This is a genomic window from Enterobacteriaceae endosymbiont of Plateumaris consimilis (assembly GCF_012563145.1).
Lineage (GTDB): Bacteria > Pseudomonadota > Gammaproteobacteria > Enterobacterales > Enterobacteriaceae.
The window spans coordinates 233,017-348,359 of the sequence record NZ_CP046230.1; the positions used below are offsets into that span (position 1 = coordinate 233,017).

Here is a 115,343-nt window from a genome sequence, read left to right on the forward strand (position 1 = left end):
ATAAATGAATTACCTGATAATTGTATTAAAAAAATTAGTTATTTAGATAATAAAAAAAATTCTCAAAATAATTTTTTTACTGATTATAATTTTTATTTAGGACAATTAATTTATCATAATATTTTTGGTAAAGGTATTATTTTAAAAATTGAACAAGTTAAAAATAATAAGAAAATAAAAATAAAATTTACTAACGTAGGTATTAAATGGATAATGTCTAATTATATTAAAATATATGATCAATAATATTATTGAATTTAATAAATTATTTTAGAATAGATAATAACGAAAAATGATAGTTCTAAAAAAATATTTTTAGAATTTTAAATTATATATATTATATATTAATATATCCCTTATTATGGGAGTAAATATAATATGCTAAGTGTTTTTAAAATATATAAAAATCGTTTAACACGTTTTGAATTAGATAATAATAATTTTTCAGATTCTATTTGGATAGATCTAATAAAACCTAATAATAATGAAAGAAAAAAAATATATTATTTATTAGGACAAAATTTAGCTACTCGACCTGAATTAGAAGATATAGAAGCATCTGCAAGATTTTTTGAAAATGAAGAAGGATTACATATTCATTCATTCTTTTTTTATGAAGATATTGATGATCATGCAGGAACTGCAACAGTAGCATTTACCATTAAAAATGGACTTCTTTATACGTTAAGAGAACGTGAGCTACCTGCTTTTCGTTTATATAGAATGCGTACACGTAATCAAAAAATAGTAGATGGTAATCCATATGAATTATTATTAGATTTGTTTGAAACTAAAATTGAACAATTAGCGGATGAAATTGAAAATATATATAGTGATTTAGAACATTTAAGTAGAATAATTATGAAAGGACATCAAGATGATAAATTTGATAATGCTCTTTCAACTTTAGCAGAATTAGAAGATATTGGATGGAAAGTTAGATTGTGTTTAATGGATACACAAAGAGCATTAAATTTTTTAATGAGAAAAACAAGATTACCTAATAATCAAATGGAACAAGCAAGAGAAATTCAAAGAGATATTGAATCATTATTACCACATAACGAATCTTTATTACAAAAAGTTACTTTTTTAATGCAAGCAGCAATGGGTTTTATTAATATAGAACAGAATAGAATTATAAAAATTTTTTCATTAGTTTCTGTGATATTTTTACCACCAACTTTAGTTGCTTCAAGTTATGGTATGAACTTTTCTTTTATTCCTGAACTAAAATGGAAATATGGTTATCCATATGCATTGATATTTATGATATTAGCCGGATTAGCTCCATATTTTTATTTTAAAAAAAAAAAATGGTTATAATAAAATATTTTATTATTTTATAATAAATAATATTTTATTATATAATTTAATAGTATCTTTGATTACTTATCATAATATAATAAAATATTTTAAAAGTTTTAAAAAAATGATTTAATCTAATTTTAATAAAATTAAATAAATATTTAATTTGAATTAACATAGGAAAAATTAATTAAATTTAACCTATGTTAATTTTTTAAAATTTTATTAAATGATTATGAAATAATAATCATGTTCTTTTTTTATTTTTTTCATATTTTTTTACATTTTTTTTAACTTTTAACCATCCTATACATAATATTATTGTTAATATAAGTATACAAATTATTAAATATATACAGTTAGGATATGTAAAAAACATTGAAATTGTTACAAACATAAGAAAACATAAAGTTAACCACGAAGTAAAAGGTGCTCCAGGCATTTTAAAATTAACTTTTTTAATTTTTCCTAAATTAATAGCTTTTCTTAATTTCATTTGACAAAGAATAATAAAAGTCCATGCAGAAATAATACCTAAAGAAGAAATACTAATCATAATCTCTAATATTTTATAAGAAAATATATAATTTAAATATACACCTATCATATAAAATATAAGTGTTATAATTATTCCAACATAAGGAATTTTATTTTTGTTCATTTTAGTTAATATTTTGGGTGCACATCTTCTAATTGCTAAAGATCTTAAAATTCTACTTGTAGAATATAATCCTGCATTTAAGCTTGAAAAAGCTGCACTTAAAACAACAAAATTCATTATTCCAGCTATATATTTAAATCCTGTCTTATTAAAATATGTAATAAAAGGACTTTCATAAGCTTTATATTCATTCCATGGCATTAATAAAATTAATAATAATATTGATCCTACATAAAAAATAATAATTCTAAAAATAATACTATTAATAGCTTTAGGTATTATTTTTTTAGGATTTTTACATTCTTCTGAAGCTGTACCAATTAATTCTATAGATGCAAAAGAAAATATTACACCTTGAGTTAAAGATATTGATGTAAAAAAACCATTAGGAAAAATTTGATTATGTCCATGTAAAACAAAATAATATCCATTATGGATAATAACATTATTATGAGAATAATATTGACTACAAAATATTATTGTACCAATTATAAGAAAAGTTATAATAGCTATAACTTTTATCATAGAAAAACAAAATTCTATTTCTGCAAACCATTTAACTCCTATAATATTAATAATTCCAATGATTACTACTGTAATTAAACCTATTGACCATTGAGGTATAAAATGTAATTTATTCCAATAATACATATAAATTGTTATTGCTGTTATATCAATAATACCAGTGATTATCCAATTAATAAAATACATCCAACCGCATACATATGCTGCTTTATTACCTAAAAATTCTGAAGAATAAGAAACAAAACTTCCACTAGAAGGTCTATATAATAATAATTCTCCTAATGCTCGCATAATAAAAAAACAAAATAAACCGCATATTAAATACATAACAATTAATCCTATTCCCATACTATGCAATCTAGAACCTGTTCCTAAAAATAAACCAGAACCAATAGCACCACCAATTGCAATCATTTGTACATGACGATTAGTCATTACTTGATTATATTTAGTACTTTTATTAGTTGAATTATTCCTATCAGTATCTGTTTTAGTTTTAATATCCTTTTGATTTTTTATCATTATTCATTCCTAATTTAATTTTGTATTTATAATTAACTGGAAAATGTCAAATAATAAAATATTAGATTTTTGTTAATCTAAAAAATTTAAATAATTATTTATGATATTATAAATTTATAAAAATTTATAATTTTATTAAATATCATAAATTATACATAATTATATTTATATATATCTAAAAATTTTTAAAATATATTAAAAATATTTTTAAATAATATTTTTTAGAATATTATATGTACATTAATATCAATAATTAATAGTATATTATATATTAAATTATTTTTAATAAATAAGTTTTTATAAAATATATTTTTGGAATATTAAATGAATAATTATGATATGAGTTCTAAAATAAATTTTTTAGATATAAATATTTTTTATATAGAAAAATTATATCAAAAATTTTTAATAGATCCTTATTCTATAGATGAATCATGGAAAAATTTTTTTCAAATATTTATAAATAACACAAATAGTAATTTTACAGATTATTTTAATAAAAAAAACATTAATAATAATTATATTCAAAATTTGTATTTAATAGAAAAAATAAATCAATTAATTAATAATTTCAGAATTTTAGGTCATTATTATTCTAATATAGATCCTTTAAAAATAAAGAAAAAAAAATTAAGTCATATTTTTAATTTAGAAAACTGTGGTTTTTCTAAAAAAAATTTAAATAAAAAATTTAAAATAAATCCTTTTCTAGAAAAAATTTCAATAACCAATATTTATCATTTTTTTAAAAATATATATTGTAATTCTATTGGAATAGAATATATGCATATATATGAAAATGAAAAAATTTGGATTCAAAATAAAATTGAAATAATAAAAAAAAATTTTTCTAATAATGAAAAAAAAGTATTTTTAGAAGAACTAATGTCTTCATTAATATTTGAAAAATTTATAAGTAAAAAATTTCCAGGAGGAAAAAGATTTTCTCTAGAAGGATGTGATGTTTTAATTCCAATACTGAAAGAAGTAATACGTTATTCTAGTAATAATAAATATAATATAACAGAAATAATATTAAGTATGGCTCATAGAGGTAGACTAAATGTTTTAATAAATATTATGGGTAAAAAAGCCGAAGATATTATAAATGAATTTAATAATATTATTACAAATAAATATCATTCAGATGATGTAAAATATCATTTGGGATACAATTGTAATATAAATATAAATAATAAAATTATTAAATTAAAATTAGCTTTTAATCCATCACATTTAGAAATCATTAATTCTGTTATTATGGGTATAACTAGAGCAAAAAATGATTTATCAAAAGAAAAAAAACAAAATAAAAAAATATTACCTATCAATATACATGGTGATTCTTCTATTGTAGGACAAGGAGTTATACAAGAAATTTTAAATATGTCTAATACAAGAGGATATAATATTAATGGAACTATTCATATTATTATTAATAATCAAATAGGATTTACAACTTCAAATATTAAAGATTCTAGATCTAGTTATTATTGTAGTGATATAGCAAAAATGATTCAGTCTCCTATTTTTCATGTAAATGCTGATAATATAGAAGATGTAATTTTTGTATTACGTGTAGCTATTGATTTTAGAAATAAATTCAATCGAGATGTTTTTATAGATTTAGTTTCTTATAGAAGATATGGACATAATGAATCTGATGATCCTTATATTACACAACCAATTATGTATAATATAATAAAAAACCATCCAACAATTCAAGAATTATATTCTTCTAAATTAATTAGAGATAAAATAATAAATAAACAATATTATTTAGATTTAGAAAAAAAATATTATAATTTACTTAATAATGGTGATTATCTAACAAAAACTTTTTTAATTAAAAAACATAATCATAAATTAATTAGTCAAAAGATTACTAATGAAGATTATCTAAAAAATTTAATTATTAAAATTAGTACTATTCCTAAAAATTTTAATGCTCATCCTAGAGTAGTAAAAATTTTTTCTGAGAGAATGAATATAGTAAATATAAAAAAAATTGATTGGGGAACAGCAGAAAATTTAGCCTATGCTCATATTTTAAATCATGGTATTTCATGTCGTTTAACTGGACAAGATGTAAAAAGAGGTACTTTTTCACATAGACATGCTGTTATATATGATCAATTGAATGGGAGTGCTTATTGTCCTTTAAAAAATATTAAATTAAATCAAGGAATATTTTATATTTACAATTCTGTTTTATCAGAAGAAGCTGTTTTAGGATTTGAATATGGTTATTCTATGAATTACTCAAATATATTAACAATTTGGGAAAGTCAATTTGGAGATTTTGCTAATGGAGCTCAAATTATTATAGATCAATTCATAAGTTCAGGAGAAAAAAAATGGAATTATAAATCTAATTTAATTCTTATGTTACCTCATGGTTATGATGGTCAAGGTCCTGAACATTCTTCTGCTAGAATAGAAAGATATTTACAATTAAGTGCAGAAAATAATATAAAAATTTGTATACCAACTAATTCATCACAAATATATCATTTATTATGTAAACAAGCATTCAATATAAATAAAAAACCACTTATTATTATTTCTCCAAAATCTCTTTTAAGATATAATTTGGCTAAATCTACTCTAAATGATTTAATAAATAAAAAATTTTTTTCTGTTATAGATGAAAACAACATTGATATTGATATCTTAAATATTCAACGTATTATTTTTTGTTCAGGAAAAATATATTATGATTTATTAAACTATAAAAATAATATAAAAAACAATAATATATTCATTATTAGAATTGAACAATTATATCCATTACCATTAAATAATTTAAGTAAAATTTTTAAAAAATATAAAACAATCAATAGTTTTATTTGGTGTCAAGAAGAACCTAAAAATCAAGGAGCTTGGAACTATATTCAGTATAATTTTCAAAAAAATTTTTTTTGTAAAATTAAATATATAGGTAGAACTGAATCTTCTTCGCCAGCTACAGGTTACTTATCTATTCATAAACAAGAACAACAACAAATATTATACTCAGCATTTAATACTAATAAAATTTTATGATAAATAAAATTTTAAAAAAATTAGGAAAATGTAATATATGAATATTATTAATATTATTGTTCCAGAATTACCAGAATCAGTTAATAATGCTATTATAGTTCAGTGGCATAAAAAACCCGGAGACAAAATATATCTTGATGATATTCTTGTAGAGTTAGAAACTGATAAGGTAGTATTAGAAATACCTGCTACTGCAAATGGTATTTTAAACAGTATTTTAGTGGATACTGGTAATATAGTAGAATCTCAACAAATTATAGGAACAATAAATTTAAAAAAAGATTTAGATAAAAATATTATATTAAATACAACAAATAATGAAAATAAAAAATTTAAAAAACAATTAAATAATTTTAAACAAAATAATTTTACAGATAAAAAAATTAATGATTTTAGTCCATCTATTCGTAAAAAAATTAAAACAAATAATATTACTATAGAACAAATAAATAATTTTAATAATTTAAATATAAATAAAATAAAAAATTTTCATAAAAAAGAAAAAAATAACTTATTAATTAATAATTATAAACGTGTTAAAATGACACCAATTAGAAAACATATTGCTAAAAGATTAATGGAATCAAAAAATAATTCTGTTATGTTAACTACTTTTAATGAAGTTAATATGCAAGAAATTATTAATATAAAACATAAATATAGTGAACTTTTTAAAAAAAAATATGAAATTAAACTAGGTTTGACCTCTTTTCATGTAAAAGCTGTTTCTCAAGCACTTAAATATTTTCCTAAACTTAATGCTTTTATAGATGGAGAAGATATCATTTATAATGATATATATAATATTAATATTGCATTATCTACAGAAAGAGGTTTATTAGCTCCTGTTATAAAAAACACCAACAATTTATCTTTAGTTGAAATTGAAAAAAAAATAAAAAAATTAGTTATTAAAGGAAACACAAATAAATTATCTGTTGATGATTTATCTAGTGGTAATTTTACAATTACTAATGGAGGAATTTTTGGTTCTCTTATGTCTACACCTATTATAAATCCTCCTCAAAGTGCTATATTAGGAATACATGCGATTAATAATCGACCATTTGTATTAAATAATAAAATCAGTATTGTACCAATAATGTATTTAGCATTATCATACGATCATCGTTTAATAGATGGAAAAGATTCAATAAAATTTTTGTTTTTAATAAAACAATTATTAGAAGATCCATTACGTTTATTATTAAATATTTAAATTAATCACATTTGTAATTAAAAATTTAATTTTAATATTATATAAATATATATAATTATATTAAATAAAAATTATTATAATTTTTATTATTAAATATGATTTTAAATTTAATTTAAGATAATATATATTATTATACAATTATATCGTATTCTACATAAATAATTTTATTATATAAATCAGATTAGTAGTTAAGGATTAATAATGTTAAATGTTATTGAATTATCAAGATTACAATTTGCATTAACAGCAATGTATCATTTTATATTTGTTCCTTTAACATTAGGTATGTCTTTTTTATTAGCTATTATGGAAACATTATATGTTTTATCTGGAAATATAATATATAAAGACATGACACAATTTTGGGGAAAATTATTTGGTATAAATTTTGCTTTAGGAGTAGCTACTGGATTAACAATGGAATTCCAATTCGGAACAAATTGGTCGTATTATTCTCATTATGTAGGAGATATTTTTGGAGCTCCATTAGCAATTGAAGGATTAATGGCTTTTTTTTTAGAATCAACTTTTGTTGGTTTATTTTTTTTAGGATGGCATCATTTAAACAAAATTCAACATATGGTTGTCACTTGGTTAGTAGCAATTGGTTCTAATTTTTCTGCTTTATGGATTCTTATAGCTAATGCATGGATGCAAAATCCAATAGCTTCTCATTTTAATTATAAAAATATGAGAATGGAAATGGATAATTTTTGGAATTTAATTTTTAATCCTGTAGCTCAAGTAAAATTTGTACATACTGTTTCAGCTGGATATACAACTGGAGCAATATTTATAATAGGTATTAGTGCTTATTATCTTTTAAAAAAAAGAGATATTATATTTGCAAAAAAATCAATAATTATTGCTTCTAGTTTTGGTTTAGCTTCTATTTTTTCTGTTATAGTTCTTGGTGATGAATCAGGATATCAAATGGGAGAAGTACAAAAAACCAAACTTGCAGCTATTGAAGCAGAATGGGAAACACAAAAACCACCAGCATCATTTACAATTATAGGTTTTCCTAATCAGAAACATCAATTGAATAAATATTCTATAGAAATTCCTTATGTATTAGGTTTAATAGCTACTAGATCTATGAATACTCCTATTTTGGGGATTAAAGATTTAATTAAAAATCATGAATTAAAAATTCATAATGGTTTAAAAGCATTAATTATTCTCGAAAAAATACAAAATGGTACAGCTAATGATAGTAATATAAATTATTTTAATCAAATTAAAAGAGATTTAGGATATGGTTTTTTAGTTAAACAATATACTAATGATATAAATCATATAAATATAAGTCAAATTAAAAAAATAGCTACAAATACTATTCCATTAGTAGCACCTCTGTTTTTTGCTTTTAGAATTATGGTTGCTTCTAGCATTATTTTGTTAATCACTATTATTTTAGTATTTATTAATATATTAAATAATAAATTAGTAAATAAAAAATATTTATTAAAATTTTGTTTATATATAATTCCATTACCTTGGATTGCATCTGAGTCAGGATGGTTTGTTTCAGAATATGGTAGACAACCGTGGGCAATAGGTGAAATATTACCTACATTTATGGCTGGGTCATCAATTAAAATGATAGATGTTTTATTTTCTATAATTATAATTCTTATTTTTTATACAATATTATTATTAATTGAGTTATATTTAATGTTTAAAATTTCTCGTATTGGACCTAGTAATTTAAATACTGGAAGATATTATTTTGAAAAAAAATTTTTTTCTAATCAATTATAATTTTTATATAAATAATTTATATAAAAATATATACTATAGTAGGTTATTTTAAATGTTAGATTATAATATTTTATGTATAATTTGGTGGTTTTTAATTGGAATATTAGTTATTGGTTTTCTTATTACTGATGGTTTAGATATGGGAGTAGGGATTTTATTATTTATAATAGGTAAAAACAATCTTGAAAGACGAATGATGATTAATAGTATTGCTCCTCACTGGGATGGTAATCAAGTTTGGTTAATAACAGTAGGAGGTGCATTATTTGCAGCTTGGCCTATTGTTTATGCTACACTTTTTTCTAGTTTTTACATAGTAATGATAATTATGTTATTGTCGTTATTTTTACGTCCTGTTGGTTTTGAATATCGTTCTAAAATAAAAAATAATAAATGGCAGAATATATGTGATATATTAATTTCTATAGGAAGTATTGTTCCACCTTTTATAATAGGAATAGCTATGGGAAATTTGTTAAAAGGTATTCCTTTTTATATTGATAAATATTTTTATATCCATTCTACATTAAATTTTTTAAATTTATTTAATATATTTAGTATAATAATTAGTATAACTAGTCTTACTATGTTTATTAATCAAGCATCTACTTATTTACAATTGAGGATAAATGATAAATATATTAGTTATAAAGCTTATATTATCACGCAAATATCATCAATAATATTAATTATTTTTTTTATATTATCTTTTATAAATACAATATTTTACATTAAAGGATATAAATTTAATTTATTAATTATAAATAATATTATGGATTTAAATAAAAAAGAAATTTTACATACATATGGTTCTTGGTTTTCTAATTTTCAAACACATCATTATTTATTAATAATACCATTAATATGTTTAATATTACCAATTGGTACAATAATATATTCACAATTTAAAAATAAAATAATGACTTTTATTTGTTCTTCATTGACTATAACATTTGTTGTATTTACTATAGGAATCACAATGTTTCCTTTTATTGTACCTTCTAGTATTATACCATCACATAGTCTTACTATGTGGAATGCAGCATCAAGTAAACTTACATTAAGTGTAATGTTATATGCAGCTATTATTTTTGTACCTATTGTTTTAAGTTATACTATTTGGTGTTATAAAAAAATGTTCTTTCTTATAACTAAAGAAGAAATTAAAAAAAATACAAATAATTATTATTAAATAATAATTACAATGGTGATTAATATGTGGTATTTTACATGGTTTGTAGGTGTTTTATTAGCATGTTTTTTTAGTATCATAATTTCACTTACTATAGAATATAAAGAAAAATAAAAAATAATATATATTTAATAAAATTATACAAAATATTAATATTTATTTTTAGATAGTTTTTTTTACATATAATAATATGTTATTATTTAAACATATATTTAATACTAATTATTATTAGTAATAATAAATTAAATATTTAGTTAAATAATAATATTTTTATATATAATATATTTAAATCAACTTTTTGAAAATAAAGAATGAATAATTCAAATAAATATAATGCTGATGCTATTGAAGTATTAGAAGGATTAGATCCTGTAAGACGTAGACCAGGAATGTATACAGATCTTACTAGACCTAATCATTTAGGTCAAGAAGTTATAGATAATAGTGTAGATGAAGCATTATCTGGTTATGCAAAAAAAATTGAAGTAATTTTATATAAAGACCAATCATTAGAAGTTATTGATGACGGTAGAGGAATGCCTGTTGATATACATCCTCAAGAAAAAATTCCAGCTGTTGAACTAATTTTGTGTCGTTTACATTCAGGAAGTAAATTTTCTAATAAAAATTATACTTTTTCTGGAGGATTACATGGAGTTGGAATTTCTGTAGTTAATGCATTATCTAAAAAAATGAAAGTTACTATATTTCGTCATGGTAAAGTTTATACTATAATTTTTAAAAACGGTTATAAAACTCAAGACCTTCAAGTAATAAATAATACCAAAATAATAAATACTGGTACAAAAATAAGATTTTGGCCTAATAAATGTTTTTTTGATCATTCTACATTTTTAGTTTCTAGTTTAATAAATTTATTAAAAGCTAAAGCTGTGTTATGTCCCGGATTACAAGTATCTTTTAAAAATAAAAATACACAGGATAATTATCATTGGCATTATAAAGATGGTTTATCTGATTATTTAATCAATTCTATAAACAATTTTAACACTATACCAAATATTCCATTTAAAGGTGAATATTATAATGATAAACAACATATAAATTGGGCTTTATTTTGGGTTTTAGAAAATCATCATTTTATTACAGAAAGCTATGTTAATTTGATTCCAACAACATATGGAGGAACTCATGTTAATGGGTTGCGTTTAGGTTTATTAGATGCTATGCGTAACTTTTGTCATTTTCATAATATTTTACCTAGAAATGTAAAATTATTAGGAGAAGATATTTGGATCCATTGTTCTTATGTATTGTCTATAAAAATTCAAGATCCACAATTCACAGGACAAACTAAAGAAAGATTATCTTCACGGCAATGTACAATATTTGTTTCTAATATAATTAGAGATTCTTTTATTTTATGGTTAAATCAAAATATTGAAATTGCTACTCATTTAGCTAATATGGTAATTTCTAATGCACAAAAACGTATTAGAGAATCAAAAAAACTAGTTAAAAAAAAAAATAATATTAGTTCTATATTACCTGGTAAATTAGCTGATTGTATAATTCATAACTCTAAAAATACAGAACTTTTTTTAGTAGAAGGAGATTCTGCAGGAGGTTCAGCTAAACAAGCTCGAGATAAATATTATCAAGCAGTAATGCCTTTAAAAGGAAAAATTTTAAATACATGGGAAATTAATTCTGAAGAAATTTTATCTTCTCAAGAAATATATGATATTTCTCTTGCAATAGGTATTTATCCTAATAATAAAGATCTTAAAAAATTAAGATATAATAAAATTTGTATTTTAGCTGATGCTGATTCTGATGGATTACACATTGCTACATTATTATGTGCTTTATTTATTCGTCATTTTTTTCCATTAGTAAAAGAAGGACATATTTATGTTGCCATGCCTCCTTTATATCGTATAGATTTAGGTAAAGAAATATTTTATGCTTTAGATGAAAATGAAAAAACTACTATTTTAAATAAATTAAAAAATAAAAAAAATAATATTAATGTTCAAAGATTTAAAGGATTAGGTGAAATGAATCCTATTCAATTACGAGAAACAACATTAAATCCTGTTAGTAGAAGATTAGTGCAATTAATAATTAATAATACTGATACAGAAATAAAAAAATCATTATCTATTATGGATATGTTACTTTCTAAAAAAAGAGCTGAAGATCGTCGTAAATGGTTACAAAAAAAAGGTGATATTTCTAATATATAGATTTGAAAAAATATTTATTAATTGATAAAAAATTATATATATTGATATATCATATAATGATTAATTAACTAATTAAATTATTTAAAAAATATTATTTTCTATGTCAAAATATTAATTTCAGTTTAAAATAGATATTTTATCTTAATATATAGTTATTGAATATATTAATTATATTACAAACTTTTACAATTACATAAAAAATTTATTTTTATAATTATATAACTATTTGATTAATTTAATTAAATATAACTTTTTACATTATTTATTAATACTTTTACCAAAAGATTTAATATATATTTATATAATTTTATTAAAATAAGGAATAATACACCATGTCAGATAATTTATATAATGACGTGGATCCAATTGAAACTAATGATTGGATACAATCCATAGTATCTGTTATAAAAGAAGAAGGTATTGAAAGAGCTGAATTTTTATTAAAAAAATTAATAATACATACTAATAAATATGGAGTAATGTTAAAAACAAAAAATAATAATTATATTAATACTATTTCATCAAAAAAAGAACCTATATATCCTGGAGATATTCTTTTAGAGAAAAAAATAAGATCTTTTGTTCGTTGGAACGCAATTATGATGGTGTTAAAAGCTTCAAAAAAAGATTTAGATTTAGGAGGACATATTTCATCTTTTCAATCTTCAGCACATATTTATGAAGTTTGTTTTAATCATTTTTTTCGAGCATCAACTAAAAATAGTTGTGGAGATTTAATTTATTTTCAAGGACATATTTCTCCAGGAATTTATTCTAGAGCTTTTATTGAAGGTAGATTAAATACAAATAATCTTAATAATTTTCGTCAAGAAACATTAGGTGAAGGTCTTTCCTCATATCCACATCCTAAATTAATGCCTAATTTTTGGCAATTTCCTACCGTATCTATGGGATTAGGTCCTATAGCAGCAATATATCAAGCAAAATTTTTAAAATATCTTGAAAATAGAAAATTAAAAAATACATCTAAACAAAAAATTTATGCGTTTATAGGTGATGGTGAAATGGATGAACCTGAATCTAAAGGTGCTATTAATATAGCAGTTCGTGAAAAGTTAGATAATTTAATTTTTGTTGTAAATTGTAATTTGCAACGTTTAGACGGTCCAGTCTATGGTAATGGTAAAATTATCAACGAATTAGAAAATATTTTCTATGGTGCTGGATGGGAAGTAATAAAAGTTATTTGGGGTCATAATTGGGATTTATTATTTAAAAAAGATAAGACTGGAAAACTAATTCAATTAATGAATGAAACTATTGATGGAGATTACCAAAATTTTAAATCTAAAAAAGGTGATTATATAAGAAAAAATTTTTTTGGAAAATATAAACAAACATTAGATCTTGTAAAAGATATGACTGATACAGAGATAGAACAATTAAATTATGGTGGACATGATTCTAAAAAAATTTATGCTGCGTTTAAAAAAGCATATCACATTAAAAATAAACCTATAATAATATTAATACATACGATTAAAGGATATGGTCTTGGTAATATAGCAGAAAGTAAAAATATAGCACATCAAATAAAAAAAATAGATTTTAACACAATTAAATATATTAGAAATCGTTTAAATATACCAATTAATGATGTAGATTTACATTTTTTACCTTACCTTTCTTTTGAAAAAGATTCTAAAGAATATCAATATATTCATCATCAAAGAAAAAAATTAGGAGGATATCTTCCTTCTAGAAGAAGAAATTTTAGTGAAAAATTAAAATTACCATCTTTATCTGATTTTAGTTTTTTATTCAAAAAACAAGAACAAAAAATATCTACTACTATAGTTTTTATAAGAATATTAAATATTATGCTAAGAAATAATTCTATTAAAAATAGAATAGTACCTATTATTGCTGATGAAGCACGTACATTTGGTATGGAAGGTTTATTTAGGCAAATAGGAATTTACAATTCTAATGGTTTAAATTATATTCCTCAAGATATAGAATTATTAGCTTATTATAAAGAAGATAAAAAAGGACAAATTTTACAAGAAGGTATAAATGAATCAGGAGCATTTGCTTCTTGGTTAGCAGCGGCTACATCTTATTCTACTAATAATTTTCCTATGATACCTTTTTATATCTATTATTCTATGTTTGGTTTTCAAAGAATAGGTGATTTTTGTTGGGCTGCAGGAGATCAGCAAGCTAGAGGTTTTTTAATAGGAGCAACTTCTGGTAGAACTACATTAAATGGTGAAGGATTACAACATGAAGATGGACATAGTCATATTTATTCCTTAACAATTCCTAATTGTATTTCGTATGATCCTGCATATGCTTATGAAATAGCTATAATTATACATAGTGGATTACAAAGAATGTATGGTGAAAAACAAGAAAATATATATTATTATATAACTACTACAAACGAAAATTATTATATGCCTGAATTGATTCTTAATTCTAATATTGAATATGGTGTTTGTAAAGGAATTTATAAATTAAAAACAATAAAAGGATACATAACAGTTCAATTATTAGGATCAGGGTCAATATTACGCCATATTATTAAAGCTGGAGAAATATTATATAACGAATATAATATAGGATCTAATATTTTTAGTGTAACTTCTTTTACAGAATTAGCTAGAGATGGTCAAGATTGTGATAGATGGAATATGTTGCATCCATCAGAAAAAAATCGTGTACCATATATTACAAGTATTATGAATAATGAACCAACAGTTGCTGCTACTGATTACATGAAACTTTTTGCAGAACAAGTTCGTAAATATATACCATCAAATAATTATATTGTTTTAGGAACAGATGGATTTGGTCGTTCTGATAGTCGTAAAAATTTACGTGATTTTTTTGAAATTAATAAATTATATATTGTTTTAGCAACATTAAATATGTTAGTTGAATTAAATTTAATTAATAAAAAATTAGTTCTAAATTTCATTAAAAAATATAATATTAACGTTAATAAGAATAATCCTAGAATATCATAAAAAGGAAAACATTAATATGAAAATAAAATTACCAGACATAGGAATTGAAGAAATGAAGGTTACTGATATTCTAGTAAAAAAAGGAGATAAAATACATAAAGAAGACTCTATTATTGTTATAGAAGGAGAAAAAACTTCTATGGAAATACCTTCTACAGAAAATGGTATTATAACAAATATAAAAGTATCAATTGGAGATATAGTACATACTGGTTCTATAATCTTAGAATTAAATAATAATATTTCAACAATAAATAATTATACTAATATTATTTCTGATGACGTTAAAGACAAAATTTCTGATATTTATTTAATAAATAAAATAATTGTACCTAATATTGATTATGATGGGTCTATGAAAATAATTAAAATTTTTGTAAAAAAAGGAGATAAAGTTTATAAAAATAATCCATTAGTAACATTAGAAAATAATAAAAATAATTTTAATATAATTTCATTATACGATGGCTTTATAAAAAAAATAATAATTAAAATAGGTGATGATGTTAAATCTGGTGATAATATCATGTTAATATCTACTATTGCATCAGAAAATATAAAAAAAGATAATATAAATGTAAATTCTCTATTAAATATAAATAATATTATTACAAATAACAGTATACATGCTTCACCTTCTGTAAGAAAAATAGCAAGAAAATTAAATATTAATTTACTAAATGTAATTGGTAGTGGTAATAAAAAAAGAATTTTAAAAGAAGATTTATTAAAATATATTTCAATAAATAATAATCAAAAAAACATAAGCAATATTTCTCTTTCATTTACTTCTGATTTCTTTCAAAAATTTGGTAAAATAGAACAAAAAGAAATGAATCAAATTCAAAAAATGTCAGCTAAAAATCTAACTAAAAATTGGAAAAATATTCCTCATGTTACTCAGCATATTGAAGCAGATATAACTGTACTAGAATCATTTCGTATTCAAAAAAATAATGAATTAAATAAAAAAAATAAAAATATTAAAATTACATTATTAAGTTTTTTAATTAAAATATGTGCAAATGCTTTAAAAAAATATCCTATATTTAATTCCTCTTTATTAGATAATAAAAAAATAATTTTAAAAAAATATTATAATATAGGTATAGCTATAAACACTGATAAAGGATTATTAGTACCTGTTATATTTGACTTAATGAATAAAAATATTATTGATATATCTAGAGAATTAGTTTTATTATCTAATAAAGCTAAATCAGGAAAATTAATTCCTAGTGATATGCAAGGTGGATGTTTTACATTATCTAATTTAGGTAATAAAACTGGTAGTTTTTTTACTCCTATAATTAATTCACCTGAAATAGCGATTTTAGGAATTTCTCAAGCTAATATTAAACCTTTTTGGAATGGGAAAAAATTTATTCCTCATCTTTTATTACCATTATCTTTATCATATGATCATAGAGTTATAAATGGTGTTGAAGCTATTATTTTTTTAAATTATATTTGTGATTTAATATCAGATATTAGAAATTTATTAATGTAGTAAAAAGTACAATAAAATAGTAAATTTATTAGTAATTAATTATAGAGATAATTATGAGTATAAAAATTAAAACTTCAGTAGTTGTAATAGGAGGAGGACCTTCAGGATATTCTGCTGCATTTCGTTGTAGTGATTTAGGTATGAAAACTATAATAGTAGAAAATTACCTAAGTTTAGGAGGTGTATGTTTAAATGTAGGATGTATACCTTCTAAAACATTACTACATATAGCAAAATTAATAAAAGAAAATAATAATTTTTTTAGTAAAGGTATATTAAATAATGTTCCTAATGTAAATATAGAAAAAATTATTTTATGGAAAGATCAAATAATAAAAAAATTATCTAATGGATTAAATTTTCTTGCACGTTCCAGAAAAATAAATATTATTAATGGAATTGGTAAATTTAAAACACCAAATATTCTTGATGTAAAAAATGATAATGATCATTATCAAATAGAATTTAAACATGCTATTATTGCTACAGGATCTAAACCTATAAAATTACCATTTATTCCTTATAATGATAATCGAATATGGACTTCTACAGATGCTTTATTATTAAAACAAATTCCTAAAAAAATATTAATTTTAGGAGGAGGTATTATTGGTTTAGAAATGGCAACTATTTATCATTCTTTAGGTACTGAAATTAATATTATTGAAATGTCTAATGAAATATTACCATCAGTTGATAATGATATTATGCAGATTTATAATAATAATATAAAAAATAAATTTAATATTATGTTAAATACAAAAGTTGTATCTATAGATAATAAAAAAAATTTATTACAAGTTTATATGACTGATGACAATAATAAATCTATTTTTTCTAAAAAATATGATATTATTTTAACAGCTATAGGAAGAAAACCAAACTCAAATATTATTAATAATAATTCATTTAACATTAAAATTAATAATAATGGATTTATTGAAGTTGATAATCAAATGAGAACTAATATTTCTCATATATATGCTATTGGAGATGTTATAGGTTATCCTATGTTAGCTCATAAAGGAATTCATGAAGGTCATTTAGTAGCAGAGATTATCTCTGGTAAAAATCATTTTTTTATTCCAAAAGTAATACCTTCTATTGCATATACTGATCCAGAAATAGGTTGGGTAGGTATAACAGAAAAAGATGCAAAAATAAAAAATATAAATTATGGTGTCTCATCTTTGCCATGGAATACTTTAGGTAGAGGATTATGTTCTAATGCAGAAAATGGTTTAACAAAATTAATTTTTAATAAAAATACTAATAAAATTATAGGTGGTTCAGTTATTGGATATAATGCTGGAGAATTATTAGGAGAAATTAGTTTAGCCATAGAAATGGGATGTGATGCAGAAGATATATCATTGACTATACATGCTCATCCAACATTTTATGAGTCAATAGGAATAACTACAGAAATATTTTTAGGATTAGCAACAGATATATTAAATAAATAATATTTTTAAAAAATTATATCAATAAGATTATTTTAATACTTTATGAAAATGGGAAGTAATTAAATATATTAATTACTCTCCATTAATATTTGTATATAAATTTTAATTTTTTAATAAAATATCTTTAATAATTTTATAATAAATTTTACTTAGTAAATAAAGATCGTTAATTTTTACACATTCATTTATTTTATGAATAGTAGAATTTATAAGTCCTAATTCAATTATTTGTGCCTTACTTTTTATAATAAAACGTGCATCAGATGTACCACCATCATTAAAAATTGTCGGATAAATATTATTTATTAATTTAATATTTTTTTTCACAATATTCATTAAATTTTTTTTATTTAAATTATTTGTCTGGGGTAAACTTAAAAAAGGTAATCCACTAATATTCCATTTAATATTAAAATATTTAATATGTTTTTGAATAATTTTATTAAAAATATCTAAAATTTTTTTATAATGAATTTCATTATTAAATCTAAAATTAAATTTTAATAAAATGTTATTAGGAATTATATTATTAATATTACTTTTAATTGATGATAACATATGTGTAATTTGCATACTAGTTTTTGGAAAAAATTTATTTCCTTTATCCCATTGAACTAATAATAATTCATTTAAAGCAGGAACTATTTGATGAATAGGATTATTTGCCAATTTATGATAAGCAACATGACCTTGAATACCTTTAACAATTAATTCAATATTTAATGAACCTCTTCTTCCGTTTTTTATATTATCTCCTAATATTTTATTACTTGTTGGTTCTCCTATTATAAAATAATCTAATTTTTCGTTTCTATCTATTAATTTATTAATAACTTTTTTAGTTCCATTAGCTGCTGTACTTTCTTCATCAGAAGTAATTAAAAAAGCTAAACGACCATTATAATAATTAGAATATTTATTAAAAAATTCTTTAGCTGCCATAATCATGGCAGCTAAAGCTCCTTTCATATCAATAGAACCACGACCATATAATATATTATTTTTAATGATAGCTTGAAATGGATCAGATTTCCATTTTGTTATATCTCCTGGTGGTACAACATCTGTGTGACCTGCAAAAATTAATGTATCAACTATATTAATATTTGCATTATTATGACAATATGCCCAAAAATTTTTAGTATCTTTTATATTAAAAATTTCTATACTAAAATTTAGTTCATCTAAATAATTTATTAAAATATCTTGACATCCTGCATCATAAGGACTAATTGAAGGACAATTAATTAATTTTTTTGTTAATGTTACTATTTGATTTAACATATTTTTATTATTTTAAACTATATTAATTAAATAATTATTATTAAAAATAAAATTATCATTTTAAACAAATTTTATTTTGTAAAGCTAATAACCATACTTCTTCGATTTTTTTTACAGGAAAAATCTTTAAATCTGTAATAATATTTTTAGGTATATCTTCTAAATTACGTTTATTTTTTTCAGGAATTAAAACAGTATGTACTCCTCCCCTATGGGCAGCTAATAATTTTTCTTTTAATCCACCTATTGGTAAAACTTGTCCTCTTAATGTAATCTCTCCTGTCATAGCTATATTAGCTTTTACAGGATTATTAGTTAAACATGATATAAGTGCTATACATATTGCAATTCCAGCACTAGGTCCATCTTTAGGAGTTGCTCCTTCTGGTACATGAACATGTATATCTAATTTTTTATAAAATTCATTATTTATACCTAACATTTGTGCTCTTGATCTTACTACGGTAAGTGCTGCTTGTATAGATTCTTGCATTACTTCACCTAAAGAACCTGTATATGTTAATTTTCCTTTACCGACCATGCAAGCAGTTTCAATAGTTAATAAATCACCTCCAGATTCTGTCCATGCTAATCCTGTTACTTGTCCAATAAGATTTTCATTTTCTGATTTACCATAATCAAATCTTTTTACTCCTAAATATTTTTTTAAATTTGAATTATCTATTATAATAGATTTAATATGTTTTTCTATTAAAATAGTTTTAACTGCTTTTCTACATAAAGTAGATAATTCACGTTCTAAACTACGAACTCCTGACTCTCTAGTATAAAATCTAATTATATCTATAATAGCTGTATTATGTATTTTTAATTCATTTTTCTTTAATGCATTTCTATGAAATTGTTTTGGTAATAAATATTTTTGCGCTATATTTAATTTTTCATCTTCAGTATATCCAGATAATCTAATAACTTCCATTCTATCTAATAATGGAGATGGGATATTAATAGCTGAATTAGAAGTAGCTACAAACATAACATCAGACAAATCATAATCAACCTCAAGATAATGATCATTAAAAGAAATGTTTTGTTCGGGATCTAATACTTCTAATAGTGCTGAAGCAGGATCACCTCTCATATCATACGATATTTTATCTATTTCATCTAATAAAAGTAGAGGATTTTTAACACCAATTCTAGATATTTTTTGAATAATTTTACCAGGCATAGAACCTATATATGTACGTCTGTGTCCTCTTATTTCACCTTCATCACGAATTCCACCTAATGCCATTCTAATAAATTTTCTTCCGGTAGTTTTAGCAATAGATTTACCTAATGATGTTTTACCTACTCCAGGCGGACCAACTAAACATAAAATAGGACCTCTTATTTTATTTGATCTATTATGTACTGCTAAATATTCTAAAATACGTTCTTTTACATTTTCTAATCCAAAATGATCAGCATCTAACATCATCTTTGCTTTAGATAAATCTTTTTTTAATCTACTTTTAGTATTCCATGGTATTTGTACTAACCATTCTATATAACCTCTAACTACTGTTGCTTCTGCGGACATTGGAGACATCATTTTTAATTTTTGTAATTCAGAATCAGCTTTTTCTTTGGCTTCACTTGGCATTTTAGCTAACTCTATTTTTTTTTTTAATATTTCATTTTCATCAAGATTATTATCCATTTCACCTAATTCTTTTTGAATAGCTTTAATTTGTTCATTTAAATAATATTCTCTTTGACTTTTCTCCATTTGTTTTTTTACTCTATTACGGATTTTTTTTTCAACTTGTAATAAATCAATTTCTGATTCCATAATAGCCATAAGATATTCTAATCTTTCACTAATATTAGACATTTCTAAAATTAATTGTTTATCTTTTAATTTTAAAGGCATATGTGAAGCAATAGTATCTGCTAATTTTGCTGCATTATTTATATTATTTAATGATGTTAATACTTCTGGAGGTATTTTTTTATTTAATTTAATATAACTTTCAAATTGATTAATAGCTGTTCTTACTAAAATTTTTTGTTCTTTTTCTTCAATATTTGGAGAAATGATATAAACAGCTTTAGCAGTAAAATAATTACTATTATCAGTAAGAGTAATTATATGAGCTCTTTGTAATCCTTCTACTAATATTTTTACAGTACCATCTGGTAATTTTAACATTTGTAAAATAGAAGTAATGGTACCAACAGAAAATAAATCATCAATGCTCGGGTCATCATTAGATGCATCTTTTTGTGCAACTAACATAATTTTTTTATCATTATCCATAGCAGATGATAAACATCGGATAGATTTTTCTCTACCAATAAATAAAGGAATGACCATATGAGGATATACTACAACATCACGTAATGGCAACACAGGTATTACAATACGTTCTGAATGTTCAGAATTCATAGAGATTTCTCTTTATTTTAATAAAAAATATCAATTTAATTTTAAAACATTGAATAATATTTATTAAATAAATATTATTTTATTTATAATAAATCATTTAAATATTATTTTTATATTGAATAATTGGTTCAGATGAATCATTAATTACTGCACTATTAATTATAACTTTTTTTATATTATTTAATGATGGTATATCATACATTATATTTAATAATTTTTTTTCTATTACAGATCTTAATCCACGAGCACCAATATTTAATAATATTGCTTTTTTTGCAATAGCATGAATCGCATCATTTTGAAATTCTAATTTTATATTTTCATATTCAAATAAAGCTTGATATTGTTTAGTTAAAGCGTTTTTAGGTTCTAATAAAATTTTTATTAATCCATCTTTATCTATTTTTTCTAATGGAACGATAATTGGTAATCTACCTATAAATTCAGGAATTAATCCAAATTTAATTAAATCATCTGGATTAGCTTTTATAAATGATTGAAGTTTATTTTTTTTACAATTTTTTAATTTAATATTAAAACCAATTTTATTAGAAATATTTAATCTATCAGATATAATTTTATCTAAACCGTAAAATGATCCAGCACAAATAAATAATATATCTTTTGTATCTACTTGAATAAATTCTTCTTGAGGATGTTTTCTACCTCCTTTTGGTGGTACTGAAGATATTGTACCTTCAATTAATTTTAATAAAGATTGTTGTACTCCTTCACCAGAAACATCTCTAGTTATAGAAAGATTTTCTGATTTTTTTGATATTTTATCAATTTCATCAATATATATTATTCCTTTTTGTGCTTTTATTATATCATAATTAGATTTTTGTAATAATTTTTGAATAATATTTTCAACATCTTCACCAACATATCCTGCTTCTGTTAAAGTAGTAGCATCAGTTATAGCAAAAGGAACATCTAAAAATTTTGCTAATGTTTTAGCTAAAAGAGTTTTACCACATCCAGTAGGTCCTAATAATAAAATATTACTTTTTTCTATTTCTATATTTTTATTATTACTATATAATCTTTTATAATGATTATAAACTGCTACTGAAAGTATTTTTTTTGCTATTGTTTGATTTATAACATAATTATTTAAATAATTAAAAATTTCATGTGGTGTAGGTAATTTTTTATTATTATGTAAATAAATATTATTATTTTGATTATTAAACTCTTCTTGAAGCATGTTATTACATAAAAAAATACATTTATCACAAATATAAACAGAATTTCCAGATATTAATTTATTAACTTCATTTTGATATTTTCCACAAAAAGAACAACATAAAAAATTATTTAATTTCTCTTTGTTATTTACCATTAAATACCTCATTTATAAATAAACAGTAAAATTTATATTTTATTAATAATATTAATCTTATTTATGACTAGATATAATATTATCTATAAGACCATATTTTACTGCTTCTTCAGCAGATAAAAATCTATCTCTATCAGTATCTTTTTCAATAAGATCAATTGATTGACCAGTATGAAATGACATTAGTTTATTTATATGTTTTTTAATTCTCAAAATTTCTTGAGTATGAATTTCAATATCTGTTGCCTGTCCTTGATAACTACCTATTGGTTGATGTATCATCATTCTTGCATTAGGTAGACAAAATCTTTTATTTTTTTTACCTGATGAGAGTAAAAAAGCAGCCATTGAACATGCTTGTCCTATACATATAGTACTAATATCTGGTTTTACAAATTGTATTGTATCATATATTGACATTCCTGATGTTATAGTACCTCCTGGACTATTTATATAAAGATATATATCTTTATTAGAATTTTCTGATTCTAAAAACAATATTTGAGCAACTATTAAGTTAGCCATATTATCTTCAATATTTCCTATAAGAAAAATAATTCTTTCTTTTAATAATCTAGAAAAAATATCGTAAGATCTTTCTCCTCGAGAAGTTTGTTCAATAACCATTGGAATCATATTTAATTTATTTTTAATAAAATTTTTTTTATTTTTTGTGTATAACATTATTTATCCTTTATTTCTGTATAAATTTATTTTTTTATATAAAATAATTATATATATTTCATTTAATAATTATATATTAAGCATTAATTTTATTTTAAATTTATATTTGAATATTCATTTTTTATATTTTTATAACTATATTGAATTTTATTTATTAACATTGTTTTTAAAATTACTTGAATTGCTTGATGTTCTAATATTGAATTATACAATCTTTGTGTTAAATTTTTATTTGTTAAATAATATTTAATTATTTTTTGTAATTGAGTATTATCATAAAAATATGTATAACAAGATAATTCTTCATAGATAAAATTAGTTATTAAATTTTTATTAAGTTGAATTTTAAAATCAGTAATAATTTTGTTTATTAACATTTTTACTAAAGTATATTTTTTAGCTTTTTCATATAAAACATTTAAATTTAATGTACTAAATTTATCTTTATTTTTTTTGTATATATTATTAATATAATTAAATTCTGAATTTACTAAACATGATGGTAATTTAATTTTTTTATGTAAATTAACTAAAATATCTATTATTTTGTATTTAATAATACAACGAATCATTTTATCTGTTTTAAATTGTAATTGATTTTTAACTATTTTATATAAATCTTCAAAAGTAAAATTAGTAATAGCATTAGAATTAAATGTATTTTGTTTATTTGTAAATAAAGTTTTATGATTTTCTACTTTTTTAATTAATATAGAAAAAATTTGTTGTGTTCCAACTAATTTTTTATCAGGATAATTATTAGAGATTAATACTTTAATATTAAATTTATCTCCACTTTTTTTTCCAATAAGACTTTGTTCTATATTAGGTATTAATTTCCATTTATTAGATAAAAATAATTTGATATTAGTAAAGATTTTTTTTTTCTTATTATTAATATAAATAAATATATCAATAATTACTCTATCTGATATATTAGCTATTTGATTTTTTTTATCTGTCCATATAGTTTTTTTATTATAAAATTTATAAATGTAATGATTAATATCATTAATATCAATTTTCACTATTGGTATATCTATTTTTAAATTATTTAATTTTAATAAATCAAATTTAGGATAAATTTGGAATGTTACAATAAAAGTAAAATCTTTATTTATTTCATATTTATCAAAATTATATTTAGGAATACCTATTATATTTATTTTTTTAAATTGAATTTCTTTTAAAAATCTTTTTTCCATTAAATTATTTAATACATTTAATTGTACTGATTTTTTATAAAGATTATTAATAATATTTAAAGGTGCTTTCCCTTTGCGAAATCCTTTAATAATTTTATTTTTTGATAAATATTTTAATTCTTTTTGAATAATATTTTCTATATTTTTACTATCAAGTTTAAGAATAATCTTATTATTTATATCTTGTAATTCTAAATCGTACATAATTTTATAACCTTATATACATATTATATTTAATAATTTATATTAAATATTTTTTGAAAATTAAATTTTTTTTTATTAATATTTTAATTGTTCAAAAAAATAGGTATTGTGTATTTTAATTTTTTCCATTCTGTAATAGTGTAAGTACATAATGATAATGAATGAATATTATTTAATTCTTTAGTTAAAACACTATATACAAATCTATGGCGAGTAATAAAACGTTGATTAATAAAATTATCACTTACTATAATAATTTTAAAATTTCTTTTAATATTATTTAAATAATTATTTTTATAATTAATTTTTAAATATACAGGATTAAATATAATTTTTAATTTATTTTCTATTTGTGTTTTAAACATAATTTTTACTTTGTTAAATTAAATTTAATATGGATTAAAATATATTAATATTTTTTAATGCAAAAAAATATTAATAATAAGTTTATTATATTTATGAAAATTTAAATAAAAAATTAATAATTTTTTATTTAAATAAATGTATTTTACTAAATATAAAAAATATAAATCTAATATTTTTTCATTTCAGAAATAACAAATTTTATTGTAGTAGAATTTCCCACTAATATGTTTTGTGAATATTTATAATTACAATTACCTATAAAATCTGTTATCAATCCTCCTGATTCTTTTATAATAAGTTCACCAGCAACAAATTTATCAAAATTAGTAATATTATTACTTATATAACAATTAATTCTATTAGCAGCTAAATATGCTAAATCTAAAGATAAAGAACCACTAATACGAAAATATAATAAATTATCTATAAATAATTTAATTAAATTGATGTTTATATTTTTTTTAAAAGTTAAATTTTTATTTAAAGCAAATAATATATTACCATTTAAATAGTCATTAATACGTAATCTATAACCATTTAATTGAGCATCTTGTCCTCTAATAGCTGTAAACAAATCATTTTTTAATGGATCATAAATTAATGATATTTCAGTTTTATCCTTTGTACAAATAGCAATAGAAGTAGCAAAATGAGGTAATTTATTTATAAAATTTATAATTCCATCTAAAGGATTTATAATCCATTTAGTTTTTTTATATTGAATAATAAAAATTCCTTGTTTATTAACAATAATAATTTTTTTTGAATATATATCATAAAATTTTTGTAAAATAATATTTTTTATACTTTTATTTATTTTTTGCATAAAAACATCAATATTTATTTTTTTATTAAAAATTTTAGTTGTTTGTATCTCATAATTTTTAATAATAATATTACCAATTTCACGAATTATACGTATAGCAATATTAAGCATAGGACGCATATATAGTTCTCATTAAGTATTAGTATATAAATTAAATAATATTTTAAATATATATTTAAAATTTATTAAACACACAGTATTGTATTTTTTTATAAAAAGTTATTTATATATAATATATTGTAATTTTTTTCAAAAGATATTATAAAATATCTTTTATCAATAATAAATTTAATTAATTTTTATGTTTAAAATTACTAGTGCAGCAGAAAAATATCTTTATTATTTATTATCTTTTAAGAAAAATAAACAAATTAGAATTAGAATTTTAATAAATGAGAATAATTCTTTTACAGGAAATGTTTATTTTTGTGATAAAAAAGAAATAAAAGATACTGATTTTGAAATTAAATTAAAAAATTTTTCTATATTTATCAAAAAAAATAATCTTAAATTATTACAAAAATTAAAATTAGATTTAATTAATGATAATTTAAGTAAAAAATTATTATTTACAATAACACAAAATAATATTAATAAAAATAATAAAAATTTAATTTTTTTAAAAGAAAAAATTACTTTATTTTTAAAAGAAAAAATTAATCCTAAACTATTAAACCATGGTGGTTATGTAATTTTAAAAAAAATTACTTTAGATTATTTATTAATGTTAGAATTTTATGGAGGTTGTAGAGGTTGTTCTATGATTAATAATACTTTTAAATATTGGATTGAAAAAGAATTATTAAATAATTTTAGTGAAGTAAAAGGTATTTTAGATGTTACGAAACATGATATTAATAAGTTTTCTTATTATTAATAAATAATTTGATTATGATAAATTTATATTAAAATATAAATTTTATATATAAAAATATATTCTTACTATTTATTTATGATAAATATTTAGCTTTTTATATATAAATATATTAAAATATATATAAAAAGGAAAAAATATGCCAGTAATAGTTCCAGAAAAACTACCTGCTATTGATTTTTTAAAAAAAGAAAATATAATTTTATTAACTAAACCTAAAAATTATAAAAAAATATTTTGTTCAAAAAAAATTATTATTTTAAATCTTATGTTTAAAAAAATAAATACGGAAAATCAACTTATTAGATTATTATCGCATTCTCCTTTATTAATCAATTTATCTTTTTTAAGTATAAATGATTGTCAATCTAATAATATATCTTCTATAAAACATACAAAAAAATTTTATTTTACTCTAGAAGAAATTTATAATGAATATTTTGATGGATTAATTATTACTGGTGCTCCTTTAGGACTAATCGATTTTTCTCAAATTAGATATTGGAAAAAATTTATAAAAATAATAACATGGGCAAAAAATCACGTACATTCTATTTTATCTATATGTTGGTCAGTACAAGCAATATTAAATATATTATATGATATTCCAAAAAAAAATAATAAATTTAAATTATCAGGAATATTTAAACATAAAATTTTATTTAAAAATAATCTTTTAACAAAAGGATTTGATGATTATTTTTTTGTTCCACATTCTAGATATGCTAATTTTTCTATAGATATAATAAAAAATTATACAGATTTAAATATTTTATCTGTGTCTAAAAAAGCAGGAGCTTATTTACTAACTAGTAATAATAAAAAATACACTTTTATAACCGGTCATCCAGAATATGATGCTGAAACTATAGCTGAAGAATATAAATATGATTCCAATATTAATTTAAAACCTTTAATTCCATTTAACTATTTTCCTAATGATGATATTTTATTAGTTCCTAAAGTTAATTGGAGAAGTCATGGTAATTTATTATTTTCTAATTGGTTACATTATTTTGTTTGTTAAAATATTTATATTTTAATTATTTATCAATTATAAAAATATATTATTTCATTTTATTATTAATAGGATAAAACTAATGTTAGCGAGTAAATATTTATTTTTTACATCTAAAAATACAATAAAAAGTAACAAAATGGATAGTTATTATCTAATGATAAAAGCTGGTATGATTAAAAAATTATCTTCAGGAATATATACTTGGTTACCTACAGGTTTAAGAGTTATTAAAAATTTAAAAAAAATAATACGTCATGAAATGAATAATATAAATTTTATTGAAATTTTAATGCCTATAATACAACCTAGTTGTATATGGGAAATTAGTGGACGTATTCATGATTATGGAGATGAGTTATTTAAAATTATAGATCGTAATAAAAAAAATTTTTTTTTAGGTCCTACACATGAAGAAGTAATTACTTATTTAATTAATAATGAAATACAATCATATAAAAATTTGCCTTTAAGTTTATATCAAATACAAGTAAAGTTTCGTGATGAAATTAGATCTCGTTTAGGAGTAGTACGTTCTAAAGAATTTTTAATGAAAGATGGATATTCTTTTCATATTAATGAAGAATCTTTAAAAAAAACATATAATATTGTATTAAATACATATAAAAAGATTTTTGATTTAATTAAATTAAAATCTTATATTGTCAAAGGAGATAATAGTTTTATAGGTGGCAAAATTTCTCATGAATTTCACATATTATCTAATAATGGTGAAGATTCTATTATCTTATCAAAAGATGGATATGCATATAATATTGAATCGTTAAAATTTTTTATACCTCAAATAAAATTAAATATTAATATAAAACTATTAACTAAACAATTAATAGAAATTGACAAATCAATAAATTTTAAATATATTGCTAAAAAACTTAATTCATCTAATAAAAATGTTATTAGAACTATTATAGTTAAAACAACAGAAAAAAAATTTCCTTTCATTGCTTTATTAATTAGAAGTGATTATGAAATAAGTATTAGTAAAATAGAAAAATTAAATAAAAATATATTAAAACCATTATATATATTATCTAATAAAGAAATTATTAACTTTTTTAAAATTAATAAATATTCTTTAGGTCCTATAAATTTAAACATACCTATAATTGCTGATTATTCTATTATTTCTATGAATAATTTTATAATAGGTTCAAATATTAATAATAAATATTATATAAATATTAATTGGAAAAGAGATTTACCTATACCAAAAAATATTCAAGATATTCGTAAAATATATAATAAAGAAATTATTTTTAATAAAAAAAATTCAATCAAAATTAAAAAAAGTATTGAAATAGCTCATATTTTTCAACTTGGAACAAAATATTCTAAATTAATGAATGCTTATATACAAAATAAAAAAGGAAATAAGGTTCCTTTGTATATGGGATGTTATGGTATTGGAATTTCTCGTATAATTGCTTCAATTATAGAACAAAATCATGATATACATGGAATTTGTTGGCCTTCATTACTTGCACCATTTAAAGTAGCAATAATACCAATTAATATGTATAAATATAGTTTAATTAAAGAAGTATCTTTAAATATTTATCAAAAAATTATTTCTATTGGAATAGAAGTAATTTTAGATGATAGACAAGAAAGTCCTGGAGTTATGTTTGCTGATATAGATCTTATAGGTATACCACATATAATTATTATTAGTACCAATAATATTAATAATAATAATGTTGAATATAAGTTTCGAAAAACAGGAGAACAAAATATAATACCTATTAATGAAATTGTTGATTTTATTTCAAATAAAGAAAAATTTAACTAATATTTTTTTTATTCCAAAAAATAAAATTTTTTTCTTTATTATTAGATCCTTCTAAAGTTACTATATTATTTTTTAATTCAGCAATAAATAAATTATTATAAAATAATAATGGGATATTATCTCTTTCCCATATAGGAATATTTAATTTTTTCCATATATCATGTATTTTAATTTTTTTTTTAATATGTTCTGAAAAAAAATATTTTCCGGTAATATAAAATTTTATATATACTTTTTCTTTATTTTTAGGTTTTCTTACTTGAAGAGTATTTTTTTCACATTTATTTAAAAAAAATAATTTTCCTAAATTATTAGGTAATGTTAATGGAAATAATATATTATTCCAATAATAAATTTTATTTTTTAAAGTAAAATAATTTTTTATACAATATAAATAAGAATTATATTTTCTAATTTGATAAATACCTATTTTTAGGTAAGATTTATAATCTGATTTAGAACAAACAATATTTTTCCATATTATAGATAATATTTTGTTAGAAGGTATTTGACATTGATTATATTCTATCCATTTTTTAATTATGGAATTTCTTTTTACAAAACTATATTTATATAAAGGAATTAAAAATAAACTATTATTAGATTGTATTAGTTTTTTCATAACAGAGTTTAATAATTCTGTTATTAATTCTTCTTGTTCACGACAAATGGATGAAGTTTTTAATACAGATTTTTTAAAAAAAGGCCATCGATAATGTATTTGGGGTAAAATTACATTGCGTAAAAAATTTCTGTCATATTTATTATCTAAATTACTTTGATCGTCTATCCAATTTAAATTATTATTTATAGCATAATGTAATAATTTTTTACGACTTATATCTAATAAAGGACGAAATAATCTTAACTTATTGATAATATGTATTTTAGATATACCTGATAATCCTTTTAAACCACTTCCTCTTTTTAAAAATAATAAAATAGTTTCATAATGATCATCTAAATGATGAGCTGTTACTATAATTTCGTTATTTTCAATAAAATTATTGAATATTTTATATCGTTCTATACGTGCTCTTTCTTCAATATTACCTTTTTTATTATTTAAAATTATATTTTTACATATAAATGGTATATTCCATTTTTTACATTGTAAAAAACATGTTTTAGACCATTGATTTGAATAAAAATTTAGATTATGATTTACGTGAATAGCTCTTAATTTTATGTAAGGATATATTTTACGTAATTTTACTAAATTATATAATAAAACTGTAGAATCTAATCCTCCACTATATGCTACCAAAATTTTTGGAAATTTATGTAAAATAAATTGTGTCTTTTTTTTAAAAATCATATTTATGATATAATAACTTTATTATAAATTTTAATTTTAAAAAATATTATTTTATATTTATTATAAATAAATTTTATTTATTAAAATTTAATTTTAATTGTAATTTATTTTGTTCTAAAATATATTTTAATTTGTTTAACAAAATTTCATTAATTAATATTTTGTATGTTTGATTATGATATATTTCTATACTATTATTTTTATAATAAAAATATATAGGTATACCTTTAACATTAATATTTTCCAATAAAAAATTTTTTAAAATATTGAAAAATTTTTTATTGGAAAATATTAATTTATCTTGAATCAGTATTGATATACTGTATATATGTTTTTTATGAAAATTTTCAATATCTATTATATTATTTCCTTGAAACTTAATTTTTTTTGTAAAATAATCAAAAAATAAAAATCCTTTTATAATAAGAATATTTTCTAATTTTATTAAAAAAGAAAATTTATTAAAAACATCTAATGTTAAGTTAACTTCTATCATTTCTGTATGATCATCAATATCAAAAGCTACTATTTTATTTTTTTTCATATTATAAATATAATGTATATTACTAATAACTCCTGCTATTTTAAAATTTAAATTATTTTTATCAAAAAAAAATTTTATATTTTTAATATTATTAATTTTATAAAAAAAATTTATTTCTTTAAAATATTCAATAAAAGGATGACCAGATAAGTAAAAACCTAAAGTATTTTTTTCTTGTAAAAATTTTTCTTTATTTGACCAAATAAAATCTAAATCATCTATAATATTTTGTTTTTTACTGATCAAACTAAACATATCTATTTGACCTGATTTTTTTATTTTTAAATATTGTCGTGCTATTCGTATATTTTCATTTAATTTATTAAATAGAATACCTCTATTGTATTTAAAACAATCCATTGCACCTGAAGTTATTAATTTTTCTATAATTCCTTTATTAATTTTTTTAAAATTTGTATTTATACATAAATTTACTATTGATTTATAAAAACCATATTTTTCTCTAGTATTTAAAATATGTTTTGCTTGATATTTACCTATTCCTTTTATCGCTCCAAAACCATATATAATATTACCTTTTTCATTTACATGAAATTCATAAATACTAGTATTAATATTAGGTGGTAATAAATTTATTTTAAGATTCCAACATTCATTGACTAAATTAACAATTTTTTTTATATTATCCATTTCTGATGTTAATACAGCTGCCATAAATGCTGCTGGATAGTATACTTTTAACCAAAGTGTTTGATATGATATTAATGCATAACCTACAGAATGAGATTTATTAAAACCATAAGCAGCAAAATTTTCTAAAAAATCAAAAATTTTCATTGATAAATCAGTATTAATATTAAGTTTTTTTGATCCCTTTAAAAAATTAGATCTTTGTTTTAACATTTCTTTATGTTGTTTTTTACTAATTACTCTGCGTAAAATATCAGCTTTACCTAAACTATATCCAGCGAGTACTTGTGCTATTTTCATAACTTGTTCTTGATATAAAATAATACCATATGTAGATTTTAATACTGATTTCAATTTTTTATGTTGCCATTTAATATTTGGATAAGAAATAATTTCTTTACCATGTTTTCTATTAATAAAATTTTCAACCATACCAGATTGTAACGGACCAGGACGAAAAAGAGCTAACAAAGAAATAATATCTTCAAAATTATCTGGTTTTAATCTTTTTATTAAATCTTTTATACCTTTAGATTCTAATTGAAATATTGCAGTTGTATTAGCTGTTCTTAAAAAAGAATATACTTTTTTATCATTTAAATTAATAGAATTAATATCAATTAAAATTTTATTTTCTTTTATATTTTGTTTATTAATTATTTTTAGTGTATGATCAATTACAGTTAATGTTCTTAATCCTAAAAAATCAAATTTTACTAATCCAATATCTTCTATATCATTTTTGTCAAATTGAGTAACTATATTTTCACCTTCACTATCACAATATATAGGAGTAAATTTTGTTATTTTAGACGGTGCTATAACAACACCACCTGCATGTTTACCAACATTACGAATAGTACCTTCTAATTTTAAAGAAGTATTTACTAAATCTTTTACATTATTATCTGATTTATATAAATTAGACAATTTTTTATTTATAATAAAAGCTTTTTTTAAACTCATACCAATATCTAAAGGAATTAATTTTGAAATACGATTAACAAAATCGTAAGGATATCCTAATACCCTTCCAACATCTCTAATTACTGCTTTAGCAGTCATAGTACCAAATGTTATAATCTGAGATACTTTTTCGTAACCATATATATTTTTTACATGTTCAATTACTAAATCTCTTTTTTCCATACAAAAATCAATATCAAAATCTGGTAAAGATATTCTTTCAGGATTAAGAAATCTTTCAAAAATTAAATCGAATTTTATTGGATCAATATTAGTAATATTTAAACAATAAGCAACTAATGATCCAGCACCAGAACCTCTAGCAGGTCCAATAGGTATATAATTATCTTTAGACCATTGAACAAATTCCATAACTATAAGAAAATAACTAGGAAAACCCATTTGATTAATAACATCTAGTTCTTTTAATAATCTTTTTTTATATATATTTTTTTTAAAATGTCTTATTTTATTATCAGGAAATAAAGTTTTTAAACGATTTATTAATCCAATTTTTGCTTTTTTTATAAGAAGATCTTTATTATTTACACAATTTCTAAATTTAGGTAAAAAATGTTTACCTAAAGTTAAAAAAACATTACACCTCTTTGCTATTTCTATACTATTTTCTAATGATTCAGGAATATCATAAAACAATTCATTCATTTCTTTAGAACTACGAAAAAATTGTTCTGAACTATAATTAGATTTTTTTTTAAATTGATTTAAAGTATATCCTTTATTAATAGATACACGAATTTCATGAGCTAAAAAATCTTTTTTGTTTAAAAAACAAACATCATTTGTAGCAACAACAGGTAAATTAAAATCATTAGCTATATTTAAAATTAAATATATATATTTTTCTTCGTTAATACGATTAGTACGAGTCAATTCCAAATAAAAGTTATTTGGAAAATATTTTTTGTAAAAATTAATAATTTTTTTAACTAAAAAAATATTTTTACTTAAAATATTTTTTCCTATATCACCTTTAACACCTCCTGATAATATAATTAAACCTTTATTATATTTTACTAACATTTTATATGTTATAAAAGGTCCTATCATATTATCATAACCATCTTTATAAGCATCAGATATAAGTAGTTTTAAATTATGATAACCAATATTATTTTTTGCTAAAATTGTTATTGTAGTAAAATAATTATGTAAATTAATACAATTTTTTACTATAAACTCAGATCCAATAATTGCTTTAATTCCTGAACTATGAGCTTTTTTATAAAATTTTATTAATCCAAATATATTAGTAATATCCGTAATAGCTAATGCAGGCATATTAAATTCAACTGTTCTTTGAACTAAATGTTCAATTTTTGCTAATCCATCTTTCATAGAATAATCGCTATGAACATGCAAATGAATAAAATTTTTTTTGTTCATTTTATATATAAGTGATTTATTAATAATATTAATATTTATATTAAATATATATTTAATGCTAAAAAATTTATTTAGCATTAAATAATGTTTTAAAAAATTTTTTTGATTTAAATTTAAGTTTTATTTATAAATAAATTTTATTAATTATATTTTACATTTTATTTATAATAAGTAAAATTTAAAATTTTATAAAAAAATTATTTTAACTATGTTTTTAATGATTTAATAATATATTATTAAATTTTTTTTAATAAAATACTTTATAAAAAATTAAATCAAAAAATATAATATATATTATTATAATTCTATTATAACAAAAATTATTAAAAAAAATTTTATATTTATATAATATAAATATAAATATTTATTTAAATTAAAACTAAAATTAATTATTATTATAATTTACCTATATTAAATTGAAATTGTTCAATTTGATCTTGATCATATTTTATTAAAGGATATGCATAAGAAAAAACTATTGCTCCAAAAGGAGAGTTCCATTTAAAAGACATACCAATAGAAGATCTCATATTAGTTAATATATTTACTTTAGAAAATTTATATAATTTTATTAAATAATCATTTTTAATTAAAGTATCCCAAATATTTCCAATATCTAAAAAAATAGAAGTACGTATATTTTTTGAATATGGTTTTTTTATAAAAGGAAATGGAAAAATAATTTCAGTGCTAAAATCAACTATTAAATTTCCTCCAATATAGTCATTAGATGTACAAACTATATGTTTATTTTTACAAAAATGTTTTGAAGAATTATAATATATTGCTTTTGGACCTATATGATTTATTTTAAAACCCCGTAATGTTTCTTGTCCACCTAAAAAAAAATTTTTATTGTAAGGAAAATTACCATTTGAAAAACCATTTCCATATCCAATATTATTTTTAAATAAAAAAATTAATTTTGAAAAATTATTTAATTTATTATTTTGGATAACAGAATATAAAGGGACATATGTAGAATTACACAAATTTATTTTATAATAATAACTTTTAGATATTGGAATATTAAATATTATATTTAATATACTTAAGTTACCTTTTGTTGGTAAAAATTTATCATTTAAAGTATTTAAAATAAATGAATTATTTAAATTTAAATTATTTATAATATACATATTAGAATTATTTAAATTAAATTTATAACCTATTTTTTTTAAATAATTCCAAACAGATATTTGAGGTTTAACATCTAAAAAATTATTAATATTATATTCAAGATTATTCTGTATTTTTAAATTCTTACTAAGTGGATAAGTTAATATCCCTGAAATACCTCTACTTTTATTTATAAGATTAGAATTTTTTATTTTTAGATTATGAAAAAATAATTTTGTACCTAAACTAATATTATTTTTTAAAAAATAAGAATTCATTAAAGAAAATTCTAAGTAAGTTTGTAATGAATCTATATTAATTTTGATATTAATATCATTTCCTGTTCCAAGAAAATTATCTTCTCCTATATCTGATAACAATGAAAAGTTATGATTAGTACTATAACCAAAATGAATATTAAACATACCACTATCACGTTCATTAACTTTATAAATTAAATCTATTGTATTGTTTAATACATGATTTTTTTTTAAAAAAATTTCTATATTATTAAAATATCCTAATAAATTTAAACGCTTTTTAGTTTGTTTTACTAAATCACTATTAAACCAAGTATTTTCCATTTGTACAGTTTCATTACGTAAAATCTTATCTTTAGTTAAATAATTTCCTAAATATTCTATTTTTCTTATAAAATATTTTTTACCTGTGTAAATATTGAATGTTATTTGAACAGAATGATTGCTTATATTTAATTTATTCAAAATTTTAATTTGAGGATATAAATATCCATTTTTTCCTAAAACATTTATTATTTTATTTTTACATTGTATAATTTTATTATTATTATATAAATCTCCTGATTTAATCTCTGTTAAATTTTTTATTTTATTTAAAAATTCTTTTTTATTAATTATATATATAATATTACTAAATAAAAATTTTTTATTTTCATTAATTTTTAAAGTAATATATATATTTTTTTTATTTTTTGAAAAACTATGAGAAATATATTCTATCTTGAAAAGAGCAAATCCTTGATTTAAATAAAAATTTTTTAAATTTTCAATAAAATTATGTATATATTGTGTATGGTAATTATTATTGAAAAAAAAATCTATAAAAGATTTTCTAGAGTTCCATTTTGAATAATATAATAAATATTCTTTAGGATAAAAATGATTTCCTAAAATATTAATTTGTTTAATTTTTGATATTACTCCTTCATAAATTATGAATTTAATAATAACATTATTATTTTGTGTATTTTTAATAATTTTAATTTTAACTTTAGAATTAAACATTCCATTGTCTAAATAAATATGTTCTATTTGTTTTTTAACAAAAAATAATGTTGGATAGTCAATTATAATTCCTTTGGTTATTCCAATATTATTAATCATATTTAATAATATATCATTTTTCAGTAATTTATTACCACTAAAAAAAATATTAGAAATAATAGGCTTTTCTACAAATTTAATTACTATATGATTTTTATTTCTAAAAATATTGATTTTTTCAAAAATACCAATATCGAATAACATATGAACTAATTTAGTTAAATCTTCATTTTTAATATAATCTCCTTTTTTTATAGGTAAATTTTGCATTATATTATTTTTATTAAATTTATCTAATCCAAAAATTGTAATTTTATTTATATAAAAAATATTGTTTTGATTATAATCTATAGTTTTACAATAAATATTATTACTAATAATTAATATTATACATAAAATAAAATATTTAATTTTTTTTATGTGGAATAAAAATTCCTGTTTATAATTGTGAAAAATCATTGATCAATGCAATCCCCATAATTAAGAATAAAAATATTAAACTAATATTATATATTAATTCTTGTGTTCTTTTTGATAACTTATGACCTGTAATTTTAGTATATAATAAAAAAGATATTTGACCACCATCTAACACTGGAATAGGTAATAAATTTATTATACCGAGATTAATACTAATTAAAGCTAAAAACATAAAATAATATAAATAATTATCACGAGATAATATTCCAGCATTACGTGCTATTGAAATAGGACCATTAATACTATGAAAACTTATACTTCCATGAAATAAATTAGCAATAATTACTAACATTAATTTAATTAATATGTAAGTTTTACTGATTGCTTTAATAAAAGATTGGTAAATGTTATACTTATATATTGTAAGTCCAGTATTATCTCTATAATGTAATATTTGTGGAATTAATCCTATAAATCCATTTTTTTTATTATATAAATATTCTTTATTAGGATTCAAAATAATATTTATATTTTTTTTATTTCTTTTTACAGTAATTAAAATAGATTTATTAATATTATTAGAAATAATTTTTTGAAAATTATACCAATTTGTAAAATTTTTATTTTGTATTTTTACAATTTCATCTCCTACATAAAATTTTGCTTTTTCTGCAGGTGATTGAGTAATTATTTGAGTAATAATAGGATATATTATAAAACCTTTTGGTAAAATACCTAAACTAGTTATTAAATTATTTTTATTATTTTTAATAAAATTTTTTGTAAGAATTATTTTCTTTTTAGATAGAATATCTGAATATATATTACTGACTTCTAAATCAATAAAATCTTTATGTACATTTTGAATTAATATTGTATTAACAGTATCCCAATCAGAGGTTTTTATTCCATTAATCTTTTTAATTATTGTATTAGGAGTTAAACCAGCAGTATCTGCTAATGAAGAATAATAAATTTCACCAATAATAGGTTTATGAATAGGTAAACCTATAAAAAAAATACTCCAATATATCATTATTGCAAATATTAAATTAAATAAAGGTCCAGAAAGTATAATTAAAAATTTTTTTAAAAAAACTAAATGATTAAAATATAATAACTTATATTTATTTATATATTTAATTTGATTAGTTGTAATATGATGATTATCAGGCATTTTTATATAACCACCTAAAGGTATTAATCTAATTACAAAACTAGTTCCATATTTATCACGATATTGTAATATTTTTTTTCCAAATCCAATAGAAAAACATTCAATATATATATTAAAATAACGTGCAACATAAAAATGTCCAAATTCATGTACCATTATTAATGTACTTAAAGTTATAATAAATATTATTATATCCCAAATAACATTAAACAACATATTAACTCCTCTAAAAATTAAAAATATAAATAGTTAACCAAAATTATAATTATTATAATAATTATAATTTTTATATGGAAACTGAATTTTTTGTTTTAGTTTATACAAAAAATAATATTCATTTTAATTAAAATTTAAAATTTTTTATAAAATATTATTTTTTAATGATTAAATTATTAATTATTACCACCAAAACGTCGTTTTCTTTTAGAAAACTCTTCTAAGGCATCTTTAAAATTTTGTTTATTAAAATCTGGCCACAATATATTAGTAAAATAAAGTTCTGAATAAGCAATTTGCCAAATTAAAAAATTACTAATACGTAATTCTCCTCCAGTTCTTATTACTAAATCTACAGGAACTACATTATTTAAACATAAATATTTAGAAAAATTGTATTCATTAATTGTTTTAGGATTTAATAAACCTTTTTTAATTTTTACAGCAATTTTTTTTATTCCTGAAATAATATCCCAACGTCCTCCATAATTAACAGCTATATTTAAAATTAATCCATTATTATTTTTAGTAAAATTTTCAGCTTTAATAATAGATTTTTGTAAATTAGCATTAAATTTACTAATATTACCAATAATTTTTAAACATATATTTTTATTTTTAAAATTTATTGTTTCATTATTTAAAATTTTAGTAAATAAATTCATTAAAAATTGAATTTCATCAACGGATCTTTTCCAATTTTCACTACTAAAAGCATATAATGTTAATACTTTTAATTTATAATATAATGCATAATTAATAATTTTCTTTACAGTGTTTGCTCCTTCTCTATGACCTAAAAATTGCCATATTTTTTTTCTTTTTGCCCATCTTCTATTACCATCCATAATAATAGCTACATGATTTGGATAAGATGTATTTTTTATTTTTAAATCTATTTTATTAATTATCATTTTAATTATAATATTAAAATATTAATGTATTTTTTAATTAAATTAATGTATTTCTAAATTTATTTTTTAATATATATTTAGTATATTTACGCACATAGTTATCTATCCATAATATATCATGAATAGATTTAGGATTGTTAAAAGACAATGTATTCATTATAGTATGATTTAAAAAAGAAATATCATTGAACGATATTTCTTCTTTAATAAAAGATTTTATAGCTATTTCATTTGCAGCATATAATATTATTGATGAAGAAATATTTTTTGTATAACAAACTTCAATTGCTAATTTTAAACAAGAATATTTTATAAAATCTGGTTTTAAAAATGTTAAAAATTTTAATTCATGTAAATTAATTTGTTTAACTCCAGAATTTATTTTAATTGGCCAATTTATCATACTAGCAATAAAAACACGTATATCAGAAATACTTAATTGTGTTGAAATACTACTATCTTTAAATTTTACCATAGCATTAATTTTTGATTCAGGATGAATAACAATTTCTATTTGATTTTTTTTTGCATTAAATAAATATTTACTAGCTATATATTCTAATCCTAAATTCATCATAGTAGCTGAATTAATTATTGATTTTTTTTTCATATCACTGTGATTATATTTACATACATCTTTTATACTAATATATTTAAATTTTTTTTTAGGAGTATGTAAAAAAGGACCACCAGAATTAGTAAGAATAATTTTTTGAATATTATTTTGGTTAAAATCACAAAATCCTAATTGTTTTTGTATATTTATAGGCATCATTTGAAAAACAGAACTATGATTTTTATTCAAAGGTAAAATTTTAGCTTGAAATTTTTTTGCTTCATACATTAAAATATTTCCAGAAATTACAATTAATTCTGTATTTGCTAATAATACATTTTTTCCTGCTCTAATAGCAGATAGTACAGATAAGAATCCTGCTGTTCCATTTATAGCAGCAATGACTTGATCTACATCATCTAAAGATGCTAATTGTTCTATTTTTTGTTCACCAAATAAAATTTGTGTTTTTATTTCAGTATTAGATAAATTATTTTTTAATTTTTCAGCAGCATTTTTACTTAACATAGCTGCATAGTCAGGATTAAATAAAATACATTGTTTAGTCATTAACTCTACATTACTATGAGAAACTAATACTTTAATTTTAAATAATTCAGGATTTGTTAGTACTACAGATAAAACATTTCTTCCTATATATCCTGTTGAACCTAATATAGTTAAGTATTTCATACTGTCCAATTATGATATTGAAAATAAAATATTTAATAAATTAAATTTTTATTTAAAATTTAATAATTCTTTTTCTTTTTTTTTAAAAATATCAGATATATACTTTATATAATAAGTTGTTTGTTTTTGAATATCTTTATATAATTTTTTTTCTTCATTTTTACTTATTTTTTTTTCTTTTAAATAAAACTTAATTTTATTATTAGAATCTCTTCTAATATTACGTATATTAATACGATTTTGTTCTGTTTCTTCTTTTATTATTTTAATCATATTAATTCGTCTAGTTTCTGTAAGAGGTGGTATTATAACATAAATATTATTTGATGTTATCAATTTAATGCTTAAATTTAAATTTGCTGATAATATAGCTTTTTCGATTTTTTTTAAAATTAAAATATCAAAAGGTGTAATTTTTAAAGTATTTGAATTTTCTACTACTATAGATGCTATATATTTAATTAAAATAAATTTATTAGAAATTTTAATATTAATTTTATCAAGTAAATGTGGAGAAATTCTACTAATATATAGTGTATTAATTTTATTTTTAAAGATATCTAAACATTTTTTCATATTATCTTCATTATTTTTTAATATATAATTATACATATTATTATTCCATATATTTAAATTTAATTATAATGATATTATCGTACCTTCTGTTTCTCCAGTAAGAATACGATATAGAGATCCTGATTTATTAATATTAAATATATGAATCGGAATATCATAATCACGAGCTAAAATAAAAGCAGTATCATCCATTACTTGTATTTTTTTCTTTAAAACACAATCATATGTTAATTTACTATAAAATTTTGCATCATAATGTTTTTCTGGATCTTTAGAATATACTCCATTAACTTTTGTTGCTTTTAATATAGCATTAGCTTCTAGCTCAATTCCTCTTAAAGAGGCAGTTGTATCAGTTGTAAACAAAGGATTACCGATACCCCCTGATAATATCATTATATTATCATTGATTAAACTTCTAGCTTTTATTATATCATATTCATCACAAATACCATTAATTTTTATAGAGGACATTAAATATATATTTTTAAAATAAAGTTTCATGGAATTATATAATGCTAAACCATTTATTATAGTTGCTAAAATTCCCATTTGATCAGCAATTATACGATCAAGATTATTATTTAAAACAATAGATTTACCTCTAAATAAATTTCCTCCACCTATTACAATACCAATTTGTATACCTAAAGGTAATATTTTTTTAATTTCTTCAATTATATAATTTAATTGATTAATATTTATAGTTATACTTAAATCATGTTTATCCTGTAAAAATTCACCACTAATTTTAATAATTACTCTTTTATAAATTAAGCTATTTTTTATCTTCATAATATTAATTACATATAATTAAAATTTTTTATTTATTTTTTATGTTAAAATATATAAGTATAACAATTAATTTAAAGTATTTTTTCACCTAATTCAAAACGTATAAATTTAGAAATAAAAATATTATTTTTATTTAAATATTGTAATACTGTTTGATTACTATCAAATAAAAATTGTTGATTAATTAAAGTTATATTATTTATAAATTTATTTATACGTCCAGTTACTATTTTTTCTATTATATTAGAAGATTTTTTAAATTGTTTTGCTATTTCCATTTGTAACTTATATTCATTTTGAATAATTTTTTTAGATACATCTTTTTTACTTATATATTGTGGTTTTAATACAGCTATATGCATAGCTATTTTTTTTATTATTAACAGATTATTTATATTAGATTGTACTATTACACCAATACGTTTACTATGATGCAGATATTTTCCTATAAAGTTTCCTTTAATTATACCTAAACGATTAATAATAATATTTTCTTTCATAAGACCGATTAATTTTATTCTTTTTTCTTCAAAAATGTTTTTTATTTTAGTTATATTAGTAATTTTTTTTTCAAAAGAATATTTAATTATATTTTTAGCAAAATTTTTGACCAAACTATGTTTGGCAACAAAATCTGTTTGAGTATTTATTTCTAATAAAATTCCATAATTGTTTTGTACAAAATCTGTAATAAATCCTTCTTTTGTTATAAGAACTGATTTTTTTATAGATTGTACTTTTAAAAATTTACGAAGATAATCTATAGCTAATTTTATATTACCATTGGTTTCTATTAATGCTTTTTTGCATTCCATAATACCTATACCAGTAATATTTCTTAATTCTTTTACTTGATTAGCAGTAATTTTAATCATTCAATATCTCTTTTATTTTTTAATAAATTTAATTATTTTAAATTTTATTTTCTAATTTTAGATTATTATTTATTATTTGACCTTCTAAAATAGCTTTTTTTGTATAAAATAAATATAATTTTATAGCACGTATGGCATCATCATTTCCAGGAATAACAAAATTAATACCTTCAGGATTTGAATTAGTATCAACAACAGCAAAAATTGGAATATGCAATTTATTTGCTTCTTTAATCGCAATTTTTTCATAATTTGCATCTATTATAAATAATGCATCAGGTAATCCACTCATATTTTTTATACCTCCTAAACTTTTTTCTAATTTTAATAATTCTCTTGTTCTAATTAATGCTTCTTTTTTTGTTAATTTAATAAAAGTACCATTTTTACTTTCAATTTCTAATTCTTTTAATTTTTTGATAGACTGTTTTACAGTTTTCCAATTTGTTAACATTCCTCCTAACCAACGATGATTTACAAAAAATTGATTACAAGTATTAGCTGTATCTTTAATTAAATTTGAAGCTGATTTTTTTGTTCCTACAAATAAAATTTTTCCTTTACGAGAACTAATTTTTTTTAGTTCTATTAAAGCTATATTAAACATAGTAATAGTTTTATCTAAATTAATAATATGAATTTTATTACGTTTACGAAAAATAAATTCTTTCATTTTTGGATTCCAATAACGAGTTTGATGTCCAAAATGTATACCAACATTAAACATTTTATTTATGGATATATCCATTATTAAACTCCTATTTATTATATTTATGTTAATTATCTGTAAAATTATTATTTTATCAGTTATTTATAATGTAATATTGATTATTATACAATTAATAATTATATTGAAAAATTAATGACTATTCTAATTAAAAATGATAAAGAAATAAAAAAAATAAATAAATCATGTCAATTGGCATCAGAAGTTCTTGAAATGATTAAAAAATATATAAAACCAGGTATTAATACAGAACAATTAAATAATATATGTCATGATTATATTATAAATGTTCAAAAAGCTAAACCTGCTACATTAGGATATAAAGGATATCCCAAATCTGTTTGTATTTCTGTTAATGATGTTGTATGTCATGGTATTTCTAATGAACGAGAACTTTTAAAATATGGTGATATTTTGAATATAGATGTAACTATATTTCATAATAATTATTATGGTGATACTTCTAAAATGTTTGTTGTTGGTGATTATATATCTAAAGAATCTAAATTATTATGTCTAACAGCTAAAAAAAGTTTATATAAAGCTATTAATATAATTAAACCTGGTATACCTTTAAATTTAATTGGTAAAACTATTCAACAATATGTTGAATCTAAAAATTTTTCTGTTGTTAGACAATATTGTGGTCATGGTATCGGAAAAAATTTTCATGAAGAACCTCAAATTTTACATTATGATTCTTATGATACTGGAATTTTATTAAAACCAGGTATGGTTTTTACTATTGAACCTATGATAAATATTGGTAAACATCATGTTTATTTAACAAATGATGGATGGACTGTAAAAACAAAAGATAAAACTTTATCTGCACAATATGAACATACTATTTTAGTTAATAATAATGGATGTAAGATATTAACAATACGTAAAGAAGAATACAACAAAATATAACAATTTATTTACTTAAATTTTTGATATAATCAAATAATAATTACTTGATTATATCAAAAAATAACTAAATAAATTTAATCGTCTAAAAAACTTTTAAGTATTTCTGAACGACTTGGATGACGTAATTTTCTTAATGCTTTAGCTTCTATTTGACGTATCCTTTCTCTAGTTACATCAAATTGTTTACCTACTTCTTCTAATGTATGATCAGTATTCATATCAATACCAAATCTCATTCTTAACACTTTAGCTTCTCTTGGAGTTAAACTAGATAAAATATTATATGTAGCTAAACGTAAACTTTCTGAAGTTGCTGATTCTAAAGGTAATTCTAAAGAACTATCTTCAATAAAGTCACCCAAATGTGAATCTTCATCATCTCCTATAGGAGTTTCCATAGAGATAGGTTCTTTTGCTATTTTTAATACTTTTCTAATTTTATCTTCTGGTATCATCATTCTATCTGATAATTCTTCAGGAGTAGGTTCTCTACCAATTTCTTGTAATATTTGTCTAGAAATACGATTTAATTTATTAATAGTCTCAATCATATGAACTGGAATACGTATAGTTCTAGCTTGATCAGCAATAGATCTTGTTATAGCTTGTCTTATCCACCAAGTGGCATATGTAGAAAATTTATAACCTCTCCTATATTCAAATTTATCTACTGCTTTCATTAAACCAATATTACCTTCTTGAATTAAGTCAAGAAATTGCAATCCTCTATTTGTATATTTTTTTGCAATAGAAATAACTAATCTTAGATTAGCTTCAACCATTTCTTTTTTAGCACGTTTAGCTTTAGCTTCACCTATTAATATTTTTTTATTAATATTTTTTATTTGATTAATAGTTAATCCAGTTTCTTTTTCAATTTTAATTAATTGTATAAAACTATTTTCTATTTTTTCAAACAAATTTTTTAATTCTAACAATGATAATTTATTATTTATTTTTAATTTTTTTAATTGATTAAGAAAATTATTTATATTAATTTTACTAGAAGTAAATAATAAAATAATTCTATTTTTAGATATTTTACATTTTTTAATACATAATTTCATTATATAATGTTCTTGTTTACGAACACGTAACATTATCGAACGCATAGTATTAACTAAAAAATCAAACTCTTTAGGGACTAAACGAAATTGTTTAAATATTTCTGCAAGATTTTGTATTTCTTTTATAGAATGATTATGATGTCTACCTTTTTCTTTTATTACAAAAGATGTAATATGATATTGATTTCTTAATTCTGAAAATTTTTCTTTAGCTAATTTAGGATCTATAATATTTTCATTATTATTTGATTGATCTTCTTCAGATAATTCTGTTTTAATATTAATAATTTTATTTAGTATAATTTCTTCATTAATATTTATATTAACAAAACCATTAATTAAATCAGATAAACGAATATTTCCTAATTCTACTTGATCATATTTTTTTAATAAATAAATAATAGCTTTCGGATATTCAACAAAAGAACACTGTACTTGATTAATACCTTCTTCTATTCTTTTAGCAATATTAATTTCACCTTTTCTTGTTAATAATTCTACTGTACCCATTTCACGCATATACATACGTACTGGATCTGTAGTTCTACCTATTTCTGAATCAATATTAGTAATAGATAATACTTGTACAACAGATTCTTCTGTTTCATTATTTATATTATCATTTTGATTTAAATCGTCTTCATCAGGAGCTTCTTCCATTATTTGAATTCCCATATCATTTATCATTTGAATAATGTCTTGAATTTGATCGGAACCAATAATATCATCTGGTAGATGATCATTAACTTCTGAATAAGTTAAATATCCTTGTTCTTTACCACGTATAACAAGAAGTTTAAACTGTAATTGTGAGTTATGCTCCATAAAAAATTCCATACTTTTACTATCATATTTTATAAGATTATTATTTTATAAAAATAAATAGAATCTAATATTCTATTCATAATTATATTATAATACAATCTAATATTTAATAAAAAATAAAATTTAATATATTTTAAAAATTTTTTCTAATTTGAACTAAATTTTTATTTAAAGACCATAATTCTTTTTTCTTTTTAAGATTTAATCCCTCTTTTCTGTCTAAAAAAATTAAATATTCCTGTCTTTCTTCTATAATATTCATTTTTAACTTATTAATTAAATGTATAAAAAATTTTTCTATTTCTTTTTCCGGAACCATATGGTTCCATATTGCTAATATTTCAAGAGGTTTTTTAAATTTTGTTCCTCTGTATTGTTCTAATATTTCTACTGTTGTTATTTTTTTTTTATTGCAAATTTGCATTAATTCAATAAAAAAATTTAGTCCAGTAATATTAGATGTTTTAAATAATTTTAATTTTGGTATAATTTTTATTAATTTAGGTTTTTGTATTAATAAACTAATTAACATTCTTACTGTTGTTTTTTTAAAATTATTTAAATAACTATTTTTTAATAATTTCTTTACATTTTTTTTTTGAATAATTAACTGATGTATTTCGAAAAAATTTAAAATACCTATTTTTTCTCCTATTGTTTTTATTAAATTAACTTGAAATATATAATCAGGAATATTATATATTAATGGTAATGCTATATTAATAAATTTAGTTTTTCCTTCACAATCTTTAAGATTTATTTTATTTATCAAAATTTTAAAAAAAAAATCTGAAAATGATAAACTATTATTAATATGTTTTTCAAATAAAATTTTTCCTTCTTTTTTTATTAAACTATCAGGATCTTCTCCATCTGGAAGTAATAAAAAATTAATTTGTTTACCATGTACCATATGAGATAAACTAATTTTTAATGAATTCCAATTAGCTTTTCTTCCAGCTTTATCCCCATCATAACAATAAATAATTTTATTAGTAATTTGAAATAACTTTTTTATATGTTCATTTGTAATTGATATTCCTAAAATTGCTACTACATATTTTATATCAAACTGAAATAAACTTATAACATCAGTATATCCTTCTACAACTAAAATTTTTTCTAATAAATTAAAATTTTTTTTTATTTCATATAATCCATAGAGTTCATTTCTTTTATGAAAAAAAATATTTTCTGGTGAATTTAAATATTTTGGTTCTTTATTTTCTAAAGATCGACCACCAAAACCAATAACTTTACCTTTTATATTTCTAATTGGAAATATTATACGATTATAGAAAATATCAAAATAATTATTTGTAATTTTATTATAAATTAATATTTTTAAATCTTTAATTAAAGATTTTTTTTTTTTTCATCGTCACATATTAAATAAATTAAATTTTTATTAGAAAAACCAATAGAAAAATCATCTAATATTTTTTTATTAAAACCACGATTTAATAAATATTGATAAGCTTTTTTTCCTAATGAAGAGTTTACTAAAGAATCTTTATATAGTTTATTAATATCAAACATTAAATTATACATATATTGTTTTTTATTTATTTTATGTAAATTATTTTTGTTATTTTTATAAGGAATGATAAGTCCAAAAAAATTTGATATTAACTTAATACTTTCAATAAAATTGATATTATCATAATTCATTATAAAATCGATTATATTACCATGAACACCACAACCAAAACAATGATATAATTGTTTTTCTTCACTAACAACAAATGAAGGATGTTTTTCTAAATGAAAGGGACAAATACCAAAAAAATTCTTACCTCTTTTTTTTAATTGTATTCTATTTTGTATTATTGATAAAATATTACTTTTATTAAGTAAATCACTTATATATGTATGGGAAATATATGTTTTCATTGATATAATATATTTTTTAGATTAGTAAATAATTATTTATATTTGTATACTATTTACTATAATTATATATTTATTAATATAAACGAATTTTTTTTAAGTTTTCTCTTGCTATTTTTTTTGCATGTCTTTTAATCGCTGATGCTTTAGTTCTTTTTCTTTCTGTTGTAGGTTTTTCATAAAACTCTCTACGTCTAACTTCTGATAAAATACCTGCTTTTTCACAAGCACGTTTAAATCGTCTTAAAACTAAATCAAATGGTTCATTTTCACGTACTTTAATTACTGGCATTTTTAAAATTCTCTATTATATATAATTATAAATAATAAATTATATCATATTTTATGATATATACTATATAAAATATTTTTTTAATTATATAAAATTTATACTAAAATAAATTTTATTATAGGTGAACAAATGTTAGTAATGGGAATAGAAACATCATGTGATGATACTGCTATATCTGTTTATGATAATGTAGATGGATTATTATCTAATAATGTTTATAGTCAAAAAATACATAAAAAATATAAAGGTATTGTTCCTGAATTAGCTGCTAGACAACATCTAAAGAAAATTATTCCGTTAATTAAAAAAACATTAATTTTCAGTCAAAAAAAAATAAATGAAATTGATTTAATTGCTTATACTGCAGGTCCAGGATTAGTTAGTTCATTAATAATAGGTGCAACTATGGCACATACATTAGGATTTTCTTTAAATATACCAGTTATTCCTATTAATCATATTGAAGGACATTTATTATCTATAATGTTAGAAAAAAAAAAACTAAATTTTCCTTTTATTGTTTTAGTAGTTTCTGGAGGTAATACACAATTAATTTATGTTTATGATTTTGAAAAATATAAAATATTAGGATATAGTATTGATGATGCAGCTGGAGAAGCTTTGGATAAAATTGCAATAATGTTAGGTTTAAACTTTCCAGGAGGAAAAAATTTATCTAAAATAGCTCAATTTGGTGTTTCAAAACGTTTTATTTTTCCTAGACCTATGACAAAGAATAAAAATAATTTAAATTTTAGTTTTTCTGGACTAAAAACTTTTACTAAAAATTTTATAAATAAATATAACTTTTTAGATTTTCAAACAAAAGCAGATATTGCTTGTGCATTTGAAGATGCTATTATAGATACACTTTTTATAAAAAGTTTATGGGCTTTAGAAAAATACAAAATAAAAAAATTAGTAATTTCAGGTGGAGTAAGTTCTAATAAAAAATTGAGATTATATTTAATAAAAAAATTGAAAAAAAATAAAATTCAAATTTTTTATAATACTACTAAATTATGTACTGATAATGCAGCAATGATTGCATATGTTGGTATAAAAAAATTTCATAAAAAAAATAATTGTGTGCCATATGATATTATTATTGATTCTAAACTAAAATTAAATTTTAATAAGTAATTATTATATAACAAATTTATATCATGATAAAATTACAATATTCTACAATTATTTTATTAAGTGTAATTGAAGGATTAACTGAATTTTTACCTATATCATCTACAGGACATATGATTATATTTAATAATATATTTAATATAACTGAAAATGAAAAAATTAAAATTTTTGAAATAATAATTCAATTAGGATCTATAACATCCGCTTGTATTATTTTCTGGACCAAAATAATAAAAATTATAAACAATACATTAAATTATGGTTTTTTTTATAAAAAAAAACTAACATTATTACATATAATAATATGTATATTACCAATAATTATTGTTGGATTATTATTTTATAATAAAATTAAATCTTTTATGAATATTGTTATAGTTATTTATGGATTAATTTTTGGTAGTATAATACTATATTTATCTGAAATATTTAAACCAACTATACCTAGTATTAATAATATTAATTGTTTAACATATAATAAAATATTACTTATTGGTTTGTTTCAATGTTTATCTTTATTTCCTGGTATATCTAGATCAGGTGCTACTTTATCAATTAGTCTATTATTAGGGATAAGTCGTTTAACATCGTTAGAATTTTGTTTTATTATAGCAGTTCCAATAATTTTTGGTGCTAGTTTTTTAGAACTATATAAGAATTTTAATATATTTTCTATAGAAGATATTAAACCTATTGTTATAGGTTTTACTATATCATTTATTATTAGTTTAATTACAATAAAATTTTTTTTATATATTATAAGATATTTTTCTTTAAAATGGTTTGCTGTATATCGTTTATTTATTGTTTTATTATTATATATAAAATTTATTTAATTTTTTTAGTTGAGATAAATATTTTTAATAATTTTAGTCTACGTTGATTTATAATCTTAGAAATATTTAAACCTTTAATTCCATTTTGAATTATATCTTTATTATTAATTTTTAATATGTGTTGATATATATCAATAAAATATTTTCCTTGTTTATAAAAAATAGAATCTAATTTTGCTCTTCCTCTAGCATCAGATTCACTAATTAATGCAATTTGTTTAACTCTATAAGGTTTTCTCCATGCATCAATCATATTATATATATTAAGTATATCTTCTGCTTTTTGATTATAAATATCATGTATTATATCATGCACTTTAGCTGATAAAACAGCTAAATCACGAATATTATTTGGTATTTTTAATCTTTCACATAATTTTTTTATTAAAGGAATTCCAGCAATACCATGACCATTATGTCTAGGCCATAGTTTTTTAGGAGTAATTCCTTTTCCTAAATCATGACATAAAGCAGCAAATCTTATTCCTATATTAGAAGTTAATTTAGATGCAATAGATAATGTCATCATAGTATGAATACCAGTATCTATTTCAGGATGCCATTTAGCTGGAGCTGGAATACCATATAATTTATCAATTTCTGGAAAAATTATAGATAATGCACCACATTTTCTTAATATTTTGAAATATATATGTGGATTTACTCCTTTAAGAGCATTTTCAGTTTCTTTCCAAATTCTTTCTGGTTTTAAATAAGATAATTCTCCAGAAGCACTCATAATTTTCATTAATTTAAATGTACTTTTATCAATACTAAATTTTAAATTTGATAATTTTGCAGCAAATCTAGCAACTCTTAATACTCTCAAAGGATCATCTTTAAAAGAATTAGAAACATGTTTAAGTAATTTATTATGAATATCTTTTATTCCATGGTATGGATCATAAAATTTTCCTGATTGATCTTGAGCAATAGCATTAATAGTAAGATCCCTACGCAATAAATCTTCTTCTAATGTTACATTAGGAGATGAATAATAAGTAAACCCACCATATCCATGTCCTGATTTCTTTTCAGTTCTAGCTAGTGCATATTCTTCATGTGTTAATGGATGTAAAAATACAGGAAAATCTTTTCCAACTAATTTAAAACCTAATTTAATCATTAAATTTATATCAGCTCCTACTACTAACCAATCTCTATCTGAAAATTTTAAATTTAAAATAATATCTCTAACTGCACCACCTACTAAATAAATTTTCAATTATTATACTCCTTAATTAAATATAATTTATATTATAATTTTGGTAAAATATTAATTTTATATAAATATTATTTTTATATTAAATTTATTATAATAAAACTATTTAATATAATTATAAACTAAGATTATTATAATGGGCTATTAAAATGAAATTAATATTACCTGATTTAAATCATAAAACAATTTTGGTAGTAGGTGATATAATGTTAGATCGTTATTTTCATGGATCAATAAATAAAATATCATCAGAAGCTTCAGTACCAGTAATAAAAGTTCAAAATATAAATTATATACCTGGAGGGGCAGCAAATGTTGCTATGAATATATCTTCTATTGGTGCTAATGTTAAATTATTTGGCTTATTAGGTATAGATAATGCAGCAAATATTATTAAAAAGGAGTTAAAAAAAAATTATGTGGATTATAATTTTATTCAAAATATTAAATTTAAAACTATAATTAAAACAAGAGTATTATCTTCAAATAAACAATTAATACGATTAGATTATGAACAAAAATATAAAAATATAGATTGTAATAATCTATTATTAAAAAATATAAAAAAAATTATATCTAATATTAATATTATTGTTTTTTCTGATTATAATAAAGGAACATTATGCAATATACAATCTATGATTAAATTAGCTAATTTATCAAAAATACCTGTTATTATTGATCCTAAAGGGAACAATTATGAAAAATATTCTGGTGCAACATTATTAACTCCTAATTTAACTGAATTTGAATTAGTAGTAGGTAAATGTAATTCAGAAAAAGAATTAGTTGATAAAGGTTTAAATTTGATTTTACGTTATAATATAAATTCATTGTTAGTTACTAGATCAGAACATGGAATGAGTTTAATACAAAAAAATAAAAAACCTATTCATTTTAAATCACAAGCACATCAAGTTTTAGATGTAACTGGTGCAGGTGATACTGTTATTGGTGTTTTATCTGCATTTTTAGCTCAAGATAAAATATCACTTGAAGATTCATGTTTTTTATCTAATATTGCAGCAAGTATAGCAGTTAATAAATTTGGTACTGCTACTGTTAGTTTTGATGAATTAAAAAATTCAATAAAAAATTTTGATAAATATCAATAAATTAAATAATTAATATTTAATTAATTTTATATTTTAATTTATTATTTATAATAAATATATTAATTCTATTTAAAGTTATTAAATATATATTATGAATAGTCATCGTTTACTTTTTTATCAATTTGGTGATTCAATTACTAGAATAAATAATGCAATTTCATCTCTTAATAATGGAAAAGGTGTATTAATATTAGATAATGAAAATCGTGAGAATGAAAGTGATATTGTTTTTTCTGCAGAAAAAATTACTGTAAAACAAATAGCGTTAACTATTAGATATGGAAGTGGTATTATTTGTTTATGTATTACTGAACATTTACGTAAAAAATTAAATTTGCCTATGATGGTAAAAAATAATACTAGTTTTTATAAAACAGGTTTTACAGTTACAATTGAAGCAGCAAAAGGTATTACTACAGGAGTATCTGCACAAGATCGATTTACAACTATTAAAACAGCTATAAACATTAATGTAAAACCTAAAGATTTAAATAGTCCTGGACATGTTTTTCCGTTAAGAGCTGTTAAAGAAGGAGTTTTAAAAAGAAAAGGACATACAGAAGCTACTATAGATTTATTAAAAATAGCAAAAATGAATCCTACAGGAATATTGTGTGAATTAACAAATGACAATGGATCAATGGCTCGAACGAAAGATACTATTTTATTTGCTAAAAAAAATCATATGCCAGTATTAACTGTAGAAGATATAATTAATTTTCGAATTAAGTATAATCTTTTTTTTTAAAAATAATAATTATCGGCGAGAGAGGATTTGAACCTCCGACCCACTGGTCCCAAACCAGTTGCGCTACCAAACTGCGCTACTCGCCGTTAATTTTTTTAAAATGGGTGGCTAATGGGATTTGAACCCACGACAACCGGAACCACAATCCAGTGCTCTACCAACTGAGCTATAGCCACCATAAAATTAAATAAACTTTATGCACCCGACAGGAATTGAACCTGAAACCTCTGTTTTCGGAAAACAGCACTCTATCCTACTGAGCTACGGGTGCTTTAATTATTTATACAATTGATATTACAAATTCATAACTTTAATGTCTAGTAATTTTAACAAAAAATATAAAAAAATTTTAGTAAATAAAATATTTTTACAAACATATATAAAATAAAACATTTGAAATATATATTTTATATACTATTTTTTTCTTATTAAAAATAATTTTCTTAAGTTAAAACAAATAATAACTAAAAAAATTTATTATTTATGATCTTTTCATCATATCAAAAAATTCATCATTTGTTTTAGTCATAGATAATTTATTTATAAGAAATTCCATAGCATCAATTTCACTCATAGGATGAATAATTTTTCTTAAAATCCACATTCTTTGTAAATCTTCTTGAGAACTTAATAATTCTTCTTTTCTAGTTCCAGAACGATTATAATCAATAGCAGGAAAAACTCTTTTTTCAGCTATTTTACGTGATAAATGTAATTCCATATTACCTGTACCTTTAAATTCTTCATAAATTACATCATCCATTTTAGATCCAGTATCAATTAATGCTGTTGCTATTATAGTTAAACTACCACCTTCTTCAACATTTCTTGCAGCACCAAAAAAACGTTTAGGACGATGAAGAGCATTAGCATCTACACCACCTGTTAACACTTTACCTGAAGCAGGAGCAATAGTATTATAAGCTCTAGCTAAACGAGTCATTGAATCTAATAAAATTACAACATCTTTTTTATGTTCAACTAATCTTTTGGCTTTTTCGATAACCATCTCTGATACTTGAACATGTCTAGATGCAGGTTCATCAAAAGTTGATGCAATAACTTCTCCTTTAACCAATCTTTGCATTTCGGTTACTTCTTCAGGACGTTCATCAATCAATAATACTATTAGTACACATTCTGAATGATTATAAGCTATGCTTTGTGCTATATTTTGCAATAACATAGTTTTTCCTGCTTTAGGTGGAGCTACAATTAATCCTCTTTGACCTCTTCCAATAGGTGAAGCTAGATCTAAAACACGAGCTGTTAAATCTTCTGTAGACCCATTACCTCGTTCCATACTTAAACGAGAATTAGCATGTAATGGAGTTAAATTTTCAAAAAGAATTTTACTACGAGCATTTTCAGGTTTATCGTAATTAACTTCATTAACTTTTAACAAAGCAAAATATCTTTCTCCGTCCTTTGGAGGACGTATCTTACCTGAAATTGTATCTCCTGTACGTAAATTAAAACGTCTAATTTGACTTGGAGATACATAGATATCATCCGGTCCTGCTAAATAAGAGCTATCAGATGAACGTAAAAATCCAAATCCATCTTGTAATATTTCTAATACTCCATCACCAAAAATATCTTCTCCAATTTTAGAATGTTGTTTTAATATAGCAAAAATAATATCTTGTTTACGCATTCTAGCTAAATTTTCTAAATTGATACTTTTTCCTAAATTAAGTAGATCTGATATTAGTTTATTTTTTAATCCGGTAAGATTCATAATGGTGAGGTCTTAATCTTTGAATAAATCTGAAACATTTCTTTTGAAATGGTATTGTTAAATAATTTTATATATTATATTTAATATTTTAATATAATTTATAAAATCTCAATTAAGTTATATATTATTGTATGATATATCAAAATAAATGTTTGTAATTAAACATTATAAATGTTCTCCTTAAATTTATATTTTTTAATAAAAATTAATAAATTTAATTTTTTATAAAATGTAAATTTATTACTTTAAGTGTTTATCTAAAAATTTTGTTAATTGAATTTTATTAATTGAACCAGTAGTTTGATCTATTATAATACCGTTATTAAATAATATAATTGTTGGTATACTACGAACATCATATTTTTGAGCTATATTAGGATATTTATCAATATTTAATTTAGCAAAAAATAATTTTTTATTATATTTTTTAAATATTTCATCCAAAACTAAGGAAAACATTTTGCATGGATTACACCAATCTGCCCAAAAATCAACTAAAATAAAACTATTAATATTAATTTGTGTTTTAAAATTTATATCAGTTAAATAAATAATAGTTGAATTATTCATAAAATAAATTAATATCCTTTTATATATATTTATATATTATTATAAAAAAATTATTTATAGTTAAATAACTATTATTAAAATAAATATGTATTGGTATTATATATTAAATCTAATAAAAATACAAATTTAATTTGTATTATGATTTAAGAAATTAGATTTATATATAAAAAATATATTAAAATTAATATTTTAATAATTTCATATTTTTTAAATAAATCTAATAATTAATATTATCTAAATATTTTATTTTATTAAAATTCCATTTCCAATTTTTAACTAAAATATTTATTTTATAATATTTCCAATTATAAATTTTTTTATTTATTGATAGTTTTACACGTGTTTTAATATAAAAACATTTTCTTATTAAATCTAATCTTTTAAAATCACCAATTTTAATTAAATAAAATGTAATTTTTTTTAACATCATATAATAAGAATCTAATTTTAATGAAGTAATATTACCATTATGTAAATGTTTTTTAAATTCAATAGCTAATAATTTAGTATTAGGATTTTCATATAAATAACATTCTAATAATAATATTTTTAGTATTGTTTTATAAGGATCTAAATCTATTTTTTTATAAATATACCATAAAATATATTTGAAATAATGTTCAATAGAAATATTTTTTAATCCTCCTAGATCTAACCATTCATTTTTTAATAAAAAATTTTTTTTATATAAAAAATTTACATAATGATCATAATAATTTTCTTTATTAATTGGCACAATATTCCATATTATAGGTTTGCCAGCCATACAAACAGCTGTTCTATAAAATTCATCTAATAATAAATGATTGTTAATCGTATTATAAGATGTATTTTTTATTAAAATATTATTTTTACGAAAATAATTTTCATTAATTAAAAAAAAATTTACTTGTACACCTATTAAATTACACCATTTTTTTAAAATAGAAAATTTTTTTTTTAAATATAAACATTTTTTTTTACTTAACCATATTTGATGAAATACCCAAATATCAAAATCAGAATTTTTATTCTGACCTATAGATGATATACTACCCATAGAATATATTCCTATAATTGGATTATTATATTTGGAGTATTTTTTTTTTACAAAAATATTAATATTTTTTGTTAATAAAGATAAATGTTTTTTATGAGGATAAAAGTTATCGATGCCATATGGAATATTATCTGAAATATATCCTGGAATTAATGGATGATTATAATGTAATAATATAGGTAATAAGATATATATTTTTTTAAAAATATAATCCATTGAATTCATAGTTCTATAAATTCTCAATTGATTTAATACATGCATTCGTTTTATAATTTTTTCTATATAACCAAAAAAATTTTTTTTCATTAAATTTTCTATAATAAATAAAAATAAATATTATTTTAAATAATTATTTATTTATATATAATACATTTTAGTTGATAATCTTATATTTTAATTATATTATATTTTTTATAAAATTAATATTTTAATTATATTAATTTTATAATAAAAAAATATTATTATTAACGTATAATTTAATATTATTACATATAATTATTTTTTAATATATTTATCTAAATATCTTTAAATAAATTAAATAATTACATATCTATTTTAGATAAATATAAAAATATTTCTATAATATTTATTATTAAGTTTATCTAAGATAAATATTAACAAATTAATCAAAATAATTTTTTAAACTATATTAATATATTAAATATATGATATAAAAATTAGTACAAAAAATTTGTTTATAAATTTTAATAAATATTTTTACAAAATTTAATAAAATTAATTATATTAATATTATTTATAAATATAATTAAGTGTTTACTGGAGTAAATATGAAAAAAAAAAATAAAATTTTATCTTCTTTAAATATTTTATCTATTGCAGGAGTTTCTCCTTATAAATTAAAATCAAAAGAAGAATATATGAATAAAAAACAATTATTACATTTTGAAAAAATATTACAATCTTGGCGTAAACAATTAATAAATGAAGATAATCATAATATTTCTTATATTCCAAATGAAATGTCAAAATTTCCTGATCCAATAGATAGAGCTGTGCAAGAAGAAGAATTTAATTTTAATTTAAGAAATAAAGATAGAGAAAGAAAATTAATTAAAAAAATTGAATTAACTTTAATAAAAATTAAACAAAATAATTTTGGTTATTGTCAATCCTGTGGAATAGAAATTGGTATAAAAAGATTAGAAGCTCGTCCTACTGCATATCTATGTATTGATTGTAAAACTTTAGCTGAAATTCGTGAAAAACAAATAGCAGGATAACATATTTTTTATTTGAAATAATAAAAAATAAAATAATAAATATAAAATATTGATTTTCAGATATTAAAGTTAAAAAAGTCATAAAGCAATAAGTGTAATAAATACTAAAAAAATATAATAAAATTTATAAATTATATGGAAAATAACATTAATTTTTCATATTTTTTAAAATAATGGTAATAAAAAAATTGAATAAAAAATTACTTCTAAATATGTTAAAAAAATTAAAACATATAAAAATTATATTAACATAATCAAAATATTTAATAAAAATAGTATTAATAAACCAGCTAAATAAAAAAATATGGTATTTAGAATAGTTATGATAAAGAAAATCAAGAATATTTTTGTTAAAAAATAAAAAATATTAATATAAAAGTAACTAATAATACAAATTACAATACAATATGCTTACTATGTAATTAAAAATTTTGTAATTAATAATTATAATATGAATTAATATAAGATCAATGAATAATTATTCAATATTATATTAATATTTAAAACTAAAAAATAAAAAATAACATTTTATTATATATTACATATGAATTAAATATTAAAATATTTTTTATTGATGTTTTAAAAATATTGCCAAATATTATATTTATGATATTTCTTTTTATAAAAGAAGTGTTATATATTGTATCTAAAATAAGAAGAAATTAATTTATCTGTATTTTACAGATATTTTTTAATGTAATTAAATACAGACTATATGATATAATAAATTTATATTTATTAAGTAATAAATATAAAAATAATTTTCTAGTTTATTAAATTTATTAAAAATGTTTGTTATTTAGTATTTGATTTTATTAAGCTATTAAAAATGATAATTTAAAATTTATTTTGTTATATTTTTATTTCTAATATATAATTATAAATTAATTTGTATTTAAATCTATGAAATAAAGAAATTTGATTCTTAAAGAAATTCATTATTATTATAATTTTATTATTTAATTAAAATAATTTTTTTTAAAATTTTTTATTAATATTATTTTATTTATAATAATTACATTAGGAAATAGCATTTAAGTTACTCTAAATTATAAATGGTTAAAATTATTATAATATTTTTTTTATAATTTAAAATATTTAAAAAATAACTATATTCATACCTTAATTCAAATATAATGATGAGTTCATATAAAATTCATAGTTATGGATTATTAATAAATGAATTTTATTATTATTAAATATTTTTTATTATTCTTAATAATATTTAAACTTTTAAATTTTTTTATTTTCATAAATTTAATTTATTACGATATTTTCAATTTTTACAACATTATTTATTTATTTATTTTAAAATAATTACTAGTTTTATTAATATTTTAATTATATTTATAAAACAATTATATTTAAATTTTTTAAATAAAAAACTTATTAAGTTATTAACTTAAAAATATTTTTTATTGAATTATAACTAAAAACTTGAACAATACTTCTTTAATTATTGATTAATGAACTAATAATTTTTATATTAATTGTTTTACTAGATTTAAGAAATTTAAATAAAACATAAAATTATTTTTTAAATGATGTTAATTTAAATTTTTTTATGAATAAATCTTATTTAAATAAATTTTAGATAAATTATTAAGTTTTAATACATATAATTAAATTACATCTAATAATTTAGATTAAATAATATTTTAAATAAAAATTAAAAACGATATGTTTATATTAAAATATAATAAAACATATCGTTTATAAAAGTAAAAAAAATTATAATTCACTTTTTAAAAATAAATTTTGTACTGCATCCCAATTTAATACATTCCAAAAAGCTTTTATATACAAAGATCTTTGATTCTGATATTTTAAATAATATGCATGTTCCCATAAATCTAAAGCTATTATTGGATAACCAAAAAAACCATTAACATTTTTACCCATTAATGGATTATATTGATTTTTAGTAGTAACTATACTTAAAATACTATTTTTTTTAATTAACCAAATCCATCCTGATCCAAAAAAATTTATAGCAATATTTTCAAAATTTTTTTGAAATTTTTTAAAACTACCAAATGATTTTATTATAGCTTCTTTAATTATATCATTAGGTTGAGTATTTTTTTTTAAAATTTTCCAAAAAAAACTGTGATTAGCATGACCACCAGCATTATTACGTAAAAAATTTCTTTGTAAAGTTGATAATGGTATTACATCTATCATAGATAATAATTCATTTATTGAAATATTTTTTAAATTAATTTTATCAATGATTAAATTAGTATTATTCACATAATTTTGATGATGCTTTGTATAATGGATTTCCATTGTTTCTTTATCAAAGAATGGTTCTAATGCAGAATAACTATATGATAAAGATGGTAATTTATAAACCATATAAATAATTCCTTTATAAATATTTTTTTTTAAATTTTTTCAAAATTAATGTAGTATTAGGCATAATTCCATACCATAAAAAAAAAGAATAAGCTGCTTGTTCTATTAACATACCCATACCATCAGATACTTGTTTAGCTCCATGATATAAACACCATTTTAAAAATGATGTAATATTAGAACTATAAAATAAATCGTAACAAAAAATATTATTATGTATAATATTAGAAGAAATATTTGGAATTTTATTTTTAATGCTACTAGATGTTGCATTTATAATCAAATCATAATTTATGTTTTTAATATGAGTTATATTATAGGTATCTTCTATTTTGATCACTTCAATATGTTTTTTATTATTAAAATGATTTAAAAGATTACAAGAATTTTTATAAGTACGATTAGTTATTGTAATTTTACAACCAAAATTAATAAGGGGGTATATAATACCTTGAGCTGCTCCTCCTGCACCTAATAATAATATATTACTATTTTTATGTATAAAATTAATTTTTTGTAAATCTTTTAATAAACCAATACCATCGGTATTATCTCCTAATATTTTATTATTTTTAATAATTTTTAATGTATTAACTACACCACTTTTAATTCCTCTTTCTGTTAAAAAATCACATATGTCATATGCATTTTTTTTAAATGGTATTGTAATATTAGCACCATAGCCTCCATGTTTAAAAAAATAATTAATTATATTATTAAATTTATTAATTGGAACATATATTTTTTTATATTGTTGTAGAATATTTAATTGTTCTGCAAAAAGTTTATGTATTGTAGGAGATTTACTATGTTTTATAGGATTTCCAAAAATAGCAAACATTTTCATGTTATATCACTTATTTTTTAATATTATCCTTTTCGAATAATTTTATTTGTTGTAATATCTCTAATTTCAGAGGGTTTTTTATATCCTCCAATAGAACCATGTAAAATTAATATTTTTTTTTTAAAATGAGAATTGATTTCATGAGAATATAAACATGGTTTATGACCTGTTATATTTGCACTGGTAGAAACAATAGGTTTACCATAAAAACGACATAATTTATTAATAGGATAGTAATCAGTTATTCGAATGGCTATTGAATTAAAATTTCCTGTTAACCAATAAGGAGTATTTAATGATATAGGTATTGTCCATGTTATAAATTTTTGACATGATAGAACCATATTAATTTGCTTTAAAGATAACTTAGTTTCGTCTATATAAGATAATAATTGTTTATAATCTGAAGCTATTAAAATAAATCCTTTATTAATATTACGTTTTTTTATAGATAATAGTTTATATACTGCATTTTTATTATCAGGATCACATCCTAATCCAAATACAGATTCAGTAGGATAAGCAATTATTTTACCTAATTTTAATGCGTCAATAAATATATTAAAATTCATAATATAACTAATTTGATAAATTTATACTAACAATCATATATAATTAATAATTGTATTAAATTTTATTTTATCATATAATTATCTTTTATATAAAAAATATATTATAAAAAATATACTTATTTTATAAGTATTATAAATAATACATTTAATTTTAAATAATAATTTAACAATAAATAATTTTTATAAAAATTTTATGTCAATATTAAAATTATTATATTTTCCAAATGATAAATTAAGAATTGTAGCTAAATCTGTAAAAAAAATAGATAATAAAATTAAATTATTAACTAATAATATGATTAAAACTATGTATACTTATAAAGGTATAGGTTTAGCGGCAACACAAATAGGAGTAAATAAACGTATTATAGTTATAGATGTATCAAATAAGCAAAATAATCCATTAGTTTTCATTAATCCAACAATAATTGTACAAAACAAAACTAAAATTAATAATGAAGAAGGATGTTTATCAATACCTCAACAAAAATATTTTATTTATAGATATAAAACAGTTAAAGTACAAGCAAAAAACTTAACTAATAAAAATTTTGAAATAGAAGCTAATAATTTATTATCCTATTGTTTACAACATGAAATAGATCATTTAAATGGTATTTTATTTATCGATTATTTATCAAATTTAAAATATCAAAGAGTTTATAAAAAAATGAAAAAATTTTATCAAAAAATAATACGTTATAAAAAAAATAAAATAATATATAATTACAATGAATATAAATAAAAATAAAATAAAAATTATTTTTATGGGTACTTCTAATTTTGCAGTATTTCATTTAAAAGAATTATTAAAACACTATAAAATAATTTGTGTTATTACTAAACCAGATAATTACTCTAATAGAGGACAGAAATTAACTTTTAATCCTATTAAAAAATTAGTTTTACAACATAAAATAAATATTTTACAACCTTCATCTTTAAACAATAAAGAATTTTTAAATTCAATATTAAAATACAAATTTAATATAATTATTGTTGTAGATTACGGTTTATTAATACCTCCATTAATTTTAAGTATACCAAGTTTAGGATGTATTAATGTACATGCATCATTATTACCTAGATGGAGAGGTGCTGCACCAATACAAAGAGCTTTATGTGAAAATGATACTCAGACTGGTATAAGTATAATTAAAATGAATAGTTGTCTAGATGCTGGAGATATTATCTATCAAAAAAAATGTGATATTTATTCTAATGAAACATATGGTACTTTATATAATAAATTATGTGTCTTAGGAAGACAAGGTCTTTTATATATTTTAAATATCTTTTCTGAAGGAAAAAGTATTAAATTAAAACCTCAAAATAAATATAATATAAAAATAACATATGCTCACAAAATTTTAAAAAAAGAAAGTAAAATAAATTGGTCTCTGTCAGCTAAAAAAATAGAATGTATTATTCGTGCATTTAACCCATATCCAGGAACATATTTTTTATTAAAAAATGAAAGATTTAAAATATGGAATGCAACAGCAATAATGAAAAATAATTTTAATAAAAAAATATCAATACCAGGTGAAATATTATATGTAGACATTCAGAATAGTATTAATATAAGTACAATTAATGGGATACTAAAAATCAAAGTAATTCAACCCTGTGGTAGGGTACCAATGAATATTAGAGATTTTTTAAATAATCAAAATTATATTAAACTTTTTTCTAAAGGTGTAATTTTAAAATAATTTAAATTATTATTTTTTTTTAGTTATTATTTTTCGTTCCAATAATTCTATATATGACATTGGTGCTTTATCACCACTACGAAATCCACATTTTATTATACGTGTATATCCTCCTGATCTATTTTTAAATCTTGGTGCTATAAAATCAAATAATTTAATTAAATTATTTTTATTATTTATACGAGAACGAATTAATCTTTTATTAGCAATATTATTATTTTTTGCAATTGTTATTAATGGTTCTATTGTTCTTTTTAGTTCTTTAGCTTTTATGGTTGTTGTTTTAATAATTTCGTATTTTATTAAAGAATTAGCCATATTTTTAAACATAGATTTACGATGACTACTAGTTCTATTTAAATGACGACCTATTTTACGGTGGCGCATATTATATTACCTTTAATATTAAAAAAAATTAAACAATTATTTTTTTTCGATTATAATGGGTGGCCAATTTTCTAAACGCATTCCTAATGTTAAACCTTTAGAAGCTAAAATATCTTTAATTTCTGTTAAAGATTTTTTTCCTAAATTAGGAGTTTTAAGTAATTCAACTTCAGTTCGTTGTACTAAATCACCTATAAATTGTATCGATTCTGTTTTTAAACAATTAGCAGATCTGACAGTTAATTCTAAATCATCTACTGGACGCAATAAAATAGGATCAAATTCAGGTTTTTCTTCTTTAATTTCCTGTTGAGGAATATTACGTAAATAAACAAAAGTTTCTAATTGTTCTGAAAGAATTGTAGCAGCTTTTCTTATTGCTTCTTCTGGATCTATAGTACCATTAGTTTCCATTTCTATTATTAACTTATCTAAATCTGTTCTTTGTTTCACTCTTGCTGCTTCAACATTATACATTATTCTTTCAATTGGACTATAACATGCATCGACTAATAGTCGTCCTATTGGACGATCATCATATTTTTCAGAATGAATTTTAGTATATGCAGCAATATATCCTCTACCTAATTCAATTTTAATTTTCATGTTAATTGAAGTATTTTGATCTGTTAAATTACAAATAATATAATCTGGATTTACTAATTCAATATCATTACCATGATCTATATCTGCTGCTATTACTGGACCAACTCCTGATTTATTTAAAGTTAAAAAAAATTCTTGTTTATTACTTTTAACCTTTACAGCTAATTTTTTTAAATTTAATAAAATTTCAATAATATCTTCTTGAACTCCTTCTTTTGTACTATACTCATGTAATATTCCTTCAATTTCTACTTCAGTAACTGCATATCCAGGCATTGAAGATAATAAAATGCGTCTTAATGCATTACCTAATGTATGTCCAAAACCTCTTTCTAAAGGTTCAAGAGTAACACTAACAGTATTTTTATTAATTTTTTTAATATTAACTAAACGAGGTTTCAAAAATTCAGTTACAGAATTATTCATTTATAATCTCTCAATTTTATAAAATTATTTTGAATATAATTCAATTATTAAATGTTCATTAATATCTGATGATAAATCAGAACGTTCTGGAATACGTTTAAATATACCTTCCATTTTATTAGTATTTATTTCTAACCAATTAGATTTTTCAAATTGACTAGAAAGATCTATAGCTGCTTTTATTCTTATTTGTTTTTTTGATTTTTCACATATTTCTATTTTATCATTAATTTTTACTTGATAAGAAGGTATATTAACAATAAAATCATTAATTTTTACAGATTTATGACATATAAGTTGTCTTGCTTCTGATCTAGTAACACTAAATCCCATTCGATACAAAACATTATCAAACCTTTTTTCTAATAATAATAATAAGTTAAATCCTGTATTTCCTTTTAATTTTAATGCTTTTTTATAATAATTACGAAATTGTTTTTCTAAAACACCATATATACGACGAACTTTTTGTTTTTCTCTTAATTGTATCCCATAATCAGATAATCTTGATTTTTTCAATCCATGTTGTCCAGGAGCTTGTTCTAATTTACATTTTGAATCAATGTTACGAACATTAGATTTTAAAAATAAATCTGTACCTTCTCTTCTACTCAATTTTAATTTAGGTCCTAAATATTTTGCCATTTCATTCTCTTTAATATTATTTATAATAATGTTTATTATACACGTCTTTTTTTTGGAGGACGACAACCATTATGAGGTATTGGTGTAATATCAGTAATATTTGTAATACGAAAACCAGCATTATTTAATGCTCTAATTGTTGATTCTCTTCCTGGTCCTGGTCCTTTTATCATAACTTCAAGATTTTTTATACCATAATCTTTTACAGATTCTGCACAACGTTCTGCTGCTACTTGTGCAGCAAATGGTGTTGACTTACGAGATCCTCTAAAACCAGAACCTCCTGCTGTAGCACATCCTAATGAATTTCCTTGTCTATCTGTAATGGTAACAATAGTATTGTTAAAAGATGCATGTATATGTGCAATACCATCAATAATTTGTTTTTTTATGTTTTTTTTAAATTTAGAATTTTGTCTTTTTTTCATATTAATATCTCAATAAATTATTGTTTTTTAAAAATTTTACGAAATTTTTTTCTAGTATGTGCATTTGTTTTAGTACGTTGTCCTCTTACTGGTAAACCTTTACGATGTCTTAATCCTCGATAACATCCTAAATCAATTAATCTCTTAATATTTAGATTAACTTTTCTTCTTAATTCTCCTTCTACTGTAAGTTTAGATACTTCTTCTCTTAATAAATCTATTTGTTCTTCTGACAATGAACTTACTTTAGTATATTGATTAATATTAATAATTTTACAAATATGTATAGAATGATAATTACCAATACCATAAATATATTGTAATGCTATTTTAATATGTTTATTATTAGGAATATTAATTCCTGCTATACGAGCCACATTAACTCCTTTACAAAAGTAAAAATAATGATAACAAAAAATTATTAATTTTATTTAACCTTGACGTTGTTTATGTTTCGGATCTTTTTTACACAGAACACGAACTACTCTATGACGACGAATAATTTTACAATCACGACATAATTTTTTAACAGAAGTACGTACTTTCATATTATAATATATATCCTTTAATAAAAATTATTTTAAATAATTAAATTAGTAAAATTTATGATTTTAAATTAATTTTTTTTAACATAGATTCATATTGAGTTGACATAATTAATGTTTGTATTTGAGTTATAACATCCATAGTAACAACTACCACTATTAGTAATGATGTACCCCCAAAATAAAAAGGAACATTTATGATATTACGTAAAAACTCAGGTACTAAACATATAAAACTAATGTATAATGCACCTGTTAATGTTAATCGCAAAATAATTTTTTTAATATATTTAGCTGTTTGTTCTCCTGGACGTATTCCAGAAATATAAGCACCTGATTTTTTTAAATTATCTGCTGTTTCTTTTGGACTAAATACTAAAAGTGTATAAAAAAAACAAAAAAACATAATTAAAGAAACATATAATATCATATAAAACATTTGTTTAGGTTGTAAAATAATAGTAATATTTTTAAGCCATTCCCATCCTGTACTATTACCAAACCAAGATGTTATAGTGATAAAAAATAAAATAATACTAGAAGCAAATATTGCAGGTATTACACCTGACATATTAATTCTTAATGGTAAATGAGTATTTTGTTGTTTATATAAATTTCTGCCACTATATCTTTTAGCATAATTAACTATTATCTTTCTTTGACCTCTTTCCATAAAAACAACAAAGAAAGTAATAATAAAAATTATTATTAATAATATTAATATTATAAAAAAGTTTAAATCACCTTCATTAATTTGTTCTATTGTATGTCCAATAGCAGTTGGTAATCCTGAAATAATACCTATAACTATAATTATAGAAATACCATTACCAATTCCTCTATTTGTAATTTGTTCTCCTAACCACATTAAAAACATAGTTCCTGTAACTAAACTTAATACAGAAATAAAAAAGAAACAGATACCTGGATTTAAAATTAAATTTTGCATACCTGATATTTTAGGTAATCCAGTTACTATACCTACAGATTGTATAATAGATAAAATTAATGTAGTATATTTGGTATATTTATTAATTTTACGTCTACCTGCTTCTCCTTCTTTTTTTAAAGCAATTAATTTAGGATGAAGAACACTTAATAATTGTAAAATAATTGATGCTGAAATATATGGCATAATTCCTAAAGCTAAAATAGAAGCTCTACTCAAAGCTCCACCAGAAAATATATTAAACATATCAATAATAGTACCACTTTGGTGTTTAATTAACGTATTTAATACATTTAAATTTATACCAGGTATAGGGATAAAAGATCCTATACGAAAAATAATTAAAGCACTAATTAAAAATATGAATCTTTGTTTTAATTCACTAAAACCTTTTTTAGTACTTTGAAAATCTAATTTAGAAAATGGTTTTATCATTGACTTTTTATTCCTCTATTTTTCCACCTAATCTTTCAATAGCAAGCTTTGCATTTTTTGTACAACGTAATTTAATAAGTTTTAATGATACAAAGATTTTTCCGGTATTTATAATTTTAACATATTTAATTTTTTTACTAATAACTTTGAATACTTTTAAAGTATTTAAATCAATAACATTACTTTTTATTTTATTTAAATCATTTAATGTAACTTCTTTATAAAAAATTTTTTTACGTGATTTAAAACCAAATTTTGGTAATCTTCTATGTAAAGGAGTTTGACCTCCTTCAAAAGATTTATTTATTTTTCCACCAGAACGAGATTTTTGTCCTTTATGACCTCTACCACTAGTTTTACCTAATCCTGAACCAATACCTCGTCCTAAACGTTTTTTATAATGTTTTGATCCTAAAGAAGGAGCCAAAGTATTTAAATACATTTTAATTACCTATTTTTATCATATAAAAAATTTTTTTTATCATACCTAAAATAATAGGAGATTTTTTTTTAATTACTGTATGACCTATACGTTTTAAACCTAAACAATTTAAAGTTGCTTTATGTTTTGGTAATCTACCTATAGAACTTTTAATTTGTGTAATTTTAATATTTTTTAACATTTTTCATATTCCTTTCTATTTCTTCTACTGTTTTATCCCTTTTAGCTGCAATCATTTTTAATGATTTCATACTTGATAAACCTTTTATAGTTGCTCTTACTATATTAATAGGATTAGTTGAACCATAAGATTTTGCTAAAACATTATAAATTCCTGTAACTTCTAAAACGGCTCTCATAGCTCCTCCAGCTATAATACCAGTACCTTCATGAGCTGGTTTCATGAATATATAAGAACTTGTATGATTTCCTTTAACAGGATATTGTAATGTATTATTATTTAATACAATGTTAATCATATTTTTTCTAGCTTTTTCCATAGCTTTTTGTATTGCGTTAGGAACTTCTCTAGATTTACCATAACCAAAACCAACACGACCTTTACCATTACCAACAACAGTTAATGCTGTAAATGAAAATATTCTTCCTCCTTTAACAGTTTTAGATACTCTATTTACAGAAATAAGTTTTTCTTTTAATTCATTATTTTGATTTTTATTATCATAAATAGGCATTAAATCATTCCTTTAAAATTGAATAATTAAAATTGCAAACCCGAGTTACGTGCAGCATTTGCTAATGCTTTAATACGTCCATGATATTTAAATCCTGAACGATCAAATGAAACAATAACAATACCTTTATTAATTGATCTTTTTGCAATTTTTTTTCCTGTTATAATAGCAGCTTCTATATTACCCGTATATGATAGTTTTTTACGAATATTTTTTTCTAAAGTAGAAGCAGTTACTAAAATTTTATTTGTATAAGATATAATTTGAGCATATATATGATGTGAAGTACGATGTATAACTAAACGTGTAGTTTTTAATTGATGATTCTTTTTTCGTAATTTTGTTATTCTTTTAATACGAATAATTTTTTTTTTATTCATAATATTTAATTTATTTATCCTTATTTTTTCTTTATTTCTTTAATTTTTATTTTTTCATAACTATATCTAATACCCTTTCCTTTATATGGTTCAGGAGTTCTATAAGATCTAATATTAGCTGCTACTTGACCTAATAATTGTTTATTTGATCCTTTTAAAAGTATTTCATTTTGAATTGTACAATCTGCTTTAATTCCTTCAGGTAAAGTATAATAAATTGGATGAGAATATCCTAACATTAAATTTAAAATATTTTTATTAAGGGTTACTCTATAACCTATACCAAATAAAATAAGTTTTTTAGAAAAACCTTTAGTTACCCCTATAATCATAGAATTTAATATAGATCTTGATGTTCCAGCATATGACCAAGAATTATTATTATTTATTTTAGGTACAAAAAATAACTGTTTATTATGAATTTTAACTTTTACTAAAGGATTTATTATATTTGTTAATATACCATTTTTTCCTTGAATAATTATTTTTTTTTTATTTATAGAAACTTTAACTTCATCAGGAATAAAAATGGGATTTTTAGCTATTCGAGACATTTTAATACCTTATTAATTAATTAATTATGAAACGTAACAAATTATTTCTCCACCTATTCCATAATAACGTGCATTGTAATCAGTCATTATTCCTTTTGATGTAGAAATAATAGCAATTCCTAATCCTGCCATAACTTTAGGTAAATTTTTTTTTCTTTGATAAATCCTTAGTCCAGGACGACTTATACATTTAATTTTTTCTATTACAGCTTTACCTTTAAAATATTTTAAAAAAATTTCTAATTGAGATGTATTATTTTCAATAACTTGAAAATTTTTAATATATCCTTCATTTTTTAAAATAATTGCAATTGATTGTTTCATTTTTGAATATTGCATTATAACTTTTATTTTTTTTGATAATTGACCATTGCGAATTCTTGTTAACATATCAGCAATAGGATTTTGTATACACATGTTTTATATTCCATAATATATTTATATAATTATTTACCAACTAGCTTTTTTTAATCCAGGAATTTCTCCTTTCATTGCAGATTCACGTACTTTAATTCTACTTAAACCAAATTTTCTTAAAAAAGCGTGAGGTCTACCTGTTTGTTTACATCTATTTCTTTGTCTAGAAATACTCGAATCTCTTGGCAAAGATTGTAATTTAAAAATTGCATCCCAACGAACTTTATCTGATACATTTAAATTAGATATTAACTTTTTTAATTTTTGTCTTTTGATAAAAAATTTTTTTGCTAAGTTTACTCTTTTAATTTCACGAGCTTTTATAGATTCTTTAGCCATAATAAAATCCTTAATTACGAAATGGAAAATTTAATTCATAAAGTAAAGCATAACCTTCTTTATTAGAATTAGCTGTAGTAGATATAGAAATATCTAAACCACGAATATGATCAATTTTATCAAAATTAATTTCAGGAAAAATTATTTGTTCTTTAATTCCTATATTATAATTACCATATCCATCAAATGATTTTTTAGACAAACCTCTAAAATCTCTTATTCTAGGTATAGCAATAAATAATAAACGTTCAAAAAAATACCACATTCTTTTACCACGCAAAGTAACCTTACATCCTATAGGATAACCTTGTCTGATTTTAAATCCTGCTATTGATTTATGAGCTTTAGTAATTAAAGGTTTTTGTCCACTAATTACAGTTAAATCATTTATAGCATTTTCTAAATGTTTCTTATCGGAAATAACTTTTCCAACACCCATATTTAAAGTAATTTTACTTATACGAGGAACTTGCATAATAGAGTAGTATTTAAAACTATATATTAACTTTTTTACTATTTTATTTTTATAGTAATTATATAATTTTGACATAACATATTACCTATTTATTAAATAATTTTATTATTAGATTTTAAAAAACGTAGTTTTTTACCTTTTATAAATTTAAAACCTATACGATCAGGTTTTCCTGTTTGAGTATTAAATATAGCTATATTAGAAATATGAATAAAATTTTCTTTTTCTATTATTCCACCTGAATTTGCTTTAGAAGGATCAGGTTTAATATGTTTTTTTATCAAATTTATTCCGTCTATAATTACTAATTTAGAATTTAAAAAATACTTTATTTTACCTTTCTTGCCTTTATCTTTACCTGCTAAAATAATAACTTTATCATTACAACGTAATTTAGATGCCATAATTTTTACCATCCTATTTAAATTACTTCTGGAGCTAATGAAATGATTTTCATAAATTTTTCATTTCTTAATTCTCTAGTCACAGGACCAAAAACTCTTGTTCCTATTAATTGTTCATTAGTATCATTTAATAATACGCATGCATTATGATCAAAACGAATAATTGAACCATCTAAACGACGTATTCCTTTTTTAGTTCTTACTATAACAGCTTTTAATACATCACCTTTTTTTACTTTACCTTTTGATATAGCTTCTTTTATAGTTATTTTAATGATATCTCCAATATTAGCGTAACGACGACGTGAACCTCCTAATACTTTAATACACATTACACTACGAGCTCCAGAATTATCTGCAACATTTAATATAGTATGTTCCTGTATCATAATTATCTTTTTAGTTAATAATAAATTTTTTATGAAAATTTAATAATGAATATCTAATAGATATTAATTTATTAAATTTTATGAATAATATATTTTAAATTATTACTTCTGTAATAATATTTACTAAAGTCCAAGATTTAGTTTTTGATAATGGTCTACATTCTTTTATTTCAACAAAATCACCTATATTACATTTATTATTTTCATCATGAACATGTAATTTTGTTGTTTTTTTTATAAATTTTCCATAAATTGGATGTTTTATAAATCTATTAATGTAAACTACAATAGTTTTATTCATTTTGTTACTTGTGACTTTTCCTTTTAATATTTTTTTTTTACTTTGCATTATTTATAATCTCTTTTTTTTGTGATAAAACTGTTTTAACTTTTGCTATATTTTTTCTAGACTGTTTTAATAAATGAGTTTGTTTAAGATTTCCGGATTTTAATTGTATTTTTAAATTAAATTGTTCTCTAAATAAACTAAGTAATTCTTTATTTAATTCTTTATGATTTTTTTTTAATAATTCATTTGTATTCATAATATTTTTATTATATTTTTCTTATTTAAAAAAATTGTTTTTATTGGTAATTTTGCTGATCCTAATCTAAAAGCTTTTTTAGCTAATTCTTCTGAAATACCATCTATTTCATATAATATCCTTCCAGGTTGTACTAATGCTACCCAATATTCTACATTACCTTTACCTTTACCCATACGAACTTCTAATGGTTTTTCTGTAATAGGTTTATCAGGGAAAATTCTAATCCAAATTTTTCCTTGTCTTTTCATAGATCTACTAATTGCTCTTCTTGCTGATTCTATTTGTCTAGCAGTAATTCTTCCTCTATGAACTGCTTTTAATGCATAAGAACCAAAATCAATGTTCATTCCTACAACAATTCCTCTATTTCTACCTTTGTGCATTTTCCTGAATTTTGTACGTTTTGGTTGTAACATATAAAATCCTCTTTTATTTTTATTATCTAATACCTATTTTTTTAGAATTTTGAATTATTTTATTTAATTTTTGATTATGATCAGTAATACTACCTAAAATTTCTCCTTTGAAAATCCAAACTTTAATTCCAACTATTCCATAAGTTGTATGAGCTTCAGCTAAACTAAAATCAATATTAGCACGTAAAGTATGTAATGGCACACGACCTTCTCTATACCATTCTGTACGAGCTATTTCAGTCCCTCCTAAACGACCACTAACTTCTACTTTAACTCCTAATGCTCCTAATCTCATTGAGTTTTGTACAGCTCTTTTTATCACTCTTCTAAACATAATTCTTTTTTCTAATTGCATTGAAATATTATCAGCAACTAATTTAGCTTCTAATTCTGGTTTACGAATTTCAGTAATATTAACTTGTGTAGGCACTCCAGAAATTTGAAAAATCATTTTTCTAAGTTTTTCTACATCTTCACCTTTTTTACCTATGACTATTCCTGGTCTAGCTGTATGTATTGTTACTCTAATGCTTTTAGAAGGTCTTTCAATAGTAATACGAGAAACTGATGCTTTAATTAATTTTTGATTTAAAAATTTTCTTACTTTAAAATCACTATATAGATTATTTGCAAAATCTTTTGTATTAGAAAACCAAGTAGAGTTCCATGTTTGAATAATACCTAACCTTAAACCATTAGGATGTGTTTTTTGACCCATTATTTATATTTCCTTAACTAATATTATTATCAGATACAATTACGGTTATATGACTTGTATATTTTAAAATACGATCTGAACGTCCTTTAGCACGAGGCATAATACGTTTCATATTAGATCCTACATCTATAAAAATTTTTGATATTTTTAAATTGTCAATATCCATACCATTATTATTTTCTGCATTAGATATAGCAGAATTCAATACTTTTTTTATAAGAATTGACGCTTTTTTATTAGAAAAATTTAAAATATCTAAAGCTTTTGATATTTTTTTTCCTCTTATAAGATTAGCAATTAATCTTAGTTTTCGAGCAGAAGATCGTGAATATAGATGTTTTGCTAAAACTTCCATTTTTTTCCTTTAATAAAATTAAAATATTTATTTTTTTATTGTTTTTTTAATTTTTTTATCAGCACTATGTCCTCTATAAGTACGAGTTGGAGAAAATTCACCTAATTTATGTCCTACCATTTCATCTGAAATAAAAATAGGAATATGTTGACGTCCATTATAAACAGCTATTGTTAAACCAATCATATTAGGAAATATAGTTGATCTTCTAGACCAAGTTTTTAATGGTTTTTTAGATTTTTTTTCTATTGCTTTTTCTACTTTTTTTAATAGATGATAATCAATAAAAGGACCTTTTTTTAAAGAACGGGGCATATAAATTACCTTTTTTATTATTTATTATTACGATTACGAACAATATATTTATCAGTTCTTTTATTTTTTCTAGTTTTTTTCCCTTTAGTTTGAACTCCCCATGGAGTTACTGGATGTTTACCAAAATTTTTACCTTCTCCACCACCATGTGGATGATCTATAGGATTCATTGCAGTTCCTCTTACAGTAGGTCTAATTCCCATCCATCTTTTAACTCCAGCTTTTCCTAAAGATTTTAACATGTGTTCATTATTTCCAATTTCTCCTAATGTTGCTCTACAATTAGATGAAATCTTTCTTATTTCTCCAGATCTTAAACGTAAAGTAACATATAATCCTTCTTTAGCTATTAACTGTACATATGTTCCAGCTGCTCTAGCTATTTGTCCGCCTTTTCCTGGTTTCATTTCTATATTATGGATAATAGATCCTATAGGAATATTGTTCATTGGTAATGAATTACCTATTTTTATATCCACATTAGTTCCTGATTGAATCATATCACCTATTTTTAAATTTTTAGGTGATATTATATAACGTTTTTCTCCATCTTTATATTTAATTAATGCAATATTTGCAGAACGATTAGGATCATATTCAATACGTTCAACAATCCCTGGAACAGAATCTTTATTTCTTTTAAAATCTATAATACGATATAATCTTTTATGTCCACCTCCAATATGTCTAGTGGTTATATGTCCATGATTATTACGTCCACCAGATTTATTTTTTTTCTCAATTTTAGATTTAAGTGGTTTCCCTTTATGTAAAAATGGATTAACTACTTTAATCATATGTCGTCTACCAGGAGATGTAGGTTTACATTTAATAATTGTCATATTTATACTTTTTATTTTATTAATTTTTATTTATATTAAAATCTATATTTTGACCTTTTTGTAAAGAAATATATGCTTTTTTCCAGTTATTACGATTATATATATAATTTTTATTTTTTTTTGTTTTTCCTTTTACTATTAAAGTATTTATATTTTTAACTTTAATTTTAAAAATTTTTTGAATAGCTATTTTAATATCTTTTTTAGTTGCTTTTTTTAATACTTTAATAGTAAAAGTATTGCTTTTTTCTATTGCTAAAGAAGATTTTTCAGATACATGAGGAGATTGTAAAATTTTAAAAGAATTTTCTGTTAAAATCATGTTAATATTTCCTCTATATGTTTAATTGCATTTATAGTTATAATAACTTTATCACTATTAATTAAACTAATTGGATCAATATTCATTGAATTTTTTATTTGTATATTATATAAATTTCGAGAAGCTAAAGATAAATTATTATCTATATAAATAGTAATAATAATTGCTTTTTTAAAAATAAAATTTTTCAATTTATCTATTAAAATTTTAGTTTTAGGTTTTTCAATAATTAAATCACTTAATAAAATTATTCTATCTTTTCTAAGAAGCTCGGAAAAAATACTTTTTAATGCATTACGATACATTTTTTTATTAATTTTTTTATAATATATTTTATTTTTCGATGCAAAGGTTACACCTCCAGAACGCCAAATAGGACTTTGAGTAGAACCAGCTCTAGCTTTTCCTGTACCTTTTTGTCTCCATGGTTTTTTACCAGAACCTTTAACTTCTCCTCTTGTTTTTTGTGCTTTAGTTCCTTGTCTACTCATTGTTCTATAAGATTCTAATACTTGATGTATTAAAGGTTTATTATAATGTTTATTAAAAATATTATCTGATAATATTACTTTATTTTTTGTATCTTTTGTTATAATTTCCATTTTTATTCCTGAAAGTTAAATTATTAACTTTTAAGGTAAATTTTTAATAGCGGGTTTAACAATAACATTGCTTCCAGAAAATCCAGGAATAGCACCTTTAATTAATAACAAATTTTTTTTTATATTTAATTTAATTATCTCCAAATTCTGGATTGTAACTTGTTGATTTCCTAATTGGCCAGCCATTTTTTTACCTTTAAAAACTTTTCCTGGAGTTTGGTTTTGTCCAATAGATCCAGGAACTCTATGAGACAATGAATTACCATGACTAGCATCTTGAGTTTTAAAATTCCATCTTTTAACAGTACCTGAAAACCCTTTTCCTTTAGAAATTCCAGTTACATCAACTTTTTTTATTTTATTAAAAACTTCAATTGTTATATTTTGACCTATATGAAATATATTTTGATTCTTAGAAAGAAAACGATGTTCCCACAATATATATCCAGCTGAAGTTTTTGCTTTAGCAAAATGACCTGCTTCAGCTTTATTTATACGACTAACTTTTTTTATACCAGTTGTCATTTGAATAGCATTATAACCATCATTCATAACAGTTTTTATTTGAGTAATACTAATATTCTCAAATTTTATTACTGTTATAGGAATAGATATTCCATCTTCAGTAAAAATACGAGTCATACCTAATTTTTTACCAATTAAATCAATCATGATTATATAACCTTACATAATTTTTTTTTAAAAAAATATTAGTTTTTTATTAATTAACCTAAACTAATTTGTACATCTACACCAGCTGCTAAGTCTAAACGCATTAATGCATCTACAGTTTTTTCCGTAGGTTGTATAATATCAACTAAACGTTTATGAGTACGAATTTCATATTGATCACGAGCATCCTTATTAACATGAGGAGAAATTAAAATTGTAAAACGTTCTTTTTGTGTAGGTAAAGGTATAGGACCACGTACCTGTGCACCAGTACGTTTAGCTGTCTCAACAATTTCAGTAGTTGATTGGTCTATTAAACGATGATCAAAAGCTTTCAAACGAATACGGATTCTTTGGTTCTGCATTATTAGACCAGAGCCTCCAATTAAAAAAATTAAAATAACCTTCAACAAACTTTAAAATAGCTTTGAGAGGACCTATGTGATATTATATTAATTATAATATTTATTATTTACATAATTATTATGACATAATATTGCTATTATGACTGATAAAATATATAGAAAGCAATATATTTAATTTATAAAATTTGAAAAACAATATATTATTATTAATAATATAATTAAATTTTTGATTTTAAATAAAAATAATAAAATTCAATAATAAAAATCATTAAGAAATGTTTTTGAATAAAAAAAATATAACTTTATTAGCTTTTGACTACGGAACTAAAAACATTGGTGTAGCTGTTGGACATACTGTTATTGGTATAGCTCATACATTAAAACAAATAAAAAATAATAAAAAAGGTAAACCTCATTGGCATAAATTTGAAAAAATAATAAAATATTGGAAAGCTAAAAAAATTATAGTTGGATTACCGTTAAATATGAATGGTAGTGAACAAAAAATTACAATATTAACTAAAAATTTTGCATATCTAATAAAAAGTAAATTTGATATAGATGTAGAATTACATGATGAACGTTTAAGTACTATTGAAGCTAAAAATATTTTATTTACAAATGGAGGATGGAAAATGTTAAAAAAAAATAATGTAAACTCTTTATCAGCATCAGTTATTCTTCAAAGTTGGTTTGAAATTAATAATAAATATTAATAATATTAATTATTAATATAAAATATTATTAAATAATAAATTCCATTAATAAAATTAAAAAATTTAATTATACTTGATTTATATTATTATTAAAAATAATTACCAAATATAATTTTATTTATATATTAAATTATATTAAGTAATAATAATTATTATTATATTACATATTTTATTAATATAAATATTCATGATTGTGAGGAATCTATGTTAACATTAATGTTTTTAGCTAAAAGTGTATGTGAAATTACTACAATTGTCTTATTATTAAGAATATGGATTACTTTAGTTACAAATAATACTTATAATTCTTTCTCACAATTTATTACCATAATATCACAACCTATTATTAAACCAATACAACAATATATACCTGATGTAAAAAAATTTGAATTATCATCATTTATTATTTTAAGTATTATATGTATAATAAAATATCCTCTATTGTCATACTTTAAATCAGATTCAACTCCTTGTACATCATTTATAATGTATATTATTATAGGTTTATTCTCTTTAATAAAATCTTGTGGATATCTGATATTTTGGTTAGTAACTATACGTTCTATATTTAGTTGGTTTAATAGAAATTATAATGATTTTGACCTTATATTAAACATATTAACAGATCAAATACTAGAACCTGTAAAAAAATTTGTTCCACCTATTTATAATATTGATATATCACCTTTTATAATCAGTGTTATTTTATACTTGTTAAATTTTTTAGGTCAAGATGTATTTCATGTATTTTGGTCAACAATATAATTTACAATGTATGCAAAAAAAATATTATAGTTTATATATTCATATTCCTTGGTGTTTAAAAAAATGTCCTTATTGTGATTTTTATTCTTTAAGAATTTCTGATTCTAACTCTAATTCTAATAAAAATATAAAAAAAAGATATATTAATAATTTATTATTTGATTTAGAAAACGATTTATTTTTTTTAAAAGAAAAACTAATTTATATTACAAGTATCTTTTTTGGTGGAGGTACACCTAGTTTAATAAATGGAAAATTAATTTATTATTTATTAAATGAAATAAATAAAAAAGTATATATAAAAAAATCAGCTGAAATTACTATAGAAGCGAATCCTTCATCTATTAATAAAAAAAATATTTTAGAATATAAAAAAAGTGGAATTAATCGTATTTCTATAGGTATTCAAAGTTTTAATGATATTAGTCTAAAATTATTAGGAAGGATTCATTCAGCTAAAGATGCTATTAATGCTATTAATACAGTAGTTGATAATGGTTTTACAAATTTTAATATAGATTTAATGTATGGCATACCAGGACAAACTTTAAAAGAAGCCAAAAATGATTTATATCAAACATTATTCTTTCATCCTAAACATATATCATGGTATCAACTTACAATAGAACCAAATACAATTTTTTATAAATATAAACCAACAAATTTACCAAAATATAATACTTTATGGAAAATTTATAAAGAAGGTAAAAAAATTTTAAAAAAATATGGATATATACATTATGAAATATCTTCTTTTGTAAAAAAAAATATTTTTAAATGTAAACATAATTTAAATTATTGGAATTTTGGAGATTATATTGGTATAGGTTGTTCAGCACATGGTAAATTTACTATGAATGATGGAAGTATTATTCGTACTACTAAAAATAATAATATTATAAAATATATGAATGGTAATTATTTATTTTCTTATAAAAAAGTTAAAGATTGTGATAAAATATTAGAATTTTTTTTAAATAGATTTCGTTTATTTAAAAAAATTTCTAAAAAAGATTTTACTTTAATTACAGGTATAAAAATTAATTCTATTAGTTTACATATAACAAAATCAGTAAAATTAGGATATATGAAACATAATAAAAATTATTTGATAGTTACTAAAAAAGGGTATTTATTTTTAAATAATTTATTAGAAATCTTTATTTAGTTAAATTAATTAGTTTTTATATATTCTAAAATCCATATTTTTTTATTTATTTTTTTTGCTTTATTAAAAAATTTTGTTGATGATAAATTATCATAATTTTTATAGATTTTTTTAAATGTATTTGATGGGGTAATATAATTATTATTATTAATATTATTAATATTAAAAATAATGTAATCTTTATATTGTGTATCATCTGTATTGATATATAATATTCCTTTATTTTGTAATAATAAAAATATTTGTTTTAAAAAATGATTATTTAATAATCTTCTTTTTTTATGTTTTAGTTTTGGCCAAGGATCAGGAAAATATATTTGAATTAATTTTATAAAATTATAAGGAATCATTTTTTGTAAAACATCTACAGCATTATAATTAATTAATTGTAAATTATTTATTTTATTTATATGAATATTTTTCAAACAATTAATTATTCCTGGTATATATACTTCAATACCAATAAAATTATATTGAGGATTATTTATAGCAATATTAATAAGTAATTCTCCTGTTCCAAAACCAATATCAATTATAATTGGCAAATTATTATGAAATATTAAATTAAAATTTATAGGTATTGTTTGAAATTCAATATTAAATATACATGAATATTTTTCTAATATTTTTTTTTGTGATTTACTTAATTTTCTATAACGACAAATAAAACTTTTAATATTATTTTTCATTTTACAATTTTTGTTGTATTTATATAATAAATTTTATCCATTCTATAAATTTAATTATATAATCTATATTATATTAAATAAAATAATAAATTACATATTTGGAAATATTTTATATGTCTAGAAAAATTTTTTGCATATTTTATCAATGTGAAATGACAGGATTAAATCATTATATATATCCTGAATATATTGGAAAAATTATTTTTAATCAAATATCTAAAGAAGCATGGAAACAATGGTTAATTAAACAAACTAAGTTAATTAATGAAAATAATTTAAATATGACAGATAAAAAACATTTTAATTACTTAAAAAAAAGTATGATATATTTTCTTTTTATGAAAAATTAATATTTTTAATAAAATATTATTTAAATTATTGGAGCCAAGCGGGATCGAACCGCTGACCCTCTGCGTGCAAAGCAGATGCTCTACCATCTGAGCTATAGCCCCTTTTTAGGCTTGAGTGGATTTGAACCACTGACCTCACCCTTATCAGGGGTGTGCTCTAACCATCTGAGCTACAAGCCTATAACTATTATCAAATAATTTATTCATATTTATTATTAAAAGTCAAATAAAATATTGTAATTATTTTAAAAATTATTTATTTCATTTATTATAAAATAATTATTATTTATTATATGAAGTAAAATTATATGTCATATTATAATACATTTGCATTTTTAGAATTTATACTACTTTTTAGTTTAATATTTTTATATAAAAAAAAGATTAATAATTTTAATAAATTAAGTTTAAAAATTAAAATTAATGAAAAAATTTTAGAACAAAAAATAAATGAAAATAGTCAATTAAATATTGAATTAAAAAATCTATTAAATTTAAAAGATAATTTAAACAATAATTTACAAGAATTAGAAATTAAATTAGTCCTTACTATAGAAAAAAATAATAATTTAAAATTTTTAAAATTAGAAAATAATGATTTAAAAATAAAAATATTAAATCAATTAGAAATTATTTCTGATTTAAAATCAGAAATAAGTAAAGTTAAAACTGAACTGAAAGACTCAATTATTTTTTTTGAAAAAAAAGAAATATTAATGACAAAAAATAAAAATTATTTAAATTTAGAATTTATGAATTTAGCTAATAAAATATTTGAAAATAATGAAAAACGTATTCATGAAAGTAATAAAAAAAATATAAAAAACATAATTAATCCATTAAAAAATCAATTAAATGATTTTAAAAATCAACTTCAAAATAATTTAAATCAAGAATCTTCTGAAAGAAATATATTAACTTATGAATTACGTAATTTACAAAAATTAAATAATCATCTTTCTCAAGAAGCAATTAATTTAACAAATGCTTTAAAAGGAAATAATAAAATTCAAGGAAACTGGGGTGAATTAATTTTAAATAAAATATTAGAATCATCAGGACTTAGAAAAGGATACGAATACGAAATTCAAAAAATTATTAAATTAAAAGATAAACAAAAAAAAATACAACCTGATATAATAATAAAGTTACCTCATAATAAAAATATTATAATTGACTCTAAAATGACTCTAGTAGCTTATGAACGTTATTTTAATTCTGATGATAATAAAATTAAAAATAAAGCTTTAGATGAACATATTCTAGCTATTAGAAATCATGTACGTTTATTAAGTAATAAAAATTATCAAAATTTACCTAATATGAAAACATTAGATTATATTATTATGTTTATTCCTATAGAACCTGCATTTTTAATAGCTATAGGTTATAAACCTTCATTATTAAATGAAGCATTAAAACAAAATATTATGTTAGTTAGTCCAACAACATTAATGGTTACTCTTAGAACTATTAGTAATTTATGGCGTTTTGATAAACAAAATAAAAACTCTTTAATGATAGTTGATAAAGCTACAAAATTATATAATAAAATTAGACTTTTTATAGAAGATATATATAATATTGAAAAAAGTTTAAATAAATTACAAGATAATTATAATTCAGCAAAAAAAAAATTATTTACAGGAAAGGGTAATATTATTTCTCAAGCAGAAAACTTTAGAAATTTAGGTATTGAAGTAGTTAGCAAAATAAATAAAAAATATATAGAAAATGATTAATACTATTTTTTATTTATAAAAAAAAACATATTAATATAATTTAATATATTTATAATATTATAAATAAAATTTTAAATAAAAAATAAATATTTTAATTATAGTTATTAATAATTAATAATTGTTTTTTATATATAATACTTAAAAATAATCATTTAATTTTAATTAATAATTAATATTAAATTTATTTATATCTATATTTTATATTATTTAAATACTTTTAACTTTTTAATGAAAAAATTTTTCTTAATTTAGAAAAATTTAAATAAAAATATTTAATAAATTTTCAAAATTGTTTATTTATAAAAAAATATTTTTTATAATTTTTAAAAAGTGATATATAATATATATATTATATTATAATAAAAATTATAAACTGACTAATATTTTATATAATTGATTTTAACATATAAAAAATACTTATTTTTTATTATTAAATATTTATTTTATACAATACTTGTAATATTTTAAAATTAAATTTTTGTAAGTTTAAATAATATAAGAAAATATTTAAATAAAGAGAAAAAATTATGATTTTAGTTTCTAGTATTTCTCAATTAATAAAAGATAAAATTAAAATTAATAGTGAAATTACTATAAGTGGCTGGGTTCGTACAAAAAGAATTTCTAAATCAGGAATAACTTTTATTATTTTATATGATGGTTCAAACATTAATGATATTCAAGTAATAGCTTATTCATCGTTAAATAATTATAAAAAAGAAATATTATTAATAACTAGTGGTTGTTCTTTAACAATTACAGGAAAACTAATAAAATCTCCTAAAAAATTACAAAAATATGAAATATGTGCTACACAAATAAAAGTTTTAGGATGGGTAAAAAATCCTGAAACATATCCTATTACACCTAAAAAACATAGTTTAGAATATTTAAGAAAAGTATCTCATTTACGTTCACGTACTAAATTAATTAGTAGTATCACTAGAATAAAACATAATATATTTCTATATATTCATAATTTTTTTCATAAAAATAATTTTTTTTGGATTAATACTCCATTAATTACTACTTTAGATACTGAAGGATCAGGTAAAATGTTTAGAGTTTCTACTCTTAATTCTAAATATTTATTTTTAAATAAACATCAAAAAATAGATTTTAAAAATGATTTTTTTGGTAAAGAATCTTTTTTAACTGTATCTGGACAATTAAATTTAGAATCATATGCATGTTCTATGTCTAAAGTATATACTTTTGGTCCTACTTTTAGAGCAGAAAATTCTAATACTAATCGTCACTTAGCTGAATTTTGGATGTTAGAAATAGAAATGTCATTTACAAATTTAAAAAGTATTATGTGTCTAGCAGAAAAATTATTAAAATATTTATGTAAAAAAATTTTACATAATCATATAGATGAAATCAATTTTTTATCAAAAAAAAATAATATTAATTTATTTGATAAAATTAATAAAATTATTATAAATAAATTTATAATTATTAATTATACTCATGCTATTGATATTTTAATAAAAAATCAAAAAAATTTTAATAATTCAGTTTTATGGGGAAAAGATTTATCTATAGAACATGAAAAATATTTAACTAATGATTATTTTAATGCACCAGTAATTGTATATAATTATCCAAAAGAAATAAAAGCTTTTTATATGTATCTTAATGAGGATAATAAAACAGTGTCTTCTATGGATATTTTATTTCCAGATATAGGAGAAATTATAGGTGGTTCTCAACGAGAACACAGAATTAATATTTTAGATGATAGAATTAATGAATTAAAATTAAATAAAAAAGATTATTGGTGGTATCGTGATTTAAGAAAATACGGTACTGTTATACATTCCGGTTTTGGTTTAGGATTTGAAAGATTTGTAGCATATATTACAGGATCGTATAATATTAGAGATGTTATTCCATTTCCAAGAACTCCATATAATGCTAAATTTTAATTAAAAAATTACAAATAATGTTAAAAATTAGTTTTCTGAAATAAAAAAATAAAGTAATATTATATATAATATATATAGATAATTAAAAATATTATAAATAATATATTATCGAGGATAATTATGAAATTTAATATATTAAAATTGTTAATACCATTTTTATTATTATTTAATATTGTATATGCCAATGAAATTTATGATAAAAATAATCAAACATTAGATTTATATGGTAATCTAAATGTTTATGATATTTTTTCTAAAAAAAATAATAAACCAGTTAAACATAACAAACAATATAATTTTGATTTAGGGTTAAAAGGTACAACAAAAATTAATAATGTTTTAAAAGCATTTGGGCAATTTGAATATACTATACAAATAAATAAAACTGAATCTCAGCCTAATTATCCTATAATACATTTAGGTTTTTTAGGATTACAATACTATAATACAACTATAAGTTATGGTAGAAATTATGGTATATTATACGACGCTATTTCATATATAAATAAATTTCCTATTTTAAATGATGGAATATATTATTTTAATGATAATTTTATGTTTGGTAGATCAAATAATTTAACAACATATAGAAATAATAATTTTTTTGGTTTAATAGATGGATTAAATATTGCTTTCCAATATCAAGGAAATAATGAATTTTCTAAAAAAGAGCAAAATGGTGAAGGATGGGGATCATCAATTGAATATAATTTAGGATGCGGAATTAATATTATTGGATCTTATTTTTCTTCTTATAGTACTCCTGATATTCATAATAAATCATTATTTTACAAATTTAATTTTGGTAAAAATATAAAAAATAAAAAAGTAAAAATAAAAGATAATAATAAAGATAATAATAAAGATAATAGAAATAATAATAAAGATAATAATAATAATATGTCTAATGCTTATGCATTGGGTATAAAATATAATAAAGAAAATATTTATTTATCAACAGTTTTTAGTGCAACTAATCATTCAATGAGATATCTTGCACATAATCAATTTTTATTAGCTAATCAAACTAAAAGTTTAGAAATTTTAGGTCAATATTACTTTAATAAAAATTTAAAAGCTTCAATATCTTATTTACAATCACAAGGTGATAATATACCTGCTGGAACTGACTATCCTTCTGGAAGAATTGATTTAGCTAAATATTTAACTATTGGTACTTCATATTCTTTAGGTAAAAATTTTTTAGCTTATGTAGGATATAAAATTAATTTATTAAATCTTACAGATTATGTAATAAGTACTTATATACCAAATGATGATATGATCGGTTGTGGTTTAACATATCATTTTTAATTAAAAAAATTAATTTTTTATTTTTCAAAAATTTACAAATACTAATTAACTATCTATTAATTATTAATAGTGATTAATAGATAGTTAGTTAGTATTTTATTTTTTTAAGATATAACTTTTTATTTTAAAAATGGATTATTTGATATTTCAAATCCTACAGTAGTTATAGGTCCATGTCCTGGAATAATAATAACATGATTACCTAACACTAATATTTTACTTTTTATAGAATGAATTAAAATATTATAATTACTTAATGGGAAATCAGTTCTACCAATACTTTTTTTAAAAATTATATCTCCTGAAAATAAAATATTATTTAATTTATTAAAAAACACTATATGTCCAGGAGTATGACCTGGACAGTGATATACAATTAATAATATATTTCCTATTATAATTTGATCATTATTTTTTAACCAATGATTATTTTTAAAAATACAATTAGGAATTTGAAAAATATTTTTTTGAAATTTAATATTTTTTATCCAAAAATCATCTTCTTTATGAGGTCCTAAAATAGGTATTTTATATATATTAGATAATATATATGCAGAACCAATATGATCTAAATGTCCATGAGTTATTAATATTTTTTTCACAGATAAATTATATTTAGTAATATTATCTATAATTTTATGGTGTTCTCCACCAGGATCAATTATTGCTGCATGTAAAGTAATGGAACACCATATTATACAACAATTTTGATAAAAATTTGTTACAGGTATAATTATATAATTCATTATGCATTATAAAATAATATATATTAAAAATGTTCTATATATTTATTTTATCTCTAATTGTTTTCCTGGTTTAAAAAAAATAATATATTGAGATTTTAATTTTAATATATTACCAGTTTTAGGATGATAACATGTTCGTGAAGATTTATAATATAGAGAAAAACTACCAAAACCTCTAATTTCTATTTTATGTTTTTGAGAAAGATGTGTACTCATACAATCTAATATTTCTCTTACTATATTTTTAATAATATTAGACGTAATTTTATTATTTTTATTTTCTGATATTAATTTATTAATTAATTCAGATTTGTTCATTAATATACACCATATTATATTAATATTTTTAGTAATTATTTTTTATTAAAATAAAATTTTATTCACATTTTGCAGCTTTAAAAGCTTCTGTCATAACATTATCAAAAGATGATCCTTTTTTATTTTTTTTAAAAATATTTTTGTCCACTTCTTTAATTGGCATGGTAAGATTTACTAGTCTATTTTTTCTATCAATATTAATTATTTTACTTTCAATATTACTTTTTACTTTAAAATATTTAATAAAATTTTCAATTTTACAATTTACTTGATCGGATAATTTTATATTACCTAATATACCATCTAAAAATTTTATAGTTATTATTTTAGAATCAACGTTAATAATATTACCCTTAACAAGAATACCTTTTTTTTGTGCTATAATATAATTATTTAATGGATCATCATTTAATTGTTTAATTCCTAAAGATATCCTCTCTCTTTCAGAGTCTACTTGAAGTACTATTGTTGTAATTTCATTTCCTTTTTTATAATTACGTACTTCTTCTTCACCATTATTAATCCAAGATAAATCAGATAAATGAACTAAACCATCAATACCTCCACTCAAACCAATAAAAATACCAAAATCTGTTATAGATTTTATTTTACCTTTTACTTTATCTCCTTTATGATTATTTTTAGCAAATTCTAACCATGGATTAATAGTACACTGTTTTATTCCTAAAGAAATTCTTCTTCTTTCTTCATCAATGTCTAATACCATAACTTCTATTTTATCATTAATATTAACTACTTTTGAAGGGTGAATATTTTTATTAGTCCAATCCATTTCAGATATATGTACTAATCCTTCAACTCCTTCTTCTATTTCAACAAAACATCCATAATCTGTTAAATTTGTTACTCTACCTATTGTTTTTTTATTTTCAGGATAACGTTGAGAAATAGATATCCAAGGATCTTCTCCTAATTGTTTGAGTCCTAATGAAACCCTAATTTTTTCTTTATCAAATTTTAATACTTTTACAAAAATTTCTTCTCCTATATTCACAATTTCACTAGGATGTTTTACTCGTTTCCAAGCCATATCAGTAATATGTAATAGTCCATCGACTCCACCTAAATCTACAAATGCACCATAATCAGTAAGATTTTTAACTAGTCCTTTAATCTTTATACCTTCATGTAAATTATTTAATAACTGGGTTCTTTCAGCGCTATTTTCAGATTCTATTACTGCTTTTCTAGATACAACTACATTATTACGTTTTTGATCTAATTTAATAACTTTAAAATTTAATTCTTTACCTTCTAAATGAAAAGTATCTCTTATTGGTCTAATATCTACCAAAGAACCAGGTAAAAAAGATCGAATTCCATTTAAATCTACAGTAAAACCTCCTTTAACTTTTCCAGTAATAATACCAGTAATGTTACTAACATTAGTATATGATTTTTCTAATATTAACCATGCTTCATGTCTTTTAGCTTTTTCTCTAGATAATATAGTTTCTCCAAATCCATCTTCTATAGCATCTAATGCAACATCTATTTTATCTCCTACTTTAATTTCAATATTACCTTGAGTATTTTTAAATTGTTCTATAGGAATATAAGATTCTGATTTTAAACCAGCATCTACTAATACCAAATCTTTTTCAATAGAAATTATAATCCCAGTAATTATAGAACCTATATTAATAGTATTATTTTTTAAAGATTTTTCAAATAATTGAGCAAAACATTCAGTCATATTGATAGCTTTAACTATATAAAGTAAATATCTACTTAAATCCTATTAAGTATGATTTTTTTTAAAAAACTCATATAATCCATATTATGAGAAGTTAATATAAATATATATATTTGTAATATTTATTTATTTAAATTTAACATTAATATTATTTAACTTCAACTATGCATATAATGATTAATTTATAATTTAAATTTTATTTTTATTTGATAATACAAAAATATTTATATATGAATAAGAAATTTTCTAAATTATTATTTAATAACAACTAATTTTTTTAAAATCTTCAAAATAATTAGGATATGTTTTACTAATGCAATTAGGATTAATAATACGTACTGATTTATTAGATAGTGATAATAATGAAAAACACATTGCCATTCTATGATCATTATAAGTTTCAATAATAGTACTTTTTATATTTTTAGGAGGAATTATAGTAATAAAATCTTGACCTTCTATTATAAAAGCTCCAGTTTTTCGTAATTCAGTAACCATAGCAGTTATACGATCAGTTTCTTTAACACGCCAATTATAAATATTTTTAATAGTAGTTATTCCTTTTGCAAATAAACTAGTTACAGCTATAGTCATAGCAGCATCAGGAATATGATTCATATCCATATTAATAGAATTTAATTTATTACGAGAACAAGAAATATAATTTTTTCCATTATGTATTTTCGCTCCCATACATTTTAATACATCAATAAATTTAATATCTCCTTGAATACTATTTTTATTAATATTAATTAATTTGATTTTCCCACCTTTAATAGCAGCTGCTGCTAAAAAATATGAAGCAGATGATGCATCTCCTTCAATTGTATATTCTCCAGGAGAAAAATAATTTTGGTTACCATTAATAATAAAATTATTATAATTATTATTATATATCGTTATACCAAAAATTTTCATTAATTTAATTGTGACATCAATATATGGTTTAGAAACTAAATTATTTTTTATAAAAATTGATGTATCTATTTTTAATAAAGGACTAATCATTAATAATGATGTTAAAAATTGACTAGATATTGATCCTTCTATTTCAATATTATTTATTCCAGTAAATCCACCTTTTAAATGAATAGGAGGATAATTTTGATTATTTAAATATTCAATTTTAGCTCCACCCATACGTAAAGATTCAACAAGATGTCCAATAGGTCTTTCTAACATACGTGGTTCGCCAGTTAATATAATATTACAATTTTTATTTAAAGACAAAAGAGCAGTTAATGGTCTTATAACTGTTCCTGCATTACCTAAAAATAATGTTAATTTTTTATTACATTTAAAAAATTTATTATTTCCTATAATATCACAAATAGTATTATTATTAGACAAGTAATATTTAATACCTAATAATTTTAATGCATTAAGCATATGATTAATATCATCACTATTTAATAGATTAATTAATCTAGTCTTCCCATTTGATAATGCAGATAATAATAATGCTCTATTAGAAATACTTTTAGATCCTGGTAATTTAATACAACCATTAATTTTATTAATAGGATTTAAAGTTAAAATATTTTTCATAATAAATTATTCATTTTATAGAAAATTATATTTTTATTAATATTTTTTATATATATAATTTTTCAAAATTATTCATAAATTTTACTAAAGCTTGTACACCTTCTATAGGCATAGCATTATATATTGAAGCTCTTATGCCACCAATAATACTATGTCCTTTAAGAAAATATAATCCTTGTTTCTCCGCTTCTTTTAAAAATTTATTTTCTATATTTTTTTTATTAATTTTAAAAACTATATTAGTTATAGATCTGTTTTTAACAGATATATTATTTACATATATTTTACTATTATCTATAGTAGAATATAATAATTTTGCTTTTTTTTGATTTATTTTATTAATATATTTTACTCCTCCTTTTTTTTTTAACCATTTTACAACTAAACTAGATAAATATAATGAAAATGTTGGTGGTGTATTATACATTGAGTTATTATCAGAAATAATTTTGTAATTTAAAACAGATGGTAATTCTTTACGATAATTATTTTTAATAATTAAATCATCTCTAATTATTACAATAGTTAGACCAGATGGACCAACATTTTTTTGAGTACTAGCATATATTATTCCATAATTTGTTATATTAATTTTTTTTGTAAGTATAGTAGAAGATAAGTCTGCAACAACAATTGCATCTTTAAACTTAGGATCTTCATTGATAGCTATACCTTCTATAGTTTCATTAGAACAATAATGAATATATATTGATTTATTATCTAATAACCATTCATTCATTGGTTTTATATATAAAATATTATTAATTATTTTTCTGGTATGAATAATATTAGGTTTACAATATTTTTTTGCTTCTTCCATTGCTTTATAAGACCAATAACCGATATTTGCATAATCGGCTTTTTGATTATAATTAAGTAAATTCATTGGAATAGCAGCAAACTGTGTTCTTGCGCCTCCTTGAAAAAATAATATTTTATATGTATTAGGTATATTCATTAATATACGTAAGTCGTTTTCAAATTCTTCAACTAAATTTATAAAATATTTACTACGATGACTAATTTCCATAACTGAAAAATTTAAATTATTCCAATTAATTAATTCGTTTTGTGCTTTTAATAATACTTTATGAGGTAAAACTGCTGGACCTGGACTAAAATTGAATATTTTTTTCATTAATAATATCCACAAAATTTAATATTGATAATATATTTAAATAATTTTTTTGATATTTAAGTATCTTTTTTAGGTATAATTTTTTTATGAGTATGAATAGACATTATGATACCAAAACTAGCAAGAGAAACTATGAGAGAAGTTCCTCCATAACTAAATAAAGGTAAAGGTATACCAACAACAGGTAACAAACCACTAACCATACCAATATTAACAAAAATATAAAAAAATAATATTGATATTATACCACTAATCGTAATTTTTCCAAAAAAATTTTCTGATTTTAAAGCTAAAATCATTCCTCTAAATATTAATATTGTATATAAAATTATTAATAATACTACTCCTATAAATCCAAATTCTTCTGCTAATACAGCAAAGATAAAATCTGTAGATTTTTCTGGTAAAAATTCGTATTGATTTTGAGTACCATTTAACCATCCTTTACCTATTAATCCACCCGATCCAATAGCTATTTTAGACTGAATAATATGATATCCTCTATTTAAAGGATCACTTTCAGGATGAAATAACATAAAAATTCTTTCTTTTTGATATTCATGAATAAATCCAAACCATGATATGGGTATTATTAATAATATTATTATTAAATTATTAATAATAATTTTCCATGATAATCCTGATAAAAATAAAATACATAATCCAGAAATAAAAATTAAAACACCATTACCTAAATCAGGTTCATTAATTATCAAAATGGTAGGTATCATGATTAAAATCATTATTTGAAAATATTTTTTTAGAGACATAGGATGAATACTTTTATTTATTATTTTAGCTATAATTAAAGGAATAGCTATTTTTATTATTTCTGATGGTTGAAATTTTATAAATTCTAAATCTAACCATCTTTGTGCACCTTTACTAATATGTCCTATTATACAAACAATTGTTAATGATAAAATACAAAAAAAATATAATGAAAATGCATATTTTTCATAAAATTTTGGAGGAATTTGAGCAAATATTATCATTATAATAAATCCTAATAACATTTGTATTAATTTATTTTGAAATATGTATTCATTTCCTCCAATAGCACTCCATGTAACTATAATACTTAAAGATAAAATTAATATAATACATATTAACAATATTAAATCAATATGTAATTTCGTAACAAAAAAATTATTAAAAAATTTTTTATTTTTCATATTTATATATAAATATATTATTTTATTAAAAAATCTTTATTATGTGCAAAAATATAATCAAAAATTTTTCTCATAATATCTCCTATTACTAAATCTTTATTGTTTTCAATAATAATTACAATAGCTATTTGTGGATTTTTATAAGGAGTATAAGCTATCATAAGTTTATGATCTCTTAAACTATCTTTTATTACATTAATATTATATTTTTTTATATTATTTAAATTAAAAACTTGTGCTGTACCAGATTTAGCAGCTATTATATATTTTGCAAATGATAAACTTTTATAAGCAGTACCATTATTATGATTTGCTACTCCATACATTCCTCTTTTTACTAATTTCCAATATTGATTAGATATATTTCTAATGGAAGCATAATGTTTAGATTTAAAAGGATAATATTTATCATTTATTTTTATCTGTTTTAAAATATGAGGTTGTTTTACAATCCCATTATTGATTAATATTATTAATGCTTTGCTCATTTGTATTGGTGTTGTATACCAATAACTTTGACCTATTCCTACAGATATAGTATCTCCTGTATACCAAGTATCTTGTTTATTATTTAATTTCCATTTCTTTGTTGGTAAATTACCTAATTTTTCATTAGCTAAATCAACTTTTGTTAGTTCTCCATAACCAAATTTTTTCATCCAATGATGTATTTTATTAATACCCATATTAAAAGCTATTTGATAAAAAAAAGTATCCGCAGATTCTTCTAATGATTTAATAAGATCTAAATAACCATGTCCTGTTTTTTTCCAATCTTTATAACGTTTATGACATTTTGGTATTTCCCACCACCCAGGATCAAAAATAATAGTTTTTTCATCTATTAATCCTAATTGCAAAGCAGCTATAGATATATATGGTTTAACTGTTGATGCTGGTGGATATATTCCTTGAATAGCACGATTAATAAGTGGTTTATTTTTATCATGTATTAAATGATTAAAAACTTTGTGAGTCATTCTACGTATAAATAAATTTGGATTAAAACTAGGTGTAGAAACCATAGCTAAAATACTACCATCTTTAGGATTTAAAACAATAAGAGCAGAACGTATATTCTGAGGTATTAATGATGAAACATATTTTTGTAATTTAATATCTATACTTAAAAAAATATCATAACCTGCATATGCATTCTTTTGAGAAATTTGTTTTATAATATGTCTTCTATTATCTATTTCTATTTTTTTATATCCTGTAATACCATGTAAAACATTTTCATAATATTTTTCAACTCCAGATTTACCAATATTTTTACTATGAATATAATTTTTTCTCTTTTTTTGTTTTATTAAACTACGTAAATCTTCAATACTAATTCTTGATATATATCCAATAAAATGTGCACATATTGCACTATAAGGATAAAATCTTTTTTGATAAGTTACTAAAAAAAAACCTGGAAGTCTATACTTATTTAAAAAAAATTTTGCTACTTCAACATCATTTAAATCTACTTTCATAATTATTGGATGAACTGTATCTTTTTGTAGTGCTTTCAAAAATAATTTAACATTTTTTTTAGATATATGTATTATAGATCGTATTGTTCTTATTTTTTTTACAATATCTTTATTTTGAAAAGGTAAAAAAGCTAATTTATAAAAAGTTTTATTCATAGCTAATAATATTCCATTTCTATCATAAATTAGTCCTCTCATAGGTACTAAAGGTAATAATTTAATATAATTTTTTTTAGATTTTTTTTCATAAAAATTAAATTTTATTATTTGTAAAGTATATAAATTAAATAATAAAATAGATAAAGATAATATAATAATTATTAATAATAATATTATTCTTCGAATAAAATTTTGATTTTTTTTAGTATTACTTTGAGTAATATTAGAATCTAATATCATTAGATAATTACTTCCTTTATTTTTAATAACAAACTAATATACACAATTATTTTTTATAAAATTAATAAAATCAATTGTTCTAAATCAATCCAAAAATATTTTTTAATATAATCATTAATTATAAATGTTTTTATATTTATTTCTATTTCTAATAATAATTTAATTGATAAATATAATTGATCATGAGTAATTTTTTTTAAAATTTTTTTTATAATTGAATATTTATCTATAGGAATTAAAGATTTTTTTAATAAATAATAAAAATTATCTTTATTCATATTTCTTTTTAAGATTAAAAGTAAAAAAATATTTTTTTCTATTTTAGATAATATTAAATAAGGACTTATTTGTTCATGTTTTAATTTATTTAGTATATTAATACTATGTTGTATTTTTTTTGAAAATATTAAATCATGAGATTTTATAAATAAAAAATTATTTGTAATTTTTGAAAGAAATTTCAAATTAATATTACTTTTTTTAGGATATAATAAAGATATATCTTTAAGTGTTTGATATAAAAAAGTTAAATTATCTTCATATAAATAGCATAATAACTTACAACAAGAACTATTTAATAATAAATTTAATTTTTTAATTTTAATAAAGACCCAATTAATCAATTGTATGTTATTTAATTTATTACATATTCTTAATAAAAAAAAATGATTATTGATTATTTTAAATATAAAATTAGAAGAAATAGCAATATCTGTATGTATTTCTAATATAAGAATAATATCAATATTAATAATTTTAAAAAGATTAATTATTTTTTTTTTACAATTAATAAATATTTTTTTATCAAGAAAAATTAGATTTATTATTTCTTTTTTATAAAAAATATTTCTTTCTAAAAACTTATGAAAAATATTATTCCATTCAGTATGATTATCTATAACAATAGAACTATATTCTACAAAACCTAATACTTTTGTATTATTACGTAATTTAATAACAGTTCTTTTTATAAAAAAAGATTCATTACCAGCTAATATGTAGCAATTATATTTATTCTGATAAATATCAATATCTATATTTTTTACTAAAACTTGATTCATAAAAAATATTATTAATAATCTCTTAAATTTAATAATTTTAATTATTTAATAATATCATTATATAAAAATTATAACAAAAAATTTTATAAATATTTTGTCATTTTATAACAATGTTAAATATTTTATTTGGTACATAAATTGTTTTAATTATATTATGATTTAATATAAGTTTTAATATTTTTTTATGATTTAATATATATTTTTTAATATTATCTTTAGAATTTTTATAACTATATGGTATATTAATTATATATTTTTTTTTCCCATTAAGTTGTATAATAATATTAAATGATTTTTTTTTATCAAATTGAATATTAATAACTACAGGCCATGTTTCGTTATCAATATCATTACTATTACCGATATATTTCCATAATACAAAAGAAAAATGTGGTGTAAATGGATATAACATTTTAATTATAACTATTAATGCATCATGAATAATAATATGATCTTCTAAATTAGAAATTTTATATTTTGTTATTTTATTTACCAATAACATTATTGATGATATTGCTGTATTAAAAATTTGTTTTTTTCCAATATCATTTGAAACTTTAATTATTATTTTATTTATATATTCTTGTAATAATCTTTGTTTTAAATTTATTTTTGAATAAAAAATTTGTTTATTTATATTTTTTATATTGCAATTAAATTTATTATGTTGAAATATAAATTTCCATATTTTTTTTAAAAATCTAGACATACCTTTAATTCCTGATTCTTTCCATTTTAAAGATACACTAGGTGGTGCAGCAAACATTATAAAAATACGTAAAATGTCAGCTCCATATTTTTTTATTATATTTTCTGGATCTATTCCATTATTTTTAGATTTAGACATTTTAATCATACCATTATATATTAATTTTCTACCTGTATTATCTTCAACATCAATGATATTATTATTTTTATCTCTTTTTTTAACGATAACATTAACAGGTGATATCCAATGACATTTGTTATTTTTATCTATATAATAAAATGAATCAGCTAATACCATTCCTTGACATAATAAATTTTTAACAGGTTCATCGTTTTCTAATAATTTAAAATCTCTCATTAATTTATGAAAAAATCTAAAATATATTAAATGCATAGTAGCATGTTCTATTCCACCTATATATTGATCAACTGGTAGCCAATATTTTACTGAAGATCTATTTAACATTTCTTTATTATATTTAGGACAAGTATATCTTGCATAATACCAAGAAGATTCTATAAAAGTATCAAAAGTATCTATTTCTCTAATTCCTTTGTTTCCGTTTAAATTATATTTAAACCAATCTAAATTATCATTAACTTTTTCACTATAATTTTGTTGTGTATTATTAAAAATTTCACTAGGAAATGATATTGGTAAATCTTTTTCTTTTAAGGGAAAAATTTTTTTATTATTTAATATAACAACAGGTATAGGTGTACCCCATAAACGTTGTCTTGAAATACTCCAATCTTTTAATCGATAATATATTTTTTTTTTTGCTATATTTTGCTTAATTAAGTATTGAGTCAATAATTGAATATTTTTTTGATTATAGTTAAAATTATTAACTATTAAATTTATATTATTATTTTTAATAATAGGTATATTATGTTTTTGCGCAAATATTAGATCTTGTTTACTATGAGTAGGTATTCCAATAGTAGCTTGAATATTATAATGATGAGAAATTTTATTAACAATTAATATTGGAATTTTTTTTTTTGTTATTATATTAATAGCAAATAATCCACTATCGATAGATAATTCTTCAATATTATTATCTTGTAATAATAAATCACATGATTTTATAAAATTATTAATTTTAGTATTTATATAAGAAATTTTTTTAAGTAAAGGATGATTAAATAATATTTTTATAAAACAAATATTTATATAAAAATAAATATTTTTTATAAAAACTTGAATATTATCATTACTATTAAAAATATTAAAATTTATGTCTAATCCTTCTATTTTACCTATCCAATTCATTTGCATAGTTTTAACTTTTTGTGGCCAACCATGTAATGTTTTTAATGAATTTAATAATTCTTCAGCATAAGTAGTAATTTTAAGAAACCATTGAGAAATAGATTTTTTTATAACATTACTATTACATCTCCAACAACGATTTTTATGAACTTGTTCATTAGCTAATACAGTTTGATCTATTGGACACCAATTTACGGGTGAAATTTTTTTATAAACTAATCCATGATTATATAATTTTAAAAAAAACCATTGTTCCCAACGATAATAATCAGAATGACAAGTTGTTATTTCTCTATCCCAATCATAACTAAAACCTAATAATTTTAATTGTTTTTTCATATAATGAATATTATTTTTAGTCCATATATCTGGTCTAATATTGTTATTCATAGCAGCATTTTCTGCAGGTAAACCAAAAGCGTCCCAACCTATAGGATGTAAAACATTTTTACCCAACATACGTTGATATCTAGCAATCACATCTCCGATTGTATAATTACGCACGTGTCCCATATGTAATTTTCCTGATGGGTAAGGTAACATAGAAAGACAATAAAATTTTTTTTTATGTTTATCTTCAGTAACTTTAAATGTTTTATTTATATCCCATATTTTTTGTACATATGATTCTATTTCTGCAGGTAAATATTCTTTTTTCATATTTATAAACACCTTATATATTTTATCTATATTATTTACTAATAAAAATTAGTGTTTTATATAAGTAAAATATGTAATTTTTTATATAAAAATAATATTTGTAATAAAAAATTTAATATTATTAGTTATTTTTCTTAATATAAATATATTTAGTTTAAATTTATATTATATAATAATATATAAATATTAATTTTTATATAAAAATATTTATATAAAAATTATTTGTAAGGATTAGAATATCCAAGAAGAGTAAGTAATTTAATTTCTTCTAATTGCATTATTTTTGTTTTTTTATTATTAAAATGATCAAATTTTAATAAATGTAGACTGGAATGTATAATCATATGAGCCCAATATTCTTCTATTTTTTTATTGTACATATAAGCTTCATATTCAATAATATCTTTACATAAGATAATATCTCCTAAAAAAAATTTTTTAGATAAATAATCTTCATAAGGAAAACATAAAACATTAGTTGTTTTATTCATACTTAAAAATTTCATATTGAGTTTTTTGATTATTTTTTTTTCTACAATACTAATATTTATTATAAATTTTTTTTTATAATTATTAAAAATAATATATAACCAATTATATAAATTACTTTTTAAAGGTAAATTATTTTTATTTTTACAATAATTATTATAATTTAATAGAATATTTTTCATTTATTATTTACCAAATATATATAATTTTTAAATTAATATAAATTATTAATATTAATTATCATTTAAAGAAATAAATTTACCATGTAATGAATATAAATAAAAAGCAGTAATTTTTATATTAACTAATTTCCCAATATAATTATATTTATTTAGAAAAAAAACAACTCGATTGTTTTCTGTTCTACCAAAAAAAAATTGTTTATTTTGAGGTGATATACCTTCAACTAAAATAGTTTGTATAGTGTTTAACATTTTTTTACTATTTTTTTTAATTTGTTGATTAATATAATATTGTAAAATATATAATCTTTGTTTTTTTTCATATTCACTAATATTATTATTTAATTTACTTGCTGGAGTTCCTGGTCTAGGAGAATATATAAAACTAAAACTCATATCAAAATTAACATCTAATATTAATGAAATAGTTTTATAAAAATCATTTTGTGTTTCTCCAGGAAAACCTATAATAAAATCTGAACTAATTTGTATATTAGACCTAACAATTCTTAATTTCTTGATAATATTTTTATATTCAATAATATTATATCTTCTTTTCATTAATGATAAAATCTTATTAGATCCACTTTGTACAGGTAAATGAACAGAACTAACTAATTGGGGTATTTCATAATATGTTTGGATTAATTCATCAGAAAAATTTTGTGGATGACTAGTAGTAAATCTAATTCTTTTAATAGCTTTAATTTTAGAAATTTTTTTTAATAATGTGGGAAAATTACATATATTACCTTCTAAATCTATATATTTATAAGCATTAACATTTTGTCCTAATAAATGAACTTCTTTAACTCCTTGTTTAGATAAAATTATTATTTCTTTTATAATATCTTGATAAGGTCTACTAACTTCTTTTCCTCTTGTGTGTGGTACGATGCAATACGTGCAATATTTATTACAACCTTCTATTATAGAAATAAATTCACTAATATTTCTTTTTTTTGGTGATGGAAAATAATTAAATTTTTCTATTTTTGGAAAACTAATATCAATTAAATATTTTTTAAATATACGAACTTTTTTAATCATCATAGGAATTCTATGTAAAGTTTGTGGTCCAAAAATAATATCTACATGATTAGCTCTATTTAGTATCTTTTTACCTTCTTGTACAGCAACACATCCTCCAACACCAATAATTATATTAGGATTTAATTTTTTTAAATTTTTCCATCTTCCTAACTGATGAAATAATTTTTCTTGAGCTTTTTCTCTAATTGAACATGTATTTAATATAATTATATTAGCATTATTTATAGTTTTAGTAATTTTACAATTTAATTCTTTTTCCATTAGATCGGCTATCTTAGATGAATCATATTCATTCATTTGACAGCCCCAAGTTTTAATATATAATTTGTTATTTAACATAAGAATTTATTATTAAGTTTATATATAAAATATATATAAATAAGAGTTGTTTTTTCAAAAAATATTACTGGGGTACCTGGATTTGAACCAGGGATGCCGGTATCAAAAACCGGTGCCTTAACCTCTTGGCTATACCCCAAGAAAAAAAATATATAAAATAAAAATTTTGCGGAAGACGAGACTTGAACTCGTATATTATATTAATTCCAGAACCTAAATCTGGTGCGTCTTCCAATTCCGCCACTTCCGCTAAAATTTTATATAGCTACGATGGGAATTGAACCCATGACCTCAGCGTTATGAGTGCTGTGCTCTAACCACCTGAGCTACGTAGCTAAAAAAACATAAGTATATTATGTAAATATAAAATTAGAACGTCAACTAATTTATTACTTTAAATGAATATTTTTTATAAATTATAAAAAAATGGTCTTTAACTTATGTATAAAAAAAATAATACTTATAAAAATAATTTTATTTATCAAATTATTAATAATGATTTAAAAAATAAAAAATATGGTTTGATATATACAAGATTTCCACCAGAACCTAATGGTTATTTACATATTGGACATCTTAAATCTATATGCCTTAATTTTACAATAGCAAAAGATTTTAATGGTAAATGTAATTTAAGAATTGATGATACTAATCCTGTTAAAGAAAATATTAAATATATAGAATCTATAAAAAAAGATTTAATTTGGTTAGGTTTTCAGTGGTCAAAGAATATTAAATATTCATCTGATTATTTTGATCAATTATATGAATATGCCATAGAATTAATTAAAAAAGGTTTTGCATATGTTGATGAACTAACATCAGAAGAAATTCGCAATTATAGAGGAACTTTATTGATTCCAGGTAAAAATAGTCCATATCGGAATAGAAGTATAGAAGAGAATTTAATATTATTTAATAAAATGAAATTAGGTAAATTTTCTGAAGGTAGTGCATCTTTAAGAGCAAAAATAAATATGCAATCAAAAATTATTGTTTTACGAGATCCTGTTTTATATAGAATTAAATTTATTCAACATCATCAAACAGGAAATAAATGGTGTATATATCCTATGTATGATTTTGCTCATTGTATTGCAGATGCTATTGAAGGAATTACACATTCATTATGTACATTAGAATTTCAAGATAATAGATTATTGTATGATTGGATTATTAATCATATAAGTATAAATCATCATCCTAAGCAATATGAATTTTCTAGGTTAAATATAGAGTATTCTATTCTATCAAAAAGAAAAATGAATTTATTAGTAAATAATAAAATTGTAAATAACTGGAATGACCCTAGAATGTTAACTATTTCAGGATTAAGAAAAAGAGGTTATACTGCATCATCTTTAAAAGAATTTTGTTATCGTGTTGGTGTTACAAAACAAAATAATCTTATAGAGCGAGTATCTCTTGAATCATGTATTAGGGATGAATTAAATAAAAATGCTCATAGAATGATGGCTATATTAAAACCTTTAAAAATAATTATTACAAATTTTCCTACAACAAAAGAAAAAATTAAAATTATTGCTCCTAATCATCCAAATAACCATGCTATGGGTTTTAGAAATATTTTTTTTACTAAAGAAATATATATAAATGAATTAGATTTTATTGAAAAAGATATAGAAAATAATAAAAAATTAACTTTAAAAAAAGAAATACGTTTAAGATATTCTTTTGTAATTAAAGCTAATAAAATATTAAAGAATAAAGAAAAAATTATTTGTGTGTATTGTACTTATGATTCTAACACTTTAGGTAAAAAATTAAATAAAAATCGAAATGTAAAAGGAGTAATTCATTGGTTATCAATTTCTCATTCTATTCCAGCTATTTTTAGAATATATGATAATTTATTTACAAAAAAAAATATTGATTTTATCAATATAAATAAAATTTTAAGTTTTATAAATAAAAAATCATTATTAATATATAATGGTTTCATTGAAAAAAATATTTTAAAAAAAAAACAAAATAAATCTTTTCAATTTGAAAGGGAAGGTTATTTTTGTTTAGATAAAAAAGATTCTAATAAAAAAGTTTTAATTTTTAATCAAATAACATCATTAAAAAATAAATTTAAAATATAATTTTTAAATTTATTTATAATAAAAATCAATTATATATAAAAAATATAATTGATTTTTTAAAATTTAAAAATTTTTAGATATTTGTTTGACCCATTGTTTAATACGTAAAGAAGTTAAATGAGATTGTCTATCTTCATCTATAGTTAATCCTAAAAAATAATCTTTATTTTTTAAACTTTTAGTATATTCAAAATGATATCCTAAAGTAGGCCAATATCCTATTATTGTTGCTTTATTTTTTTTAATAATTTTATAAATTAAACTAATTGCATCGCAAAAATAATCTCCATAATCTTCTTGATCACCACATCCAAATAAAGCTACAATTTTATTTTGAAAATTTATTGTTGTTAAAATAGGAAAAAAATCATCCCAATCACATTGAGCTTCACCATAATACCAAGTTGATATTCCAAATAAAAGTATTGGAAAATTTTCAATATCTTCTTTATTACTTTTAGAAATATCAAATACTTTAGTATTAAACATAGATAATTCTTTTTGAATTTTTAATGCAACATTTTCTGTATTACCTGTATCACTACCAAAAAAAATACCTATTTTAGACATATGAATTATTTACCTTAAAAAATTTTATTTTAAACAAAAATTAAATATTTTATTTATAACTATATTAGTTTTTTCAATATGTAAAAAATGACCAGCAGATATATTATATATCTTAGCTAATGGAAATTGATCAAATAATTTTTTATAATATATATGATTAACATAAAGAGATTTTTCTCCTTTTAAAAATAATATTTCTCCTAACCATGAAGGTATTATTTTCCAATTTAATATTGTATTATATTCATTACTTAATATAGGTAAATTAAACTTCCATTTTCCGTTAGAAAAAGAATTTAAAAGAAATTTAATTATGTGTGTTTTTTTTATATAAAAACTCATTATTTCAAAAGCTTTTACTTTAGTAAATATTTTTAACTTATGAATTTTATTTAATATAAAAAAAATATTTTTATTATTAAAATAATAATTAACAGGTGCTATATCAAGAATAATAATTTTTTTTATAAAATTAGGAATTAATTTAGTCATAGTCATAGCAATTTTACCACCCATGGAATGTCCTATTATAATAATTTTATTTTTAATACCAATATATTTAAGCGTATCTAAAATATCTTGAGCCATTAATATATAATCCATATTATTATTATGAGGAGATGAACCATGGTTTCTTACATCAATTTCAACAATTTTGTATTTTAATTTTTTATTTAAAATTTTAGCAATATAATGTAAACTGTGTTTATTACCAAATAAACCGTGAATTGTAATAATAGTTCTATTTATTTTTTGATCAAAATTATTTATAGGAATAATAGAGTAATTTAAAATCATAATATAATTTGTTTTATTTAAATTTATATTTAAATATATATTATTTTAAATAAATATATATATTTATATATTTATTATAATTTTTTATTATAATATAAAATTGTTAAAACTTATTAAAATATTATTTATATAATAAATTATATTAATAATCATTATTTAATTCACATAATAAAATGTATAAATAAAAAATAATATTCTTTATGAAAAATATAAATCCCACTAAAACGATTTCTTGGAAAATATTAACAGAACATTTTCAAGAAATGAAAGAAATTACACTTATTGATTTATTTAAAAAAGACAAAAAAAGATTCTCTAAATTTTCTATTAATTTTGAAAACGAAATTCTTTTTGATTTTTCAAAGAATATAATTAATGAAAAAACAATTAAAAATTTGATTAATTTAGCTAAAGAAATTGATTATAATAATGCTATTAATTCTATGTTTTATGGGGAAGATATTAATATAACAGAAAAGAAACCAGTTTTACATATTGCATTACGTAATCAATATAGTACAAGTACTTTTTTAAATAATGAAAATATATATAATAATATTATTATTAATTTAAAAAAAATTAAACAAATCTCTGATGATATAATTTCAGGAAAATGGAAAGGATATCAAAATCATACAATAAAAAATATTATAAATATAGGTATTGGAGGTTCAAATTTAGGTCCATTAATGGTAACAGAAGCATTAAAATCTTATAAAAATCATTTAAACTTATATTTTATATCAAATATTGATAGTAATCAACTATTAGACGTTTTAAAAAAAATTAAACCGGAAAATAGTGTATTTATTATTTCTTCTAAAACTTTTACTACTCAAGAAACTATTTCTAATGCAAAGAGTGTAAAAGAGTGGTTTATAGAAAATACTTTTAATACAAATTTTAATGATAATGTATCAAAACATTTTATTGCTATAACTGCGAATATTAATTCTGCACAAGAGTTTGGAATAAATAAAAATAATATTTTACCATTGTGTGATTGGATAGGTGGACGTTTTTCTTTATGGTCATCTATAGGTTTACCAATATCATTATCTCTTGGATTCAATAATTTTCAAAAATTATTAAAAGGTGCAGAGAAAATGGACAATCATTTTTTTTATAATCCTATTAGACAGAATATACCTATTATTATGTCTTTAATAAGTATTTGGTATAATAATTTTTGGGAAGCAGAAACAGAAGCAATAATACTTTATGATTATTATATGAGATATTTTCCACAATATTTACAACAATTAAATATGGAATCTAATGGTAAATCTATTGATAGAAATGGTAAAATAATAAATTATCAAACGAGTCCAATTATATGGGGTGATATAGGAACTAATAGTCAACATTCATTTTTTCAAATGTTACATCAAGGAACAAAATTTATTCCATGCGATTTTATCGCACCAGTACTTACTCATAATTATTTAAATAATCATCATAATAAGTTAATATCTAATTATATAGCACAAACACAAGCATTAGCTTTTGGTAATAAAAATAATAATAATATAGAAAATAACATATATAAATTATGTCCAGGTAATCATCCTAGTAACTCAATTTTTTTAAGAGAAATTACACCAAATAATCTAGGATCATTAATTGCTTTATATGAACATAAAATTTTTATGCAAGGAGTAATTTTAAACATTTTTTCTTTTGATCAATGGGGAGTTGAATTAGGTAAAAAAATGGCTAACCTATTAATATCAGATTTAAATAATAATAAAAAAACCACCCATTATGATGAATCAACTAACGGATTAATAAATTTTTATAAATTATTTAATACATTAAATTAATTTTATATATATTAAATATAAAAAGATTAAGTTAATTTTTTTAAAATCTATTAAAATAGATAGAGATTTTATCTATAAAATAATATTATATTTTTATATATAAAAATATAATATTATTGAAAATTATTAATCTTTTAAAGATTATTTATTTTTATTAAAATAATAATCAAATATAATTAATAGTTTTAATTAAATAATTTTATATGTATAATTTTGTTTAAAATTCTAATTTTTTTAAAATTTTTATTTAAAACTTTAGACAATTCAATTGTGGAATATAGAGAAAACAATTTTATATTACCAATATAATGACTATTAATTTCTCCTTCATTAATCATAGCACCAACAATATGACGAATTTCAACTCCATCTTTTTTACCAATATTTATTTTATATAATTCCATATTTTTATTTTTATTTTTATATTTTTTTTTGTATATATTATTTTTATTTTTTAATTTACTATTGAACTTAATAAATCTTGATTGTTTATTATAAAATATTTTTTTTTGAGTAAAAATAGGATCAGGAGGTACAATTAAAGGTCTGAATCCTTGTGCTATTTTTAATAAAGCTATTGATAATTTTTCTTGATCTAAATTATTTTTGTATTGTAATTTAGATAAAATTATTTTATATTTATCTAAATCATTAGATTCTAATTGTTTATTGATTTTTATTCCAAATTTTATTAATCTTTTTTCTGTTAATAGTTTAGCATTAGGTAAAAATACTTCTGAAATATGAAATTTTATTTTGTGTTCAATATTTCTTAAAAATCTTTTTTCTCTATTTTCTACAAACATTAAGGCTTTACCTGTTCTACCAGCACGTCCAGTTCTTCCTATACGATGTACATATGATTCTACATCTATTGGAACATCATAATTTATTACTAAAGATATTCTTTCTACATCTAATCCTCTTGCAGCAATATCAGTAGCAATTAAAATATCTAAATTACCATTTTTAAATTTATCTAATGTTTGTTCTCTAACATTTTGATTCATATCTCCATTTAAAGCTGCACTGTTATAACCAGATTGTTTTAATATTTCAGAAACTTCAATAGTTGCATTTTTAGTACGTACAAAAATTAATGCTGCATCAAAATCTTCGGTTTCAAGAAATTTTTTAAGAGCATCTATTTTTCTTCCATGAACATTCCAATAATTTTGATTAATATCTGGTATAGTATTAACATTTGATGCTATTCTAACTTCATGAGGATTATTCATGAATTTTTTTGTGATATTTTTAATTTGTATTGGCATAGTTGCAGAAAACAATGCAATTTGGTATCCTTTAGGTATAATGGATATTATATATTCTACATCTTCAATAAAACCCATTCTCAACATTTCATCTGCTTCATCTAAAACTAAACTTTTTAAATTTGATAAATTTACAGTACCTCTTTTAATATGATCTAATAAACGTCCAGGAGTAGCAACAATTATTTGTGGTCCTAATCTTAATCCCTTTAATTGAATACTGTATGATTGACCTCCATACAACACTAATACATGTACTCCAATCATAAATTTACTAAATAAAGATATTGCTTTTGAAACTTGCATTGCTAACTCCCTAGTAGGAGCTAAAATTAAAATCTGAGTATTTTTATTAGATATATTAATATTATGTAATAATGGTAAAGAAAAAGCTGCTGTTTTACCACTTCCAGTTTGTGCTATACCTAATACATCTTTTTTAAATAGTAAAGGAGGAATACATTCTGTTTGTATTGGAGATGGTTTAATGTATCCTATTGTATTTAATGCTTTTAAGAGATAATTATTTAAACCTAGTTTAGCGAAAGTAATTTCAACATTAGTCATGTAATACACATGCCTCTTAAATTTATAATGTAAAAAAATAAAATATAAAAAAATTATTATTTTGAATAAATATTGAATAATAAATTTTTTATAAAAAATTTATTAATTTATAAAATAATAATTTTATTAAATATAAAATTTCATATAAACTAATTTTATAAATTATATAAATTATTAACGTGTTAAAAATTATGTTTAATTATATTAAATATAGTAAATATAATAATTTTATATTTGAAATAATAAAATAAAAAATATAATTTGTAATTATGTTATTAAAAAATAAACATAATCACAAATATTTTAAATTATTAATATAAAATTAAATGAATATATAATTATTATCGATTTAAATAATATTTATTATTTAATAATAATTATTTTTATAAAAATAAATACTGTTATACTATAAATAATAATTTATTAAATTATCATTTTGATATTAGATTTTATCTGTAGCTGCTTTAATACTTAATCTTATACGTCCTTGCCTATCAATTTCCATAACTTTTACAAAAACTTTTTGTGATAATTTTAAATAATCACTAATTTTAGTGACATGTTTATTAGTAATTTGTGATATATGAACTAATCCTTCTTTACCATTACCTATAGCAATGAAAGCACCAAAATCTACAATACGTATCACTTTACCATTATAAATTTTACCTATTTCTATGTCTGCTGTAATTTCTTTTATACGACGAATAGCAAATTGAATTTGTGAATTATTTTTAGCAGCTATTTTAATAGTACCACTATCTTCAATTTCTATAATTGTATTTGTTTCTTCGGTTAAAGCTCTAATTACAGATCCACCCTTACCTATCATATCTTTAATTTTTTCTGGATTAATTTTTACAGTATGTATTCTAGGTGCAAATTCTGATATATTTTTTTTTGGTAAAGAAATTACTTGTTTCATAACTCCTAAGATATATAATCTTGCTTCTTTAGCTTTAATTAATGCTAATTTAATTATTTCATAAGTAATACCAGTAATTTTAATATCCATTTGTAATGCTGTAATACCTTCATAAGTTCCAGCAACTTTAAAATCCATATCTCCTAAATAATCTTCATCACCTAATATATCAGATAATATAATAAAATTATCTTTATTTTTAATTAATCCCATAGATATACCAGCAACAGCATTTTTTATAGGTATCCCTGCATCCATCATTGCTAATGATGCACCACATACTGATGCCATAGAAGAAGATCCATTAGATTCTGTTATTTCTGATACAACTCTTATTGTATAAGGAAATTCTTCTATATTAGGCATAACTGGAATTATTGCTTTTTTAGCTAAATGTCCATGACCAATTTCACGTCTTTTAGGAGTTCCTAATATACCAATTTCACCAACAGCATAAGAAGGAAAATTATAATGAAAAATAAAATTATTTGTTCTATCTCCAAGTAAGTCATCTAAAATTTGTGCATCTCTTGTTGTTCCTAAAGTAGCAGTAACTAAAGATTGTGTTTCACCTCTTGTGAATAAAGCAGAACCATGAGTACGAGGTAATATTCCTGTACGTATATCTAAATTACGAATCATATCATGATCTCGTCCATCAATACGTAAATTATTATTAAATAATTTAGTTTCAACAATATTTTTTTCTAATTCATAAAAAACTTCATTAATGTGATTATTAGAAATATTATTGTATTCTGTTTGTATTAGTGTATTTATTCTTAATTTAATTAAATTAATTTCATTAATTCTATTTTTTTTTTCTTTAATAGAATAAGCCTTTTTTAAAGGTTCTTTAGAAAGAAAAATAATTTTTTCTTTTATTTCTTCATTAATTTTAGTGTATTTCCATTCAAAATTATTTTTTTTATTTTTATCTATAAATTTTTGAATATTATTTATTAAGATTTGTTGTTTATTATGTCCAAATATTATTGCATCTAATATTTGATCTTCATTTAATGAATTAGCTTGAGCTTCAACCATTAAAATTTCATTTTGAGTACTACTAACAACTAAATCTAATTGACTTTTTTTCATGTTTTCTGTAGTAGGATTTAAAATATATTGATTATTAATATATCCAACTCTTGAACTACCAATAAGTCCATTAAATGGTATACCAGATAAAGATAATACAGCTGATGTACCAATAATAGCTACTATATCAGGATAAATAGATGGATCTACAGACATAACAGTTGCAGTAATCTGAATCTCATTTAAAAAATTTTTTTCAAATAAAGGTCTAATAGACCTATCAATTAAACGAGAAGTTAATATTTCTCCTTCGCTTTGCCTACCTTCTCTTCTAAAAAAAGAACCTGGAATACGTCCAGCTGCATATGATCTTTCTTGATAATTTACAGATAATGGAAAAAAATCTTGATCTAATTTTAAATTTTCATTAACCATTAAAGTAACAAAAACAGCTGTATCATCAATACTTATCATAACTGCAGATGTAGCTTGTCGTGCTATCATTCCTGTTTCAATAGTTACAATATTTTTACCATATTGAAATCTATGAATTATTGGATTTAACAAAATAAATATCCTTGAATATAATTTTTTATTATAGAAATAAAAATTTTAATTTAAAAAAATATTAATAATTATTGATAAATCATTTATTTTCTTAAACCTAAATTTTCAATTAATAAGTTATACTTAATTAAATTCTTTTTTTTAAAATAATTTAATAATTTTCTTCTATGTGATATCATATTTAAAAGTCCATGACGACTATGATGATCTTTTTTATGAATTAAAAAATGTTTTTGTAAATGGTTAATTTTTAATGTTAATAAAGCTATTTGTATTTTTGTCGATCCTTTATCATTATCATGATTTCCATATTTTTTAATAATTTTTATTTTACTTTCTTTATTTAAATACATAACTTAACTCCGTTAAATTATTTATAAATGAATAATTATTAAAATCAATTTTAAATATTCATTAATTTATATTTTTTTATATAATTTTTATTATTAATTTGACAAATTCCCAGAAATTGATATTTATCATAAATACGAAAAATATTGTTGTTCTTAGTATTATTAATACTTATTTTAGTTTTTTTACCATTTTTAAGATTATTAATTAAATTTTTAGATAATAATAATTTTGGAAAATTATTTAATATATAATCTGTAGGTAATAATAATTTATCTATTAATAAAAGATTAGATAAATTATTATTACAATTTTTTATTAAATTATCTAATGTTCCTATTGTAACAATATTTTTATTTAAAATAGAAAAATGAGATAATTTAATCCTACGTAATTTAATTACATGTGCACCACAATTTAATTTGTCTCCTATATTGTCAATAATAGTACGAATATAAGTTCCTTTAGAACAATGTATTTTTAATTTTATCTCATTTTTTTTAAAAGAAAGTAATTTTAATTTGTAAATTGTCACTTCACGTTTATTTAATAATATATTAATTCCAGCTCTAGCATATTTATAAAGTGGTATTCCTTTATATTTTATTGCAGAATACATAGTTGGAATTTGTTTTATTTTTCCTCTAAATAAAGATAAAACATCATTTAATTGTTTTTGAGAAAAATTAATTTTTTTTTTTTTTATAATAATACCATCTTTGTCAGCAGTATTGGTTTTTTCACCTAGTCGAGCTTTAACAATGTATATTTTATCCGAATTAATTAAATAACTTGTAAATTTAGTTGCTTCCCCTAAACATATAGGAAGTAATCCACTAGCTAATGGATCTAAAGTTCCTGTATGTCCTGCTTTTTTAGCTTTATATATAAATTTTATATACTGAAGAATTTTATTTGATGTATATCCTATAGGTTTATCAAATAATAATAAACCATTAATATCTCGCTTATTTATAAAATTTCTCATAATTTCAAATATCTAAATATATTATATTTTTTATATATTTTTTTTAGTAATATTATTAATAATATTACTAATATATTTTCCTTTTTCTAATGAAAAATCAGGAAGAAATATTAATTTTGGTATACTACGTAATATTATTTTTTTTTTTAAAATATATCTAATATACCCTGTAATATTATTTAAATAGCAAATTGTTTTTTTAAAATTATTATTTATCTCTTCTTTATATGGTAACATTATAAATATTTTTGCAAAAGATAAATCTTTTGATATTAATAGATCGGTAACAGTTATAAATTTATTTATACGAGGATCAGAAATATTTTGTTGTAAAATATTAGATATTTTTTTTTTTAATTCATTAGAAATTTTTGATTGACGATATAAATATTCTATCATTATTTATATTACCTTTATTAAAATATATTATTAATAACTATTTTTTTTTAATTTCAATATTTTCATATGCTTCTATATTATCTCCCATACAAATATCATTATAATGTTTAATACTAATACCACATTCCATGCCATTACGTACTTCATTTACATTATCTTTAAATCTTTTTAAAGATTCTAATATTCCTTCATGAATAATATTATTATTTCTTATTAAACGTATCAAATTGTTACGTCTAATTACTCCTTTTAATACAGTGCATCCTGCAATTACTCCAATTTTTGTAATTTTAAAAATATTTTTTACTTTTGCTGATCCTAATAATTTATATTTATATTCAGGGGATAAAACATTATTTATAGATTTTTTTATTTCATCAATTAAATTATAAATTATAGAAAAATATCTTATATCTATATTTTCTGTTTTAATTATATTTCGAGCACTATTATTAGCTTTTACATTAAAACCAATAATCATAATATTATTTGATGTTGCTAATGCTAAAGCAACATCTGTTTCAGTAATTGAACCTACACCTGAACTAATAATTTTTATATTTATTTTGTTATTAGATAAATTTATTAATATATCTTTAATAACTTCTACTGTTCCTTGTGAATTTCCTTTTAGTAATATATTTAATTCACAAATTTTATTTTTATCTAATTCTAAAAAAACATTTTTAAATTTTTTTTGTTGATTAGCTATTTTTAATTCACGTATTTTATTTTTTCTATATGTAGCAACTTCTTTAGCTTGTTTTTCATTACGAACTACTATTATATTTTCTCCTGCAAAAGGAATACCAGATAAACCTAAAATTTCTATAGGTGTTGAAGGACCAGCTTGTAATACTTCTATTCCTTTTTCATTACGTAATCCTCTTATACGTCCATATTGAAATCCACATAATACAATATCACCTTTATTTAAAATTCCTTCTCTTATTAAAATATTAGCTATAGGTCCTCTACCTTTATCTAAATAAGATTCAATTACTACACCATTTGCCATACCTTTATTAATAGCTTTTAATTCTAATATGTCTGCTTGTAATAAGATAGAATTTAATAAATCATCAATACCCGTTCCTAAAATGGCTGAAATATTAACAAATATATTATTACCCCCCCATGATTCAGAGATAATATTATATTTACTTAATTGATTTTTAATGTTTTCTATATTTGATGTAATTTTATCTATTTTATTAATAGCAACAATTATTGGAACTTTAGCTGCTTTAGCATGTTGAATAGCTTCTATAGTTTGAGGCATAACACCATCATCAGCTGCTACTACTAAAATTATAATATCTGTAATTTGTATCCCTCTAGACCTCATTGAGGTAAAAGCAGAATGTCCAGGAGTATCAATAAATGTAATACTTTTATTATTTTTTAATTTAACTTGGTAAGCTCCTATATTTTGTGTTATACCTCCAATTTCATTAGAAACTATTTTACTAGAACGAATATAATCTAATAAAGTAGTTTTTCCATGATCTACATGACCCATAATAGTTACTATAGGAGCTCTAGAAATTGGTATTTCATTTATATTATTACGATCATTAATTAATGATGTTTCTAAATCATTTTCATGATGTAATATCACTTTGTGTCCCATTTCTTCTGCTATCAATTGAGCAGTTTCTTGATCTAAAAATTGATTAATATCTAATTTTTTTTCCCCTATATTTATCATAGTTTTTATAATTTGAGAACTTTTAACAGCCATTTTATTAGCTAATTCCGTTATGCTAATGGTTTCATTAATAATAACATCTCGATTTATATTTTTAAGAGGCTTATGGAAATTTTGATATAAAATATGTAAATTATTTTTATTTTTAGTAATATTTTTGATATTAGAATAAATATTTCTATTTTCTTTATCTATTTTATTATTTTTATAATATTTTTTTCTACGAGTAGTTTTATTATTCTGCATATGATAATTTAAATTTTTATTTTTTTTATTCAAATTTTGTTTATTATAAGAGTTTTTTATAAAAGAATATTTTTTATTATTTATTTTAAATTTATCTTCTATTTTGTTACTTATTATATTATTTTTTTGATTTTGAATTTTATTTTTAAGATTAATGTTATTTTTTTTATGTATATCAGTTTTTGATATTTGTTTTTTTTTTTCTATTATAAAATCATTTTGTTTATTAACAGATTTAATTTTTTTATTTTTAATAATATTTTTTATATTATTATTAGTATTAAACGTTGTTTTAACATTATTTAAAAAATATTTTTTTTTACGAATTTCAACTTTTACAGCTTTATTTTGACCTTTATTATTTTGTATATTTAAAATACTATGTATTTTTTTTTGTAAAGTTAATTTTTTAATAAATTTATTTTCTATATTATTTAAATATATAAGTAATGTTTCTTTTTCTTTTTGACTGATTAAATCATCTTTTAATTTAATAATACCAATATCATAAAATTTTTG

Annotated in this window: 108 protein-coding genes and 8 tRNA genes (2 of these 116 only partly in view); 31 read left to right on the forward strand and 85 right to left on the reverse strand. The window is 20.3% G+C overall.

All coding sequences use genetic code 11. The annotated features are described in order from the left end of the window. On the forward strand, positions 1-246 hold the end of the coding sequence (locus GJT81_RS01085; RefSeq protein WP_169785500.1) for a UvrD-helicase domain-containing protein. 1,938 nt of this gene lie to the left of the window's left edge; only the last 246 of its 2,184 coding nucleotides appear in the window; its start codon lies beyond the left edge, outside the window; the stop codon is at positions 244-246. 132 nt (positions 247-378) lie between these two features. Then, complete coding sequence (gene corA, locus GJT81_RS01090; protein WP_169785501.1) at positions 379-1,326, forward strand: magnesium/cobalt transporter CorA; 948 nt, start codon at positions 379-381, stop codon at positions 1,324-1,326. 229 nt (positions 1,327-1,555) lie between these two features. On the opposite strand, the gene GJT81_RS01095 is transcribed toward corA, so the two are convergent. Continuing rightward, positions 1,556-3,016 carry an amino acid permease gene (locus GJT81_RS01095; RefSeq protein ID WP_169785502.1) on the reverse strand — a complete coding sequence of 487 codons (1,461 nt, stop codon included), beginning with the start codon at positions 3,014-3,016 and terminating at the stop codon, positions 1,556-1,558. A 324-nt stretch (positions 3,017-3,340) separates the two neighbouring features. Between GJT81_RS01095 and GJT81_RS01100 the strand changes: the two genes are divergently transcribed. From GJT81_RS01100 to lpdA, 9 genes are all read left to right on the forward strand, one after another. Further along, complete coding sequence (locus tag GJT81_RS01100; RefSeq protein WP_169785503.1) at positions 3,341-6,061, forward strand: 2-oxoglutarate dehydrogenase E1 component; 2,721 nt, start codon at positions 3,341-3,343, stop codon at positions 6,059-6,061. A gap of 37 nt (positions 6,062-6,098) precedes the next feature. Continuing rightward, positions 6,099-7,280, forward strand: coding sequence for a 2-oxoglutarate dehydrogenase complex dihydrolipoyllysine-residue succinyltransferase (gene odhB, locus GJT81_RS01105; protein ID WP_169785504.1), 1,182 nt, complete (start codon positions 6,099-6,101; stop codon positions 7,278-7,280). A gap of 201 nt (positions 7,281-7,481) precedes the next feature. After that, positions 7,482-9,044 carry a cytochrome ubiquinol oxidase subunit I gene (locus tag GJT81_RS01110; protein WP_169785505.1) on the forward strand — a complete coding sequence of 521 codons (1,563 nt, stop codon included), beginning with the start codon at positions 7,482-7,484 and terminating at the stop codon, positions 9,042-9,044. A 52-nt stretch (positions 9,045-9,096) separates the two neighbouring features. Next, complete coding sequence (gene cydB, locus GJT81_RS01115; RefSeq protein ID WP_169785506.1) at positions 9,097-10,236, forward strand: cytochrome d ubiquinol oxidase subunit II; 1,140 nt, start codon at positions 9,097-9,099, stop codon at positions 10,234-10,236. Positions 10,237-10,248: 12 nt separating this feature from the next. Beyond that, entirely contained in the window at positions 10,249-10,350 is a 102-nt protein-coding gene (gene cydX / locus GJT81_RS01120; protein ID WP_425591448.1) for a cytochrome bd-I oxidase subunit CydX, read from the forward strand. Between the two features lie 197 nt (positions 10,351-10,547). Beyond that, complete coding sequence (gene parE, locus GJT81_RS01125) at positions 10,548-12,446, forward strand: DNA topoisomerase IV subunit B (RefSeq protein WP_169785508.1); 1,899 nt, start codon at positions 10,548-10,550, stop codon at positions 12,444-12,446. 332 nt (positions 12,447-12,778) lie between these two features. Continuing rightward, on the forward strand, positions 12,779-15,439 hold the full coding sequence (aceE, locus tag GJT81_RS01130) for a pyruvate dehydrogenase (acetyl-transferring), homodimeric type (protein WP_169785509.1): 2,661 nt from the start codon (positions 12,779-12,781) through the stop codon (positions 15,437-15,439). A gap of 16 nt (positions 15,440-15,455) precedes the next feature. Next, positions 15,456-16,949 carry a 2-oxo acid dehydrogenase subunit E2 gene (locus GJT81_RS01135; RefSeq protein ID WP_247645447.1) on the forward strand — a complete coding sequence of 498 codons (1,494 nt, stop codon included), beginning with the start codon at positions 15,456-15,458 and terminating at the stop codon, positions 16,947-16,949. A gap of 53 nt (positions 16,950-17,002) precedes the next feature. Next, positions 17,003-18,415 (forward strand): dihydrolipoyl dehydrogenase, encoded by a 1,413-nt coding sequence (gene lpdA, locus GJT81_RS01140; RefSeq protein WP_169785510.1) that lies wholly within the window; start codon positions 17,003-17,005, stop codon positions 18,413-18,415. Between the two features lie 102 nt (positions 18,416-18,517). Here the strand turns inward: lpdA and dapE are convergent, their stop codons facing one another. From dapE to GJT81_RS01175, 7 genes are all read right to left on the reverse strand, one after another. Beyond that, a complete protein-coding gene (dapE, locus tag GJT81_RS01145) occupies positions 18,518-19,699 on the reverse strand; it encodes a succinyl-diaminopimelate desuccinylase (RefSeq protein ID WP_169785511.1) in 1,182 nt (393 codons plus the stop codon). 55 nt (positions 19,700-19,754) lie between these two features. Beyond that, a complete protein-coding gene (gene lon / locus GJT81_RS01150) occupies positions 19,755-22,094 on the reverse strand; it encodes an endopeptidase La (protein ID WP_169785512.1) in 2,340 nt (779 codons plus the stop codon). A gap of 97 nt (positions 22,095-22,191) precedes the next feature. After that, positions 22,192-23,439, reverse strand: coding sequence for an ATP-dependent Clp protease ATP-binding subunit ClpX (clpX, locus tag GJT81_RS01155; protein WP_169785513.1), 1,248 nt, complete (start codon positions 23,437-23,439; stop codon positions 22,192-22,194). Positions 23,440-23,496: 57 nt separating this feature from the next. Next, positions 23,497-24,123 carry an ATP-dependent Clp endopeptidase proteolytic subunit ClpP gene (gene clpP / locus GJT81_RS01160; protein WP_169785514.1) on the reverse strand — a complete coding sequence of 209 codons (627 nt, stop codon included), beginning with the start codon at positions 24,121-24,123 and terminating at the stop codon, positions 23,497-23,499. Between the two features lie 89 nt (positions 24,124-24,212). Then, positions 24,213-25,532 (reverse strand): trigger factor, encoded by a 1,320-nt coding sequence (gene tig / locus GJT81_RS01165; RefSeq protein ID WP_169785515.1) that lies wholly within the window; start codon positions 25,530-25,532, stop codon positions 24,213-24,215. Between the two features lie 83 nt (positions 25,533-25,615). Next, the gene (locus GJT81_RS01170; protein WP_169785516.1) at positions 25,616-25,897 is read right to left on the reverse strand and encodes a BolA/IbaG family iron-sulfur metabolism protein; all 282 of its coding nucleotides are present in this window, start codon (positions 25,895-25,897) and stop codon (positions 25,616-25,618) included. 167 nt (positions 25,898-26,064) lie between these two features. Continuing rightward, positions 26,065-26,844: an inositol monophosphatase family protein gene (locus GJT81_RS01175; RefSeq protein ID WP_169785517.1), complete on the reverse strand. Its 780-nt coding sequence runs from the start codon at positions 26,842-26,844 to the stop codon at positions 26,065-26,067. A gap of 181 nt (positions 26,845-27,025) precedes the next feature. Here GJT81_RS01175 and GJT81_RS01180 point away from each other — a divergent pair, with 181 nt between their 5' ends. From GJT81_RS01180 to GJT81_RS01190, 3 genes are all read left to right on the forward strand, one after another. Then, a complete protein-coding gene (locus tag GJT81_RS01180) occupies positions 27,026-27,601 on the forward strand; it encodes a NifU family protein (protein ID WP_169785518.1) in 576 nt (191 codons plus the stop codon). A gap of 136 nt (positions 27,602-27,737) precedes the next feature. Then, the gene (locus GJT81_RS01185; RefSeq protein WP_169785519.1) at positions 27,738-28,625 is read left to right on the forward strand and encodes a homoserine O-succinyltransferase; all 888 of its coding nucleotides are present in this window, start codon (positions 27,738-27,740) and stop codon (positions 28,623-28,625) included. Between the two features lie 73 nt (positions 28,626-28,698). Then, positions 28,699-30,426 carry a proline--tRNA ligase gene (locus GJT81_RS01190; protein WP_169785520.1) on the forward strand — a complete coding sequence of 576 codons (1,728 nt, stop codon included), beginning with the start codon at positions 28,699-28,701 and terminating at the stop codon, positions 30,424-30,426. Here GJT81_RS01190 and tilS read toward each other — a convergent pair. From tilS to rpsB, 10 genes are all read right to left on the reverse strand, one after another. Next, the gene (gene tilS, locus GJT81_RS01195; protein WP_169785521.1) at positions 30,419-31,744 is read right to left on the reverse strand and encodes a tRNA lysidine(34) synthetase TilS; all 1,326 of its coding nucleotides are present in this window, start codon (positions 31,742-31,744) and stop codon (positions 30,419-30,421) included. The genes GJT81_RS01190 and tilS overlap by 8 nt on opposite strands. 73 nt (positions 31,745-31,817) lie before the next feature. Further along, positions 31,818-35,312, reverse strand: coding sequence for a DNA polymerase III subunit alpha (gene dnaE, locus GJT81_RS01200; RefSeq protein ID WP_169785522.1), 3,495 nt, complete (start codon positions 35,310-35,312; stop codon positions 31,818-31,820). Between the two features lie 395 nt (positions 35,313-35,707). Beyond that, the gene (gene bamA, locus GJT81_RS01205) at positions 35,708-38,194 is read right to left on the reverse strand and encodes an outer membrane protein assembly factor BamA (protein WP_169785523.1); all 2,487 of its coding nucleotides are present in this window, start codon (positions 38,192-38,194) and stop codon (positions 35,708-35,710) included. After that, complete coding sequence (gene rseP, locus GJT81_RS01210; protein ID WP_169785524.1) at positions 38,175-39,548, reverse strand: RIP metalloprotease RseP; 1,374 nt, start codon at positions 39,546-39,548, stop codon at positions 38,175-38,177. The genes bamA and rseP overlap by 20 nt, the downstream gene beginning before the upstream one ends. Positions 39,549-39,724: 176 nt before the next feature. Beyond that, positions 39,725-40,462: a polyprenyl diphosphate synthase gene (uppS, locus tag GJT81_RS01215; RefSeq protein ID WP_169785525.1), complete on the reverse strand. Its 738-nt coding sequence runs from the start codon at positions 40,460-40,462 to the stop codon at positions 39,725-39,727. A 37-nt stretch (positions 40,463-40,499) separates the two neighbouring features. Then, positions 40,500-41,711, reverse strand: a complete 1,212-nt coding sequence (gene dxr, locus GJT81_RS01220; protein ID WP_169785526.1) for a 1-deoxy-D-xylulose-5-phosphate reductoisomerase — start codon at positions 41,709-41,711, stop codon at positions 40,500-40,502. Positions 41,712-41,759: 48 nt separating this feature from the next. Beyond that, positions 41,760-42,323 carry a ribosome-recycling factor gene (locus GJT81_RS01225; RefSeq protein WP_169785527.1) on the reverse strand — a complete coding sequence of 188 codons (564 nt, stop codon included), beginning with the start codon at positions 42,321-42,323 and terminating at the stop codon, positions 41,760-41,762. 27 nt (positions 42,324-42,350) lie between these two features. Beyond that, positions 42,351-43,082, reverse strand: coding sequence for a UMP kinase (gene pyrH, locus GJT81_RS01230; RefSeq protein WP_169785528.1), 732 nt, complete (start codon positions 43,080-43,082; stop codon positions 42,351-42,353). Between the two features lie 71 nt (positions 43,083-43,153). Next, positions 43,154-43,957: a translation elongation factor Ts gene (tsf, locus tag GJT81_RS01235; protein ID WP_169785529.1), complete on the reverse strand. Its 804-nt coding sequence runs from the start codon at positions 43,955-43,957 to the stop codon at positions 43,154-43,156. Between the two features lie 37 nt (positions 43,958-43,994). Next, positions 43,995-44,705 (reverse strand): 30S ribosomal protein S2, encoded by a 711-nt coding sequence (gene rpsB / locus GJT81_RS01240; RefSeq protein ID WP_169785530.1) that lies wholly within the window; start codon positions 44,703-44,705, stop codon positions 43,995-43,997. Positions 44,706-44,819: 114 nt separating this feature from the next. Between rpsB and map the strand changes: the two genes are divergently transcribed. Further along, on the forward strand, positions 44,820-45,599 hold the full coding sequence (gene map, locus GJT81_RS01245; protein WP_169785531.1) for a type I methionyl aminopeptidase: 780 nt from the start codon (positions 44,820-44,822) through the stop codon (positions 45,597-45,599). A gap of 74 nt (positions 45,600-45,673) precedes the next feature. On the opposite strand, the gene rpoD is transcribed toward map, so the two are convergent. From rpoD to rpsU, 4 genes are all read right to left on the reverse strand, one after another. Then, positions 45,674-47,491 (reverse strand): RNA polymerase sigma factor RpoD, encoded by a 1,818-nt coding sequence (gene rpoD, locus GJT81_RS01250; protein WP_169785532.1) that lies wholly within the window; start codon positions 47,489-47,491, stop codon positions 45,674-45,676. A 133-nt stretch (positions 47,492-47,624) separates the two neighbouring features. After that, a complete protein-coding gene (locus GJT81_RS02495; protein ID WP_345719035.1) occupies positions 47,625-48,848 on the reverse strand; it encodes a DNA primase in 1,224 nt (407 codons plus the stop codon). Further along, entirely contained in the window at positions 48,848-49,384 is a 537-nt protein-coding gene (locus tag GJT81_RS02500; RefSeq protein ID WP_169785534.1) for a CHC2 zinc finger domain-containing protein, read from the reverse strand. Before GJT81_RS02500 ends, GJT81_RS02495 begins: the two co-directional genes overlap by 1 nt. Before the next feature lie 73 nt (positions 49,385-49,457). Next, positions 49,458-49,673: a 30S ribosomal protein S21 gene (gene rpsU, locus GJT81_RS01270; RefSeq protein WP_168867586.1), complete on the reverse strand. Its 216-nt coding sequence runs from the start codon at positions 49,671-49,673 to the stop codon at positions 49,458-49,460. A 129-nt stretch (positions 49,674-49,802) separates the two neighbouring features. On the opposite strand from rpsU, the gene tsaD reads away from it, so the two are divergent. After that, positions 49,803-50,816 (forward strand): tRNA (adenosine(37)-N6)-threonylcarbamoyltransferase complex transferase subunit TsaD, encoded by a 1,014-nt coding sequence (gene tsaD, locus GJT81_RS01275; protein ID WP_169785535.1) that lies wholly within the window; start codon positions 49,803-49,805, stop codon positions 50,814-50,816. A gap of 23 nt (positions 50,817-50,839) precedes the next feature. Further along, on the forward strand, positions 50,840-51,649 hold the full coding sequence (uppP, locus tag GJT81_RS01280; RefSeq protein ID WP_169785536.1) for an undecaprenyl-diphosphatase UppP: 810 nt from the start codon (positions 50,840-50,842) through the stop codon (positions 51,647-51,649). Here the strand turns inward: uppP and GJT81_RS01285 are convergent. Beyond that, on the reverse strand, positions 51,642-52,874 hold the full coding sequence (locus tag GJT81_RS01285; protein WP_169785537.1) for a multifunctional CCA addition/repair protein: 1,233 nt from the start codon (positions 52,872-52,874) through the stop codon (positions 51,642-51,644). The genes uppP and GJT81_RS01285 overlap by 8 nt on opposite strands. Before the next feature lie 146 nt (positions 52,875-53,020). Between GJT81_RS01285 and rfaE1 the strand changes: the two genes are divergently transcribed. Together rfaE1 and ribB are read left to right on the forward strand one after the other, a co-directional pair. Next, a complete protein-coding gene (gene rfaE1 / locus GJT81_RS01290; protein WP_169785538.1) occupies positions 53,021-53,986 on the forward strand; it encodes a D-glycero-beta-D-manno-heptose-7-phosphate kinase in 966 nt (321 codons plus the stop codon). Between the two features lie 91 nt (positions 53,987-54,077). Then, positions 54,078-54,734 (forward strand): 3,4-dihydroxy-2-butanone-4-phosphate synthase, encoded by a 657-nt coding sequence (gene ribB / locus GJT81_RS01295; protein WP_169785539.1) that lies wholly within the window; start codon positions 54,078-54,080, stop codon positions 54,732-54,734. Between the two features lie 12 nt (positions 54,735-54,746). On the opposite strand, the gene GJT81_RS01300 is transcribed toward ribB, so the two are convergent. The 6 genes from GJT81_RS01300 to GJT81_RS01325 form a co-directional block, all read right to left on the reverse strand. Then, positions 54,747-54,820: transfer RNA gene (locus tag GJT81_RS01300), tRNA-Pro, on the reverse strand. A gap of 17 nt (positions 54,821-54,837) precedes the next feature. Beyond that, positions 54,838-54,910, reverse strand: a tRNA-His gene (locus GJT81_RS01305). 21 nt (positions 54,911-54,931) lie between these two features. After that, positions 54,932-55,005 (reverse strand) — tRNA-Arg (locus GJT81_RS01310). Positions 55,006-55,215: 210 nt separating this feature from the next. Beyond that, the gene (rho, locus tag GJT81_RS01315) at positions 55,216-56,475 is read right to left on the reverse strand and encodes a transcription termination factor Rho (RefSeq protein WP_169785540.1); all 1,260 of its coding nucleotides are present in this window, start codon (positions 56,473-56,475) and stop codon (positions 55,216-55,218) included. A 240-nt stretch (positions 56,476-56,715) separates the two neighbouring features. Beyond that, entirely contained in the window at positions 56,716-57,045 is a 330-nt protein-coding gene (gene trxA, locus GJT81_RS01320) for a thioredoxin (protein ID WP_169785541.1), read from the reverse strand. 217 nt (positions 57,046-57,262) lie between these two features. After that, positions 57,263-58,390 (reverse strand): class I adenylate cyclase domain-containing protein, encoded by a 1,128-nt coding sequence (locus GJT81_RS01325; protein ID WP_169785542.1) that lies wholly within the window; start codon positions 58,388-58,390, stop codon positions 57,263-57,265. Positions 58,391-58,872: 482 nt separating this feature from the next. On the opposite strand from GJT81_RS01325, the gene dksA reads away from it, so the two are divergent. Continuing rightward, complete coding sequence (dksA, locus tag GJT81_RS01330) at positions 58,873-59,325, forward strand: RNA polymerase-binding protein DksA (protein ID WP_169785543.1); 453 nt, start codon at positions 58,873-58,875, stop codon at positions 59,323-59,325. A 1,731-nt stretch (positions 59,326-61,056) separates the two neighbouring features. Here dksA and GJT81_RS01335 read toward each other — a convergent pair. From GJT81_RS01335 to tsaC, 3 genes are read right to left on the reverse strand one after another with little or no spacing between them, the layout of a single operon-like run. Continuing rightward, positions 61,057-61,683: a Fe-Mn family superoxide dismutase gene (locus GJT81_RS01335; RefSeq protein WP_169785544.1), complete on the reverse strand. Its 627-nt coding sequence runs from the start codon at positions 61,681-61,683 to the stop codon at positions 61,057-61,059. Positions 61,684-61,696: 13 nt separating this feature from the next. Then, complete coding sequence (aroE, locus tag GJT81_RS01340) at positions 61,697-62,524, reverse strand: shikimate dehydrogenase (RefSeq protein WP_247645441.1); 828 nt, start codon at positions 62,522-62,524, stop codon at positions 61,697-61,699. Positions 62,525-62,553: 29 nt separating this feature from the next. Further along, positions 62,554-63,102: an L-threonylcarbamoyladenylate synthase type 1 TsaC gene (gene tsaC, locus GJT81_RS01345; protein WP_169785546.1), complete on the reverse strand. Its 549-nt coding sequence runs from the start codon at positions 63,100-63,102 to the stop codon at positions 62,554-62,556. A gap of 193 nt (positions 63,103-63,295) precedes the next feature. Between tsaC and def the strand changes: the two genes are divergently transcribed. Together def and fmt are read left to right on the forward strand one after the other, a co-directional pair. After that, a complete protein-coding gene (def, locus tag GJT81_RS01350) occupies positions 63,296-63,847 on the forward strand; it encodes a peptide deformylase (RefSeq protein ID WP_169785547.1) in 552 nt (183 codons plus the stop codon). Next, entirely contained in the window at positions 63,834-64,817 is a 984-nt protein-coding gene (gene fmt / locus GJT81_RS01355) for a methionyl-tRNA formyltransferase (RefSeq protein WP_169785548.1), read from the forward strand. Before def ends, fmt begins: the two co-directional genes overlap by 14 nt. Positions 64,818-64,826: 9 nt before the next feature. On the opposite strand, the gene rplQ is transcribed toward fmt, so the two are convergent. From rplQ to rpsJ, 28 genes are all read right to left on the reverse strand, one after another. Next, a complete protein-coding gene (gene rplQ / locus GJT81_RS01360; RefSeq protein ID WP_169785549.1) occupies positions 64,827-65,204 on the reverse strand; it encodes a 50S ribosomal protein L17 in 378 nt (125 codons plus the stop codon). Between the two features lie 36 nt (positions 65,205-65,240). Further along, positions 65,241-66,236, reverse strand: a complete 996-nt coding sequence (locus GJT81_RS01365) for a DNA-directed RNA polymerase subunit alpha (RefSeq protein ID WP_169785550.1) — start codon at positions 66,234-66,236, stop codon at positions 65,241-65,243. 24 nt (positions 66,237-66,260) lie between these two features. After that, entirely contained in the window at positions 66,261-66,881 is a 621-nt protein-coding gene (gene rpsD, locus GJT81_RS01370) for a 30S ribosomal protein S4 (RefSeq protein ID WP_169785551.1), read from the reverse strand. A gap of 35 nt (positions 66,882-66,916) precedes the next feature. After that, a complete protein-coding gene (rpsK, locus tag GJT81_RS01375; RefSeq protein WP_169785552.1) occupies positions 66,917-67,309 on the reverse strand; it encodes a 30S ribosomal protein S11 in 393 nt (130 codons plus the stop codon). Between the two features lie 17 nt (positions 67,310-67,326). Further along, a complete protein-coding gene (gene rpsM, locus GJT81_RS01380; protein ID WP_169785553.1) occupies positions 67,327-67,686 on the reverse strand; it encodes a 30S ribosomal protein S13 in 360 nt (119 codons plus the stop codon). Positions 67,687-67,740: 54 nt separating this feature from the next. Next, positions 67,741-67,857 carry a 50S ribosomal protein L36 gene (gene rpmJ / locus GJT81_RS01385; RefSeq protein ID WP_169785554.1) on the reverse strand — a complete coding sequence of 39 codons (117 nt, stop codon included), beginning with the start codon at positions 67,855-67,857 and terminating at the stop codon, positions 67,741-67,743. A gap of 55 nt (positions 67,858-67,912) precedes the next feature. Continuing rightward, on the reverse strand, positions 67,913-69,238 hold the full coding sequence (gene secY / locus GJT81_RS01390; protein ID WP_169785555.1) for a preprotein translocase subunit SecY: 1,326 nt from the start codon (positions 69,236-69,238) through the stop codon (positions 67,913-67,915). Positions 69,239-69,245: 7 nt separating this feature from the next. Continuing rightward, positions 69,246-69,680 (reverse strand): 50S ribosomal protein L15, encoded by a 435-nt coding sequence (rplO, locus tag GJT81_RS01395; protein WP_169785556.1) that lies wholly within the window; start codon positions 69,678-69,680, stop codon positions 69,246-69,248. A gap of 1 nt (position 69,681) precedes the next feature. Further along, positions 69,682-69,861, reverse strand: a complete 180-nt coding sequence (rpmD, locus tag GJT81_RS01400; RefSeq protein WP_169785557.1) for a 50S ribosomal protein L30 — start codon at positions 69,859-69,861, stop codon at positions 69,682-69,684. Then, a complete protein-coding gene (gene rpsE / locus GJT81_RS01405; protein WP_169785558.1) occupies positions 69,845-70,375 on the reverse strand; it encodes a 30S ribosomal protein S5 in 531 nt (176 codons plus the stop codon). The genes rpmD and rpsE overlap by 17 nt, the downstream gene beginning before the upstream one ends. Positions 70,376-70,401: 26 nt before the next feature. Then, a complete protein-coding gene (rplR, locus tag GJT81_RS01410) occupies positions 70,402-70,755 on the reverse strand; it encodes a 50S ribosomal protein L18 (protein ID WP_169785559.1) in 354 nt (117 codons plus the stop codon). Positions 70,756-70,775: 20 nt separating this feature from the next. Beyond that, positions 70,776-71,309, reverse strand: coding sequence for a 50S ribosomal protein L6 (rplF, locus tag GJT81_RS01415; protein WP_169785560.1), 534 nt, complete (start codon positions 71,307-71,309; stop codon positions 70,776-70,778). 24 nt (positions 71,310-71,333) lie between these two features. Then, complete coding sequence (gene rpsH, locus GJT81_RS01420; protein ID WP_169785561.1) at positions 71,334-71,726, reverse strand: 30S ribosomal protein S8; 393 nt, start codon at positions 71,724-71,726, stop codon at positions 71,334-71,336. Positions 71,727-71,759: 33 nt separating this feature from the next. Next, on the reverse strand, positions 71,760-72,065 hold the full coding sequence (rpsN, locus tag GJT81_RS01425; RefSeq protein ID WP_169785562.1) for a 30S ribosomal protein S14: 306 nt from the start codon (positions 72,063-72,065) through the stop codon (positions 71,760-71,762). 10 nt (positions 72,066-72,075) lie between these two features. After that, complete coding sequence (gene rplE / locus GJT81_RS01430; protein ID WP_169785563.1) at positions 72,076-72,615, reverse strand: 50S ribosomal protein L5; 540 nt, start codon at positions 72,613-72,615, stop codon at positions 72,076-72,078. Positions 72,616-72,632: 17 nt separating this feature from the next. Further along, positions 72,633-72,944, reverse strand: coding sequence for a 50S ribosomal protein L24 (gene rplX, locus GJT81_RS01435; RefSeq protein ID WP_169785752.1), 312 nt, complete (start codon positions 72,942-72,944; stop codon positions 72,633-72,635). A 17-nt stretch (positions 72,945-72,961) separates the two neighbouring features. Then, on the reverse strand, positions 72,962-73,333 hold the full coding sequence (gene rplN, locus GJT81_RS01440) for a 50S ribosomal protein L14 (RefSeq protein WP_169785564.1): 372 nt from the start codon (positions 73,331-73,333) through the stop codon (positions 72,962-72,964). 94 nt (positions 73,334-73,427) lie between these two features. Continuing rightward, positions 73,428-73,682 carry a 30S ribosomal protein S17 gene (gene rpsQ, locus GJT81_RS01445; RefSeq protein ID WP_169785565.1) on the reverse strand — a complete coding sequence of 85 codons (255 nt, stop codon included), beginning with the start codon at positions 73,680-73,682 and terminating at the stop codon, positions 73,428-73,430. Further along, a complete protein-coding gene (rpmC, locus tag GJT81_RS01450) occupies positions 73,672-73,878 on the reverse strand; it encodes a 50S ribosomal protein L29 (RefSeq protein ID WP_169785566.1) in 207 nt (68 codons plus the stop codon). Before rpmC ends, rpsQ begins: the two co-directional genes overlap by 11 nt. After that, entirely contained in the window at positions 73,875-74,297 is a 423-nt protein-coding gene (gene rplP, locus GJT81_RS01455; protein WP_169785567.1) for a 50S ribosomal protein L16, read from the reverse strand. Before rplP ends, rpmC begins: the two co-directional genes overlap by 4 nt. Positions 74,298-74,319: 22 nt before the next feature. Then, positions 74,320-75,015 carry a 30S ribosomal protein S3 gene (rpsC, locus tag GJT81_RS01460; protein WP_169785568.1) on the reverse strand — a complete coding sequence of 232 codons (696 nt, stop codon included), beginning with the start codon at positions 75,013-75,015 and terminating at the stop codon, positions 74,320-74,322. A 13-nt stretch (positions 75,016-75,028) separates the two neighbouring features. Further along, on the reverse strand, positions 75,029-75,370 hold the full coding sequence (rplV, locus tag GJT81_RS01465; protein WP_169785569.1) for a 50S ribosomal protein L22: 342 nt from the start codon (positions 75,368-75,370) through the stop codon (positions 75,029-75,031). 27 nt (positions 75,371-75,397) lie between these two features. After that, the gene (gene rpsS / locus GJT81_RS01470; RefSeq protein ID WP_169785570.1) at positions 75,398-75,685 is read right to left on the reverse strand and encodes a 30S ribosomal protein S19; all 288 of its coding nucleotides are present in this window, start codon (positions 75,683-75,685) and stop codon (positions 75,398-75,400) included. A gap of 17 nt (positions 75,686-75,702) precedes the next feature. Beyond that, positions 75,703-76,527 (reverse strand): 50S ribosomal protein L2, encoded by an 825-nt coding sequence (gene rplB, locus GJT81_RS01475; RefSeq protein ID WP_169785571.1) that lies wholly within the window; start codon positions 76,525-76,527, stop codon positions 75,703-75,705. A 19-nt stretch (positions 76,528-76,546) separates the two neighbouring features. After that, positions 76,547-76,849, reverse strand: coding sequence for a 50S ribosomal protein L23 (gene rplW / locus GJT81_RS01480; RefSeq protein ID WP_169785572.1), 303 nt, complete (start codon positions 76,847-76,849; stop codon positions 76,547-76,549). Further along, the gene (gene rplD / locus GJT81_RS01485) at positions 76,846-77,451 is read right to left on the reverse strand and encodes a 50S ribosomal protein L4 (protein ID WP_169785573.1); all 606 of its coding nucleotides are present in this window, start codon (positions 77,449-77,451) and stop codon (positions 76,846-76,848) included. Before rplD ends, rplW begins: the two co-directional genes overlap by 4 nt. Before the next feature lie 30 nt (positions 77,452-77,481). Further along, complete coding sequence (rplC, locus tag GJT81_RS01490) at positions 77,482-78,123, reverse strand: 50S ribosomal protein L3 (RefSeq protein WP_169785574.1); 642 nt, start codon at positions 78,121-78,123, stop codon at positions 77,482-77,484. A gap of 53 nt (positions 78,124-78,176) precedes the next feature. After that, positions 78,177-78,488, reverse strand: coding sequence for a 30S ribosomal protein S10 (gene rpsJ / locus GJT81_RS01495; protein ID WP_168867628.1), 312 nt, complete (start codon positions 78,486-78,488; stop codon positions 78,177-78,179). Between the two features lie 281 nt (positions 78,489-78,769). Between rpsJ and ruvX the strand changes: the two genes are divergently transcribed. From ruvX to hemW, 3 genes are all read left to right on the forward strand, one after another. Continuing rightward, entirely contained in the window at positions 78,770-79,204 is a 435-nt protein-coding gene (gene ruvX, locus GJT81_RS01500) for a Holliday junction resolvase RuvX (protein ID WP_247645443.1), read from the forward strand. Between the two features lie 204 nt (positions 79,205-79,408). Continuing rightward, a complete protein-coding gene (locus tag GJT81_RS01505; RefSeq protein WP_169785576.1) occupies positions 79,409-79,969 on the forward strand; it encodes a YggT family protein in 561 nt (186 codons plus the stop codon). Then, complete coding sequence (gene hemW, locus GJT81_RS01510) at positions 79,947-81,137, forward strand: radical SAM family heme chaperone HemW (RefSeq protein WP_247645444.1); 1,191 nt, start codon at positions 79,947-79,949, stop codon at positions 81,135-81,137. Before GJT81_RS01505 ends, hemW begins: the two co-directional genes overlap by 23 nt. A gap of 5 nt (positions 81,138-81,142) precedes the next feature. Here the strand turns inward: hemW and trmB are convergent, their stop codons facing one another. Beyond that, positions 81,143-81,826 carry a tRNA (guanosine(46)-N7)-methyltransferase TrmB gene (gene trmB / locus GJT81_RS01515; RefSeq protein WP_169785577.1) on the reverse strand — a complete coding sequence of 228 codons (684 nt, stop codon included), beginning with the start codon at positions 81,824-81,826 and terminating at the stop codon, positions 81,143-81,145. A gap of 113 nt (positions 81,827-81,939) precedes the next feature. Between trmB and GJT81_RS01520 the strand changes: the two genes are divergently transcribed. Then, on the forward strand, positions 81,940-82,176 hold the full coding sequence (locus GJT81_RS01520) for an oxidative damage protection protein (protein WP_169785578.1): 237 nt from the start codon (positions 81,940-81,942) through the stop codon (positions 82,174-82,176). Positions 82,177-82,205: 29 nt separating this feature from the next. Here the strand turns inward: GJT81_RS01520 and GJT81_RS01525 are convergent. Beyond that, positions 82,206-82,278: transfer RNA gene (locus GJT81_RS01525), tRNA-Ala, on the reverse strand. Between the two features lie 4 nt (positions 82,279-82,282). Then, positions 82,283-82,356: transfer RNA gene (locus tag GJT81_RS01530), tRNA-Ile, on the reverse strand. Positions 82,357-82,484: 128 nt separating this feature from the next. On the opposite strand from GJT81_RS01530, the gene rmuC reads away from it, so the two are divergent. The 3 genes from rmuC (at position 82,485) to GJT81_RS01545 (ending at position 87,163) form a co-directional block, all read left to right on the forward strand. Further along, positions 82,485-83,918, forward strand: coding sequence for a DNA recombination protein RmuC (rmuC, locus tag GJT81_RS01535; protein WP_169785579.1), 1,434 nt, complete (start codon positions 82,485-82,487; stop codon positions 83,916-83,918). Between the two features lie 530 nt (positions 83,919-84,448). After that, positions 84,449-85,849, forward strand: a complete 1,401-nt coding sequence (gene asnS, locus GJT81_RS01540; RefSeq protein WP_169785754.1) for an asparagine--tRNA ligase — start codon at positions 84,449-84,451, stop codon at positions 85,847-85,849. A gap of 120 nt (positions 85,850-85,969) precedes the next feature. Continuing rightward, on the forward strand, positions 85,970-87,163 hold the full coding sequence (locus tag GJT81_RS01545; RefSeq protein ID WP_169785580.1) for a porin: 1,194 nt from the start codon (positions 85,970-85,972) through the stop codon (positions 87,161-87,163). Between the two features lie 119 nt (positions 87,164-87,282). Here GJT81_RS01545 and GJT81_RS01550 read toward each other — a convergent pair whose 3' ends face one another. The 14 genes from GJT81_RS01550 to GJT81_RS01615 form a co-directional block, all read right to left on the reverse strand. Then, positions 87,283-87,909, reverse strand: a complete 627-nt coding sequence (locus GJT81_RS01550; protein WP_169785581.1) for an MBL fold metallo-hydrolase — start codon at positions 87,907-87,909, stop codon at positions 87,283-87,285. A gap of 42 nt (positions 87,910-87,951) precedes the next feature. Further along, positions 87,952-88,227, reverse strand: a complete 276-nt coding sequence (locus GJT81_RS01555) for an HU family DNA-binding protein (protein ID WP_169785582.1) — start codon at positions 88,225-88,227, stop codon at positions 87,952-87,954. 58 nt (positions 88,228-88,285) lie between these two features. Further along, the gene (gene rpsA / locus GJT81_RS01560; protein ID WP_169785583.1) at positions 88,286-89,944 is read right to left on the reverse strand and encodes a 30S ribosomal protein S1; all 1,659 of its coding nucleotides are present in this window, start codon (positions 89,942-89,944) and stop codon (positions 88,286-88,288) included. Between the two features lie 258 nt (positions 89,945-90,202). Continuing rightward, on the reverse strand, positions 90,203-91,492 hold the full coding sequence (aroA, locus tag GJT81_RS01565) for a 3-phosphoshikimate 1-carboxyvinyltransferase (RefSeq protein WP_169785584.1): 1,290 nt from the start codon (positions 91,490-91,492) through the stop codon (positions 90,203-90,205). A gap of 46 nt (positions 91,493-91,538) precedes the next feature. After that, positions 91,539-92,630, reverse strand: coding sequence for a 3-phosphoserine/phosphohydroxythreonine transaminase (serC, locus tag GJT81_RS01570; RefSeq protein WP_169785585.1), 1,092 nt, complete (start codon positions 92,628-92,630; stop codon positions 91,539-91,541). A 56-nt stretch (positions 92,631-92,686) separates the two neighbouring features. Next, complete coding sequence (gene rodA / locus GJT81_RS01575; protein ID WP_169785586.1) at positions 92,687-93,805, reverse strand: rod shape-determining protein RodA; 1,119 nt, start codon at positions 93,803-93,805, stop codon at positions 92,687-92,689. A 17-nt stretch (positions 93,806-93,822) separates the two neighbouring features. After that, positions 93,823-95,688: a penicillin-binding protein 2 gene (gene mrdA, locus GJT81_RS01580; protein ID WP_169785587.1), complete on the reverse strand. Its 1,866-nt coding sequence runs from the start codon at positions 95,686-95,688 to the stop codon at positions 93,823-93,825. Positions 95,689-95,741: 53 nt separating this feature from the next. Continuing rightward, positions 95,742-96,749 (reverse strand): DNA polymerase III subunit delta, encoded by a 1,008-nt coding sequence (gene holA / locus GJT81_RS01585; RefSeq protein ID WP_169785588.1) that lies wholly within the window; start codon positions 96,747-96,749, stop codon positions 95,742-95,744. Positions 96,750-96,846: 97 nt separating this feature from the next. Then, positions 96,847-99,393 carry a leucine--tRNA ligase gene (gene leuS / locus GJT81_RS01590; protein WP_169785589.1) on the reverse strand — a complete coding sequence of 849 codons (2,547 nt, stop codon included), beginning with the start codon at positions 99,391-99,393 and terminating at the stop codon, positions 96,847-96,849. A 218-nt stretch (positions 99,394-99,611) separates the two neighbouring features. Continuing rightward, positions 99,612-100,064 (reverse strand): rRNA maturation RNase YbeY, encoded by a 453-nt coding sequence (gene ybeY, locus GJT81_RS01595; protein WP_169785590.1) that lies wholly within the window; start codon positions 100,062-100,064, stop codon positions 99,612-99,614. A gap of 51 nt (positions 100,065-100,115) precedes the next feature. Beyond that, on the reverse strand, positions 100,116-101,456 hold the full coding sequence (gene miaB, locus GJT81_RS01600) for a tRNA (N6-isopentenyl adenosine(37)-C2)-methylthiotransferase MiaB (protein WP_169785591.1): 1,341 nt from the start codon (positions 101,454-101,456) through the stop codon (positions 100,116-100,118). 67 nt (positions 101,457-101,523) lie between these two features. Next, a tRNA-Gln gene (locus GJT81_RS01605) sits at positions 101,524-101,595 on the reverse strand. Between the two features lie 28 nt (positions 101,596-101,623). Next, positions 101,624-101,706 (reverse strand) — tRNA-Leu (locus GJT81_RS01610). Positions 101,707-101,718: 12 nt separating this feature from the next. Next, positions 101,719-101,792, reverse strand: a tRNA-Met gene (locus GJT81_RS01615). A gap of 104 nt (positions 101,793-101,896) precedes the next feature. Here GJT81_RS01615 and glnS point away from each other — a divergent pair. After that, entirely contained in the window at positions 101,897-103,564 is a 1,668-nt protein-coding gene (gene glnS / locus GJT81_RS01620) for a glutamine--tRNA ligase (protein ID WP_169785592.1), read from the forward strand. Positions 103,565-103,627: 63 nt separating this feature from the next. On the opposite strand, the gene fldA is transcribed toward glnS, so the two are convergent. Next, positions 103,628-104,134, reverse strand: coding sequence for a flavodoxin FldA (gene fldA / locus GJT81_RS01625; protein WP_169785593.1), 507 nt, complete (start codon positions 104,132-104,134; stop codon positions 103,628-103,630). Between the two features lie 24 nt (positions 104,135-104,158). Continuing rightward, positions 104,159-104,932 (reverse strand): alpha/beta fold hydrolase, encoded by a 774-nt coding sequence (locus GJT81_RS01630; RefSeq protein WP_169785594.1) that lies wholly within the window; start codon positions 104,930-104,932, stop codon positions 104,159-104,161. Positions 104,933-105,132: 200 nt separating this feature from the next. On the opposite strand from GJT81_RS01630, the gene pgi reads away from it, so the two are divergent. Further along, a complete protein-coding gene (pgi, locus tag GJT81_RS01635; RefSeq protein ID WP_169785595.1) occupies positions 105,133-106,755 on the forward strand; it encodes a glucose-6-phosphate isomerase in 1,623 nt (540 codons plus the stop codon). Between the two features lie 185 nt (positions 106,756-106,940). Here pgi and GJT81_RS01640 read toward each other — a convergent pair whose 3' ends face one another. The 6 genes from GJT81_RS01640 to infB all read right to left on the reverse strand — a co-directional run. Further along, on the reverse strand, positions 106,941-108,596 hold the full coding sequence (locus GJT81_RS01640) for a DEAD/DEAH box helicase (protein ID WP_169785596.1): 1,656 nt from the start codon (positions 108,594-108,596) through the stop codon (positions 106,941-106,943). Between the two features lie 442 nt (positions 108,597-109,038). Next, positions 109,039-111,129, reverse strand: coding sequence for a polyribonucleotide nucleotidyltransferase (pnp, locus tag GJT81_RS01645; RefSeq protein WP_169785597.1), 2,091 nt, complete (start codon positions 111,127-111,129; stop codon positions 109,039-109,041). Between the two features lie 83 nt (positions 111,130-111,212). Then, positions 111,213-111,482, reverse strand: a complete 270-nt coding sequence (gene rpsO / locus GJT81_RS01650) for a 30S ribosomal protein S15 (protein ID WP_169785598.1) — start codon at positions 111,480-111,482, stop codon at positions 111,213-111,215. Between the two features lie 50 nt (positions 111,483-111,532). Next, positions 111,533-112,468 carry a tRNA pseudouridine(55) synthase TruB gene (gene truB / locus GJT81_RS01655; protein ID WP_169785599.1) on the reverse strand — a complete coding sequence of 312 codons (936 nt, stop codon included), beginning with the start codon at positions 112,466-112,468 and terminating at the stop codon, positions 111,533-111,535. A gap of 30 nt (positions 112,469-112,498) precedes the next feature. Next, positions 112,499-112,867, reverse strand: coding sequence for a 30S ribosome-binding factor RbfA (rbfA, locus tag GJT81_RS01660; protein WP_169785600.1), 369 nt, complete (start codon positions 112,865-112,867; stop codon positions 112,499-112,501). A gap of 37 nt (positions 112,868-112,904) precedes the next feature. Further along, positions 112,905-115,343: the 3' portion of a translation initiation factor IF-2 gene (infB, locus tag GJT81_RS01665; RefSeq protein WP_169785601.1), read on the reverse strand. Its footprint extends 69 nt past the window's final position; only the last 2,439 of its 2,508 coding nucleotides appear in the window; its start codon lies off the right edge, out of view; the stop codon is at positions 112,905-112,907.

Excerpts from the sequence above, each read along its gene's own strand:
- corA (WP_169785501.1), top strand. The coding sequence starts at position 379 with ATGCTAAGTGTTTTTAAAATATATAAAAATCGTTTAACACGTTTTGAA.
- GJT81_RS01095 (WP_169785502.1), bottom strand. The coding sequence starts at position 3,016 with ATGATAAAAAATCAAAAGGATATTAAAACTAAAACAGATACTGATAGG.
- GJT81_RS01100 (WP_169785503.1), top strand. The coding sequence starts at position 3,341 with ATGAATAATTATGATATGAGTTCTAAAATAAATTTTTTAGATATAAAT.
- odhB (WP_169785504.1), top strand. The coding sequence starts at position 6,099 with ATGAATATTATTAATATTATTGTTCCAGAATTACCAGAATCAGTTAAT.
- GJT81_RS01110 (WP_169785505.1), top strand. The coding sequence starts at position 7,482 with ATGTTAAATGTTATTGAATTATCAAGATTACAATTTGCATTAACAGCA.
- cydB (WP_169785506.1), top strand. The coding sequence starts at position 9,097 with ATGTTAGATTATAATATTTTATGTATAATTTGGTGGTTTTTAATTGGA.
- cydX (WP_425591448.1), top strand. The coding sequence starts at position 10,249 with ATGGTGATTAATATGTGGTATTTTACATGGTTTGTAGGTGTTTTATTA.
- parE (WP_169785508.1), top strand. The coding sequence starts at position 10,548 with ATGAATAATTCAAATAAATATAATGCTGATGCTATTGAAGTATTAGAA.
- aceE (WP_169785509.1), top strand. The coding sequence starts at position 12,779 with ATGTCAGATAATTTATATAATGACGTGGATCCAATTGAAACTAATGAT.
- GJT81_RS01135 (WP_247645447.1), top strand. The coding sequence starts at position 15,456 with ATGAAAATAAAATTACCAGACATAGGAATTGAAGAAATGAAGGTTACT.
- lpdA (WP_169785510.1), top strand. The coding sequence starts at position 17,003 with ATGAGTATAAAAATTAAAACTTCAGTAGTTGTAATAGGAGGAGGACCT.
- dapE (WP_169785511.1), bottom strand. The coding sequence starts at position 19,699 with ATGTTAAATCAAATAGTAACATTAACAAAAAAATTAATTAATTGTCCT.
- lon (WP_169785512.1), bottom strand. The coding sequence starts at position 22,094 with ATGAATTCTGAACATTCAGAACGTATTGTAATACCTGTGTTGCCATTA.
- clpX (WP_169785513.1), bottom strand. The coding sequence starts at position 23,439 with ATGGTAAATAACAAAGAGAAATTAAATAATTTTTTATGTTGTTCTTTT.
- clpP (WP_169785514.1), bottom strand. The coding sequence starts at position 24,123 with ATGTTATACACAAAAAATAAAAAAAATTTTATTAAAAATAAATTAAAT.
- tig (WP_169785515.1), bottom strand. The coding sequence starts at position 25,532 with ATGTACGATTTAGAATTACAAGATATAAATAATAAGATTATTCTTAAA.
- GJT81_RS01170 (WP_169785516.1), bottom strand. The coding sequence starts at position 25,897 with ATGTTTAAAACACAAATAGAAAATAAATTAAAAATTATATTTAATCCT.
- GJT81_RS01175 (WP_169785517.1), bottom strand. The coding sequence starts at position 26,844 with ATGCGTCCTATGCTTAATATTGCTATACGTATAATTCGTGAAATTGGT.
- GJT81_RS01180 (WP_169785518.1), top strand. The coding sequence starts at position 27,026 with ATGTTTAAAATTACTAGTGCAGCAGAAAAATATCTTTATTATTTATTA.
- GJT81_RS01185 (WP_169785519.1), top strand. The coding sequence starts at position 27,738 with ATGCCAGTAATAGTTCCAGAAAAACTACCTGCTATTGATTTTTTAAAA.
- GJT81_RS01190 (WP_169785520.1), top strand. The coding sequence starts at position 28,699 with ATGTTAGCGAGTAAATATTTATTTTTTACATCTAAAAATACAATAAAA.
- tilS (WP_169785521.1), bottom strand. The coding sequence starts at position 31,744 with ATGATTTTTAAAAAAAAGACACAATTTATTTTACATAAATTTCCAAAA.
- dnaE (WP_169785522.1), bottom strand. The coding sequence starts at position 35,312 with ATGAACAAAAAAAATTTTATTCATTTGCATGTTCATAGCGATTATTCT.
- bamA (WP_169785523.1), bottom strand. The coding sequence starts at position 38,194 with ATGATTTTTCACAATTATAAACAGGAATTTTTATTCCACATAAAAAAA.
- rseP (WP_169785524.1), bottom strand. The coding sequence starts at position 39,548 with ATGTTGTTTAATGTTATTTGGGATATAATAATATTTATTATAACTTTA.
- uppS (WP_169785525.1), bottom strand. The coding sequence starts at position 40,462 with ATGATAATTAATAAAATAGATTTAAAAATAAAAAATACATCTTATCCA.
- dxr (WP_169785526.1), bottom strand. The coding sequence starts at position 41,711 with ATGAAATACTTAACTATATTAGGTTCAACAGGATATATAGGAAGAAAT.
- GJT81_RS01225 (WP_169785527.1), bottom strand. The coding sequence starts at position 42,323 with ATGTATAATTATATATTAAAAAATAATGAAGATAATATGAAAAAATGT.
- pyrH (WP_169785528.1), bottom strand. The coding sequence starts at position 43,082 with ATGAAGATAAAAAATAGCTTAATTTATAAAAGAGTAATTATTAAAATT.
- tsf (WP_169785529.1), bottom strand. The coding sequence starts at position 43,957 with ATGATTAAAATTACTGCTAATCAAGTAAAAGAATTAAGAAATATTACT.
- rpsB (WP_169785530.1), bottom strand. The coding sequence starts at position 44,705 with ATGGATATATCCATAAATAAAATGTTTAATGTTGGTATACATTTTGGA.
- map (WP_169785531.1), top strand. The coding sequence starts at position 44,820 with ATGACTATTCTAATTAAAAATGATAAAGAAATAAAAAAAATAAATAAA.
- rpoD (WP_169785532.1), bottom strand. The coding sequence starts at position 47,491 with ATGGAGCATAACTCACAATTACAGTTTAAACTTCTTGTTATACGTGGT.
- GJT81_RS02500 (WP_169785534.1), bottom strand. The coding sequence starts at position 49,384 with ATGAAAACATATATTTCCCATACATATATAAGTGATTTACTTAATAAA.
- rpsU (WP_168867586.1), bottom strand. The coding sequence starts at position 49,673 with ATGCCAGTAATTAAAGTACGTGAAAATGAACCATTTGATTTAGTTTTA.
- tsaD (WP_169785535.1), top strand. The coding sequence starts at position 49,803 with ATGTTAGTAATGGGAATAGAAACATCATGTGATGATACTGCTATATCT.
- uppP (WP_169785536.1), top strand. The coding sequence starts at position 50,840 with ATGATAAAATTACAATATTCTACAATTATTTTATTAAGTGTAATTGAA.
- rfaE1 (WP_169785538.1), top strand. The coding sequence starts at position 53,021 with ATGAAATTAATATTACCTGATTTAAATCATAAAACAATTTTGGTAGTA.
- ribB (WP_169785539.1), top strand. The coding sequence starts at position 54,078 with ATGAATAGTCATCGTTTACTTTTTTATCAATTTGGTGATTCAATTACT.
- rho (WP_169785540.1), bottom strand. The coding sequence starts at position 56,475 with ATGAATCTTACCGGATTAAAAAATAAACTAATATCAGATCTACTTAAT.
- trxA (WP_169785541.1), bottom strand. The coding sequence starts at position 57,045 with ATGAATAATTCAACTATTATTTATTTAACTGATATAAATTTTAAAACA.
- GJT81_RS01325 (WP_169785542.1), bottom strand. The coding sequence starts at position 58,390 with ATGAAAAAAAATTTTTTTGGTTATATAGAAAAAATTATAAAACGAATG.
- dksA (WP_169785543.1), top strand. The coding sequence starts at position 58,873 with ATGAAAAAAAAAAATAAAATTTTATCTTCTTTAAATATTTTATCTATT.
- GJT81_RS01335 (WP_169785544.1), bottom strand. The coding sequence starts at position 61,683 with ATGGTTTATAAATTACCATCTTTATCATATAGTTATTCTGCATTAGAA.
- aroE (WP_247645441.1), bottom strand. The coding sequence starts at position 62,524 with ATGTTTGCTATTTTTGGAAATCCTATAAAACATAGTAAATCTCCTACA.
- tsaC (WP_169785546.1), bottom strand. The coding sequence starts at position 63,102 with ATGAATTTTAATATATTTATTGACGCATTAAAATTAGGTAAAATAATT.
- def (WP_169785547.1), top strand. The coding sequence starts at position 63,296 with ATGTCAATATTAAAATTATTATATTTTCCAAATGATAAATTAAGAATT.
- fmt (WP_169785548.1), top strand. The coding sequence starts at position 63,834 with ATGAATATAAATAAAAATAAAATAAAAATTATTTTTATGGGTACTTCT.
- rplQ (WP_169785549.1), bottom strand. The coding sequence starts at position 65,204 with ATGCGCCACCGTAAAATAGGTCGTCATTTAAATAGAACTAGTAGTCAT.
- GJT81_RS01365 (WP_169785550.1), bottom strand. The coding sequence starts at position 66,236 with ATGAATAATTCTGTAACTGAATTTTTGAAACCTCGTTTAGTTAATATT.
- rpsD (WP_169785551.1), bottom strand. The coding sequence starts at position 66,881 with ATGGCAAAATATTTAGGACCTAAATTAAAATTGAGTAGAAGAGAAGGT.
- rpsK (WP_169785552.1), bottom strand. The coding sequence starts at position 67,309 with ATGAAAAAAAGACAAAATTCTAAATTTAAAAAAAACATAAAAAAACAA.
- rpmJ (WP_169785554.1), bottom strand. The coding sequence starts at position 67,857 with ATGAAAGTACGTACTTCTGTTAAAAAATTATGTCGTGATTGTAAAATT.
- secY (WP_169785555.1), bottom strand. The coding sequence starts at position 69,238 with ATGATAAAACCATTTTCTAAATTAGATTTTCAAAGTACTAAAAAAGGT.
- rplO (WP_169785556.1), bottom strand. The coding sequence starts at position 69,680 with ATGTATTTAAATACTTTGGCTCCTTCTTTAGGATCAAAACATTATAAA.
- rpmD (WP_169785557.1), bottom strand. The coding sequence starts at position 69,861 with ATGTTAAAAAATATTAAAATTACACAAATTAAAAGTTCTATAGGTAGA.
- rpsE (WP_169785558.1), bottom strand. The coding sequence starts at position 70,375 with ATGCCTATTTATGATAATAAAAATCAAAATAATGAATTAAAAGAAAAA.
- rplR (WP_169785559.1), bottom strand. The coding sequence starts at position 70,755 with ATGAATAAAAAAAAAATTATTCGTATTAAAAGAATAACAAAATTACGA.
- rplF (WP_169785560.1), bottom strand. The coding sequence starts at position 71,309 with ATGTCTCGAATAGCTAAAAATCCCATTTTTATTCCTGATGAAGTTAAA.
- rpsH (WP_169785561.1), bottom strand. The coding sequence starts at position 71,726 with ATGTGTATACAAAATCCTATTGCTGATATGTTAACAAGAATTCGCAAT.
- rpsN (WP_169785562.1), bottom strand. The coding sequence starts at position 72,065 with ATGGCTAAAGAATCTATAAAAGCTCGTGAAATTAAAAGAGTAAACTTA.
- rplE (WP_169785563.1), bottom strand. The coding sequence starts at position 72,615 with ATGTCAAAATTATATAATTACTATAAAAATAAAATAGTAAAAAAGTTA.
- rplX (WP_169785752.1), bottom strand. The coding sequence starts at position 72,944 with ATGGCATCTAAATTACGTTGTAATGATAAAGTTATTATTTTAGCAGGT.
- rplN (WP_169785564.1), bottom strand. The coding sequence starts at position 73,333 with ATGATACAGGAACATACTATATTAAATGTTGCAGATAATTCTGGAGCT.
- rpsQ (WP_169785565.1), bottom strand. The coding sequence starts at position 73,682 with ATGCAAAGTAAAAAAAAAATATTAAAAGGAAAAGTCACAAGTAACAAA.
- rpmC (WP_169785566.1), bottom strand. The coding sequence starts at position 73,878 with ATGAATACAAATGAATTATTAAAAAAAAATCATAAAGAATTAAATAAA.
- rplP (WP_169785567.1), bottom strand. The coding sequence starts at position 74,297 with ATGTTACAACCAAAACGTACAAAATTCAGGAAAATGCACAAAGGTAGA.
- rpsC (WP_169785568.1), bottom strand. The coding sequence starts at position 75,015 with ATGGGTCAAAAAACACATCCTAATGGTTTAAGGTTAGGTATTATTCAA.
- rplV (WP_169785569.1), bottom strand. The coding sequence starts at position 75,370 with ATGGAAGTTTTAGCAAAACATCTATATTCACGATCTTCTGCTCGAAAA.
- rpsS (WP_169785570.1), bottom strand. The coding sequence starts at position 75,685 with ATGCCCCGTTCTTTAAAAAAAGGTCCTTTTATTGATTATCATCTATTA.
- rplB (WP_169785571.1), bottom strand. The coding sequence starts at position 76,527 with ATGACAATTATTAAATGTAAACCTACATCTCCTGGTAGACGACATATG.
- rplW (WP_169785572.1), bottom strand. The coding sequence starts at position 76,849 with ATGATTTTAACAGAAAATTCTTTTAAAATTTTACAATCTCCTCATGTA.
- rplD (WP_169785573.1), bottom strand. The coding sequence starts at position 77,451 with ATGGAAATTATAACAAAAGATACAAAAAATAAAGTAATATTATCAGAT.
- rplC (WP_169785574.1), bottom strand. The coding sequence starts at position 78,123 with ATGATTGATTTAATTGGTAAAAAATTAGGTATGACTCGTATTTTTACT.
- rpsJ (WP_168867628.1), bottom strand. The coding sequence starts at position 78,488 with ATGCAGAACCAAAGAATCCGTATTCGTTTGAAAGCTTTTGATCATCGT.
- GJT81_RS01505 (WP_169785576.1), top strand. The coding sequence starts at position 79,409 with ATGTTAACATTAATGTTTTTAGCTAAAAGTGTATGTGAAATTACTACA.
- hemW (WP_247645444.1), top strand. The coding sequence starts at position 79,947 with ATGTATTTTGGTCAACAATATAATTTACAATGTATGCAAAAAAAATAT.
- trmB (WP_169785577.1), bottom strand. The coding sequence starts at position 81,826 with ATGAAAAATAATATTAAAAGTTTTATTTGTCGTTATAGAAAATTAAGT.
- GJT81_RS01520 (WP_169785578.1), top strand. The coding sequence starts at position 81,940 with ATGTCTAGAAAAATTTTTTGCATATTTTATCAATGTGAAATGACAGGA.
- rmuC (WP_169785579.1), top strand. The coding sequence starts at position 82,485 with ATGTCATATTATAATACATTTGCATTTTTAGAATTTATACTACTTTTT.
- GJT81_RS01545 (WP_169785580.1), top strand. The coding sequence starts at position 85,970 with ATGAAATTTAATATATTAAAATTGTTAATACCATTTTTATTATTATTT.
- GJT81_RS01550 (WP_169785581.1), bottom strand. The coding sequence starts at position 87,909 with ATGAATTATATAATTATACCTGTAACAAATTTTTATCAAAATTGTTGT.
- GJT81_RS01555 (WP_169785582.1), bottom strand. The coding sequence starts at position 88,227 with ATGAACAAATCTGAATTAATTAATAAATTAATATCAGAAAATAAAAAT.
- rpsA (WP_169785583.1), bottom strand. The coding sequence starts at position 89,944 with ATGACTGAATGTTTTGCTCAATTATTTGAAAAATCTTTAAAAAATAAT.
- aroA (WP_169785584.1), bottom strand. The coding sequence starts at position 91,492 with ATGAAAAATATTTTAACTTTAAATCCTATTAATAAAATTAATGGTTGT.
- serC (WP_169785585.1), bottom strand. The coding sequence starts at position 92,630 with ATGAAAAAAATATTCAATTTTAGTCCAGGTCCAGCAGTTTTACCTCAT.
- rodA (WP_169785586.1), bottom strand. The coding sequence starts at position 93,805 with ATGAAAAATAAAAAATTTTTTAATAATTTTTTTGTTACGAAATTACAT.
- mrdA (WP_169785587.1), bottom strand. The coding sequence starts at position 95,688 with ATGATATTAGATTCTAATATTACTCAAAGTAATACTAAAAAAAATCAA.
- holA (WP_169785588.1), bottom strand. The coding sequence starts at position 96,749 with ATGAATCAAGTTTTAGTAAAAAATATAGATATTGATATTTATCAGAAT.
- leuS (WP_169785589.1), bottom strand. The coding sequence starts at position 99,393 with ATGAAAAAAGAATATTTACCTGCAGAAATAGAATCATATGTACAAAAA.
- ybeY (WP_169785590.1), bottom strand. The coding sequence starts at position 100,064 with ATGAAAAATATTCTATTAAATTATAATAATTATTGTAAAAATAAAAAT.
- miaB (WP_169785591.1), bottom strand. The coding sequence starts at position 101,456 with ATGTTAAATAACAAATTATATATTAAAACTTGGGGCTGTCAAATGAAT.
- glnS (WP_169785592.1), top strand. The coding sequence starts at position 101,897 with ATGTATAAAAAAAATAATACTTATAAAAATAATTTTATTTATCAAATT.
- fldA (WP_169785593.1), bottom strand. The coding sequence starts at position 104,134 with ATGTCTAAAATAGGTATTTTTTTTGGTAGTGATACAGGTAATACAGAA.
- GJT81_RS01630 (WP_169785594.1), bottom strand. The coding sequence starts at position 104,932 with ATGATTTTAAATTACTCTATTATTCCTATAAATAATTTTGATCAAAAA.
- pgi (WP_169785595.1), top strand. The coding sequence starts at position 105,133 with ATGAAAAATATAAATCCCACTAAAACGATTTCTTGGAAAATATTAACA.
- GJT81_RS01640 (WP_169785596.1), bottom strand. The coding sequence starts at position 108,596 with ATGACTAATGTTGAAATTACTTTCGCTAAACTAGGTTTAAATAATTAT.
- rpsO (WP_169785598.1), bottom strand. The coding sequence starts at position 111,482 with ATGTATTTAAATAAAGAAAGTAAAATAAAAATTATTAAAAAATATGGA.
- truB (WP_169785599.1), bottom strand. The coding sequence starts at position 112,468 with ATGAGAAATTTTATAAATAAGCGAGATATTAATGGTTTATTATTATTT.
- rbfA (WP_169785600.1), bottom strand. The coding sequence starts at position 112,867 with ATGATAGAATATTTATATCGTCAATCAAAAATTTCTAATGAATTAAAA.